General features: G+C 71.1%; 107 protein-coding genes and 1 tRNA gene (2 of these 108 running past the window's edge). 67 read left to right on the forward strand and 41 right to left on the reverse strand.

Translation table 11 applies throughout. The features are described 5' to 3' along the window. On the forward strand, positions 1-820 hold the 3' portion of the coding sequence (locus ACLBYG_RS09635) for a phytoene/squalene synthase family protein (RefSeq protein ID WP_447681331.1). It extends 251 nt beyond the left edge of the window; 820 of the gene's 1,071 nt are visible here — the last part of the coding sequence; the start codon falls outside the window, past its left edge; the stop codon is at positions 818-820. A gap of 22 nt (positions 821-842) precedes the next feature. Then, positions 843-971, forward strand: coding sequence for a hypothetical protein (locus ACLBYG_RS09640; protein ID WP_280141588.1), 129 nt, complete (start codon positions 843-845; stop codon positions 969-971). An 8-nt stretch (positions 972-979) separates the two neighbouring features. On the opposite strand, the gene ACLBYG_RS09645 is transcribed toward ACLBYG_RS09640, so the two are convergent. Together ACLBYG_RS09645 and hemC are read right to left on the reverse strand one after the other, a co-directional pair. Beyond that, positions 980-1,933, reverse strand: coding sequence for a PhzF family phenazine biosynthesis protein (locus tag ACLBYG_RS09645; RefSeq protein WP_447681332.1), 954 nt, complete (start codon positions 1,931-1,933; stop codon positions 980-982). Positions 1,934-1,943: 10 nt separating this feature from the next. After that, positions 1,944-2,867 (reverse strand): hydroxymethylbilane synthase, encoded by a 924-nt coding sequence (gene hemC / locus ACLBYG_RS09650; protein WP_447681333.1) that lies wholly within the window; start codon positions 2,865-2,867, stop codon positions 1,944-1,946. 183 nt (positions 2,868-3,050) lie between these two features. Here hemC and ACLBYG_RS09655 point away from each other — a divergent pair, with 183 nt between their 5' ends. From ACLBYG_RS09655 to ACLBYG_RS09665, 3 genes are all read left to right on the forward strand, one after another. Next, positions 3,051-3,971 carry a metallophosphoesterase gene (locus ACLBYG_RS09655; protein WP_447681334.1) on the forward strand — a complete coding sequence of 307 codons (921 nt, stop codon included), beginning with the start codon at positions 3,051-3,053 and terminating at the stop codon, positions 3,969-3,971. A 191-nt stretch (positions 3,972-4,162) separates the two neighbouring features. Continuing rightward, the gene (locus ACLBYG_RS09660; protein ID WP_091676961.1) at positions 4,163-4,717 is read left to right on the forward strand and encodes a tellurite resistance TerB family protein; all 555 of its coding nucleotides are present in this window, start codon (positions 4,163-4,165) and stop codon (positions 4,715-4,717) included. Between the two features lie 77 nt (positions 4,718-4,794). Then, entirely contained in the window at positions 4,795-5,256 is a 462-nt protein-coding gene (locus tag ACLBYG_RS09665) for a hypothetical protein (RefSeq protein WP_020091971.1), read from the forward strand. Between the two features lie 38 nt (positions 5,257-5,294). Here ACLBYG_RS09665 and ACLBYG_RS09670 read toward each other — a convergent pair whose 3' ends face one another. After that, on the reverse strand, positions 5,295-6,827 hold the full coding sequence (locus ACLBYG_RS09670) for an acyl-CoA carboxylase subunit beta (RefSeq protein WP_020091972.1): 1,533 nt from the start codon (positions 6,825-6,827) through the stop codon (positions 5,295-5,297). Between the two features lie 157 nt (positions 6,828-6,984). Next, a tRNA-Val gene (locus ACLBYG_RS09675) sits at positions 6,985-7,059 on the reverse strand. 258 nt (positions 7,060-7,317) lie between these two features. On the opposite strand from ACLBYG_RS09675, the gene ACLBYG_RS09680 reads away from it, so the two are divergent. Beyond that, entirely contained in the window at positions 7,318-7,659 is a 342-nt protein-coding gene (locus ACLBYG_RS09680; RefSeq protein WP_447681449.1) for a SelT/SelW/SelH family protein, read from the forward strand. A 55-nt stretch (positions 7,660-7,714) separates the two neighbouring features. After that, a complete protein-coding gene (locus ACLBYG_RS09685; protein WP_447681335.1) occupies positions 7,715-9,931 on the forward strand; it encodes a sensor histidine kinase in 2,217 nt (738 codons plus the stop codon). Positions 9,932-9,955: 24 nt separating this feature from the next. Here ACLBYG_RS09685 and ACLBYG_RS09690 read toward each other — a convergent pair whose 3' ends face one another. The 8 genes from ACLBYG_RS09690 to ACLBYG_RS09725 are packed head-to-tail and all read right to left on the reverse strand — an operon-like array spanning position 9,956 to position 21,264. Further along, positions 9,956-11,104, reverse strand: coding sequence for an ABC transporter permease (locus tag ACLBYG_RS09690; RefSeq protein ID WP_447681336.1), 1,149 nt, complete (start codon positions 11,102-11,104; stop codon positions 9,956-9,958). An 11-nt stretch (positions 11,105-11,115) separates the two neighbouring features. Further along, a complete protein-coding gene (locus tag ACLBYG_RS09695) occupies positions 11,116-12,132 on the reverse strand; it encodes an ABC transporter permease (protein WP_447681337.1) in 1,017 nt (338 codons plus the stop codon). After that, positions 12,129-14,096 (reverse strand): ABC transporter substrate-binding protein, encoded by a 1,968-nt coding sequence (locus ACLBYG_RS09700; protein WP_447681338.1) that lies wholly within the window; start codon positions 14,094-14,096, stop codon positions 12,129-12,131. Before ACLBYG_RS09700 ends, ACLBYG_RS09695 begins: the two co-directional genes overlap by 4 nt. Further along, positions 14,093-14,959 carry a hypothetical protein gene (locus tag ACLBYG_RS09705; RefSeq protein WP_447681339.1) on the reverse strand — a complete coding sequence of 289 codons (867 nt, stop codon included), beginning with the start codon at positions 14,957-14,959 and terminating at the stop codon, positions 14,093-14,095. Before ACLBYG_RS09705 ends, ACLBYG_RS09700 begins: the two co-directional genes overlap by 4 nt. Then, entirely contained in the window at positions 14,959-16,800 is a 1,842-nt protein-coding gene (locus tag ACLBYG_RS09710; protein WP_447681340.1) for an ABC transporter ATP-binding protein, read from the reverse strand. The genes ACLBYG_RS09705 and ACLBYG_RS09710 overlap by 1 nt, the downstream gene beginning before the upstream one ends. Then, complete coding sequence (locus tag ACLBYG_RS09715; protein WP_447681341.1) at positions 16,797-18,749, reverse strand: glycosyltransferase; 1,953 nt, start codon at positions 18,747-18,749, stop codon at positions 16,797-16,799. The genes ACLBYG_RS09710 and ACLBYG_RS09715 overlap by 4 nt, the downstream gene beginning before the upstream one ends. Further along, positions 18,737-20,017 (reverse strand): glycosyltransferase family 4 protein, encoded by a 1,281-nt coding sequence (locus ACLBYG_RS09720; protein ID WP_447681342.1) that lies wholly within the window; start codon positions 20,015-20,017, stop codon positions 18,737-18,739. The genes ACLBYG_RS09715 and ACLBYG_RS09720 overlap by 13 nt, the downstream gene beginning before the upstream one ends. Further along, positions 20,014-21,264 (reverse strand): glycosyltransferase family protein, encoded by a 1,251-nt coding sequence (locus ACLBYG_RS09725; RefSeq protein ID WP_042669527.1) that lies wholly within the window; start codon positions 21,262-21,264, stop codon positions 20,014-20,016. The genes ACLBYG_RS09720 and ACLBYG_RS09725 overlap by 4 nt, the downstream gene beginning before the upstream one ends. A 148-nt stretch (positions 21,265-21,412) precedes the next feature. Here ACLBYG_RS09725 and ACLBYG_RS09730 point away from each other — a divergent pair, with 148 nt between their 5' ends. Next, a complete protein-coding gene (locus ACLBYG_RS09730) occupies positions 21,413-22,741 on the forward strand; it encodes a glycosyltransferase family 87 protein (RefSeq protein ID WP_447681343.1) in 1,329 nt (442 codons plus the stop codon). On the opposite strand, the gene ACLBYG_RS09735 is transcribed toward ACLBYG_RS09730, so the two are convergent. Then, positions 22,701-23,561 carry a carotenoid 1,2-hydratase gene (locus tag ACLBYG_RS09735; protein WP_447681344.1) on the reverse strand — a complete coding sequence of 287 codons (861 nt, stop codon included), beginning with the start codon at positions 23,559-23,561 and terminating at the stop codon, positions 22,701-22,703. The two genes, ACLBYG_RS09730 and ACLBYG_RS09735, sit on opposite strands and share 41 nt — an antisense overlap. After that, positions 23,558-25,093: a 1-hydroxycarotenoid 3,4-desaturase CrtD gene (gene crtD, locus ACLBYG_RS09740; RefSeq protein WP_091677208.1), complete on the reverse strand. Its 1,536-nt coding sequence runs from the start codon at positions 25,091-25,093 to the stop codon at positions 23,558-23,560. The genes ACLBYG_RS09735 and crtD overlap by 4 nt, the downstream gene beginning before the upstream one ends. Before the next feature lie 106 nt (positions 25,094-25,199). Here crtD and ACLBYG_RS09745 point away from each other — a divergent pair, with 106 nt between their 5' ends. The 15 genes from ACLBYG_RS09745 (at position 25,200) to ACLBYG_RS09815 (ending at position 39,717) form a co-directional block, all read left to right on the forward strand. After that, positions 25,200-26,069 (forward strand): polyprenyl synthetase family protein, encoded by an 870-nt coding sequence (locus tag ACLBYG_RS09745; protein WP_447681345.1) that lies wholly within the window; start codon positions 25,200-25,202, stop codon positions 26,067-26,069. Positions 26,070-26,098: 29 nt separating this feature from the next. Beyond that, positions 26,099-27,226 carry a methyltransferase gene (locus ACLBYG_RS09750; RefSeq protein ID WP_447681346.1) on the forward strand — a complete coding sequence of 376 codons (1,128 nt, stop codon included), beginning with the start codon at positions 26,099-26,101 and terminating at the stop codon, positions 27,224-27,226. A gap of 94 nt (positions 27,227-27,320) precedes the next feature. Then, the gene (gene bchC, locus ACLBYG_RS09755) at positions 27,321-28,259 is read left to right on the forward strand and encodes a chlorophyll synthesis pathway protein BchC (protein ID WP_447681347.1); all 939 of its coding nucleotides are present in this window, start codon (positions 27,321-27,323) and stop codon (positions 28,257-28,259) included. Then, a complete protein-coding gene (locus ACLBYG_RS09760) occupies positions 28,256-29,260 on the forward strand; it encodes a chlorophyllide a reductase iron protein subunit X (RefSeq protein ID WP_020091989.1) in 1,005 nt (334 codons plus the stop codon). Before bchC ends, ACLBYG_RS09760 begins: the two co-directional genes overlap by 4 nt. 5 nt (positions 29,261-29,265) lie before the next feature. After that, the gene (bchY, locus tag ACLBYG_RS09765; RefSeq protein ID WP_447681348.1) at positions 29,266-30,795 is read left to right on the forward strand and encodes a chlorophyllide a reductase subunit Y; all 1,530 of its coding nucleotides are present in this window, start codon (positions 29,266-29,268) and stop codon (positions 30,793-30,795) included. Continuing rightward, on the forward strand, positions 30,795-32,261 hold the full coding sequence (gene bchZ, locus ACLBYG_RS09770) for a chlorophyllide a reductase subunit Z (protein WP_447681349.1): 1,467 nt from the start codon (positions 30,795-30,797) through the stop codon (positions 32,259-32,261). The genes bchY and bchZ overlap by 1 nt, the downstream gene beginning before the upstream one ends. Before the next feature lie 35 nt (positions 32,262-32,296). Then, positions 32,297-32,518: a hypothetical protein gene (locus tag ACLBYG_RS09775; protein WP_026604760.1), complete on the forward strand. Its 222-nt coding sequence runs from the start codon at positions 32,297-32,299 to the stop codon at positions 32,516-32,518. Between the two features lie 127 nt (positions 32,519-32,645). After that, a complete protein-coding gene (gene pufB, locus ACLBYG_RS09780; protein ID WP_012319767.1) occupies positions 32,646-32,882 on the forward strand; it encodes a light-harvesting antenna LH1, beta subunit in 237 nt (78 codons plus the stop codon). 10 nt (positions 32,883-32,892) lie between these two features. Beyond that, positions 32,893-33,084, forward strand: a complete 192-nt coding sequence (gene pufA, locus ACLBYG_RS09785) for a light-harvesting antenna LH1, alpha subunit (protein ID WP_020091993.1) — start codon at positions 32,893-32,895, stop codon at positions 33,082-33,084. Positions 33,085-33,164: 80 nt separating this feature from the next. Continuing rightward, complete coding sequence (gene pufL, locus ACLBYG_RS09790; protein ID WP_020091994.1) at positions 33,165-33,989, forward strand: photosynthetic reaction center subunit L; 825 nt, start codon at positions 33,165-33,167, stop codon at positions 33,987-33,989. 80 nt (positions 33,990-34,069) lie between these two features. Next, the gene (pufM, locus tag ACLBYG_RS09795) at positions 34,070-35,050 is read left to right on the forward strand and encodes a photosynthetic reaction center subunit M (RefSeq protein WP_447681350.1); all 981 of its coding nucleotides are present in this window, start codon (positions 34,070-34,072) and stop codon (positions 35,048-35,050) included. 10 nt (positions 35,051-35,060) lie between these two features. Then, on the forward strand, positions 35,061-36,164 hold the full coding sequence (gene pufC / locus ACLBYG_RS09800; RefSeq protein WP_447681351.1) for a photosynthetic reaction center cytochrome PufC: 1,104 nt from the start codon (positions 35,061-35,063) through the stop codon (positions 36,162-36,164). A 109-nt stretch (positions 36,165-36,273) separates the two neighbouring features. After that, positions 36,274-36,417, forward strand: a complete 144-nt coding sequence (locus ACLBYG_RS09805) for a DUF3096 domain-containing protein (RefSeq protein WP_012319762.1) — start codon at positions 36,274-36,276, stop codon at positions 36,415-36,417. Positions 36,418-36,582: 165 nt separating this feature from the next. Further along, positions 36,583-39,273, forward strand: a complete 2,691-nt coding sequence (gene ppdK / locus ACLBYG_RS09810) for a pyruvate, phosphate dikinase (protein WP_447681352.1) — start codon at positions 36,583-36,585, stop codon at positions 39,271-39,273. A gap of 192 nt (positions 39,274-39,465) precedes the next feature. Then, complete coding sequence (locus ACLBYG_RS09815) at positions 39,466-39,717, forward strand: hypothetical protein (protein WP_020091998.1); 252 nt, start codon at positions 39,466-39,468, stop codon at positions 39,715-39,717. Between the two features lie 82 nt (positions 39,718-39,799). On the opposite strand, the gene ACLBYG_RS09820 is transcribed toward ACLBYG_RS09815, so the two are convergent. The 3 genes from ACLBYG_RS09820 to ACLBYG_RS09830 form a co-directional block, all read right to left on the reverse strand. Beyond that, complete coding sequence (locus ACLBYG_RS09820) at positions 39,800-41,314, reverse strand: DUF882 domain-containing protein (protein WP_447681353.1); 1,515 nt, start codon at positions 41,312-41,314, stop codon at positions 39,800-39,802. A 142-nt stretch (positions 41,315-41,456) separates the two neighbouring features. Next, entirely contained in the window at positions 41,457-43,481 is a 2,025-nt protein-coding gene (locus ACLBYG_RS09825) for a L,D-transpeptidase family protein (RefSeq protein WP_447681354.1), read from the reverse strand. A 246-nt stretch (positions 43,482-43,727) separates the two neighbouring features. Further along, positions 43,728-45,212, reverse strand: a complete 1,485-nt coding sequence (locus tag ACLBYG_RS09830) for a sigma-54-dependent transcriptional regulator (protein ID WP_447681355.1) — start codon at positions 45,210-45,212, stop codon at positions 43,728-43,730. 250 nt (positions 45,213-45,462) lie between these two features. On the opposite strand from ACLBYG_RS09830, the gene ACLBYG_RS09835 reads away from it, so the two are divergent. The 7 genes from ACLBYG_RS09835 (at position 45,463) to recJ (ending at position 54,489) form a co-directional block, all read left to right on the forward strand. Continuing rightward, complete coding sequence (locus ACLBYG_RS09835) at positions 45,463-47,334, forward strand: M3 family oligoendopeptidase (protein ID WP_091676909.1); 1,872 nt, start codon at positions 45,463-45,465, stop codon at positions 47,332-47,334. 109 nt (positions 47,335-47,443) lie between these two features. After that, positions 47,444-48,805, forward strand: coding sequence for an ABC1 kinase family protein (locus ACLBYG_RS09840; protein WP_020092003.1), 1,362 nt, complete (start codon positions 47,444-47,446; stop codon positions 48,803-48,805). A 122-nt stretch (positions 48,806-48,927) separates the two neighbouring features. Further along, the gene (locus ACLBYG_RS09845; protein ID WP_020092004.1) at positions 48,928-49,221 is read left to right on the forward strand and encodes an aa3-type cytochrome c oxidase subunit IV; all 294 of its coding nucleotides are present in this window, start codon (positions 48,928-48,930) and stop codon (positions 49,219-49,221) included. A 207-nt stretch (positions 49,222-49,428) separates the two neighbouring features. Further along, positions 49,429-50,658, forward strand: coding sequence for a Re/Si-specific NAD(P)(+) transhydrogenase subunit alpha (locus ACLBYG_RS09850; protein WP_447681356.1), 1,230 nt, complete (start codon positions 49,429-49,431; stop codon positions 50,656-50,658). A gap of 24 nt (positions 50,659-50,682) precedes the next feature. Then, entirely contained in the window at positions 50,683-51,138 is a 456-nt protein-coding gene (locus tag ACLBYG_RS09855; protein WP_020092006.1) for a proton-translocating transhydrogenase family protein, read from the forward strand. Between the two features lie 4 nt (positions 51,139-51,142). Next, positions 51,143-52,540 carry an NAD(P)(+) transhydrogenase (Re/Si-specific) subunit beta gene (locus ACLBYG_RS09860; protein WP_020092007.1) on the forward strand — a complete coding sequence of 466 codons (1,398 nt, stop codon included), beginning with the start codon at positions 51,143-51,145 and terminating at the stop codon, positions 52,538-52,540. Between the two features lie 131 nt (positions 52,541-52,671). Then, positions 52,672-54,489: a single-stranded-DNA-specific exonuclease RecJ gene (recJ, locus tag ACLBYG_RS09865; protein ID WP_082557928.1), complete on the forward strand. Its 1,818-nt coding sequence runs from the start codon at positions 52,672-52,674 to the stop codon at positions 54,487-54,489. Positions 54,490-54,501: 12 nt separating this feature from the next. Here recJ and ACLBYG_RS09870 read toward each other — a convergent pair whose 3' ends face one another. From ACLBYG_RS09870 to ACLBYG_RS09885, 4 genes are all read right to left on the reverse strand, one after another. Then, positions 54,502-54,996 (reverse strand): CAP domain-containing protein, encoded by a 495-nt coding sequence (locus ACLBYG_RS09870; RefSeq protein WP_447681357.1) that lies wholly within the window; start codon positions 54,994-54,996, stop codon positions 54,502-54,504. A 153-nt stretch (positions 54,997-55,149) separates the two neighbouring features. Beyond that, complete coding sequence (locus ACLBYG_RS09875; protein ID WP_331299193.1) at positions 55,150-56,223, reverse strand: HD-GYP domain-containing protein; 1,074 nt, start codon at positions 56,221-56,223, stop codon at positions 55,150-55,152. A 109-nt stretch (positions 56,224-56,332) separates the two neighbouring features. Beyond that, on the reverse strand, positions 56,333-56,479 hold the full coding sequence (locus ACLBYG_RS09880; protein WP_447681358.1) for a hypothetical protein: 147 nt from the start codon (positions 56,477-56,479) through the stop codon (positions 56,333-56,335). Positions 56,480-56,877: 398 nt separating this feature from the next. Next, the gene (locus tag ACLBYG_RS09885; RefSeq protein ID WP_020092012.1) at positions 56,878-57,570 is read right to left on the reverse strand and encodes a GntR family transcriptional regulator; all 693 of its coding nucleotides are present in this window, start codon (positions 57,568-57,570) and stop codon (positions 56,878-56,880) included. Positions 57,571-58,048: 478 nt separating this feature from the next. Between ACLBYG_RS09885 and oxlT the strand changes: the two genes are divergently transcribed. Further along, complete coding sequence (gene oxlT, locus ACLBYG_RS09890; protein ID WP_020092013.1) at positions 58,049-59,326, forward strand: oxalate/formate MFS antiporter; 1,278 nt, start codon at positions 58,049-58,051, stop codon at positions 59,324-59,326. Positions 59,327-59,439: 113 nt separating this feature from the next. Further along, on the forward strand, positions 59,440-60,111 hold the full coding sequence (locus ACLBYG_RS09895; RefSeq protein ID WP_447681359.1) for a class II aldolase/adducin family protein: 672 nt from the start codon (positions 59,440-59,442) through the stop codon (positions 60,109-60,111). A gap of 12 nt (positions 60,112-60,123) precedes the next feature. On the opposite strand, the gene ACLBYG_RS09900 is transcribed toward ACLBYG_RS09895, so the two are convergent. Both ACLBYG_RS09900 and frc read right to left on the reverse strand, forming a co-directional pair. Further along, a complete protein-coding gene (locus tag ACLBYG_RS09900; RefSeq protein WP_447681360.1) occupies positions 60,124-61,056 on the reverse strand; it encodes a methionyl-tRNA formyltransferase in 933 nt (310 codons plus the stop codon). Between the two features lie 189 nt (positions 61,057-61,245). After that, positions 61,246-62,523, reverse strand: a complete 1,278-nt coding sequence (gene frc, locus ACLBYG_RS09905) for a formyl-CoA transferase (protein WP_020092016.1) — start codon at positions 62,521-62,523, stop codon at positions 61,246-61,248. A 471-nt stretch (positions 62,524-62,994) separates the two neighbouring features. Between frc and ACLBYG_RS09910 the strand changes: the two genes are divergently transcribed. Continuing rightward, positions 62,995-63,273: a hypothetical protein gene (locus ACLBYG_RS09910; RefSeq protein WP_012319741.1), complete on the forward strand. Its 279-nt coding sequence runs from the start codon at positions 62,995-62,997 to the stop codon at positions 63,271-63,273. 5 nt (positions 63,274-63,278) lie between these two features. Here the strand turns inward: ACLBYG_RS09910 and ACLBYG_RS09915 are convergent, their stop codons facing one another. Further along, positions 63,279-63,971: a hypothetical protein gene (locus ACLBYG_RS09915; protein WP_447681361.1), complete on the reverse strand. Its 693-nt coding sequence runs from the start codon at positions 63,969-63,971 to the stop codon at positions 63,279-63,281. A gap of 438 nt (positions 63,972-64,409) precedes the next feature. Here ACLBYG_RS09915 and ACLBYG_RS09920 point away from each other — a divergent pair, with 438 nt between their 5' ends. From ACLBYG_RS09920 to ACLBYG_RS09930, 3 genes are read left to right on the forward strand one after another with little or no spacing between them, the layout of a single operon-like run. Beyond that, positions 64,410-66,290 carry an MHYT domain-containing protein gene (locus ACLBYG_RS09920; RefSeq protein ID WP_447681362.1) on the forward strand — a complete coding sequence of 627 codons (1,881 nt, stop codon included), beginning with the start codon at positions 64,410-64,412 and terminating at the stop codon, positions 66,288-66,290. Continuing rightward, positions 66,290-66,742 carry a response regulator gene (locus tag ACLBYG_RS09925; RefSeq protein ID WP_020092019.1) on the forward strand — a complete coding sequence of 151 codons (453 nt, stop codon included), beginning with the start codon at positions 66,290-66,292 and terminating at the stop codon, positions 66,740-66,742. Before ACLBYG_RS09920 ends, ACLBYG_RS09925 begins: the two co-directional genes overlap by 1 nt. Next, positions 66,739-67,803 (forward strand): sensor histidine kinase, encoded by a 1,065-nt coding sequence (locus ACLBYG_RS09930; protein WP_020092020.1) that lies wholly within the window; start codon positions 66,739-66,741, stop codon positions 67,801-67,803. The genes ACLBYG_RS09925 and ACLBYG_RS09930 overlap by 4 nt, the downstream gene beginning before the upstream one ends. 10 nt (positions 67,804-67,813) lie before the next feature. Here ACLBYG_RS09930 and ACLBYG_RS09935 read toward each other — a convergent pair whose 3' ends face one another. Continuing rightward, on the reverse strand, positions 67,814-68,377 hold the full coding sequence (locus ACLBYG_RS09935) for a TetR/AcrR family transcriptional regulator (RefSeq protein ID WP_020092021.1): 564 nt from the start codon (positions 68,375-68,377) through the stop codon (positions 67,814-67,816). A gap of 97 nt (positions 68,378-68,474) precedes the next feature. Between ACLBYG_RS09935 and ACLBYG_RS09940 the strand changes: the two genes are divergently transcribed. The 4 genes from ACLBYG_RS09940 (at position 68,475) to ACLBYG_RS09955 (ending at position 74,160) form a co-directional block, all read left to right on the forward strand. After that, positions 68,475-69,578, forward strand: a complete 1,104-nt coding sequence (locus ACLBYG_RS09940) for an efflux RND transporter periplasmic adaptor subunit (RefSeq protein WP_447681363.1) — start codon at positions 68,475-68,477, stop codon at positions 69,576-69,578. After that, entirely contained in the window at positions 69,575-70,672 is a 1,098-nt protein-coding gene (locus tag ACLBYG_RS09945) for an efflux RND transporter periplasmic adaptor subunit (RefSeq protein ID WP_056528714.1), read from the forward strand. Before ACLBYG_RS09940 ends, ACLBYG_RS09945 begins: the two co-directional genes overlap by 4 nt. A 22-nt stretch (positions 70,673-70,694) precedes the next feature. Then, positions 70,695-73,760 carry an efflux RND transporter permease subunit gene (locus ACLBYG_RS09950; RefSeq protein ID WP_447681364.1) on the forward strand — a complete coding sequence of 1,022 codons (3,066 nt, stop codon included), beginning with the start codon at positions 70,695-70,697 and terminating at the stop codon, positions 73,758-73,760. A 178-nt stretch (positions 73,761-73,938) separates the two neighbouring features. Beyond that, complete coding sequence (locus tag ACLBYG_RS09955) at positions 73,939-74,160, forward strand: hypothetical protein (RefSeq protein WP_012319732.1); 222 nt, start codon at positions 73,939-73,941, stop codon at positions 74,158-74,160. A gap of 15 nt (positions 74,161-74,175) precedes the next feature. Here ACLBYG_RS09955 and ACLBYG_RS09960 read toward each other — a convergent pair whose 3' ends face one another. Further along, entirely contained in the window at positions 74,176-74,553 is a 378-nt protein-coding gene (locus ACLBYG_RS09960; RefSeq protein WP_020092026.1) for a 4a-hydroxytetrahydrobiopterin dehydratase, read from the reverse strand. A 184-nt stretch (positions 74,554-74,737) separates the two neighbouring features. Here ACLBYG_RS09960 and ACLBYG_RS09965 point away from each other — a divergent pair, with 184 nt between their 5' ends. From ACLBYG_RS09965 to ACLBYG_RS09985, 5 genes are all read left to right on the forward strand, one after another. Next, entirely contained in the window at positions 74,738-75,718 is a 981-nt protein-coding gene (locus ACLBYG_RS09965) for an ABC transporter substrate-binding protein (RefSeq protein ID WP_447681365.1), read from the forward strand. Between the two features lie 60 nt (positions 75,719-75,778). Next, complete coding sequence (locus ACLBYG_RS09970; RefSeq protein WP_056528723.1) at positions 75,779-76,516, forward strand: ABC transporter permease; 738 nt, start codon at positions 75,779-75,781, stop codon at positions 76,514-76,516. Next, complete coding sequence (locus ACLBYG_RS09975) at positions 76,497-77,231, forward strand: ABC transporter ATP-binding protein (protein WP_103984763.1); 735 nt, start codon at positions 76,497-76,499, stop codon at positions 77,229-77,231. Before ACLBYG_RS09970 ends, ACLBYG_RS09975 begins: the two co-directional genes overlap by 20 nt. Positions 77,232-77,804: 573 nt before the next feature. Further along, complete coding sequence (locus ACLBYG_RS09980) at positions 77,805-79,022, forward strand: MFS transporter (protein ID WP_447681366.1); 1,218 nt, start codon at positions 77,805-77,807, stop codon at positions 79,020-79,022. A gap of 34 nt (positions 79,023-79,056) precedes the next feature. Further along, positions 79,057-79,944, forward strand: a complete 888-nt coding sequence (locus tag ACLBYG_RS09985) for a LysR substrate-binding domain-containing protein (RefSeq protein ID WP_447681367.1) — start codon at positions 79,057-79,059, stop codon at positions 79,942-79,944. 9 nt (positions 79,945-79,953) lie between these two features. On the opposite strand, the gene ACLBYG_RS09990 is transcribed toward ACLBYG_RS09985, so the two are convergent. The 5 genes from ACLBYG_RS09990 to ACLBYG_RS10010 form a co-directional block, all read right to left on the reverse strand. Next, on the reverse strand, positions 79,954-80,286 hold the full coding sequence (locus tag ACLBYG_RS09990; RefSeq protein ID WP_447681368.1) for a cytochrome c: 333 nt from the start codon (positions 80,284-80,286) through the stop codon (positions 79,954-79,956). 11 nt (positions 80,287-80,297) lie between these two features. After that, the gene (locus tag ACLBYG_RS09995; protein ID WP_447681369.1) at positions 80,298-81,515 is read right to left on the reverse strand and encodes a molybdopterin-dependent oxidoreductase; all 1,218 of its coding nucleotides are present in this window, start codon (positions 81,513-81,515) and stop codon (positions 80,298-80,300) included. A gap of 494 nt (positions 81,516-82,009) precedes the next feature. Then, positions 82,010-82,525, reverse strand: coding sequence for a DUF2165 family protein (locus ACLBYG_RS10000; RefSeq protein ID WP_447681370.1), 516 nt, complete (start codon positions 82,523-82,525; stop codon positions 82,010-82,012). A 71-nt stretch (positions 82,526-82,596) separates the two neighbouring features. Next, positions 82,597-84,513, reverse strand: a complete 1,917-nt coding sequence (locus ACLBYG_RS10005; RefSeq protein WP_447681371.1) for a hypothetical protein — start codon at positions 84,511-84,513, stop codon at positions 82,597-82,599. A 145-nt stretch (positions 84,514-84,658) separates the two neighbouring features. Continuing rightward, positions 84,659-84,985, reverse strand: coding sequence for a HesB/IscA family protein (locus tag ACLBYG_RS10010; RefSeq protein WP_020092036.1), 327 nt, complete (start codon positions 84,983-84,985; stop codon positions 84,659-84,661). A gap of 153 nt (positions 84,986-85,138) precedes the next feature. Here ACLBYG_RS10010 and ACLBYG_RS10015 point away from each other — a divergent pair, with 153 nt between their 5' ends. Next, positions 85,139-86,386 (forward strand): deoxyguanosinetriphosphate triphosphohydrolase, encoded by a 1,248-nt coding sequence (locus tag ACLBYG_RS10015; RefSeq protein WP_447681450.1) that lies wholly within the window; start codon positions 85,139-85,141, stop codon positions 86,384-86,386. A 25-nt stretch (positions 86,387-86,411) separates the two neighbouring features. On the opposite strand, the gene ACLBYG_RS10020 is transcribed toward ACLBYG_RS10015, so the two are convergent. Further along, positions 86,412-86,849: a hypothetical protein gene (locus ACLBYG_RS10020; RefSeq protein ID WP_447681372.1), complete on the reverse strand. Its 438-nt coding sequence runs from the start codon at positions 86,847-86,849 to the stop codon at positions 86,412-86,414. A 279-nt stretch (positions 86,850-87,128) separates the two neighbouring features. Between ACLBYG_RS10020 and argS the strand changes: the two genes are divergently transcribed. From argS to tatC, 6 genes are all read left to right on the forward strand, one after another. Beyond that, positions 87,129-88,880: an arginine--tRNA ligase gene (gene argS / locus ACLBYG_RS10025; RefSeq protein WP_447681373.1), complete on the forward strand. Its 1,752-nt coding sequence runs from the start codon at positions 87,129-87,131 to the stop codon at positions 88,878-88,880. Between the two features lie 48 nt (positions 88,881-88,928). Further along, positions 88,929-90,308 (forward strand): SPOR domain-containing protein, encoded by a 1,380-nt coding sequence (locus ACLBYG_RS10030; RefSeq protein WP_447681374.1) that lies wholly within the window; start codon positions 88,929-88,931, stop codon positions 90,306-90,308. 251 nt (positions 90,309-90,559) lie between these two features. Beyond that, entirely contained in the window at positions 90,560-91,564 is a 1,005-nt protein-coding gene (nagZ, locus tag ACLBYG_RS10035) for a beta-N-acetylhexosaminidase (protein WP_100251241.1), read from the forward strand. Between the two features lie 157 nt (positions 91,565-91,721). Beyond that, on the forward strand, positions 91,722-91,994 hold the full coding sequence (locus ACLBYG_RS10040) for a twin-arginine translocase TatA/TatE family subunit (protein WP_020092042.1): 273 nt from the start codon (positions 91,722-91,724) through the stop codon (positions 91,992-91,994). A gap of 103 nt (positions 91,995-92,097) precedes the next feature. Continuing rightward, positions 92,098-92,697 (forward strand): Sec-independent protein translocase protein TatB, encoded by a 600-nt coding sequence (gene tatB, locus ACLBYG_RS10045; protein WP_056528755.1) that lies wholly within the window; start codon positions 92,098-92,100, stop codon positions 92,695-92,697. Next, positions 92,694-93,494, forward strand: coding sequence for a twin-arginine translocase subunit TatC (gene tatC / locus ACLBYG_RS10050; RefSeq protein WP_020092044.1), 801 nt, complete (start codon positions 92,694-92,696; stop codon positions 93,492-93,494). The genes tatB and tatC overlap by 4 nt, the downstream gene beginning before the upstream one ends. 15 nt (positions 93,495-93,509) lie before the next feature. Here tatC and ACLBYG_RS10055 read toward each other — a convergent pair whose 3' ends face one another. Continuing rightward, positions 93,510-94,193 (reverse strand): response regulator, encoded by a 684-nt coding sequence (locus tag ACLBYG_RS10055; RefSeq protein ID WP_447681375.1) that lies wholly within the window; start codon positions 94,191-94,193, stop codon positions 93,510-93,512. Positions 94,194-94,225: 32 nt separating this feature from the next. Beyond that, on the reverse strand, positions 94,226-95,497 hold the full coding sequence (tyrS, locus tag ACLBYG_RS10060; protein WP_331299150.1) for a tyrosine--tRNA ligase: 1,272 nt from the start codon (positions 95,495-95,497) through the stop codon (positions 94,226-94,228). A 123-nt stretch (positions 95,498-95,620) separates the two neighbouring features. Here tyrS and ACLBYG_RS10065 point away from each other — a divergent pair, with 123 nt between their 5' ends. From ACLBYG_RS10065 to ribB, 4 genes are all read left to right on the forward strand, one after another. Beyond that, on the forward strand, positions 95,621-96,754 hold the full coding sequence (locus tag ACLBYG_RS10065) for an anhydro-N-acetylmuramic acid kinase (protein ID WP_020092047.1): 1,134 nt from the start codon (positions 95,621-95,623) through the stop codon (positions 96,752-96,754). Next, positions 96,751-97,368 carry a DUF3578 domain-containing protein gene (locus ACLBYG_RS10070; RefSeq protein ID WP_447681376.1) on the forward strand — a complete coding sequence of 206 codons (618 nt, stop codon included), beginning with the start codon at positions 96,751-96,753 and terminating at the stop codon, positions 97,366-97,368. Before ACLBYG_RS10065 ends, ACLBYG_RS10070 begins: the two co-directional genes overlap by 4 nt. Before the next feature lie 103 nt (positions 97,369-97,471). Then, a complete protein-coding gene (gene aroC / locus ACLBYG_RS10075; protein WP_447681377.1) occupies positions 97,472-98,572 on the forward strand; it encodes a chorismate synthase in 1,101 nt (366 codons plus the stop codon). A 32-nt stretch (positions 98,573-98,604) separates the two neighbouring features. Then, positions 98,605-99,681: a 3,4-dihydroxy-2-butanone-4-phosphate synthase gene (ribB, locus tag ACLBYG_RS10080; protein WP_042675272.1), complete on the forward strand. Its 1,077-nt coding sequence runs from the start codon at positions 98,605-98,607 to the stop codon at positions 99,679-99,681. A gap of 20 nt (positions 99,682-99,701) precedes the next feature. Here ribB and ACLBYG_RS10085 read toward each other — a convergent pair whose 3' ends face one another. Both ACLBYG_RS10085 and ACLBYG_RS10090 read right to left on the reverse strand, forming a co-directional pair. Further along, positions 99,702-100,319, reverse strand: a complete 618-nt coding sequence (locus ACLBYG_RS10085; protein WP_447681378.1) for a LysE family translocator — start codon at positions 100,317-100,319, stop codon at positions 99,702-99,704. A gap of 132 nt (positions 100,320-100,451) precedes the next feature. Next, positions 100,452-101,381, reverse strand: a complete 930-nt coding sequence (locus ACLBYG_RS10090; protein WP_447681379.1) for a histone deacetylase family protein — start codon at positions 101,379-101,381, stop codon at positions 100,452-100,454. 190 nt (positions 101,382-101,571) lie between these two features. Between ACLBYG_RS10090 and ACLBYG_RS10095 the strand changes: the two genes are divergently transcribed. The 10 genes from ACLBYG_RS10095 to ACLBYG_RS10140 all read left to right on the forward strand — a co-directional run bounded on the left by ACLBYG_RS10095 (position 101,572) and on the right by ACLBYG_RS10140 (position 108,195). Beyond that, positions 101,572-102,150, forward strand: a complete 579-nt coding sequence (locus tag ACLBYG_RS10095; protein ID WP_447681380.1) for a L,D-transpeptidase — start codon at positions 101,572-101,574, stop codon at positions 102,148-102,150. Between the two features lie 162 nt (positions 102,151-102,312). Continuing rightward, the gene (locus ACLBYG_RS10100) at positions 102,313-102,753 is read left to right on the forward strand and encodes a hypothetical protein (protein WP_020092054.1); all 441 of its coding nucleotides are present in this window, start codon (positions 102,313-102,315) and stop codon (positions 102,751-102,753) included. A gap of 100 nt (positions 102,754-102,853) precedes the next feature. Further along, positions 102,854-104,857, forward strand: coding sequence for an acetyl-CoA carboxylase biotin carboxylase subunit (locus ACLBYG_RS10105; protein WP_056528777.1), 2,004 nt, complete (start codon positions 102,854-102,856; stop codon positions 104,855-104,857). Positions 104,858-104,885: 28 nt separating this feature from the next. Continuing rightward, entirely contained in the window at positions 104,886-105,116 is a 231-nt protein-coding gene (locus ACLBYG_RS10110) for a hypothetical protein (RefSeq protein WP_447681381.1), read from the forward strand. Further along, positions 105,113-105,235, forward strand: coding sequence for a hypothetical protein (locus ACLBYG_RS10115; protein WP_447681382.1), 123 nt, complete (start codon positions 105,113-105,115; stop codon positions 105,233-105,235). The genes ACLBYG_RS10110 and ACLBYG_RS10115 overlap by 4 nt, the downstream gene beginning before the upstream one ends. A 17-nt stretch (positions 105,236-105,252) precedes the next feature. Beyond that, positions 105,253-105,684 (forward strand): gamma-glutamylcyclotransferase family protein, encoded by a 432-nt coding sequence (locus ACLBYG_RS10120; protein WP_091676826.1) that lies wholly within the window; start codon positions 105,253-105,255, stop codon positions 105,682-105,684. A 146-nt stretch (positions 105,685-105,830) separates the two neighbouring features. Further along, a complete protein-coding gene (locus tag ACLBYG_RS10125; RefSeq protein ID WP_020092058.1) occupies positions 105,831-106,679 on the forward strand; it encodes a formate/nitrite transporter family protein in 849 nt (282 codons plus the stop codon). Between the two features lie 55 nt (positions 106,680-106,734). Further along, a complete protein-coding gene (locus ACLBYG_RS10130) occupies positions 106,735-107,019 on the forward strand; it encodes an acylphosphatase (RefSeq protein WP_447681383.1) in 285 nt (94 codons plus the stop codon). Positions 107,020-107,098: 79 nt separating this feature from the next. Next, positions 107,099-107,872, forward strand: a complete 774-nt coding sequence (locus ACLBYG_RS10135) for a DUF599 domain-containing protein (protein WP_020092060.1) — start codon at positions 107,099-107,101, stop codon at positions 107,870-107,872. Next, complete coding sequence (locus tag ACLBYG_RS10140; protein WP_056528788.1) at positions 107,869-108,195, forward strand: DUF3253 domain-containing protein; 327 nt, start codon at positions 107,869-107,871, stop codon at positions 108,193-108,195. The genes ACLBYG_RS10135 and ACLBYG_RS10140 overlap by 4 nt, the downstream gene beginning before the upstream one ends. On the opposite strand, the gene ACLBYG_RS10145 is transcribed toward ACLBYG_RS10140, so the two are convergent. The 5 genes from ACLBYG_RS10145 to epmA form a co-directional block, all read right to left on the reverse strand. Next, entirely contained in the window at positions 108,114-108,959 is an 846-nt protein-coding gene (locus tag ACLBYG_RS10145) for a YdcF family protein (RefSeq protein WP_447681384.1), read from the reverse strand. The genes ACLBYG_RS10140 and ACLBYG_RS10145 overlap by 82 nt on opposite strands. A 5-nt stretch (positions 108,960-108,964) precedes the next feature. Continuing rightward, a complete protein-coding gene (locus ACLBYG_RS10150; RefSeq protein WP_447681385.1) occupies positions 108,965-109,615 on the reverse strand; it encodes an RraA family protein in 651 nt (216 codons plus the stop codon). Between the two features lie 100 nt (positions 109,616-109,715). Continuing rightward, positions 109,716-110,327, reverse strand: coding sequence for a glutathione S-transferase family protein (locus ACLBYG_RS10155; RefSeq protein WP_447681386.1), 612 nt, complete (start codon positions 110,325-110,327; stop codon positions 109,716-109,718). Between the two features lie 16 nt (positions 110,328-110,343). Then, a complete protein-coding gene (locus ACLBYG_RS10160) occupies positions 110,344-111,387 on the reverse strand; it encodes a lysine-2,3-aminomutase-like protein (protein WP_132366662.1) in 1,044 nt (347 codons plus the stop codon). Beyond that, a complete protein-coding gene (epmA, locus tag ACLBYG_RS10165) occupies positions 111,384-112,439 on the reverse strand; it encodes an EF-P lysine aminoacylase EpmA (protein ID WP_447681387.1) in 1,056 nt (351 codons plus the stop codon). Before epmA ends, ACLBYG_RS10160 begins: the two co-directional genes overlap by 4 nt. 191 nt (positions 112,440-112,630) lie before the next feature. Between epmA and efp the strand changes: the two genes are divergently transcribed. Beyond that, positions 112,631-112,653: the start of an elongation factor P gene (gene efp / locus ACLBYG_RS10170; protein WP_199778764.1), read on the forward strand. Its footprint extends 601 nt past the window's final position; 23 of the gene's 624 nt are visible here — the first part of the coding sequence; it begins with the start codon at positions 112,631-112,633; its stop codon lies beyond the right edge, outside the window.

Genomic DNA, 112,653 nt, shown 5'->3' on the forward strand with positions numbered 1-112,653 from the left:
TCCCGCCGACGCCCCGGCGGACCGCGCCTTCGCGGAGATCGTCGCGGCCCACGCGATCCCGGAAGCGCTGCCGCGCGCGCTGATCGAAGGCTTCGCCTGGGACGCCGAGGGCCGGCGCTACGCCGATCTCGGGGCGCTCCACGCCTACGCTGCCCGGGTCGCGGGCTCGGTCGGGGCGATGATGGCCCTGATCATGGGGACCCGCTGTCCCGACGCGCTGGCCCGCGCCTGCGATCTCGGCGCCGCGATGCAGCTCACCAACATCGCGCGCGACGTCGGCGAGGACGCGCGGATGGGCCGCCTCTACCTGCCGCTGGACTGGATGCGGGAGGCGGGGCTCGATCCGGACGCGTTCCTCGCCGGTCCGCGGCCGAGCGCGGCCCTGGCCGGCGTGGTGGCCCGCCTCCTCGCCGAGGCGGACAGCCTCTACGCGCGCGCCGAGGCGGGCATCGCGGTGCTGCCGCGCGGCTGCCGGCCCTCGATCCGGGCGGCGGGGCTGATCTACGCCGAGATCGGCCGGGTCGTCGCGGCGCAGGGCTACGATTCGGTCCGCCACCGCGCCCGGGTCACGACGGCGCGGAAGCTCGCCCTGATCGTCCGCGCGATCCGAACGCCCTCGGACGCGGCCGGCCTCGGCGCGGCCCCGCTTCCCGAGACGGCGTTCCTGATCGAGGCCGTGGCGGCCGAGCCGGTCCTGCCGATGCGCGCGCGCCCGGCGCTGCGGCCCTGGTGGGACGTCGGCGGCCGGGTCGTGCACGTCCTCGACCTGATCGAGCGGATGCGCGAGCGCGAGGCGTTCGGCCGCTCCGCACCGTCCTGATCGACGCGGCGGAGGCTCATCGGTGCGCGACGGGCTATTCGCCGCCCTCGATATCGGACTCGTCTTCGCCCTGGCGCTGGGTGTCGGGGTCTGGCAGCTCATCGCGGTCCGCCGCAGCATCCGCCGCGACCGGGACGGCAAGGTGGATTGAGGCCACGGTTACCGACGGCGGCCTCCGAGCCGTGACGGCGGGGTGAGCCGCTCCCCCGCGATCCGGCCGCCCTCATCCGTCGCGATCACGCGGTCGGCGGATTCGGCGAGCGCGACGTCGCCCTCCAGCAGGCACCCGACCGGGCGGCCGTCCACGAAGCCGAGCCGCACCCGGATCTCGGACAGGCGGCCCATAGCCCGACCCTGCAGGATCCGGATCGGACGGTCGTCCGGCTCGATGAGGCCGTCCTGCAACAGCCCGAAGGCCAGGGCGGCGGCCGCGATGCCCGTGGCGGCGTCCTCGGGATAGCCGGAGGCGCGGGGAAACTGCCGCGCCTCGAACAGCCGGGCCGGGCCGTCGAGCACGGCGTAGGGGTAGAGCCCGGTCGACCCGATCCGCGTGCAGGCAGCCTCGACGGCATCGCTGGCGGGCGCGAGGGCGTTCAGCGCCGCCGCGTCGCGCATCGGCACGAGCGTCTTGATCCGGGACGTCACAGCGTTGTGGACCGGCCGCGCAGCGAGGGCGTCGCGCCCGATTCCGAGCGCCGCTTGGGCTGCGGCGCTCTGCTCGTCCGCCAGGGGCCGCACGCGGCCGACCGACTGCGTGATCGCGACGCTCCAAGCATCCGCGCCGCGCGGGCTGACGAACCCCGTTACGGAACCGCTGCCGGTGGCGATGCGGACCGACCCCTCCGGGAGGCGCCCCTCGCGGGCGAGCACCCACAGGACGCCGATCGTGGCGTGGGCGCACATCTCCATCTCGTGGTTCGGCACGAAGAAGCGGAGGTGCAGATCGTGGGCCGGGTCATCGGCCGGCAGCGCGAAGCCCGATTCGTGGCCGTACCGCCGGGCGACGCCCCGCATGGCCTCCGCGTCGAGGGCCCGCGCGTCGGAGACGACGGGACAGGGATTGCCGCCCGTGCCGGCGTGCGTGAAGACGTCGACCACAGTCACGCGGGGCATCGGCCGGCCCTCACTGGAGGTGGCGGGTATAGGTGTCGCCGGCCGCCGTCTTGAGGGCCGCGCCCGCCTCACGGCCGATCCGCTCCGCCTCCGCGACGGGCCCCTGCCGGGACGCCGCCCAGTGGCGGCTGCCGTCGGGCAGGAAGAGCAGCCCGTCGATCCGCAGAGTGTCCCCGTCGATCTGCGCGAGGGCGGCGATGGGCGTCCGGCAGGACCCGTCGAGTTCCGCGAGCAGCGCCCGCTCGGCCGAGACCGCGATGGTGGTCCGCGCGCAGGCGATGGGCGCCAGGAGGTCGCGGATCGCCGCGTCGTCCGAGCGGCACTCGATGCCCAGGGCGCCCTGCGCCACGGCCGGCAGCATCTCCTCGACCGACAGGACGCTCCGCGCCATGCTCTCCAGGCCGAGGCGCTCCAGGCCCGCGATGGCGAGGAGCGTCGCGTCGCACTCGCCGGCCTCGAGCTTGCGCATCCGGGTGTTGGCGTTGCCCCGCAGCGGGACCACTCGGAGATCGGGCCGCCGCATCAGCACCTGCGCGCCGCGGCGGAGCGACGAGGTCCCGACCCGAGCGCCGGCCGGCAGCCCCGCCAATCCGTCGGCGTGCGGCGACAGGAACGCGTCCCGCGGGTCGTCGCGCGCGAGGATGCAGGCGATGGTGAGGCCGTCGGGGAGCCAGGTCTCCACGTCCTTCATCGAATGCACGGCGACGTCGACCTCGCCAGCGAACAAGGCCTGTTCCAGCTCCTTGGTGAACAGGCCCTTGCCGCCGATCTCGGACAGGGGCCGGTCCAGGATCTTGTCGGCCACGGTGGTCACGACCACCAGTTCGGTCTCGAGGCCCGGATTGGCCGCCACGATCCGGTCCCGCACCATCCCGGTCTGCGCGAGCGCCATCGGAGAGCCGCGGGTGCCGATGCGCAGGGGGCGGTTCAACATCTGTTCCGGATCGCTTCGCTGGACGAGACACTGCCTTATAGACCGAGCGCGGCGGCAGGCCACATTCCGTCAATCGGTTTCGGGCCAGGGTCTCGCGGCCGTGAAGGCGGCCCGCCCCGCTTTCGCCGGACTGCGCGCCTAGCGGGACCCCGGCGGGTTCTGGAGCCTACAGGTCTTATCGCGATGCTGATCATGCCGAGCCGCCGGCATTTCCTGACCGGGCTCGGCGTGGGCGCCGGCCTCACCGCCGCGACGGGCGTCTACGCCTTCGACGTCGAGCCGCTGCACCGGCTCGTGGTCACGTCCTACGCGCCGTCCCTGCCGCGCTGGGATCCGGCGCTGCGCCTGCGGGTGGCGGTGCTGGCGGATTTCCACATCTGCGAGCCGTACATGCCGTTCGACCGGGTGGCGGAGATCGTCGCGGCCACCAATGCCCTCGCGCCCGATCTGGTCCTGCTGCTCGGCGACTACCCGGCCGGGCGCATCGCGTGGCGCAAGCTGCCGCTCGACCAGTTCGCCCGGATGATGACCGAGCTGAAGGCGCCCCTCGGCACGCACGCGATCCTCGGCAACCACGATTGGTGGGACGACCACGCCGTCCAGCGGGCCGGCCGCGGCGTTCCGGCGGTGCGGCGCCTGCTGGAGGCGCAGGGCATCCCGGTCCTGGAGAATCAGGCTGTGCGCCTCGTGAAGGACGGGCGGCCGTTCTGGCTGGCCGGGCTCGGCGACCAGCTGCCGTTCCTCAACGCGTGGGGCACGTTCAGCCTGGCCGACCTGCCGCGAACGCTGCGAGCGGTCACGGACTCGGCGCCCGTGATCCTGATGGCCCACGAACCCGACATCTTCGTCTCCGTGCCCGACCGCGTCTCGCTGACCCTCGCCGGCCACACCCATGGCGGCCAGGTCCGGCTGTTCGGCCACGCCCCCGCCATCCGGAAGGTGCGCGGCCACGATTACTCCTACGGCCACATCGTTCAGGACGGCCGCCACATGATCGTCTCGGGCGGTTTCGGGATGAGCCGGATCCCGGTGCGGATGGGCGTCCCGCCGGAGATCGTCCTCCTCGAGCTCGGCACGTCGGACGCGTCCGCGACCGCAAGCTGAGCGCGCGAGCGCGTCACGCGGATGCCGGCGGTCGCCGCATCGGTGAAGTAGATCCAGGCCGCGCACAATGGATGTGTCGCCTGCGCGCGCGACCCCGCAAGTCACAGCGGTCATTCGCAGGCACTGACGCGGGTTTGACACACCGAGATGTGCGTGAGAGCGTCCCGCGTCGATTCGATCTGGGGACGCTCATGCCGATCCTGCTCGGCCTCATCGGGATCATCGTCGCGGGACTGTTCTGGATCTTGCGGACGCACGGGACCGTCAAGGGCCTGCAGGAGGTCAACCGGGACACGAAGGGGCTTCAGCGTCGCGCCGTCTCGACCTTCCAGAACCTCGTGGGGACGCCGTTGCAGCGTGTCCGCGACCCGCGCCTGGCGGCGGTGATCCTGATGATCCAGCTGGTCCGGACCGGCAGCCCCCTCACCGCCAGCGAGAAGACGCGGATCCTCGAATACATGGAGCGTCCGCTCGAGGTGGATCGGATCTCGGCCACCTTCGAGAGGGCCTGGGGCTACACGCAGGCGCGTCTCCCGTTCTCGCAGGTCGCCGACGCCCTGGCGCCGCTGCTGCGCGACGCGCTGACGGTGTCCGAGCGGGGCGAGCTGATCGCGATGCTGACCCAGGTGGCCAGCGCGCATTCCCCGCCCAGCGAGTTACAGCGGGAGGGCATCGCCCGCCTCAAGCGGCGCCTCCTCGTCGGCGAGGGACCCGTCCTGGTCAGGGGACGAGGCGAATCCGCCTGATCCGCATCGGGGTGAGGCGCGGCGCGCCGGAACGCCGCGCCGCTCGCCTTTCCGGACCGCCGCGCTACCTCGCGGGCATGCGCGCGCTCCTGCCTCTCCTCGTCTTCACCGCCCTCTCGGCCGGCGCCGGCCCCGTCCGGGCACAGTCCTGCGACGCGCTCGTCGACAAGGTCACGGCCGAGACGGCGGCCAAGACGGCCGAGCGCCGGAGCGACTACGCGAGCTTCACGGCCGGTCCGGACATGACCCTGACGCTGGCCTGCGGCGGGCCAGACCTGTCGTCTGTGGGCGCGCAGTTTCGCGGGGCGAACCCGCCCGACCGCTACTACGACCTGTTCGGGCAGGCCGGGCACGCGGTGACCGGCATCGACGCCGCCGTGATCACCGAGGCCGCGCACCGAGCCCAGGCGACGGCCACGAAGCTCAGGCACAGCAACGTCGATCTCGGCGGGGCGCGGGTCACCTGCTCGGCGATGGTGTCGCCCGACAAGGGCCCGCTGACGCTGTGCGCGGTGATCGAGAACAGCAACCGCAGCTGAGACCGGCGGCGGCGCGGCCGCCGGCCCGTGCGCCCGCCTCAGAGCGGGATGTTGTCGTGCTTCTTCCAGGGCTGCTCCATCTTCTTGGTGCGGAGCATCCCGAGGGCCTTGGCGATCCGGCGGCGGGTCGAGTGCGGCATGATCACCTCGTCGATGTAGCCGCGCTCGGCCGCCACGAAGGGCGAGAGGAACCGGTCCTCGTACTCGCCGGTGCGCGCCGCGATCTTCTCCGGGTCGCCGATCTCGCTGCGGAAGATGATCTCGACCGCGCCCTTCGCGCCCATCACGGCGATCTGCGCCGTCGGCCACGCGTAGTTCACGTCCGCGCCGACGTGCTTCGACGCCATGACGTCGTAGGCGCCGCCGAAGGCCTTGCGGGTGATGATCGTGACCAGCGGCACCGTCGCCTGCGAGTAGGCGAAGAGCAGCTTGGCGCCGTGCTTGATCAGGCCGCCGTATTCCTGCGCCGTGCCCGGCAGGAAGCCCGGCACGTCCACGAAGGTGACGATCGGGATGCCGAAGGCGTCGCAGTAGCGCACGAAGCGCGCGGCCTTCCGCGAGGCGTCCGAATCGAGCACGCCCGCGAGCACCAGCGGCTGGTTGGCCACGAAGCCGACGGTCCGGCCCTCGATCCGGCCGAACCCGGTGATGATGTTGCGCGCGTAGGCGGACTGGATCTCGAAGAAGTCGCCCTCGTCCACCACGCGGCGGATCAGCTCGCCCATGTCGTAGGGCTTGTTCGGGTTGTCGGGGATCAGCGTGTCGAGGGACGCGTCGATCCGGTTGACGTCGTCGAAGCTCTCGAGCTCCGGCACGCCGTCGATGTTGTTCGCCGGGAGGAAGTCGAGGAGGCGGCGGATCTGGAGGATCGCCTCGACGTCGTTCTCGAAGGACCCGTCGGCGATCGACGACTTGGTGGTGTGGACCTTGGCGCCGCCGAGTTCCTCGGCGGTCACGACCTCGTTGGTGACGGTCTTCACCACGTCGGGGCCGGTCACGAACATGTAGCTCGTGTCGCGAACCATGAAGATGAAGTCGGTCATGGCCGGCGAGTAGACGTCGCCGCCCGCGCAGGGACCCATGATCACCGAGATCTGCGGGATGACGCCCGAGGCCATGACGTTGCGGCGGAACACCTCGCCGTAGCCGCCGAGCGCCGCGACGCCCTCTTGGATGCGCGCGCCGCCGGCGTCGAAGATACCGATGATCGGGGCGCGCATCTTCAGCGCCATGTCCTGAACCTTCACGATCTTCTGGGCATGCGCCTCGGACAGCGAGCCGCCGAATACCGTGAAGTCCTTCGAGAAGAGGAAGACCGTGCGGCCGTTGATCGTGCCCCAGCCGGTCACGACGCCGTCGCCGGGGATCTTCTGCTTCTCCATGCCGAAATCGGTGGAGCGGTGCTGCACGAACATGTCGAACTCCTCGAACGACCCGTGGTCGAGGAGGAGTTCGATGCGCTCGCGCGCCGTCAGCTTGCCGCGCTTGTGCTGGGCCTCGACGCGCTTCTCACCGCCGCCGAGCCGGGCCTGCGCCCGCCGCTCTTCGAGCTTGTCGAGGATGTCCTTCATGGCTGTTCCCGCCCTTCCCCTGCCTGTGACCTGCGACCCGGATCGGGCCGGGTCCAAGCTTATGCGTTCACCGATCGAGCGCCCTTAGCACGCGCTTTTCGGGTGGCAAACCGACGCGGGGAGCCGCGGGATCAGACCTTCGGGGGATAGGGGATGATGGTGGACGGTGCAGGGATCGAACCTGCGACCTTTCCCGTGTGAAGGGAACGCACTACCGCTGTGCTAACCGTCCGTACCGGCGTGCCGCCTGAGCGCACGCCATCGCCGCTCGCCCGTGGGGGCGCCGCGACCCGGTGGCGGGCCTTCTAGAGCGCGGCGGGCCGCGACGTCAAGCGCGGCCGGCGATGTTGGCCGACAGCCGGACGAGCGTTCGAGCAGGCGTCCAGATATGCACCGCACTCGGCTGAGCGCCGCCGTCGCCGGCCCGGGGCACGCCGACGTGCGCGCGCGTGAGGTTGACAAGGGCGCCGGCCCGGTGCGCTGTGCGGGCATGCACGATGGGCCAGCGGGCGCGAAGCCCGGCAGCGACGTGACGGTGGAGGGCGCGGCGAGGCCAGGACGGCCGCGCGTCGCGATCACGTACTGCACCCAATGCAACTGGCTGCTGCGCTCCGCCTGGATGGCGCAGGAACTCCTCTCGACGTTTCGCGATGATCTGGGCGAGGTCGCCCTCGTCCCGGCCACGGGGGGCGCTTTCAACATCCAACTGGACGGGGTGCTCCTGTGGGAACGGGTGCGCGACGGCGGTTTCCCAGACGTGAGAGCGCTGAAGCAGCGCGTGCGCGACCACCTCGACCCGACACGCGATCTCGGTCATATCGACCGGTCATGAGGCGAGGGAACGGCGACGAGCCCGCGTGGCACCGCGGGCCGGGGACGGACCCCGCTTGAGTCCGGACCATCACGCCGAGGGCGCGGGCGTCCCCGCGGTGATTCCCGCGCGCCGTTCCTGGCTGTCGCGGCGGCTGCACCGCTTCGGGCGAAACGGCTTCTCGACCCAGGTCTACCTGATCGCGCTGGTGATCGCGCTGATCGGCCCCGGCCTGCTGTTCACCAGCATCCTGCTGATGCGCTACGCCTCCGCCGAGCGGGCACGGTTCGAGCAGGACGCCCGCGAGAACGTGCGCGGCATCGGCCTGTCCCTGGACCGCGACACCGCCGGTCTCGTGTCGGTGCTGCAGACTCTGGCGACCTCACCGCGGATCCGGCAGGGCGACTTCGAGGCGTTCGACGCCCAGGCGCGCCTCGTCCGCGAATCGATCGACCTGGACGTGCTCCTGCGCCGGCCCAACGGGCAGGAGATGGTGAATACCGGCGTGCCGCGCGGTGCGCCGATGCCGGTCGTGACGCTACCCTTCGACCAGGATCTGGCCCGCGGGACGCAGCGCGCCATGGTGAGCGGCTACGTGCCGGGCCCGACGCCGAGCGAGGCCACCTACGCGGTTGGCGTGCCCGTGATGGTCGACGGCGAGGTCGGCTATATCCTGAGCTTCACCGTCCCCCTGTCGCGCCTGCAGGGCATCCTGTCCCGGGAGGTCGTCCCGGGCTGGACGACGGGGATCAGCGACAGGGCGGGCATCGTCCTGGCGCGCCTGCCCGATCCCGAGGCGGTGGTCGGCAAGCAGCGCCTCGCCAGCCTCCGCCAGGTGCAGTCGTCGACGCCCGGGGTCTGGGAGGGCCAGGATCGCCAGCACAAGCCGGTGGTGGTGATCGAGGCGCGCTCGCGGCTCACCGGCTGGATGGTCGCGACCAGCATCCCGCAGGCCCTCGTCGACGCGCGGGTGCGGCGCTGGATCTGGGCCTTCGCGGGCTTCGGCCTGCTGGTGCTGGCCACCTCGTCGCTCCTGGCGGTGAACCTCTGGTCGCGGGTCTCGCGCCCCCTCCGGCTGCTGGCCGCTTCGGGGCCTGCCCTGGCCCGGGGCGAGGCGATCCCGCGCGTGTCGTCGCCGGTCCACGAGATCCAGCGGCTCGGCGTCGTGCTGTCGGAGGCGTCTCTCCGGCTGCGCACCCGGGAGGAGGAGCGCGACCGGGCGCTCGCCGAGACAAAGCGCGGCCTGAGCGCCCTGAGCGAGTCCGAGGCGCGCTTCCGGCACATGGCCGATTCGGCGCCGGCCCTGATCTGGATGACCGACGAGACCGGCGCGGTCAGCTTCGCCAACCTCCATTTCGAGCACCTGTTCGGGCTGCCGGCCGCACGGTTCAACGACGACGGCTGGCACCAGATCGTGCATCCCGACGACCTGGAGAATTTCCGCAGCGCCTTCACGGAGGCGTTCGAGGCCCGGATCCCGTTCCGCACGGAGGCGCGGGTGATCGACCGGACGGGCGCGGTGCGCTGGCTCCAGTGCGAGGGCGTGCCGCGGCTCGACGACGCCCAGAACTTCCTGGGCTACACCGGCTGCAACATCGACATCACCGACACGAAGAACGCCGAGGAGCACCTCCTGCTCCTGATCCACGAGTTGAACCACCGGGTGAAGAACACCCTGGCGACGGTGCAGTCGATCGCGGCCCAGTCGCTGCGCGGGCTGGAAGGCGCCGAGGCCGACGCGGCGCGCGCCGCCTTCGAGGCGCGCCTCCTCGCCCTGGCGCGGGTGCACGACGTGCTGACCCGGGAGAGCTGGGAGGGGGCGGAACTCTCCGCCGTCGTGGCGGACGCGATCCGGCCGCTGGAGGCCGGCGACGGCCGGGCCTCGCGGTTCCAGGTTCAGGGACCGGCCCTGCGGCTGCCGCCGCGGCTCGCGCTGTCCATCGCCATGGCCCTGCACGAGCTCGGCACGAACGCCGTGAAGTACGGCGCGCTCTCGACCGAGGGCGGCACGGTCGAGATCGCCTGGACGGTGCGGCGCCTGGACGAGATGCAGCTCTCGCTCCGCTGGTCCGAGCGCGGCGGCCCGCCGGTGAAGAAGCCGACGCGGACCGGATTCGGCTCGCGCCTGATCGAGCGCAGTCTGGCGCGCGAGCTCGCCGGCGAGGTGGTGCTGAGCTACGAGCCGACCGGCGTGGTCTGCACCATCGACGCCCCGGTGCCGCCGCCGGGCCTCCTCGAGCGCAAGGGCGTCGCCGCCCCGACGCGGATCGCGCCGCTGCCGCTCGCCGGGTAGGCCACACGGCGCGGCGGGCGCCCGTCAGTGGTACGGGTCGGCAGCGTCGCGCAGGCCGTCGCCCATGAAGTTGAAGGCGAGCACCGTCACCAGCACGGGCAGGACCGGCAGGAGCAGCCAGGGGTAGAGCTGCACCGCCGCGAGATTCTGCGCCTCGTTGAGCAGCACGCCCCAGCTGGTTACCGGCGGTCTGAGTCCGAGGCCCAGGAACGACAGGGCGGTCTCGCCGAGGATCATGGTCGGGATCGACAGCGTCGCCGACGCGATCAGGTGGCTCATGAAGTTCGGGATCAGGTGACGGCCGATCACCCGGGTCGGCGAGGCGCCCATCAGCTCGGCGGCCTGGACGAAATCCTCCTCCCGCAGCGCCAGGAGCTTGCCGCGCACCGCCCGCGCGAGCCCCGGCCAGTCGAGCAGGCCGAGGATCACCGTGATGCCGAAGAAGATCAGCAGCGGGCTCCAGTTCGGCGGCAGCGCCGCCGACAGGGCGAGCCAGAGCGGCAGCTCCGGCAGGGAGCGCACCACCTCGATCAGCCGCTGCACCCCGGCATCGACGATGCCGCCGAAATAGCCCGCGATGCCGCCGAAGAAGAGCCCGAGCGCGAACGAGATGGCGACGCCCACGAGGCCGATGGTGAGGGAGATCCGGGCCCCGTAGATCATGCGCGAGAACAGGTCACGCCCGAGCTTGTCGGTGCCGAGGAGGAACAGCGTGCCGTTCTCCGGCGGGCAGACGAGGTGCAGGTCGGTGCGGACGAGCCCCAGCCAGTCGTAGCCGTCGCCCCGGCAGAGGAAGCGCAGCGGCTGCGGGGCGGCGGCGTCCACCTTGTAGTCCCGGCGGAACGTGTCGAGGTCGAGATGGGCCCGGTAGGGATAGACGAACGGCCCGACGAAGCGGCCCTCGTGGAACAGGTGCACGCCCTGCGGCGGCGCGTAGAGGAAGTCGCCGTTGCGGCGGGCCTGTCCATAGGGCGCGAGCTGCTCGACGAACGGCACGGTCGCGTAGAGCGCGAGCAGGATCAGGGCCGAGGCCACGGCGAGGCGGTGGCGCAGGAACTTGCGGAGGATGAGCCGCCACGCGGAGGCCGTGGCGACCGGGCTCTCGGTCCGGGCCTCCGGCTCGAAAGGCGCCGGATCGACGAAGTGTCCGGATGCGGGCAGCGCGTCGGTCATCGCGGGGCGGCTCATCGCAGGCCCATGCGGATGCGCGGATCGAGCCAGACCAGGATCAGGTCCGAGATCAGCATGCCGACGAGGGTGAGGGCCGCGACGAACATCAGGATGAACCCGGCCATGAACTGGTCCTGGCTGCGCAGGGCCTCGAGGAGCAGCGGCCCGACAGTCGGCAGGCTGAGCACCAGGGAGACCAGCACCGACCCCGAGACGAGGTGCGGGAGCAGGTTGCCGATATCCGCGACGAACGGGTTGAGCGACATCCGGAACGGGTATTTCAGCAGCGCCTGCAGGGGCGGCAGGCCCTTGGCGCGGGCGGTCACCGTGTAGGGCTTGGCCAGCTCGTCGAGCAGGTTGGCGCGCATGCGCCGGATCATGGCCGCGGTGCCGCCGAGGCCGATCACCAGCGTCGGCACGATCAGGTGCGCCATGAGCGAGCGGACCTTCTCCCAGGTCCAGGGCTGGTTGGTGAGGGCCGAATCGTAGAGGCCGCCGATCGACAGCCCGAACCACCGGTTGGCATAGAACAGCAGGATCAGGGCGAGCAGGAAGCCCGGCACGGCGAGGCCGACATAGCCCAGCAGGGTGACGACGGCGTCGCCGAGCGTGTTCCGGTGCGTCGCGGAGTAGATCGCCGCCGGGATCGCCACGAGGTGGACGAACACCACCGCCGTCAGGTTGATCAGCAGGGTCAGCCACAGGGCGTCGCCGACGACGTCCGCCACCGGCTTGTCGTACTCGAACGACCAGCCCCAGTCGCCCTGGAGCAGCCCGGAGAACCCGACCGATCCGGGCAGCACGCCGATCCACAACAGGTACTGCTGCCAGACCGGCCGATCGAGCCCGTACTGCTTGATGAGTAGCTCCGCCTTCGCCACGGAGCTCGCGTCGCCGGTGGCCCGCAGCTCCATGATCCGGTTGGTCAGGTAGTCGCCCGGCGGCAGCTTGATGATCACGAAGACGAGCGCCGAGATGACCAGCAGCGTCACCGCCATCGTGACGACGCGGCGGAGGATCTGGACGATCACCGGGCCTCCGCGCGCTTGTCGGCGCCGGTTTCGGTGCCCTTGTCCCAGAACAGCTCGTCGAGACGCTGCACGCCGATCATCGCGGTGGGCTCCCAGGAATAGAGGGCGCGCTTCGGGAGGTTGATCAGGCGATCGGCGCCGACCACCGGCTGGAGCGCGCCCGCCACCGTGCCGATCACCCAGGTGTTGCGCGCGTGGTTCATCAGCATCTCGCGCCAGATCGCGGCCTGCCGGCCGGCATCGTCGGTGTGGCGCCACTCCCGGTCGAGCTCGATGAGGCGCTGGACCTCCGGTACGTCGCAGGGCTCGCCGCTCTTGCCGCGGCTCTCGACGTTCATGCTCCACAGCGGCCAGGAATAATGCTCCGGCTGGGCCGGGCTCAGCTCGGTCGGGGGCATAATCGCGGTCGGGACGGCGAGGTCGAGGCCCTGGGCGGCGACCATGACGGTCACGCCCGCGATCGAGCGCCGGTGCAGGTTCGTGCGCTCCTGCGGCTTGGTGATCAGGCGGATCCCGACCTCGCGCCAGAACTCCGTGATGAGCAGCAGCGCGTCGAGGACCATCTCGGCCTCGCCGTCGCTCTCCACCACCAGCTCCAGGGCGCGACCGCCCGGGAGCAGCCGCGTGCCGGAACCGTCGCGGGCCGTCAGCCCGATCTCGTCTAGAAGCTTGGCGGCCCGGGCCGGGTCGTAGGCGGCGTTGAGGGTCCGCATCTCGGGCTCGAACAGCGCGCTCTCGGGCACGATCGTGTCGTTGCCCTCGGTGCCCAGGCCGAACAGGAGCGTGTTGTTCAGGGTGCGCCGATCGATGGCGAGCGACAGGGCGTGCCGGTAACGCACGTCGCGGTTGAGCTGCCGCCACGCCGGATCCGTCGTGGTCAGGTTCGGGTAGAGCGCGATCTCCGAGCCGCGGGCCACGGGCCACAGGTTGGTGCGGTAGCGATGCGCCGCCTCACCCTCCTTGAGGCTCGGGATGTCGGGCATCATCAGGCCGCGGAACATCAGGTCGGCCTCGCCGGCATTGGTCTTGGCGACCAGGAGGCCCTGCGAGGCCACGTCCATCACGATGGAATCGACGTAGGGGAGCTGCGTGCCGGCCGTGTCGACCCGGTGGTAGCTGCGGTTGCGCTCGAACCGGAACCGGGTGGCCGGCGAGCGGGTCCGCGGCACCCAGCCCTGCAGGGTCGGGCAGTCCGGGTTGTTGAGCTCGTAATTGTCGTCGAGGCGATTGTGCAGGGCCGCCCAGCTGCGGAGCTTCAGCGCCTTGGACTTCGCGTCGGCCGCCTCCTTGCCGATGTAGCGGGCGTGGTACGGCTTGAGATAGTGCGACGGCCGGTAGATCAGCGGGTCGCGCGGCGCCGCCAGGGCCGGCAGGAACATCGGGTTCGGCCGGTCCCAGCTGTAGCGGACGGTGACCGGATCGAGGAATTCTACCTCCGGGAGCTTGCCGTCGACCCGGAAGAAGGCCGCTGGCCCGTCGGGGCTCAGGGCCTTCTCGTTGGCGACATCCTCCCAGTAGTAGCGGAAATCCTCCGCGGTGAACGGGTGCCCGTCCGACCAGCGGTGGCCCTGGCGGAGCGTGAACGTGAAGCGGCCGCCCTCGACGTCGACGCGCTCCAGCACGTCGGGCCGCAGGTTGAGGTCGGCATCGTAGCCGACGAGGCGGGTGTAGCCGTAGACCGACAGGTAGCGGACGTCCCGCGCCTTGGCGATCAGCGTGCGGATCGTGCCGCCCGCGCTGCCGAGCCGGCGTCCGTGGGCGGCGAGGTCGGCCACGTAGGGGGTGGTCGGCGGGCCGGGCGCGTCGGCCGGCGGGGTGTCGGCGAAGGCCCGCGACGGCGCGCGCGACCAGATCAGGCTGGCGCCGAGCCCGGCGAGCAGGGCGCGGCGGGACACGGTGCTGTCGTTCCCGCCCCGCAGCGGGAGAGCGGACGGGGTGCCGTCCTGAATGTCCCAGGCCTTCATGAGCTGCCCCGCAACGTCACGGAGGTGAGCCGGGCGGGCGAGTAGCCGGTCGCCCTGTGCAGGTCGTCGAAGGCGTGGGACCGGGCGATCAACCCGGCGGCCTGCCGCACCAGGGCGTCGTCGGCCGGCTGCTCGAAATGGCGGCCGTTCCGCGTCCACCGGATCGGCTCCGGGCTGCGCTCGGGCCCGGTGATCATCGCGATGGTCGGGTGCGCGGGGCCGCCATGGGCGTGGATCCGGTGCCCGGCCGCGTCGTCGTCGAACAGCAGCCGGGTCAGACCGCGCGCCCGCGCCTCCACGACCCGTCGACCCTGGGCGACGTGGTCGTCGAAGAACGCCACCGTCCGCGCCGGGTCGAGCATGGACCAGTCGGCGGTCGACCAATCCGCCGTGCTGTAGCGGGCCTGCCGGTCGCGGTACTGCAGACCCGACAGGTCCGGATCGTGGCAGAAGATCTGCGCCTGCGGGCGGGCCTGCCGGATCACCCAAGTCGTGAGCCCGCGGAAGACGCCCGATTCGATCACGAAGTCGGGCTTCAGCGCCCGCATGGCGAGGTAGAGCTGCAGCGCGCCGTTGAAGCCGCTGCCGCCGCGCCGCTGCCGGACGGGGGCGGTGGGTATCAGCGTCCAGAATGCCCGGACCTGCTCCAGCACGTCGCCGTCGGGGACGAGGCCGGCGGCGGCGAGATCGCGTTCCAGGATGGCGGCGGCCGATTCGAGCAGGGTGGCGACTTCGCGCGGCGAGGTCGGCCGGTGGGTCCAGTCGGGGGCAGCCGGGACGAGGTCGTAGCCCAGGCGGTCGAAGAACGGCGACAGCACCTTGCGGCGCAGGCGCTCCAGCATCACGGGCGGCCGGGCCTGCATCACGCGGCCTCCACGCTGTGGGCGGCGCCGAAGCGCACCCGGTGGCCGGTCTCGACCGGGCGCATCGCCCCGGCCTCATCGGCGGCCAGGCGGAACGGCTCCTCCCAGCGGGTCGGGTCGTTGCGGTCGGAGGCGACGGCCGCGAAGTCGAGGGGATGGTCCAGGCTCGGATCGGGCACGGCGGCGAGCAGCGCCCGCGTGTAGGGATGGACGGGCCGGCGGAACAGGGCCGCGCTGGGCGCCTCCTCGACGATGCGGCCCCGGCACATCACGCTGATCGTGTCCGCCATGTAGTCGATCACTGCCAGATTATGGGAAACGATGAGGTAGGAGAGGCCCAGGGCGGCCTGGAGATCCTTGAGCAGGTTCAGGATCTGCGCCTGGACCGAGACGTCGAGGGCCGAGACCGGCTCGTCGAGCACCAGCAGCCGCGGCTTCGGGGCGAGCGCCCGGGCGATCCCGATGCGCTGCCGCTGCCCGCCCGAGAAGGCGTGCGGGTACCGGCCGAGACCGCTGGGCTCCAGGCCGACCATGGCCATCAGGGCGCGGCAGCGCTCCCGCCGCTCCGCCGCCGGGACGCCGTGGATCTCCATCGGCTCCGACAGGATCTGCCGGACGGTCATGCGCGGATCGAGGGACGCGTAGGGGTCCTGGAACACGAACTGGACCGTGCGGCGATAGGCGAAGAGGGCGTCGCCGCTCAGGCCGTGGACGTCCCGCGGGCCGCTGCCGTCGTCGAACAGGATCCGCCCGGAATCCGGCCGGAGCGCCCGCATGATCATCTTCGAGACCGTGGTCTTGCCCGACCCGGACTCGCCGACGAGCCCCAGCGTCTGGCCCGCCGCCAAACTCAAGGAGACGTCGGACACGGCGTGGACGATCCGCGGCTTCTGCCAGAGCCGACCGGCGCGCAGCGTGAAGCTCTTGCTCACCCCCTCCACCTGCAGGATCGGCCCGGCCAGGGGCGCGGGCGCCTGGCCGGGCGGGATCTCGGCCTTGGCCGGGCGGATCGGCGTGAGCCGCTCGCCGGGCGCCATGTCGAAGCGCGGCACCGCGTGGAGGAGCGCGCGGAGGTAGGCGTGGCCCGGCGCGCGCATCACCGTGTCGCGCGGGCCCGCCTCGACGAGGCGTCCGCGATAGAGGACCGCGACGTCGTGAGCGATGTTGGCGACCACGCCGAGGTCGTGGGTGATCAGCAGGATCGCCATCCCGGTCTCCTCCTGGAGCCGTGCCAGCAGGGCGAGGATCTGGGCCTGAGTGGTGACGTCGAGCGCGGTGGTAGGCTCGTCGGCGACGAGGAGGGCGGGTTTCAGGATCAGCGCCATGGCGATCATGGCGCGCTGGCGCAGGCCGCCGGACAGCTCGAACGGGTAGGTCCGCAGGGCGCGGTGCGGGTCCGGGAAGCCGACCCGGGCCAGCGCCGCCTCGGTCCGGGCATCGGCCTCCTTGCGGTCGGCCCCGGTGTGGATGCGCAGCGCCTCGCCGATCTGGTCGCCCACCGTGTGGAGCGGTGACAGGCAGGTCATGGGCTCCTGGAAGATCATGGCGATGCGCTGGCCACGGATCGCCCGCATCGCCTCGCCCTCGGAGGGGAGCCGCGCGATGTCGGCCTCGACCTCGCCGTCCCGGAACAGGATCTGACCGCGGGTGATGGCGGCGGAGGGCGGCAGGATCCGCAGAATCGCCTGGGCGGTCACCGACTTGCCCGAACCGGACTCGCCGACCAGGGCGAGGGTGCGGCCGCGGTGAACGTCGAGGGACAGGCCGTGCAGCGCCTCGAACGGACCACTCTCCGTGCGGAACGCGACCGCGAGGTCGCGGATGGACAATAGCGGGCTCAACCCGTCCTCGCGATCTGTGAGACCTGAGACTTAGATGCCGCCGGCCCCTTGTCCATCGCGGACGCGCCGAAGTGCGCCCGAACATCCACGACCTGTATCGCCGGGTGCCGCAGGAGGTTGGCCACGAGGGCGCCGGCGAAGTCCCAGACGGCCTCGTCGTGGACGCGGTGGTGCGTCAGCAGGCCGAGCGGCCGCTCCGGCGCGCCCGCGATGTCGGCGGCGAGGCCGCGCAGCAGGGCTTCCGGATCGCGCAGGGACCGGCTGCCCCGCCAGTCGATCGGGTCGAGGGTGGCATCGAGCCGGCGCAAACCCGGGATCGACGGGCCGGGCACGGCCGAGAGGCCGCGATAGCCGAGATCCGGCAGGGCGGCGGCGAGTTCCGGCGCGACGCGGTTCCACGGCGGCACGAAGACAGGTAGCAGCGAGCCTTCCGGCAGACGCTGCCGGGCGATCCGGAGGCCGGCAGCGGCGTCGGCGACCAGGGTGTCGAGCGGGCGGTGCGCGCCGAACTCGGCCCGCTTCTCGCCCGGCGGGGCGTGGTTGTGGTGGGCGAGGCCGTGGACGGCGACGGATACACCGGCAGCCGCTTCGAGCCGCCGCGGCAGCGAGGCGTCGATGCCGGCCGGGATCGCGGCGAGGAGCAGCGGGACGGCGTGGTGCTCGGCGAGACCGATGAGGCGGTCGAGGTCCGGACCGCCCGCGACCGCGTCGTCGTCGCGCCAGAACAGCGGCACGCGCAGGCCCCGCGTTGCGACGGCGTCGAGAGCACGGCGGAGAGCGTCGAGGGCCGGCTCGGCCGGCTTAGCCCGGACGGGGCGCGATCGCTCGCCCCCGCGGAGGGATTCGACCAGCGCGACCGTGCGCGCTGCGCCGTCCCGATCGATCCCGGGATCGCCGGGCGCGGGGAGGACGCCCCGCGCCGCGATGGCCTGCACCAGGGTCCCGGGCGTCAGCTCCGATTCCGGCAGCACCCGGGCGAGGCCCCGGGCGGCGAGGCGCTCGGCGCGCAGGCGCTGCTCGGTCTCGCCGCCGGCCTCGAAGGGCACGAGGACAGCGGGTGTGCCGGTGGCGAGGAGATCGACGGCCGTGTTGTAGCCGCACTGGCTGACCGACAGGGCGGCGCCGGCCAGGAGCGCGCGATAGTCCGGCTGGGCGCGACCGAGGATGCCGGGCGCGAGACCGTGACCGATCTCGGACAGCTCGGCCTCGGGGACGCCGTGGCCGGCCAGGATCCGCCAGCCGAGATCCGGCCGAAGCCGGGCGGCGCCTGCGGCCGCGCGCAGCAGGACCAGCCCGGCCGGTCCGGATCCGGCGGCGACCACCACGCCGGAGCGGCGCGAGGCCGGCGCGGGCACGGTCCCCTCGTCCACGTAGCCGGTGTAACGCACCTTCGCGGCGGTGGCCGCGTCGAGGGGCCACGAGGCCTCGATGGGGATCAGGGCCGGGTCGCCGTGCACCAGCACGGCGTCATATAGGTCCGCGACCCGCGCGTGCGCCTGGGCGATCCGCTCCGGCTTGGTCGAGGCCATGAGGACGTCGCGCACGGAGGCGAGGACGAGCGGGCGCGGCCGCCGGGCGCGGGCCGCGTCCACCAGGGCGAGGAACTCGGCCGCCAGGGCGCGCCGGCCGAACGGGAACAGCTCGGTGATCACCGCGTCAGGCTCGAAGGCCGCCAGGGTATCGACCATCAGGGCCCGGCGGCGTTCGAGGAGCGCCGGCCCGGCCGGGCTTCCGTCGGGGTCCAGCAGCGTCGAGAAGTCCGTGCCGGCGATCCGGAGCGGCGGCAGCTGCACGCGGCGCAACCCGTCCTGTCGGACCATCGGTGCCGGGACGCCGCCCGAGACCAGCATCGTCTCGTGGCCGGCCGCAGCGAAGGCGCGGGCGATGGCGGCCGCGCGGGTGAGGTGCCCCGCGCCGAGCAGATGCGTGACCGCGATCAGGACGCGCACGCGGACAACTCCGATTCGCGGGCGACCGCGCCCTGCGGCAGACCCGCGGACGCGCGCAGCCGGCCGGCGATCAGCGCGATCGCCGCTTCCTCGGAGAAGTCCTGCACGAGCCGGGCCAGGGCCGCCGCGCCGAGCCGCTGACGGAGGCCCGGATCGCCCGCGAGACGCGACAGGGCCTCGGCCAGCGCCGCCGGCTCGCCGGGCGGCGTCAGGACGCCGTGGACGCCGTCGGTGATGAATTCCGGCGTGCCGGCGAAGGCGGTCGCCAGGATCGGCAGCGCCTGGCTCGCGGCCTCCATCAGCACGTTCGGCAGGCCGTCGCGATCGCCGCCGGGGGCGGGCTTCGTCGGCAGGACGAAGAGGTCCGCCGCGCGCATGGCCTCGATCACCGCGGGCTGCGCCAGGGCGCCGCGGAAGCGGACCCGCTCCGCCAGGCCGCAGGCAGCGACCCGGGCCTCCAGGGCTTCGCGCCGCTCGCCGCTGCCGATCAGATCGAGCCGCCAGTGCAGGTGCGCGGGCAGGGCGGCGAGGGCGTCGATGAGGTTGTCGTGCCCCTTCTTGGCGACGAGCCGGCCGACACAGAGGAGCCGGAGGGGGCGGTCCGGGTCCGTCCCGTCGCGCGGCTCGCGCGGCGGCGGCGCGTCGGGGAACCGGGCGAGATCGAGCCCGTGATAGGCGAGCAGCGTCCGGCCCGGGGCGAGGCTGTCGAGCCGGGCGAGGCCGTCACGGGTGCAGGTCACGCCCCATTCGGCGTCGCGCAGCTTCTCGGACAGTTCCCAGTCGGGCGTGGTCCAGATGTCCTTGGCATGCGCCGAGAAGCTCCACCGGCGCCCGGTCAGGAGCGCGGCGTAGCGGGCGACACTGGCCGGCGTGTGCAGGAAGTGCACGTGGATATGGGCGACCTCGGCCGGCAATTCCCGGGCTAGGACCAGGGCCTGCCCGAGGCGCCGCAGCCGCGACGCCGTCGGGTCGCGCCGGAGATCGCGGGCGAACAGCGCCAGGAGCGCGGGCAGGTTCGGCCGCCGGAGCGCGGCGCCGACGCCCCGGAGCACCCGCAGCGGCGCGTCGCGCAGGTACTCGGGCAGGTAGGCGGCCTCCGCGCGGATCTGCGCGTGCATCGGATGGCGGGCCCGATCGGTCGGGCGCCGGAGGGACCAGATCTCGAGAGCCAGTCCGCACCGTTCCAGCGCCAGCAACTCCTGCGCGATGAAGGTCTCGGAGAGCCGCGGATAGCCCTTCAGCACCACGGCGACCCGCTTGGCGCTCACGAATAGGCCTGCAGGTACGGCCGGGCCGCGACGTCCGCGCCGCCGCGGGCGGTCAGCGCCCGGACGCGGCGCGCGACCGCGTCGAGGCCGTCGAGGAGACCCGGCACCAGGACCCGCGACGGCGGGTCCTGTCCCGGCAGGTCGCGGAGCGCCGCCGCCATGCGCCCGGGCGCCCGGCCTTCCGCCTCCATCAGCACCCGCGCGAGGCCGAGCCGCTCGGCCGCCAGCGCCCGGATCGCCTGTTCCCGCCGCGGCTCGGTCCGGGGCACGAGGATCGCCCGGCGGTCGAAGGACAGGATCTCGCAGAACGTGTTGTAGCCCCCCATGGCGACGACGCCGGCGGCCTTGCGCATCAGGAACTCGATCTCGCTGTCGAAGGTGATGGCCGCGATCCGGTCGCCGAGGCGGCGGATGCGCGCCATGAACCCGTCGCGGATGCCGGCGTCGAGGAAGGGACCGAAGGCGATGAGCGCGGGGAGGGGGATCGCGGGATCGGCCTCGTAGGCGGCGATCACCCAGTCGATCAGGGCCGCCCCGTCGCCGCCGCCGCCCGGCGTCACCAGGATGAAGGGGCCGTTCGCGATCGGGGGCTCCTCGCGGCCGGCGCGGCGCTCCGGGAGGTCGCGGCGGAGATAGCCGGTGTAGATCAGGCGCCCGTCGATGCGGGCGGCCATCTCGGGCTCCATCGGCAGCGCCGCCAGGGGCTCGTGGATCCGGCTCAGCCCGTACACCCAGATCTCGTCGTAGAAACGCGCCATCGTCTCGGCCGCGCCCTTGCGCTCCCATTCGGGGACGAGGCGGTCGGCGTCGTCGAGGACGTCGCGCAGGCCCAGGACGAGGCGGATGTCGCGGGCCGCGGCCTTCTCCAGCACCGGCAGCAACTCGCCGTGGAAGCCGGCCGGTTCCTTGTCGACGATGATCAGGTCGGGTCGGAAGGCGTCGCAGGCCTGGGCGATGATCGCGGAACGCTGCGCGACGGTGCGCGCCAGCGGGGTCGCGCCGTCGAGGCTGGCATAGCCGCCGTCGGCGAACTTGGTCACCGGCGGCAGCCTGACCGTCCGGACGCCCGCCGCGAAGGCGAAGCGGTCGACCACCGGGGAGCCCGAGACGATCATCGCCCGGGCGCCGCGGTTGCACGCCACGATCGCGTTGGCGATCGCCCGCGAGCGGCGCAGATGGCCGAGCCCGAAGGTATCGTGGCTGTAGATCAGGACGCGCGGGGCCGGAGACGCCTCGTCCAGTCGCATCGATGTGATCGCCCCGGTTTGACGGCGCGAGGATCGCAGCCGCCGCCCTCTTGCACAAGCCGGGCCGGGCCGCAAACACCCCTGTTAACGGGCCCGGAACCGCGCGCGCCTAGGCTGCCGCGGAATCCGGACGCGGAAATCCTCCGTCATGCCAGCGCCCATCGAGACCCGCGTGCCGGGCTCACCGACAGCACGCGCCGCCGCGCTCCGGTCAGATCTCGCGCATCTCCTGAGCAGCGATGACCGGCTGTTCGCCTTCGGCCGGCGGGCGGCCTGGGTGCTGCTGCCGTTCGGCCTCGCCATGGTCCTCCTCGTCTACGGGACCGGCCCGGACCCGCGGCGCAACTGGTACGGCGACCCCCTCGGCAACGACTTCGTCCAGGTCTGGGTGGCGGGCCGTTCGGCGCTGGAGGGGCGGGGGGCAGACCCCTACGACCTGCCGGTGCACTTGGCGAACCTGAAGGCGGCCTGCGGGCAGGCGTGCCGGTTCGCGTGGCACTATCCCCCGGTGTTCCTCCTGCCGGCGGCCGCGATGGCACTGCTGGATCTGCAGCCGGCCTACCTGCTCTGGACCGCGCTGTCCCTCGTCCTGTTCGCGCTCGCGATGCGGGTCGCGGCCGGCCGGCGGGACGCGGCCCTCGTCGCGCTCGCGCACCCGCTCGTGCTCTGCAACCTCGTCTACGGCCAGAACGGCCTGTTCACCGCGTCGCTGCTCACCCTCGGCGCGGTGCTCGTCGATCGCCGACCGTGGCTCGCCGGGCTCTGCTTCGGCCTGCTGGCCTACAAGCCGCACTTCGCGGCGCTCGCCCCCCTGCTCCTGCTGGTGACGGGACGGCGCGCGTGCCTGGCCGCCTGCGCGTCGACGGTGCTGGCCCTCTGCCTCGCGTCGCTGGCGCTGTTCGGGACGGCGCCCTGGACCGGCTTCCTCGGCACGCTCGGGGACACGAACCGGATCATCCTGCAGAACGCGGCGGCGAGCCTCAACCTCAACGCCAGCGCGTTCGGCGCGGTGCGCCTGCTCGGCGGCTCGATGGCCGCCGCCTGGACGGCGCAGGGTCTCGTCGCCGTACTGGCGCTCGGCCTCGCCTTCCGCGCCTGGTCCCGGCCCACAGACCCGACGCTGCGCGCGGCCGCGCTCCTCGTCTCCGCGCCGCTGCTGTCACCGTACCTCCCGGTCTACGACCTGGCGCCGCTCGTGCCGGCCGTGCTCCTCCTGGCGCTCGCCGCGCACCGCGCGGGCGGCCTGCGGCCGCGCGAGCGGGCCCTGCTCTGCGCGGTGCCGCTCTTCGCGGTCGTCCGGGAGGCGGCCGCGCTGACCGGCTTCCCCCTCGGCCTCGTGCTGAGCATCGCGACCTTCGCCTGCATCGCGGAGCGCGTCATGCCGCGGAGCGTCACCCCGAGCCGACGGCGATCCGGGACGGGCGGCGCCGAGGCCCTCACGGAGCCAGCGGCCGCGGGATCCGAAAGGGCAGCATGAGTCGCACCATCGGGTTGCGGAACCGGTCGAGCGACAGGCTCTCGTGCATGGCCCGGACCGGCTCGCCGCCCAGGGTCGAGGCGAGCAGCGAGCGGGCGTAGAACGGCGTGTCCTCGTAGGTCGCGAGCACCCGCGAGCGGCCGCCGTCGCTGCGGGTCTCGCGCGGCATCCGCCAGAAGCGCGTCGCCGGGAGCGCCGCGCCGGGCGGCGGCCGGATCTCGCGGCGGCTGCCGTCCGCGGAGAACCGGAGCGACAGGTTCTGGCCGCCGCCGTCGCGGTGATGGACGTCGTAGAGGATCGCCGCGCCGTCCGGCAGGTCGGCCCGGCACCATGTCCACCGCGAGAAGGCGGCCTCCAGCGGTTCGTCGCCGTCGTTGGTGTCGAAGTAGCCGCTCCCGCTCCAGCGAAGGTCCGGCGCGTCGAAATCCACCTCGACCCGCGAGGAGGGCGACATCGGCCACCAGCGGTGGCGCCCGGCCCGGTCGAGATGGAACGGGCCGCCCGTGAACCCGCGCGGCTCGAGGCGCACGGTGCCGCGGATCCTGCGGGGCAGGGGGGCTCCGCGCTCGTCGATCCGCACCGTCAGCGCCGTGCCGTCCCAGTGCATGGCGCTCGGGCCCACGGCGATGTGGTCGGCGCTCCGCGACAGGCTCGCGGCGCGTCGCTCGGTCATGGCGAAGCGGCCGCGGTCGCCGTAGAGCACCACGTTCATGGCGCAGTGGGCGAAGGGGTCCTTCTCGGCGCTCCAGGCGTAGTAGGGCGAGAACACGCTGCCGATGAACGCGATGATCGTGAGGCCCTGGCGGCCGTCGTCGCTCACCGCATCGACGTACCACCACGCGTAGCCGCCCCGCGCGACCGCGCCATCGAATCGCGGTCGTCCAGGATCGCTGCCGCTGCCAGCCGCCCCGACTGCGCCGCCATCGGGACGCCCGGGCCGGGATGGATCGAGCCCCCCGCGAGATAGAGGCCCGGCACCGCCGTCCGCGCGCCCGCGCGCTTGAAGGTCGTCGCCCATCCCTGCGCCGCCCGACCGTAGAGGGCTCCGCCCGTCCCGGGGAAGAGGGCGTCGAAGTCCCGCGGCGTCGTCGTGACCGCCGACGACGTGAAGTCCAGGGTGAGCCCGCAGGCCTCCAGCCGGCGGATCAGGTTCCTCTCGCATCTCTCGATCTCCGGCGGCTGAAGGGGGCGCTCCCGGCCATCCGCCGGAGCGTTGACGAGCAGGAGCAGGCGTTCCGGCCCCCGCGGCGCGGCGCCCGCCGCGTCCCGGTCCTGGGCACAGACGTAGACGGTCGGGTCGTCGGGCAGGCGGCGGGCGCGCAGGAGCGCGTCGAACTCGGCCCGGTAGTCGCGCGAGAAGAACACCGTGTGGTGCGCCAGCGGGAAACCCGCCGGCACCGCCTCCGCGCAGAGCGTGACCGCGGAGAGCGAGCGCTCGCCGGGCGCGAGCCGCTCGCCGGCGGCGGCCGCATCGGGCCCGAGCAGCCCCGCCCCCAGGGCCGCGCAGTCCGCGTTGCAGACGACGTAGTCGGCGGCCACAGTCGTGCCGTCGCTCAGGCGCACGCCGGTGACGCGGCCGCCGTCCGCGAGGATTTGCGCGACCTCCGCGCCGTACCGGAAGGTCGCGCCGCGCTCCGCCGCCAGATCGGCCACCGCCCGCGCGAGGCCGCTGAGCCCTCCCGCGACGGTCCAGACGCCGGCCTGCTCCACGTGGGCGACGAGCATCAGCGTCGCCGGTGCCGTGAAGGGCGAGGCGCCGCAATAGGTGGCGTAGCGGCCGAACAGCTGGAGCAGCCGCGGGTCGCGAAAGTACGCCCCCAGCGCCGACCAGAGCGTCGTGAAGGGCTGGATTCGCCAGAGATCGCCGAGGCCCGAGAGCCCGACCCGCTGCGCGAGGCCGGCGGGACCCGTCCGGCCCTCGCGGATGAACGGCCCTTCGAGGGTGCGGTAGACCTCGGCCGAGCGGGCGCAGAAGCGCCGGTAGCCGTCCGCCTCGCGCGGTCCCGCAAAGGCCGCGATCGCGTCCGCCGACGCGTCGATATCGGCGAAGAGGTCGAGACGCTCGTCCCGGCTCCAGGCGTGACGGGCGAGGAGCCTTGCCGGTGACAGGGCGACCCGGTCGCCGAGATCCGCCCCGCACTCGGCGAACAGCTCCTCGAGAACCCAGCGCATCGTGAAGACGGTCGGACCGGCCTCGACGGCGCGGTCCCCGACCGGGACGGCGCGCATCTTCCCGCCGGGCTGCGGCGCGCGCTCGAGGATTGTCGTCTCGAAGCCGGCATGGGCGAGCCGCAGGGCGGCGGCGAGGCCACCGATCCCGGCACCGATCACGACGACGCGCTCCTGCGCCACGGCCGCTCCGAACTCCCCCACCACGGGATTGATCTCCCCTCCGCAAAGTGTCAATAAGAAATGACACCTGTTGCTGACAACCGCATACAACACGGGAGGCAACGATATGGAGTCCGGTCGGCGGATCGAGATGGCGCTGGATCGCGCCGTTGCGCACGCGGAGGCGCCCAGCGCCCCGCCCCTTCTGGCGGAGGCTCTCCGCTACGCGGTGTTTCCCGGCGGCCACCGGATCCGGCCGCGCCTCTGCCTCTCGGTGGCCCGCGCCTGCGGCGACGACGACCCGGCGGGGTCCGTGGCGGCCGCCGCCGCTATCGAGCTCCTGCACTGCGCCTCACTGGTCCACGACGACCTGCCGTGCTTCGACGACGCGCCGATGCGGCGGCAGAAGCCCTCCGTCCACGTCGCCTTCGGCGAGCCGATCGCCGTCCTGACCGGCGACGCCCTGATCGTCCTCGCCTTCGAGACCCTCGCGCGGTCCGTCGGGCCTCATCCGGCGCGCCTCGGGCGCCTCGTCGGACTCCTCGGCCGCGCCGCGGGGTCGCCGTCCGGCATCGCGGCCGGGCAGGCCTGGGAATCGGAGGCGCATATCAGCCTCAGCGACTATCAGCAGGCGAAGACGGGCGCCCTGTTCGCCGCCGCCACCGTGGCGGGTGCCGCGGCGGCGGGCGCGGATCCGGAACCCTGGCGCCGCCTCGGCGAGTGCCTCGGCGAGGCCTATCAGGTCGCCGACGACCTGCGCGACGTCGCCTGCCGGCAGGAGGAGATCGGCAAGCCCGCCGGGCGCGACGCGACGCTGGGCCGCCCCAACGCCGCCGCCCTGCTGGGGACCGGCGGCGCGATGGAGCGCCTGTCCCGGCTGACCCGCGAGGCGATCGCGGCGATCCCGCCCTGTCCGGGCGTGGCCACGCTCACCGCCGAGATCGAGGCGCAGGCGCGGCTGTTCCTGCCCGCGAGCCTGCGCGCGGTGGCGGTCTGAGCGCCGGATCGCTCCCCGGAACCGGCACGGTGCCGCCCGTGCCGCCCGCGTGGGCGGACAGGTGGCTCGCGTGGCGCAACCGCCTCGTCGCCAGCCCCCGGTTCCAGCGCTGGGCGGCGGGTTTTCCGCTGACGCGCCGCATCGCGCAGCGCAACACGCGCGCGCTGTTCGACCTCTGTGCCGGCTTCGTCTACGCGCAGGTCCTGACCGCCTGCATCCGCCTCAACCTCTTCGCGATCCTCGCGGAGGGCCCGCAGACGGTCGACGCGCTGGCGCGGCGGCTCGACCTCACGCCCGACGCGGCACGACGCCTGCTGCGCGCCGCCGAGTCCCTCGGTCTGCTGCGCGCCCTGTCGAATGACCGATTCGGGCTCGCCGACCTGGGCGCGGCCCTCGTCGGCAATCCCGGCATCGCCGCCATGATCGAGCATCACGCGCTGCTCTACGCGGATCTCGCGGATCCGGTCGCCCTGCTGCGCGGACAGGCCCAGCCGACCCGCCTCGCGGGCTACTGGCCCTATGCGGCCGGGGCGACGGGCGACGCGCGCACCGTGGCTCCCTACAGCGGCCTGATGGGTGCCTCGCAGGCGCTGATCGCCGAGGATGTGCTCGACGCCTGCGACCTGTCGCGCGTCCGGCACCTCATGGATGTCGGCGGCGGCGAGGGCGCCTTCCTGCAGGCCGTGGCGGCGCGGCACGCCGGCCCCCGCCTGACTCTGTTCGACCTGCCGGCCGTCGCCGACCGCGCCCGAGCGCGCCTCGACCAATCCGGCCTCGGCGACAGGATCGCCTGCCGCGGAGGCGACTTCCACGGCGGGCTGCCCGCGGGCGCCGACACGATCACCCTGGTGCGGATCGTCCACGATCACGACGACGCGCCGGCCCAGGCACTGCTGCGGGCGGCCTACGCGGCGCTGCCGCCGGGCGGCACGCTGCTCATCGCGGAGCCGATGGCCGGGACGCCCGGCGCGGAGCCGGTCGGCGACGCCTATTTCGGCTTCTACCTCCTGGCGATGGGCTCCGGCCGGCCGCGCCGGGCCGAGGAGCTGCGCGCGATGCTCGCGGCCGCAGGTTTCACCGCCACGCACGAGCATCCGACACGTCGCCCGCTGCTCGCGCGGGTGCTGAGAGCCCAAAAAACAGGCCCAGCAAAGTAAGTGTGACTTGACGCTGATCTGTGTCTATCTAGGATGACACATAGCGGCTTCGCACCAGAGAGAGTCGCAACGCAAAGGGTGGACACTTCCAGCCATGGACGCTCTGGCCGTCATTCTGGAAAACCCGGAGCACCTCTCGGTTCAGCGCCTGGCCCTGACGCCGCCCACTGACGCGGACGCGGTCGTGGCGGTGTCCTGGAGCGGGATCAGCACCGGCACCGAGCGCCTGCTCTGGTCGGGGCGGATGCCGCCCTTCCCGGGTATGGGCTACCCCCTGGTGCCGGGCTACGAATCCGTCGGGACGGTCGTGGAGGCGGATGCCGGCGCTTCGGTCCGGGTCGGCCAGACCGTCTACGTCCCGGGGGCCCGGTGCTTCGGCGCCGTTCGCGGCCTGTTCGGAGGCGCCGCGTCCCATCTGGTCGCACCGGCCGCCCGCCTCGTGCCGGTGGACGAGGCCCTCGGCGAGCAGGCCTGCCTCCTGGCCCTCGCGGCGACCGCCCATCGCGCCCTCGGGCGCCTCGCCCCCGGCGCGGCTCCGCTCATCGTCGGGCACGGCGTCCTCGGCCGGCTGCTCGCGCGGCTGACCCTGGCGGCGGGCGCCGCGCCCACCGTCTGGGAGACGGACCCCGTGCGCGCAGTCGGCGAGCACGGATACACCGTCGTCGCACCCGACGCGGATCCCCGGCGCGACTACGCGACGATCACGGATGTCAGCGGCAACGCCGCCGGCCTCGACGACCTGATCGCCCGGCTCGCACCGGGGGGCGAGATCGTCCTCGCCGGGTTCTACGAGGCGCCCCTCAGCTTCGCTTTCCCGCCCGCCTTCATGCGCGAGGCCCGGATCCGGATCTCGGCCGAGTTCAGGCCCGAGGACACGGTGGCGGTGACGCGGATGATCGAGAGCGGCCGGCTCTCCCTCGACGGGCTGATTACCCACCGTGCCCCGGCGGCACAGGCCCAGGACGCCTACCGCACCGCGTTCGCGGATCCGGGCTGCCTGAAGATGATCCTCGACTGGAGGGACGCCGCGTGAACGTTCAGCTCAATAAGGCTGCCCTGTCCCAGGCGACCCAGCTCCGCGCCGAGGCCGCGATCGAGCCCGATGCCGTGTCCACCGCACCGGCCAAGAAGGAGACGCAGATCATCGCGATCTACGGCAAGGGCGGCATCGGCAAGTCGTTCACCCTCGCCAATCTCAGCTACATGATGGCCCAGCAGGGCAAGAAGGTCCTGCTGATCGGCTGCGACCCGAAGAGCGACACCACCTCGCTCCTCTTCGGCGGCAAGGCCTGCCCGACCATCATCGAGACGTCGACCAGGAAGAAGCTCGCGGGCGAGTCGGTCGCGATCGGCGACGTCTGCTTCAAGCGCGACGGCGTCTACGCCATGGAGCTCGGCGGTCCCGAAGTCGGGCGCGGCTGCGGCGGCCGCGGCATCATCCACGGCTTCGAGCTTCTGGAGAAGCTGGGCTTCCACGAGTGGGGCTTCGACTTCGTCCTCCTCGACTTCCTCGGCGACGTGGTCTGCGGCGGCTTCGGCCTGCCGATCGCCCGGGACATGTGCCAGAAGGTCATCGTCGTCGGCTCGAACGACCTGCAGTCGCTCTACGTCGCCAACAACGTCTGCTCGGCGGTGGAGTATTTCCGCAAGCTCGGGGGCAATGTCGGCGTCGGCGGCCTCGTGATCAACAAGGACGACGGCACCGGCGAGGCCCAGGCCTTCGCGGAGGCGGCCGGCATCCCGGTCCTGGCCTCGATCCCGGCCGACGAGGACATCCGCCGCAAGAGCGCGAACTACGAGATCATCGGCAAGCCGGACGGGCGCTGGGGCACCCTGTTCGCGGACCTCGCCGCCAATGTCGCGGAGGCCGCGCCGCACCGCCCGACGCCGCTCTCGCAGGACGGGCTGCTCGGCCTGTTCTCCAGCGAGACCACCGGCCGCGACGTCGTGCTGGTTCCGGCGACCCACGAGGACATGTGCGGCGTCGCCCACGTGTCCAAGCCGTCCCTCGAAGTCGTGTACGACGAGGTCTGACGCGCATGGCCGTCTCCCTCGACATCGCCGATCTGCGGGCCCGCAAGGCGCCGGCCACCGTCGACCTCGCCGCGGCGCAGAGCGACGGCCTGGGTTGCCACGCCGGCAAGGACGCGATGGTGGCAGCCGCGGAAGCCGCCGGCCTATCGGAGACCCTGGCGCAGCTGCGCGAGGATTATCCCCAGGGCCCGCACGACCAGCCGCAGAGCATGTGCCCGGCCTTCGGCTCGCTGCGGGTCGGTCTGCGGATGCGCCGCACGGCGACGATCCTGTCGGGCTCGGCCTGCTGCGTGTACGGCCTGACCTTCACGTCGCATTTCTACGGGGCGCGGCGCAGCGTCGGCTACGTGCCGTTCAACTCCGAGACGCTCGTCACCGGCAAGCTGTTCGAGGACATCCGCGAGGCGGTCCACGCGACTGCGAAGCCGGAGGATTACGACGCCGTCGTCGTCATCAACCTCTGCGTCCCGACGGCCTCCGGTGTGCCGCTGCGCCTGCTGCCGAAGGCGATCGACGGCGTCCGGGTGATCGGGATCGACGTGCCGGGCTTCGGCGTCCCGACCCACGCCGAGGCCAAGGACGTGCTCGCCGGCGCCATGCTCAAGGTCGCCCGCGCGGAGGCCGAGCAGGGGCCCGTCGCCGCCCCCCGCGGTGGCCGTTCCGAGCGCCCCAGCGTCGCGCTGCTGGGCGAGGTCTTCCCGGCCGACCCAGTGGTGATCGGTGCGCTCCTGGAGCCGCTGGGACTGGCGGCCGGCCCGGTCGTGCCGACCCGGGAATGGCGCGAGCTCTACGCGGCCCTCGACTGCGCGGCGGTGGCGGCGATCCACCCGTTCTACACGGCCTCGATCCGCGAGTTCGAGGCGGCGGGCCGCCCGATCGTCGGCTCCGCTCCCGTCGGCGTCGACGGGACCGCCGACTGGCTCGACCGGATCGGCGAGGCCTGCGGCGTGCCCCGCGCCACCGTCGAGACCGCCAAGAACCGCATCCTGCCCGGCATCCGCGGCGCGCTCGGCGCGATGCCGATCAAGGGGCGGATCACGCTCTCGGGCTACGAGGGATCGGAGCTGCTCGTGGCGCGCCTCCTCGTCGAGAGCGGCGCCGAGGTCCCCTATGTCGGCACCGCCTGCCCGCGCACGCCCTGGTCGGAGGCGGATCGCGACTGGCTCGAGTCTCGCGGAACGGAGGTCCGATACCGGGCCTCCCTCGAGGATGATCTGTTCGCCTTCGAAGCGCTGAAGCCCGATCTCGCCATCGGCACGACGCCGGTGGTGCAGCGCGCCAAGGAGCGCGGCACGCCGGCGCTCTACTTCACCAACCTGATCTCGGCGCGCCCGCTGATGGGCGCGGCCGGCGCCGGGTCGCTCGCCACGGTGATCAACGCCGCCCTCGGCAACAGGGCGCGCTTCGACGCCATGCGCGACTTCTTCGAGGGCGTCGGCACCGGTCACGCCGCGGGCGTCTGGCAGGAGGTGCCGCAGAAGCGCCAGGGCCCGAAGATCGAGGGCCCCAAGAAGCCGATCGGGGAGATGGCCTGATGCTCATCCTCGATCACGACAGGGCCGGGGGCTACTGGGGCGCGGTCTACGTCTTCACGGCGATCAAGGGCCTGCAGGTCGTCATCGACGGCCCCGTGGGCTGCGAGAATCTGCCGGTCACCTCGGTGCTGCACTACACCGACGCGCTGCCGCCGCACGAGCTGCCGATCGTGGTCACCGGGCTCGCCGAGGAGGAACTCGGCCGGCACGGGACCGAGGGCGCCATGAAGCGCGCCCACGCGACCCTCGATCCGGGCCAGCCCAGCGTCGTGGTCACCGGCTCCATCGCCGAGATGATCGGCGGAGGCGTGACGCCGGAGGGCACGGGGCTCCAGCGCTTCCTGCCGCGCACGATCGACGAGGACCAGTGGCAGGCCGCCGACCGGGCGATGCGCTGGCTCTGGCAGGAGTACGGGGCGAAGAAGTTCGCCAAGAAGGGCATCCCGGCCCGGCCGGAGAAGAAGCCCGGCGAGAAGCCGCGAGTGAACCTCATCGGCCCGGCCTACGGCACCTTCAACATGCCGTCCGACCTCTCCGAGATCCGGCGGCTGGTCGAGGGGATCGGCGCCGAGGTGAACCTCACCTTCCCGCTCGGCGCGCACCTCGCCGACGTGCCGAAGCTGGTCAACGCCGACGCCAATATCTGCCTCTACCGGGAGTTCGGGCGGCTGCTCTGCGAGGATCTGGAGCGCCCGTACCTGCAGGCGCCGATCGGCATCCTGTCCACGACCAAGTTCCTGCGCTCGCTGGGCGCGATCCTGGGCCTCGATCCCGAGCCGTTCATCGAGCGGGAGCGGCACACGACGATCAAGCCGGTATGGGATCTCTGGCGCTCGGTGACGCAGGACTTCTTCGGGACCGCCAGCTTCGGCATCGTCGCGACCGAGACCTACGCGCGCGGCGTGCGCCATTTCCTCGAAGACGAGATGGGCCTGCCCTGCCACTTCGCCTTCGGGCGCTCGGCCGGTCTGAAGCCCGACAACGCGGCCGTCCGCGCCGCCGTCGCGGCCAAGCCGCCGCTGGTGCTGTTCGGCTCGTTCAACGAGCGGATGTACCTCGCCGAGTGCGGAGCCCGGGCGACCTACGTGCCGGCCTCGTTCCCCGGCGCGATCATCCGGCGCCACACCGGGACGCCCTTCATGGGCTACGCCGGGGCGACCTACCTGGTCCAGGAGGTCTGCAACGCCCTGTTCGACACCCTCTTCCACATCCTGCCGCTCGCCCGCGACATGGACAAGGTCGAGGCGACGCCGGCCCGGCGCCACGCCGAGCTGCCGTGGGACGAGGCCGCCCGGCAGGCGCTCGACGCCCTGGTAGAGGCCCAGCCGGTGCTCGCCCGGATCTCCGCGGCCAAGCGCCTGCGCGACGCCGCCGAGCGGGCTGCCCGGGACACCGAGGCCGCCGCCGTAGCGCCCGCTCACGTGGCGCGGGCCCGGGCCGCCCTCGCGGGAGGAGTGCCCGCATGAGCCGCCTTTCCGTTTCACCCAGAGGAGACCTGACGATGCGAACGATGGTCCCGACCGGCCGCCAGCACCAGGAAGCGTTTCAGTTCCGGCTGATCCTGGCGGCGACCTACCCGTTCTTCCTCGCCGCCGCGGCGCTGAACCGGTTCCGGCCCAGCCGCGAGACGGCCCGCCCGGGCCTGGCGCCGGCGCGCCGCTCGGTCTTCGGCGAAGCCCGCGCCATGGCGGTTCAGGCGATCCCCTTCGCCTTCATGGGCTGAAACGCCCCTGAGCGAGACGCTTCCGTCCGGTCACGCGGGGGAAGTCGGGCCGTGACAGCCGAAAGGCATCGCGGCTGAACCCGTCGCGCCTCGCCAGAGGCGCGGCCAACACACGGAGGTCTGAACGATGGCGAGTGGACCCGTCACAACAGAAAGACCGAGCAGCCTGTCCGGGCTGACGGAACCGGAAGCCAAGGAGTTCCACGCGATCTTCCTGACGAGCTTCCTCATCTTCACGGCGATCGCCGTGGTCGCCCACATCCTTGTCTGGCTGTGGCGTCCGTGGCTCCCCGGACCGCAGGGCTACGCCTCTCTCGAGGGCGTTCGCGATGCGGCCCACGCCCTCGTCACGATGATCGGCTGAGGAGGATCGGATGCACAAGGTTTGGTTGCTCTTCGATCCGCGGCGCACGCTGGTGGCTCTGTTCACCTTCCTCTTTATCCTGGCGCTGCTGATCCACTTCATCCTGCTCTCGACCGACCGGTTCAACTGGCTGGACGGCCCGAGAAACAACAAGGCGGCCCAGAACACCATCACGCTCGCGCTGCCGCAGATGCCGGCCTGAGTGCCGGTCCGGACCGCGGCGCGCGAGGGCCGCGGTCCACCAACATTCCTCTTCTCCGGCCTGACTGAGGAGCAGCCGCCATGGCGATGCTGAGCTTCGAGCGCAAATACAGGGTTCGCGGCGGCACCTTGCTCGGAGGCGACCTGTTCGACTTCTGGGTCGGGCCGTTCTTCGTCGGTTTCTTCGGCGTCGTCGGCATGTTCTTCACGGTGCTGGGCACCGCGCTCGTCATCTACGGCGCCGCGATCGGACCGACCTGGAACATCTGGCAGATCAACATCGCGCCGCCCGATGTCAGCTACGGCCTGAGACTCGCGCCGCTGAAGGATGGCGGGCTCTGGCAGATCATCACCATGTGCGCGCTCGGCTCGTTCGTTTCCTGGGCGCTGCGCGAGGTCGAGATCTGCCGCAAGCTCGGGATCGGCTACCACGTCCCCGCGGCCTTCGGGATGGCGATCTTCGCCTACTTCACCCTCGTGGTGATCCGGCCGCTGCTGATGGGCGCCTGGGGCTACGGCTTCCCGTACGGCATCCTCAGCCATCTCGATTGGGTGTCCAACACCGGATACCAGTATCTCCACTTCCACTATAATCCGGCCCACATGCTGGCCGTGACGTTCTTCTTCACGACGACGCTGGCCCTGGCGATGCACGGCGGCCTGATCCTGTCGGCGACCAACCCGAAGAAGGGCGAGACCGTCAAGACGCCCGAGCACGAGGACACCTTCTTCCGCGACACGATCGGCTACTCGATCGGCACGCTCGGCATCCACCGCCTCGGCCTGTTCCTGGCGCTCTCTGCAGGGTTCTGGAGCGCGGTCTGCATCGTCATCAGCGGGCCGTTCTGGACGCAGGGCTGGCCGCAATGGTGGGGCTGGTGGCTCAACCTGCCGGTCTGGCGGTGACGGGTCGGACGGGATCGGAACGAGGGGACTAACGCGGGTCGCCGCCGCCCAGCGCGCGGCACTCCGGGGGAGGGCAGGCCATGGCCTATTACCAGAACATCTTCACGCAGGTTCAGGTGCGCCCGCTCGTGCCGGATCAGGGCGTCCCGGTCGCGGTCGACGAGCGGGTCGGCAAGCCGTTCAACAGCTACCTGTTCGGGCTGATCGGCAACAGCCAGGTCGGGCCGATCTATATCGGCTACATCGCGGCTCTGTCGATCACATGCGGGGTGATCGCCTTCGAGATCATCGGGCTCAACATGTGGGCCTCGGTGAACTGGGACCCGGTCCAGTTCGTCCGGCAATTGCCGTGGCTCGCCCTCGAGCCGCCTCTCCCGAAGTACGGCCTGAAGGTCCTTCCGCCCCTGAACGAGGGCGGGTGGTGGCTCATCGCCGGCTTCTTCCTGACGGCCTCGATCCTGCTGTGGTGGGTCCATCTCTACAAGCGGGCGCGGGCGCTCGGCCTCGGCCTGCACGTACCGTGGGCCTTCGCGTCGGCGATCTGGCTCTACCTCGTCCTCGGCTTCATCCGGCCGGTGCTGATGGGCTCATGGTCGGAAGCCGTGCCGTTCGGCATCTTCCCGCACCTCGACTGGACCGCGGCCTTCTCGCTCCGCTACGGGAACCTCTTCTACAACCCGTTCCACATGCTCTCGATCACGTTCCTCTACGGGTCGACGCTGCTGTTCGCGATGCACGGGGGCACGATCCTGGCCTGCTCGCGCTACGGCGCGGAGCGCGAGATCGACCAGATCGTCGACCGCGGCACGGCCACCGAGCGCGCCGCCCTGTTCTGGCGCTGGACCATGGGCTTCAACGCCACGATGGAGTCGATCCACCGCTGGGCGTGGTGGTTCGCCGTGCTGACGACGCTGACCGGCGGCATCGGCATCCTGCTCACCGGGACCGTGGTCGACAACTGGTACCTCTGGGCCGTCAAGCACGGCGTCGCGCCCTCGTACCCGCAGGTCTACGGCCCGATCGTGGATCCCGCCCATCTCGCACCCGGCATGAAGCCGTGAGGAGGCCGTCATGAAGACGATTCTGGCGGTGGCCGGCGGCGCACTGGCCCTCTTCCTCACCATCGCGATGTTCGGCGGCGCCGGCTGGACCCACCCGCCGATGGCGAACAAGCAGACCGGCTTCCGCGGGACGGGCATGGACCTGATCCGCAACCGCGCCGGCAACGAGGCGCTGGCCGCCGCGAACGTGGCCCCGACCCCGGCCGATCCGGCCGATGCGGGCGGCGACAAGGCCTCGGCCGTCTACCAGAACGTCCAGGTTCTGGGTGATCTCTCGGCCGAGCAGTTCAACCGGCTGATGGTGTCGATCACCGAGTGGGTGGCCCCGCAGCAGGGCTGCACCTACTGCCACAGCACCGAGAACATGGCGTCCGACGAGCTCTACCAGAAGCGCGTCGCCCGGCGGATGCTCCAGATGACCCAGTACATCAACTCGTCCTGGAAGGAGAACCACGTCCATCAGGCGGGCGTGACCTGCTACACCTGTCACCGCGGCAATCCGGTGCCGGCCAATATCTGGTTCGATCATCCGGTCCAGGGGGCGGGGCGCTTCATCCCGCGCAACAACAGCCAGAACCTCGCCTCCGCAGAAGTCGGCAACACCTCGCTGCCCTACGACGTCTATCAGGCCTTCTATCAGCACAAGGAAACGTCGGAGGACGCGGTCCGGGTCAACGCCACCACGGCGCTGCCGGAGACCAAGGGCAAGCCGATCCAGGACGCCGAGAAGACCTTCGCGATCATGATCAGCATGTCGCAGTCTCTCGGGGTCAACTGCACCTTCTGCCACAACACCCGATCGGTGGCGCAGTGGGACACCAGCACGCCCAACCGCGTCCATGCCTGGTACGGCATCCGGATGGTGCGTGACCTGAACCAGGATTACATGGAGCCGCTGAAATCGACGTTCCCGCGGAACCGGCTCGGGATCCTGGGCGACGTGCCGAAGATCAACTGCGCCACCTGTCACAACGGCGCCAACAAGCCGCTCAACGGCGCCAACGTGATCGAGCCCTATCCGGAGCTGTCGCATCCGACGATCGCCGTGAGCCTGCCGACCGGCGAGGCCAAGGACCCGATCCCCGGGACCGAGACCCCGACGCCGAAGCCCTGATCCGCCCCGGGGCGGCCGGACGACCGGCCGCCCCGCCCAAGCTACAGGGAACCTCCGTGGGGTAGAGGCGTCGATACCGGCGGCCAAGCTCGGCCCTCAGGAGGCGTCCGTGACCATCACCATCTCGAACCTCCAGCCGCTGATCGCGATCCTCGCCGGAATCCTGATCCTGGTGATGCCGCGGCTGCTCAACTACATCGTCGCGATCTACCTGATCGTCGTCGGCGTGATCGGGCTCGGAATCCTGCATTGACGGGCCGCGCCCGCGCCGCGACGGCGCGGACCTGACAGACCGCTCGAGCCGTCAGCCGCGCACGCACAGGGCCATCGCGCGTTCATCTTGCGTTGCGCTGCGGGATGGTCCAACCCCGCCCATCAGCTCGGCCGGCGCCGGGCACCAGATACGGACGGGATCGACATGGCGACCGGCAGCGCGAAGTGGGTCTATGCCTTCGGCGACGGCAAGGCGGAGGGCAAGTCGCAGATGCGCGACCTGCTCGGCGGCAAGGGCGCCAACCTCGCCGAGATGTCCAACCTGGGCCTGCCGGTCCCGCCGGGCTTCACGATCACCACCGAGGTCTGCACCTACTTCTACGATCACGGCAAATCCTATCCGCCGGAGCTCAAGGATCAGGTCGCGGAAGCGCTCGCCCAGGTGGGCAAGCTCACCGGCCGCAAGTTCGGCGACGCGACGAACCCGCTGCTCGTGTCGGTCCGCTCGGGTGCGCGCGCCTCGATGCCCGGCATGATGGATACGGTCCTCAATCTCGGCCTCAACGACGAGACCGTCCTGGCCCTCGCCAAGGAGGCCGACGACGAGCGCTTCGCCTACGATTCGTACCGCCGCTTCATCACGATGTACTCGAACGTGGTGCTCGGCGTTGAGCACCACGCCTTCGAGGAGGCGCTGGAGCAGTACAAGGAGGGCAAGGGCTTCGACCTCGACACCGAGCTCGGCGCCGGCGACTGGAAGACCCTCATCCAGACCTACAAGAAGATCGTGCGCGACGAGCACGGCTCGGACTTCCCGCAGGGCGCGGACGACCAGCTCTGGGGCGCGATCGGCGCCGTGTTCAATTCGTGGATGATCCCCCGCGCGAAGAAGTACCGGGAGCTGAACAACATCCCGGAGAGCTGGGGCACGGCCGTCAACGTGCAGGCCATGGTGTTCGGCAACATGGGCGACACGTCGGCCACCGGCGTCGCCTTCACCCGCAACCCCTCCACCGGCGAGAAGGCGCTCTACGGCGAGTTCCTGATCAACGCGCAGGGCGAGGACGTCGTGGCGGGCATCCGCACCCCGCAGAACATCACCGAGAAGGCGCGGGAAGAGGCGGAGAGCGACAAGCCTTCCATGGAGAAGGCCATGCCGGAGAGCTTCGCGGAGCTGACCCGGATCTACGGGATCCTGGAGTCGCACTACCGCGACATGCAGGACATGGAATTCACCATCGAGAAGGGGAAGCTCTGGATGCTCCAGACCCGCAACGGCAAGCGCACGGCCAAGGCCGCCCTGCGCATCGCCGTTGATCTGGCGGGCGAGGGGCTGATCTCGAAGGAGGAGGCGATCGGCCGCGTCGAGCCCGGCGCCCTCGACCAACTCCTGCACCCGACCATCGACCCGAAGGCCGACCGCAAGGTCATCGCCTCCGGCCTGCCGGCCTCGCCCGGCGCGGCGACCGGCGAGATCGTGTTCAATTCCGAGGACGCGGAGGCCCACCGCAAGGCCGAGCGCAAGTGCATCCTCGTCCGGATCGAGACCTCGCCCGAGGACATCCACGGGATGCACGCCGCCGAGGGCATCCTCACCACCCGCGGCGGCATGACCAGCCACGCGGCCGTGGTGGCCCGCGGCATGGGCAAGCCCTGCGTCTCCGGCGTCGGCTCGATCCGGATCGACTACAAGGCGCAGACCCTGACGGTCGGCGGCACGACGCTGAAGGCCGGCGACCGGATCACCATCGACGGCTCCACCGGCCAGGTGATCCAGGGCGAGGTGAAGATGCTGGAGCCCGAGCTGTCGGGCGACTTCGCCACCCTGATGGAGTGGGCCGACGCGATCCGCGGCATGAAGGTCCGCGCCAACGCCGACACGCCGACCGACGCCCGGACCGCGCGCAACTTCGGCGCCGAGGGCATCGGCCTCTGCCGCACCGAGCACATGTTCTTCGAGGGTGACCGCATCATCGCGGTCCGCGAGATGATCCTCGCCGACGACGCCGAGGGCCGGCGCGCGGCGCTGGCGAAGATCCTGCCCTACCAGCGGCAGGACTTCCTGGAGCTGTTCACGATCATGTCCGGCCTGCCGGTCACGATCCGCCTCCTCGACCCGCCGCTCCACGAGTTCCTGCCGCACACCGACGCCGAGGTCGCCGAGGTCGTTAAGGCGACGGGCGTCTCCGAGGAGAAGATCCGGCACCGGACGCGCGAGCTGTCCGAGCACAACCCGATGCTCGGCTTCCGGGGCTGCCGCCTCGCGATCGCCTTCCCGGAGATCGCCGAGATGCAGGCCCGCGCGATCTTCGAGGCCGCCGTCCAGGCGGCCGCCGATACCGGCAAGGCGGTGACGCCCGAAGTGATGGTGCCGCTGGTCTTCACCCGCGCCGAGTTCGACATCGTGAAGGCCCGCATCGACGCCATGGCGAAGGCCGTGGCCGAGGAGAAGGGCGCGACCCTCGACTATCAGGTCGGCACGATGATCGAGCTGCCGCGCGCGGCCCTCAAGGCCAATGAGATCGCCGAGACCGCGGAGTTCTTCTCCTTTGGCACCAACGACCTGACCCAGACGGCGCTCGGCATCTCCCGCGACGACGCGGCCACCTTCCTGGGCCCCTATACCCAGAAGGGCATCCTGCCGGCCGACCCGTTCATCACGATCGACCAGGAAGGCGTAGGCGAGCTGGTGCGCATCGGCGTCGAGCGCGGCCGCAAGACCCGGCCAGACATCAAGCTCGGCATCTGCGGCGAGCACGGCGGCGATCCCGCCTCGGTCGGCTTCTGCCAGGAGGTGGGACTCGACTACGTGTCCTGCTCGCCCTACCGGGTGCCGATTGCCCGGCTCGCGGCCGCACAGGCGGCGCTCGGCAAGGTCGCCGGCAAGGAAGGCTGAGACCAGTCCGGGGGACGCCGAGCACGTCCCCCTTTCGGCTATCAACCGTCCGTATGAGGATCAGTGGAAAAATTCGCCTTTCGGTCGAACTCGCCTCTTTTTGAGGCGTTCTTCGATTGAACGGGTACGCCCTACGTGCGCCTAATCGGCCCGCGTCGGGTTCAGCATCGCCCGTCAGAAGCGGCCGCCACCATGTCCCACAGCCCATCGCCGCTGTGCCTCGCTGAGACCGAAGCGGTCGCGGCTGTTCCGAGCGTCGCCGTCCGCGCCTATCTCGCTCTCGTCGCCGGTCTCGGCGGTGTCGTCACGGCCGTGATGCTGATGATGTCGGTCGCGGCCAACAGCGGCAGCGAGGCGGAGCGCATCTCGGCGACGCAGGAAGACAGCTACGCGACCACGCTGGTCGGCGCGCTGGCGGTCAACCTGTCCAAGCCTCTGCGCTGAGCGCGTATCCGGCGTCGACCGCCTCGGGTGGCCCGGCCCACTTCGCGGCTCCGATGCGGACGTCCTGACGACGACGGTCGAATCACCGCGCCCCCGACACGGCCCGTGCGGCCGAGCCGGTGAAACGGGTCGGCAGGTCGTCGCCGGGGCTGCGGGGACTGAATCGCGTGGTGACCCGGTCGGGCGCGGCGCCGACCACCGCGTCGGGCGCGGCACCGCGCAGGCGCGTGGCGGCCACGTGCACGGGCGTGGCGCGGCTCGCCGGGGCAGCGCCCGGACCGGCCGATACGGAGTCGAACAGGGCGCGCAGTTGCGCCTTGGCATCCGCGTCCGGAGCCACGAGGGAGCGGGCGCGAGCCGGAACCGCCGCCGCCGGCTTGTCGAGGGCGCGGATCTCGGCCGCCGGCGCGAAATTGGCCATCCCGCGCTCCAGCGCCGCGAACTGCACAGGGCGGGGCGGCGGCAGGGGCATGTTCAGGCTCGCCGCGACGGCGGCGATATCGGCGGGGCGCCGCGGCGGGAGCGGTGCCGTGACGGCGGTCACGGTATTGTCGACGGCGACCGGCTGACTGGCGGTCAGAAGCGCCTTGGCGTCGGCGGGCCTGATGTCGGAGGGCTTGGTCTCGGCACCTTTCGCCTGCGCCCGCTCGGTCAGCGAGCCGCGCAGGGCGTCGTCGGCCGCCGGCGCCGCGTAGGCGAGGGCCGCGCGCGCGCCCGCCGGATCCTGCGGATCGGCGCTCGCCACGGCGACGACGGGCGCGCGCCGCGATTTCCGCGCCGTCTCCACCGGGGCCGGCACCGGCGCGGGTTCCGGTGCCGACCGGCCGCCGCCGAACAGGCTGGCCAGGAAGCCGAACAGGCCGGGCCCGTCCTCCTCCTCGCCGCTGGCCATCTGCGTCGTGAGGCCCGCCACGGTGCCGCCGCGGGCCAGGATCTCGGCCTTGGCCTCCTCGTAGCGAGGGAAGGGGCGGTTGTCGCTCGGGAGCAGGACGGTCTTGCCGTCCGGGAACAGGCGGGCGAGCTGGTCGTGGGTCATGCGCGGCCACATCCGCACCGAGCCCACGTCGAGGTGCACGAACGGCGTTCCGGCATGGGGGTACCAGCCGACGCCGCCGCGCTGCATCCGGAGACCGACCTCCCGGATCCGGTCGATCGACACGTCCGGCAGGAAGAAGTCCATCGCCTTGCCCAGCATGTGCTGGCTGTACTCGGCCACCATCCTGGAGCGGCGGCGCAGCATCGCGTTGGTGCCCGGGGAGCGGTAGGCCGACACGACGTGGATCGGCTGCGTCGCGCCGACCTGGCGATAGGCCTCCCAGACCGTATCGAACAGCCGCGGGTCCATCTTGGTCGGCTCGTTGACCCGCCAGTCGCGCAGGAGCCAGTTCAGCTGCTCGAGGGCCGCGCGGTCGTAGCGACCATCGCGCTTGAACGTGATGGTCGCGCTCTCCTGCGTGTGGGTGTGGTAGATCGACAGGGAGCGGGTGTCGCCGTTGGCGACCGCGTCCTCGGTCTCGGCCGTCCCGGCGATCAGTCCGAGCGCGAGGCCGGACAGGGCGAGGGTGACGTAGCGAAGGGCGCGCGGGAGACTGGGCACGACGGTCCTGATCCTCTCCCGACAGCCTGACCCGACGCCTGTTGAACCGGGTTCGCGACCGAAACGGCTAAGGCTCGACCGTGGCGAAATCGTGCCCGGCTGTGCGGCCGCGCACCTGAAAGTTGCTGGTGGTGCGGGTGGGCTACCACCACCCGCGCGGCGCCGCCTGTTGCGGCGCGGGCGTCCAGAGGCCGGGCTCGCCGTATTCCGGCGCGCTGTCGGCACGGGCGGCGCGACGCTGGGCGCGGCGCGGCGTCTCCGCCTCCTCGTAGCGCCCGCCCGGCCACGCGTCGGCATCCGCGACCGGCCGCTCGGGCGCGCGGCGATGGACGGTCCGGGGCGCGGGCGGCTTCGGGGCGCGCTCGGCCTTGCGCCGCGGCGGCTCGTCCGAGAGCCTCGCGATCGCCGGCCCGCCGCCGCCGGGCAGCCCGAGGGCCGCGCGCATCGGCGCGTCGTAGCCGTAGAGATCCGGAAGGGTGCGGTAGGCGCCGCCGTCGTCCACGAAGGCGGTGAAGTAGGCGAGGTGGACCGGCAGCTTCTCCGGCAGCCGAATGGTGCGCTCGCCCTTGCCGATCAGCTTCTTCAGCCGATCCGCGGACCAGTTCGGCAGCACCGCGTCGGCGAGCCGGAACGGGTCGTCGACGCGAACGCAGCCGTGACTGAAATCGCGCTTCGCGGCGGAGAACAGCGAGCGGTTCGGCGTGTCGTGCAGGTAGACCGCGTGCTGGTTCGGGAACATGAACTTGATGAAGCCCAGCGCGTTGCGCTCCCCCGGGGGCTGGCGCAGCGAGATGTGCCCGCCGCGACGGACGACCTCGTAGCCGCCCCAGGTCTTGCCGCCGTAGCCGGCGAGCTTCGGCGCCATCGTCTTCAGGATCGACGGCGGGACGTACCAGGACGGGTTGACGACCGCGTACTCCATCATCCCGGAGAACAGCGGCGTGCGCGATTCCGGCTTGCCAACGATGACCCGCGCCTCGTCGCGCATCACACCGCCCCGGTAGGCGCGCAGACGATATTCCGGCACGTTGACGAGGATGTAATCCGGCCCCAGATCGCCCGGAAGCCAGCGCCACCGCTCCATGTTGACGATGAGTTCGGCCTCACCGCCCGTCGGACGCGCCGTGCGGCCGGCATCGGCGAGGGCGAGCACCGTCTGGACGTTCAGGACGCCGTTCCCAGGTAGGCCGCGGCCGCGCTGGAACTTGGCCACCGCGTCGGCGACCACGGAATCGTACTCCTCCGGCTCGCCGGGCCCCTTGTCCAGGGTCGCGGCGGGACGGCTCTCGAGGTTGAAATGTGCCCGCAGCAGCGGGACGCGGGCATCGCGCATGCCGACGCGCAGGGCCGGCCCGGCCGGGAGTCGCAGCGGCTTCACCGCGGTCGGCACAGGTCCCCGCAGGGTGGCGAGCCGCGCCTTCAGCGCGAGATAGCCCGGAGTCGCCGGGTTGTAGGCCTGCAGTGCCTCACCGGCCTTCGCGCCGGCCTCGTCGAGCTTCGCCAAGACGTCGTTGCCGGCCGGCAGATCGAGGTGCGGGGTGATCAGCCGCGAGATCGAGGCCAGGTTGATCCGGCCGCCGCGGGCGTCCCGGGCGTAGAGAACCGCCGCCGCGGACAGGCGCAGATCGGCGTCGGCGACCGCCTTCTCGTCCGGTTTGTCGGCGAGCGCCGGGACCGTGTAGGCGCGGGGGTCGAGCCCGTCCTCGGCGGCGGCCGCCAGCCGCGCCGAGACCGCCTTCGCGGCGTCGGTCCAGGCCCCGCCGGAGATCCAGAGCGGCTTGAAGCTGCGGGCCTCGTAGAAGCTCCGGATCGCGTCGCGGTCCTTGCCGGTGAGGCGGAGCAGCAGGGGCGCGGCATCCGCGAACCGGGCGAAGATTGCGGCGCCGAGCGGGTCCGTCGGGGCGACCGGGGCCGCCGCGGCGGGAGCCGGGGCCGGCTCGGCCGCCGGCGCCTCAGGCTTGTAGTCGGGAAGGGCGGTCGCGGCGGGCGCCGACGGATCCGCCGGCGCGGGCGCCGTCGGCCCCGGCGCGGCAGCGGGCGGGGTCGCGGGGACATCGGCGGCCGGCTGGTCCAGCGCGGCCGTCGCGGCGCGGAGGGAGCCGGCCGGTGCCAGCGTGCCGCCGAGAAGGGCGGCCAGCGCGATGAGGCTGGAGCGCGGGACGCGCATCGTGATCTCCCGGGGCGCGGCGGCAGGACCGCACGCTCAGATTGTGATTATCCGCGCAAGCGTGGCTTTGAGCAACCGCAGTTATCGCGAATAGAGGCTCGGTCCTGCAGATGAATGTGTCATTTCTAATGCTGCTCAGCTTACGATCCGCTCAATCATCTGCCGGCGCGACGCAGCAGGGCCGAGAATTTCAGCGACCGTGGCCGAAACGAATGCGCACGGTGCGCTAGCGCACGCCGCGCTCGATCAGGCCGCGTCCTCGGTTTTATCGTCCTCCTCCAGCCCCAGATCCTTGAGCTTGCGGTAGAGGGTGGAGCGTCCGATGCCGAGGCGGCGCGAGACCTCGGACATCCGCTGCCGGTAGAACTGGAGCGCGAAGCGGATAATCTCCGCCTCCAGGACGTCCATCGGTTTCATCTCGCCGGTCTCCTCGGCGACGAGCGACATGGCGTGCGGGTCGCGGACCTCGACGCGGACGATCTCCCGCACCGGTTCGGGGGCGTAGGCCGGCATCTGCGGCTGGACCGGCGCTGCCGGGATCCGCACGTCGAAGCCCTCGACCTGCGCGGCGATCTGGGGGAATTCGGAGACCGTCAGCTCGTCGCCGTCCGCCAGCACGACGGCGCGGAACAGGGCGTTCTCCAGCTGCCGGACGTTGCCCGGCCAGGGATAGCGCGTGAGCAGGGCCATGGCCTCCGGGCTGATCGCCCGAACGCGCTTGCCTTCCTCGGCCGAGAACCGCGCGCAGAACGAGCGGATGAGGTCCGGGATGTCCTCGCGGCGCGCCCGCAGGGGCGGCAGCGTCATCGGGAAGACGTTCAGGCGGTAGTAGAGATCCTCGCGGAACTTACCCTGCTTCACGAGGTCGAGCAGCGACCGGTTCGTCGCCGAGACGAGCCGGATGTCCACCCGCACCGAGCGCTTGCCGCCGACGGGATCGACCTCGCCCTCCTGGAGGGCCCGGAGCAGCTTCACCTGCGCGTCGAGGGGCAACTCGCCGATCTCGTCCAGGAACAGGGTCCCGCCCGAGGCCTCGACAAACTTGCCGGCGTGCTTCTCGGTGGCGCCGGTGAACGCCCCCTTCTCGTGGCCGAACAGGGTGGATTCCACCAAGTTCTCCGGGATCGCCCCGCAATTGACGGTCACGAACGGCTTGCCGCGCCGGTCGCCGGACCCCTGGATCGCCCGGGCCAGGACCTCCTTGCCGACGCCGGACTCGCCCTCGATCAGAACGGGGATGTTCGACTTCGCCGCCCGCTCTGCGAGGCGGATCACCCGCTCCATGTCGGGGCTCTTCGAGGTGAGATCCTTGAAGGTGAGCGCCCCGGAGGCGCGGCGGCGCATGCGGCGCACCTCCTCCTCGAGCGTGTCGACCCGCAGGGCATTCTTGATCGAAACCTGGAGCCGCTCCGCGCCCGCCGGTTTGACCACGAAATCCACGGCGCCGGCCCGCATGGCGCTGACCACCGTGTCGATGGAGCCGTTGGAGGTCTGGACGATGACCGGCGTGGCGAGGCCGCTCTTGCGCATCTCGGCCAGGACACCGAGCCCGTCGAGCCCCGGCATCACGAGGTCGAGGAGCACGACATCCGCACCCTCGGATCGCAGCAGGGTCAGCGCGTCCGCACCGGTCTCGGCGATCCGCGCCTCGAAGCCGAAACGGCGCACGGCCGCCTCGGCCAGGCGCCGCTGGACCGGATCGTCATCCACGATGAGCACGGTGGCGGACATGGCGGCTCCCTGAACGGCGCGCGAAGGCCGGACACGCGACGCGGGCTCGACCCGGTCGCGGCCTTCCGATTCGGCGACTGTTTCGTTTCGAGCCGTAGGGTGACCGACAGTCGTAAAGTGCCGCTTAACGACGTTTGCGCCGCGTCGTCACCGATCGCGCGCCGGTCCGACTGTCCCTCCGCGTTGAACGCGTGGCGGCGCGCTCGATATCAGGGTACGGGGCCGGGGCCCTTGGAGAGGATTGCACACCATGATGCCGAGCCACACCGCCTCGCCGGTGACTGTCCGCCTGCCGGAGGGCGTGAGTGCTGCGCGCGCCGCTGCGAAGGCTGCCGACCTCGGCCATCTTCCGGAATGGGACCTCACGGATCTCTATTCCGGCCTTGATGATCCGAACTTCTCCGGCGACATGACCCGCGCTGAGGAGGAGTGCCGCCGCTTCTCCGAGACCTACGCCGGCCGGATCGCGGAGCTCGCCGCAGGCCCGGACGCGTCCGCGCGGCTGGCCGAGGCGGTGCGCGCCTACGAGGGCATCGAGGACCTGCTGGGCAAGCTCATGTCCTTCGCGGGTCTCGTCTATTCCGGCGACACCACCGACGAGGCGCGCGCCAAGTTCTACGGCGACACCCGCGAGCGGCTGACCAGCGCCTCGGCGGATCTCCTCTTCTTCGCCCTGGAGCTGAACCGCGTCGACGATACGGCCATGAACGCCGCGATGGCCGAAGGGCCGCTCGCCCACTACGCCCCGTGGATCGAGGACCTGCGGCGGGAGAAGCCGCACCAGCTCGACGATCGCACCGAGAAGCTGTTCCTCGAGAAGTCGGTCACGTCGAACGCCGCCTGGGACCGGCTGTTCAACGAAACGATCGCCGCGCTGCGCTTCACCGTGCAGGGCGAGGAGATGCCGCTGGAGCCGACGCTCAACAAGCTTCAGGATCCGGACGGCGCGGTCCGCAAGGAGGCGGCCGGCGCGATCAGCGCGGTCCTGCGCGGTCAGCTGCGGGTGTTCACGCTCATCACCAACACGCTGGCGAAGGACAAGGAGATCAGCGACCGCTGGCGCGGGTTCAAGGACGTCGCAGACGCGCGCCACCTGTCGAACCGGGTCGAGCCCGAGGTGGTGGAAGCCCTCGTCGACGCCGTGCGGGCGGCCTATCCCCGCCTGTCCCACCGCTACTACACGCTCAAGGCGAAGTGGTTCGGGCAGGAGGCGCTGCCCTACTGGGACCGCAACGCGCCGCTGCCCCGCGTCGAGCAGCGCACGATCCCGTGGACGGAGGCCCGCGACACGGTGCTGTCCGCCTACGACGCCTTCTCGCCGAAGATGGCGGGGATCGCGCGGCGCTTCTTCGACGAGCGCTGGATCGACGCACCGACCCGTCCCGGCAAGGCGCCGGGCGCCTTCGCGCATCCGACCGTGCCCTCCGTCCACCCCTATGTGCTGGTCAACTACCAGGGCAAGCCGCGGGACGTGATGACGCTGGCGCACGAGTTGGGCCACGGCGTCCACCAGGTGCTCGCCGGGCCGAACGGCGCCCTCATGGCGCCGACGCCCCTGACGCTGGCCGAGACGGCGAGCGTCTTCGGCGAGATGCTGACCTTCCGTCGGCTCCTCGCCGCGACCACGGACACGACCCAGCGCCGGGCCATGCTCGCCGCCAAGGTCGAGGACATGATCAACACGGTGGTGCGCCAGATCGCCTTCTACTCGTTCGAGCGGAAGGTCCATCTCGCCCGCGCCAAGGGCGAGCTGACCACTGATCAGATCAACGCGCTGTGGCTGTCCGTCCAGGCAGAATCGCTCGGTCCGGCCATCACGCTGGATTCCGGCTACGAGCCGTTCTGGGCCTACATCCCGCACTTCATCCACTCGCCGTTCTACGTCTACGCGTACGCATTCGGCGACTGCCTGGTGAACTCGCTCTACGGCGTCTACGCCCGGGCGGAGGACGGCTTCGTGGACCGCTACTTCGCGTTGCTCGCGGCCGGGGGCTCGAAGCCATACGGCGAGCTGCTCGCGCCCTTCGGCCTCGACGCCAAGGACCCGGGCTTCTGGCAGATCGGGCTCGGCATGATCGAGAGCATGATCGTCGAGCTCGAGAGCATGGAAGGACAGGCCTGAGCCGAGCGCCGCGGACCCCGTCGCCCCCCGCGGCGCAGGGACCCACGCCCCTGGTTCGCGGCCGGGGGCGGCTTATCTGCGCATCATCGTCAGACAAGCAGATCGAGTGATGGCCGAGACCGACCGCGAAGCCAACCGCTTCTCCGCCCGCGCCGGGCGCTACGCCAGCGTGGGCGCCAACGTCGGCGGCGTCGCCGCCCGGATGGCGGTGGCACGTCTGTTCGGAAAGGAGGGCACCACCAACGCCGCCGCCCTGGCGCAGGCGCTGGGCGGCCTGAAGGGCCCGATCATGAAGGTGGCCCAGCTGCTGGCCACCGTTCCGGACCTGCTCCCGCCCGAATACGCGACCGAGCTGCAGAAGCTTCAGGCGGACGCCCCGCCGATGGGCGCGGCCTTCGTCCGGCGCCGGATGCAGTCGGAGCTCGGCGCCGGCTGGCAGGAGCGCTTCGGCAGCTTCGACCTCAAACCCGCGGCGGCGGCCTCGCTGGGCCAAGTCCATCGCGCGACCACCAAGGACGGCGAACGGCTCGCCTGCAAGCTCCAGTACCCGGACATGCAGTCGGCCGTGGAGGCCGACCTGAAGCAGCTGGAGGTCGCGTTCGCGCTTCACCGCCGGATGAACACGTGGCTCGACACGCGCGAGATCGCGAAGGAGATCGGCGCCCGGGTGCGCGAGGAGCTCGACTACGAGCGCGAGGCCAAGCACGCGGCGCTCTACGGGGCCGTGCTGAAGGACATCGCGGCGGTGCGCGTGCCGCGCGTCTTTCCGGAGCTCTCGACGAAGCGTCTGCTCACGCTCGGCTGGCTCGACGGTGACAAGATCCTGGGCTTCGCCGACGAGCCGGTCGAGGTGCGCAACCGGATCGCCCAGGCGATGTTCAAGGCGTGGTGGCACCCGTTCAGCCGGGCAGCGGTGATCCACGGCGACCCGCATCTGGGCAATTACACCGTGTTCTCGGACGCCGGCGAGGCCGCGGGAATTAACCTGCTGGACTACGGCTGCGTCCGGATCTTCCATCCGCGCTTCGTCGGCGGCGTCGTGGATCTCTACCGCGGCCTGTTGGAGAACGACGATGCCCGCATCGTCCACGCCTACGAGGTCTGGGGATTCAAGGATCTCGACAAGGAGAAGATAGAGATCCTGAACATCTGGGCCCGCTTCATCTACGGGCCGCTGCTCGAAGACCGTACCCGCACCGTCGCCGACGGCGTGAAGCCGGGGGAGTACGGTCGCCGACAGGCCTTCCAGGTCCATCAGGCCCTGAAGGAGCGCGGGCCCGTGACTGTCCCGCAGGAATTCGTCTTCATGGATCGCGCGGCCGTAGGGCTGGGCGCCGTGTTCCTCCACCTCAGATCTGAGCTCAACTACCACCGGTTGTTCGAGGCCGAGATCGAGCATTTCTCGCTGGACGAACTCACGAAACGCCAGGGCCGGGCACTCACCGAAGCCGGTCTGCCGAAACCGGCCTGATTCGACGCGAAGATCCACCGGGAGAGCGATCAACTTGCGTGCGTCCGATTGCGGCAGGTAAACGCTTGAGCTACATCCGACCGCGACCGCAAGAAGTCGCGTCTTAGGGAAACGAGCGCACGATGGCCGAGAGTGACACGGTGGCCGGGCACACCTACAGCCCGGCGATGGACGCGACGACGCACGAGCAGACCTATCGCGGATTTGTCCGGTTCGTCGAAATCGCCACTGGCGTCGTCATCTGCTGGGTGCTGGCCCTCGCCATCGGCGGGATCCGCGAGGCGTGGCTTCTGGCCATCGTGGGCGTGATCGCCTCCGGAGCCGCGGGCGCGGTGGGCGCCCTCGCGCCGGCCGTGGGGTGGAAGGCCCCGCTGGTCGTCGGCATTCTCCTCGTCCTCTACCTGTTCTTCGCCTGAGTGGGCCGTGGGCGGCGGCGTCGAGCGTCGCCGCGGATGACGAACCCGCTCGCGTTCGCCGAGCGGGACGCTGACACATTGTTGGCAATTAAATTGGGCGCAAGTTACATTCCGGCCGCATCCATCGCGGTATCGTAGATCCGCCTCTCGAAAAGCTGCGCCGGTTCGCGCATTCGAAAGGCCGAGCTTTTCCAGGGGAACCCTCGCATGCGCATTGCTGTGCTGTCCGAGACGGACTCCGCGGAGCCGCGCGTCGCCGCGGTTCCTGAGACCGTCAAGAAGTTCAAGACTCTCGGTGCCGACGTGGTGGTGCAGTCCGGAGCCGGTCAGAAGGCCGGAATCCTGGACTCCGAGTACGAGGCCGCCGGCGCCAGCATCGCTGGGAGCGCCGCCGATGCTGCCGGGGACGCCGACCTCGTGCTCAAGGTCCGGCGCCCGAGTGCTGAGGAGCTGCCGCAGCTGAAGCGCGGTGCCACCGTGATCGCGATCATGGACCCCTACGGCAACGAGGGCGCCCTCAAGGCGATGGCCGAGGCCGGGATCGACGGCTTCGCCATGGAGCTGATGCCCCGCATCACCCGCGCGCAGGTGATGGACGTCCTGTCCTCGCAGGCGAATCTCGCCGGCTACCGCGCGGTCGTCGATGGCGCCGCCGAGTACGGGCGGGCCATGCCGATGATGATGACCGCCGCCGGCACCGTGCCGGCCGCCCGCGTCTTCGTCATGGGCGTCGGCGTGGCCGGCCTCCAGGCCATCGCGACAGCCCGCCGGCTCGGCGCGGTCGTCACCGCCACCGACGTCCGGCCCGCCACCAAGGAGCAGGTCGAATCGCTCGGCGCCAAATTCGTCGCCGTCGAGGACGACGAATTCAAGCAGGCCGAGACGGCCGGCGGTTACGCCAAGGAGATGTCGGCCGAGTACCAGAAGAAGCAGGCGGAGCTGGTCAAGGGCCACATCGCCAAGCAGGACATCGTCATCACCACCGCGCTGATCCCGGGCCGGCCGGCGCCGAAGCTGGTCTCAGAGGAGATGGTGGCGTCGATGAAGCCGGGTTCGGTCCTCGTCGATCTCGCGGTGGAGCGCGGTGGCAACGTCGCCGGCGCCAAGGCCGGTGAGGTCGTCACGAACGATCGCGGCGTGAAGATCGTCGGCCATGTCAACGTGCCGGGGCGGCTCGCCGCCACCTCGTCGAGCCTCTACGCGCGCAACCTCTACGCCTTCGTCGAGACCCTGATCGACAAGGAGTCGAAAGCGCTGGCCATCAACTGGGACGACGAGCTGGTGAAGGCCACGAACCTCACCCGAGACGGCTCGGTCGTCCACGCATCCTTCCAGCCCAAGATCGATGGCGCAGCCTCGGAAGCCGCCTCCGTGGGGCTGGCCAAGTCGGAGGCCAGCAAGGCGTCCGGTGCGGCCACCCCGGCGGGCGCGCAGTGAAGCCTGGCCGAGAGGAGTAGCAGAATGGCAAACGTCATCGTCCCTCCCGATCAGGCGGCCGATCAGGCTCGCGTGCTGGCCGACGCCGCGCGCGCGGCGGCCGCGGTGGCGCGCAACGCCGCCGACCAGGCGCAGGTCATCGCCGACGGCATGGGCCACGGGCTCAGCGCCGCCACCGGCGGCGCGGTCGATCCGACCGTGTTCCGGCTCGCGATCTTCGTGCTGGCGATCTTCGTCGGCTACTACGTGGTCTGGTCGGTGACCCCGGCCCTGCACACCCCGCTCATGTCGGTGACCAACGCGATCTCGTCGGTGATCATCGTCGGCGCGATCCTGGCGGTCGGCGTTCCGCTGATCGAGAAGGGCACGGGCCTCGCCCGGTTCTTCGGCTTCATCGGCATCGTGCTCGCCAGCGTGAACATCTTCGGCGGCTTCCTCGTCACGCAGCGCATGCTCGGCATGTACAAGAAGAAGGGCTGAGCCGGTGTCAGAGAACGTCTCCTCCCTTCTCTATATCGTCGCCGGCGTCCTGTTCATCATGGCGCTGCGGGGGCTCTCGCACCCCACGACCTCCCGGCAGGGCAACCTGTACGGCATGGTCGGCATGGGGCTCGCCATCCTGACCACGCTGGTCGGCCACCCGCCGGCGGGTGCCGGCGCCTGGATCCTCGTCCTGCTGGGCTTAGGGCTCGGCGGCGGCGCCGGCGCGGTGATCGCCAAGCGCGTGCCGATGACCGCGATGCCGCAGCTCGTGGCGGCCTTCCACTCGCTGGTCGGCCTCGCAGCCGTCTTCGTGGCCGCGGGCGCCCTCTACGCACCGCAGGCATTCGGCATCATCGAGAACGGGCACTTCCACAAGCAGTCGCTGTTCGAGATGGGGCTCGGCGTGGCCATCGGCGCCATCACCTTCACCGGCTCGGTGATCGCCTTCGCCAAGCTCGACGGGCGCATGTCCGGCAAGCCGATCATGCTGCCTCAGCGCCACCTCATCAACGCGCTGCTGGCCGCCGGCCTCGTGCTGCTGATCGCCCTGTTCATCGGTACCGAGTCGAAGGCGATCTTCTGGCTGATCGTCATCGCCTCGCTGGTGCTCGGCGGCTTGATCATCATCCCGATCGGCGGCGCCGACATGCCGGTGGTCGTGTCGATGCTCAACTCGTACTCGGGCTGGGCGGCGGCCGGCATCGGCTTCACCCTGGGCAACCTCGCGCTGATCATCACCGGCTCGCTGGTCGGCTCCTCGGGCGCGATCCTGTCCTACATCATGTGCCACGCGATGAACCGGTCGTTCATCTCGGTGATCCTCGGCGGCTTCGGTGGCGACACCGCCGCGGCCGGCACCGGCCAGGTCGAGACCCGGCCCGTGAAGCAGGGTTCGGCCGACGACGCGGCCTACATCATGAAGAACGCCGAGCGGGTCATCATCGTCCCGGGCTACGGCATGGCGGTCGCCCAGGCGCAGCACTCCCTGCGCGAGATGGCCGACATGCTGAAGAAGGAGGGCGTCGACGTGAAGTACGCCATCCACCCGGTGGCGGGCCGCATGCCGGGCCACATGAACGTGCTGCTCGCCGAGGCCAACGTGCCCTACGACGAGGTCTTCGAACTGGAGGACATCAACGGCGAGTTCCCGCAGGCGGACGTCGCCTTCGTGATCGGCGCCAACGACGTCACCAACCCGGCCGCCAAGACCGACAAGGCCTCGCCGATCTACGGCATGCCGATCCTCGACGTGGAGAAGGCCAAGACCGTGCTGTTCATCAAGCGCGGCATGGGCTCCGGCTACGCGGGTGTCGAGAACGAGGTGTTCTTCCGCGACAACACCATGATGCTGTTCGGCGACGCCAAGAAGGTCGTGGACAGCGTGCTGAAGTCGCTCTGAGACTCAGGTCTCCGGCAGCGTCGAGGGGCGGGCAGCGATGCCCGCCCTTTCTCGTTGTGGCGATCGGGTTCACCGTCGCTGTTGCGGCGGGGCGCAAGATTCCTCGCGCCGGCCGGTGTAGGGTGGCGCCCGTGTCGTCCGCTCCGCTCCTCGCCGAATTGCCGCCCTTCCTGGGTGTGGCCGCCTCCGTGACCGGCCGGCGCTGGCAGGAGCGCTGCGGCGGCGCGGCCGTCCAGAATCACATCGCTAAGATGGTCCAGGCCCACGGCCTGCCGGAACTGCTGGCCCGGGTGCTCGCGGGACGCGGGATCGTACCGGAGGCGGCGCCCCGCCACCTCGCGCCGCGCCTGCGGGACCTGATGCCGGATCCGGACACTCTGCTCGACATGGAGGCGGCCGTCCGCCGACTCGTTCGGGCGGTGAAGCGCGGGGAGACCGTGGCGGTTTTCGGCGATTACGACGTCGACGGCGCCGCGAGCGCGGCCCTGCTCGCCGGATACCTCCGCGAGCTGGGTTTGCGCGCGCCGATCCACATTCCCGACCGGATCACCGAGGGCTACGGACCCAACATCGCGGCGATCACCGCGCTCGCGGCCGAGGGCGCGACGCTCCTCGTCTGCGTCGATTGCGGGACGAGCGGCCACGCGCCCCTGGAGGAGGCCGAGAAATCCGGCCTGGACGTCATCGTCCTCGACCACCACGCGGCCTCCGAGGTGCTCCCGCCGGCCCGCGCCGTGGTCAACCCGAATCGCCTCGACGACCTCTCGGGCCTCGGCCATCTCTGCGCCGCCGGCATCGTGTTCCTGACCCTGGTCGCGCTGAACCGCGCCCTGCGGCAGGACGGCTTCTTCGGCGGCCATCGTCCCGAACCGCAGCTCACCGACGCCCTCGATCTCGTCGCCCTGGCGACCGTTGCCGACGTCGTGCCCCTCACGGGCCTCAACCGGGCCTTCGTGACCCAGGGCCTCACGGTGATGCGCCATCGCGGCCGCACCGGGCTCGCAGCGCTGCTGGACGCCGCCTCGCTCGGCGAGCCGCCGGAAGCCTGGCACCTCGGCTTCGTCCTCGGGCCGCGCATCAATGCCGGGGGCCGCATCGGCGATTCGGCACTGGGCGCCCGCCTGCTGACCACGGCGGACCCGAGCGAGGCGGCCCGGATCGCCGCCGACCTCGATCGGCTGAACCGCGAGCGCCAGGCGATCGAGGCGCAGGCCGTCCAGGAGGCCGAGGCCGAGATGGACCGGGCGCTGACGCTGGATCCGGCCCGCACCGTGCTGGTGACCGCCAGCGCCGAGTGGCACCCCGGCATCGTCGGCCTCATCGCCTCGCGGTTGAAGGAGCGCTTCAACCGCCCGGCCTTCGCGTTCGCGATCCGCCCGGACGGCACCGCCACGGGCTCTGGGCGCTCGATCCCGGGCGCGGATCTCGGGCTCGCGGTCCGCGCCTGCGTCGAGGCCCGGCTCGCCAGCAAGGGCGGCGGCCACGCCATGGCGGCCGGCGTCACCGTGCGGGCCGACGACATCCCGCGCTTCGAGGCGCACCTGGCGATGCTGCTCGGGGCGAGCGTCGCGGTGGCCCGCGCGGCCGACGCCCTGCTGATCGACGGCGGCCTCAGCGCCGGCGGCGCCACCGCGGAGACGGTCCGGCTGCTGCAGCAGGCCGGCCCGTTCGGCCAGGGCGCGCCCGAGCCGCTCTTCGCGCTGGGCCGGCATCGCCTCGTCGATGCCGGCGTGGTCGGCTCGAACCATGTCAGGGCGCGACTGCGCAGCCGCGACGGTCAGGTGGTCGGGGCGATCTGCTTCCGCGCGGCCGAACGGCCGCTCGGCCTCGCCCTCCTGAACGGGATCGGCCGGGAGATGCACGTGGCCGGGACCCTGTCCTGCGACCGCTGGCGCGGCGCCGAGCGGGCCCAGCTCCGGATCGTCGATCTCGCGCCGTCCGAACCCTGAGACGCCCCGGCGTCAGGTCCCGGCCATCACGAGCGCCCAGAAGCGCTTGTACCGCGTCGTGGGTGCATCGACCCGGGCGATCCCGATCCTGCGGATCTGCGGGAGCAGCATGTTCTTGTTGTGCTCGGGGCTCGCCTTCCAGCGGGCGAGCACCTGTTCCAGGGTCTCGGAGCCGGCGCTGAGATTCTCGGCCGCCCAGGATCTCGCGAGACCGGCCGACGCCATGCGCGAGGTGAAGCTGCCGCCGACGTCGTGGCTGAGCTGGCCGCGCCGGGCGTTGTTACCGGCCTGGAAGGCGGCCGCCTTCACGAGAGCCGGGTCGACCACGACCGGGCTCAGGCCGTGCTGGACCCGGTAGGCCGAGATCGCCGCGGCGGCCGCGACCTCGTCGAGCACGGCGGTGTGCGTCGCGTTCTCGACAGAGGACTCGGGCAGGACCGAGAGACCGCCGCACCCGGCGAGGGCCAGCAGGAAGGCGGCGGCGATGGCGCGACTGAGTTTGGGCACGGTCCGAACGGCGTTGCGTGAGACGGGATCGCTTCCCTCCGGCGCGGTTGCGGCGAAAGCGCGGCGCGCGGCGAGCCGGCAGGATCCCGCCGACCGGCGTGGCGCCAGAGCCACGCCCGGCCGCGGATCAGGCCGCGAATTCACGCTGCGGATTCAGGCCGCCAGAGCGCTGCCTTTGAGCATGGAGGGCGCGAAGGCCCGCAGGAGATCCGGATCCAGATGCCCGGCGCTGTCGGTCATGATCGACAGCGCCTCGGCGGGCGAGGCGGGCTGCCGATAGGTCCGCCGCTCGGTCAGCGCGGAGAACACGTCGCAGATCGTCACGATCCGCACGAGGTCGGAGATCGCGGGGCCGGACAGCCGATCGGGATATCCTTTCCCGTCCAGACGCTCGTGGTGGTGGCGGACCACGTCGATCACCGCGTCCTCGAAATCGCCGTGCGCCCGGAGCAGATCGGCGCCGATGTCGGGATGGCGCTGCATCAGCCGCAATTCCTCGGCGTTGAGCGGCCCCGGCTTGTTGAGGATCTCCACGGGGATGCGCGCCTTGCCGATGTCGTGCAGGAGCGCCGACCGCACCAGCAGCGCGAGATCGGTCTGACCGAGCCCGATCTGCGAGCCGAACGTGGCGGCATGGCCCGCGACGCCGAGGGTGTGCTGATAGACGCCGATCTCGTGGCGCCAGACCTCGGCGAGCCACTCGGAGATCCCGACCTCGGAGATGGCCGCCAGAACGAGCTCGGTCCCGCGATCCGCGTCGGCGCGCTGCAGCCGGGCCCCGAGGGCGGCGCTGTCGAAGATCTCGGCGACGACGGCGGTCGCGCCCGAGACGCGCTCCAGGAGCCGGCGCTGCCGCAGCTCTGCGGACCGCGTCGCCTCCTCGATCATGGCGAAGACGTTCGCCAGAACGAGTTGCCGGGGCGAGGCGGCCGGCAGCTGACGCAGATAGCGGGTAGCCGGCATGGGTTCGCCGCGCACGAGGACGAGGCGCGGAACCGGCGGTCCGTGGTGGGGGAGGGTCGACTGCACTCTGGCCGTCTGGGCCGGCGGCAGGTCGAGGATGACGAGGTGCGGGCGGCCTGACGGTAGCGGCGCGCCGGGCGGGATCGCCCAGCAGTTCATCACGAGCGCGATGGCACGCTCAAGGGCCGACCGTTCGGACGGGCGGTCCGATACGAGGAGGACGAAGGGGCCGTCCGAGAAAACCGAGGCTGCGCCGAGGGCCAACGCGGTAGCTCCTCGCCCGCACGGTCAACGATCGGTTCACCCTACGCGTAAAATTTGAGGAAAGCGTTACCCCTACGCACTCTCTGGTATCGCGGATCCAACTCTGACTTCAGGCGAGCTTGGCGTTCGCGACGTCGGCAGTCGGCTCGACAGTAGTCCGGGCACGGTCGGCGGAGAGGAAGTCCGCGAACTTGACGGTGAGCAGCGCCTGGCAGGCGGCGAAGGCGACAAAGATGACGAGGAAGCTGGCGATCATCGGATTCTCCGGCGCGGTCTGAAACCGCCTCATGTTGCGACGCAATGCGTGCCATGCTGCTGCGCAACTTGGTATGCCAGATTACGAATACCGATTATGTCGAACATGCATGGGGCGCGCAGATCGAGCCCACCAAGTTCGGATTGTTGCCCAGTCATGCATAAAAATGCACAACTGATCAGCTTTGAAAGGTCGTGGCCTCGCCGAACATGTTCTGCAGTGCATCAACGCTTGCGCGCGATTTATATTCAGGCGCGTGCTGAGCTCGCGTGATAGCCGGCGCGGCGATGGAGGGTTCCCCCCGAGCGCCGCTCGCGCCCTCGGCCCATCATCATGCCGCACAGGCACGAGGTGCCGTCCGGGCCGGACGATCCGTGAGGCGAGGAGTGAACGGTCGCTCAATCCAGATAATCGCCGTAGGTGTCGACGTGCTGCGCGAGACCCAGACCGTGCTCGCGCACGAGTCTCTCGGCGAGATCGGCATCACGGGCTTCGAGCGCCGAGATGATGGCGACGTGCTCCCGGATGGAGCGCTCCGCCCGATCGCCTTGCCGGAGCGCGGTGCTGCGGATGCCGCGAACGTGCATGAGCAAATTGCTGGTCAGATCGGCGATCGCCTCGCAGTGACCCAGCGCGATGATCCGCTGATGAAATCGGATGTTCGCGTCCGAATACTCGTCCATGTGTTCGGACGGTTGGCCCTCGAAGAACTCGGGGAAGGATTCGCGCAGCGAGCGGAGCTGGCCGTCGGTGGCGCGCGCGCAGGCGAGTCGTGCCGCCATGCTCTCCAGCGCCGTCCAGGCGTGGATCATGCTGACGATCTCGCGCTTGTTCTTCTTGATCACGAAGACGCCGCGCCGGGCCTCGGAGCGGACGAAGCCTTCCTGCTCGAGAACCGTCAGGGCCTCCCGCACCGGGGTGCGGCTGACACCGAGATCCTGCGACAGCTTGCGCTCGTCGAGTCGCACCTCGTCCGGACGCCCGTAGATGTCCATGTTGGTGATGGCCGTCTTGAGCGCCTCGTAGGCCAATGTCCGGAGACTGGAGCTGGCGACGATGGGCTTCACGCTCAGCGGTTCGGAATTCGACATCCCTCGTCCAGTCAGCTCACACGCATGATGTCTCGCACGCATTCTCTGTCGTGCGCTCTCAAACGACCTAACCCAAACCTTTGCGAGATCCTAGTCGATCGCGGAGCGGTCCCACAGACCTGTGACCATTGCCGGCGCTCGGCACCTGAAAAATTGGCCGCGGCGCGGCCATCACCCGTCGCCTAGCGAGATACGTTCGGGAAGGCGATTTAATCCCCGGTCGCGAACCTGTGTTTTTTTGCAGGTTTGATTGACACCCCGGGATTAAATCAGCACCATTTTGCTGGCATACCGTCGACCATCGGACATCAAGGCCGACTCGGCGACGGATGCTGCTGTACTGCAGAGATTATTTGCCTGCGGGCCAAGAATTTTTCGAAGAATTCCGATCACGTTGTTCTGACAAGCTGCGCCGTGGCAGGGCATAAGCCCGGCTCGAGCGCGAACGCCGACAAGAATACTGCCAAGAGGGAACGGTATGTCCGAGATCGTCAAACCGGTTGGGCGCGGCCGCTGGCTGCAACTCGCCTTCGGCGTCGTCTGCATGTGCATGATTGCAAACATGCAGTACGGCTGGACCTTCTTCGTGAGCCCGATGCAGGAGCGGCACGGCTGGGATCGCGCGGCGATCCAGGTGGCGTTCACGCTGTTCGTCGTCACCGAGACGTGGCTGGTCCCGATCGAGGGCTGGTTCGTGGATAAGTACGGTCCGCGCATCGTCACGCTGTTCGGCGGCCTGCTCTGCGCCGTCGCGTGGGTGATCAATTCCTACGCGGACTCGCTCACCGTGCTTTATATCGCGGCCGCGATCGGCGGCACCGGTGCAGGCGCGGTTTACGGGACCTGCGTGGGCAACTCGCTGAAGTGGTTCCCCGACCGCCGCGGCCTGGCCGCCGGCATCACCGCCATGGGCTTCGGCGCGGGTTCGGCACTCACGGTCGTGCCGATCCAGGCGATGATCAAGTCCCAGGGCTACGAGGCGGCCTTCTTCTACTTCGGGATCGGGCAAGGCGTGATCGTCATGCTGATCGCCCTGTTCCTGCGCGCGCCGGCCAAGGGCCAGGTTCCGGAAGTCGCCCGGGTCAGCCAGTCGAAGCGGGATTACAAGCCCTCCGAGATGGTCCGCACCCCGATCTTCTGGGTCATGTACGCGATGTTCGTCATGATGGCCGCCGGCGGCCTGATGGCCACCGCGCAGCTCGGCCCGATCGCCAAGGACTTCAAGATCGCCGACGTCCCGGTCTCGCTCCTGGGGATTACGCTGCCGGCGCTGACCTTCGCGGCCACGCTCGACCGGGTTCTCAACGGCGTGACGCGCCCGTTCTTCGGCTGGGTCTCCGACCATATCGGCCGCGAGAACACGATGTTCCTATCCTTCGCGATCGAGGGCCTGGGCATCTACGCGCTGAGCCAGTTCGGCCAGAACCCGATCGCCTTCGTGCTGCTGACCGGTCTCGTGTTCTTCGCGTGGGGCGAGATCTACTCGCTGTTCCCGGCGACCTGCGGCGACACGTTCGGCTCGAAGTACGCGGCGACCAATGCCGGGCTGCTCTACACGGCCAAGGGCACCGCGGCGCTGATCGTTCCCTACACCAGCGTGCTCACGACCATGACCGGAAGCTGGCACACGGTGTTCCTCGCGGCCGCGGCCCTCAACATCCTCGCGGCCCTGCTGGCGCTGTTCGTCCTCAAGCCGATGCGCGCCGCCTACACCAAGAAGCCCGAGGCGGGCCTCGCGCCGGTGCTGGCGCAGTAGCAGGCCCCGATCGCTCGGCGCCGCGGCGCCGAACCGAAGCGAATGAGCCCGGCGCCGTCTTTACGGCGCCGGGCTTCCTGCATACCGGGAACCGGGCCTTCCGGAGATCGGGCATGGACAGGGACGAGCGGATCGCGCGCGAGGGCGTCGTGGCGGCGGCGCGGGCACTCGACGCACAGGGGCTGAACCGCGGCACGTCGGGCAATGTCTCGGTGCGCTTCCGCGACGGGCTCCTGATCACCCCGTCGGGCGTGCCCACGGATCGGATCGGACTGGACGATGTGGTCCGGATGGGTCTCGACGGCACCCACGCGCCGGATCGGAAGCCGTCATCGGAATGGCGCTTCCACCGGGACATCCTCGCGTCCCGTCCGGAATTCCACGCGGTGGTCCACGCGCATCCGGTCTACTGCACCGCCTTCGCGATCTGCGGAGAGGCCATCCCGGCGATCCACTACATGATCGCGGCCTTCGGCGGCCCGACGGTACGCTGCGCGCCCTATGCGCCCTACGGCACCGCGGAACTCTCGGACCTCGCCCTCGCGGCGCTCGTCGACCGCAACGTCTGCCTCCTGGCCAATCACGGCATGATCGCGGCCGGGGCGAGCCTGGAGAAGGCCCTGTGGCTCGCCGTCGAGCTGGAGACGCTCTGCCAGCAATACGCCGTCGCGCGGCAGATCGGGACGCCGATCATCCTGTCCGACGACGAGATCGGCACGACGGTCGAGCGCTTCCGCGGCTACGGTCTGAATGCGGCGCGGCCGACCGCGCCGGAGACGACCTGACGCGCGGGTGACCTAGCGCCCGAGAAACTGACCGACCGCCAGCCCGGCCTCCCGGGCGTACTCGGCGGCCGCGACCTTCTTGCCGCCCTCCGCCTTGACCTTGCGGATCTCGAGCCGCCCGCCCTGCGCGCAGACGCTGAAGCCCTCGTCGTCGACGGCGATCACCTCGCCGGGCTTGCCGACGACGTCGGCGAGCTTGCGGATCCGATGCAGGCTGCAATCGAAGATCTGGAGCTTCTTGCCGTCGTGCGTGGTCCAGGCACCGGGCGCCGGGTTCGCCGCGCGTATCAGGTTGTAGATCTGCTCGGCGTGGGCCGACCAGTGGATCTCCGCCTCGGCGCCGCGGAACCAGCCCTCGTAGCTCGCGGCGTCCTCGTCCTGATCGATCTCGACATGCTGGCCGGCCACGACGAGGTCGGCCGCCTCGAGCATGGCCTCGACGCCCATCGGGAACAGGTTGTCGAAGTAGACGTCGCCCAGGGTCGCGTCGGCGCCGATCGGGCAGGATTTCTGCAGGATCACCGGCCCCTCGTCGAGGCCGTCGGTCGGCCGGAAGATCGTCAGGCCGGTCTGCAACTCGCCCCGGGCGATCGGCCAGTTGATCGAGGACGGGCCCCGGTAACGCGGCAGCAGGCTCGGATGATACTGGATGGTGCCGTGCTTCGGGATGTTGACGAAGCTCTGCGGCGCGAACTGGAGCACGTAGGCCATGACGCCGATATCGGCGTTCAGGCCGCGCATGGCGTCCTCGGCCTCGGGGCTCTTCAGGCTGGGGAACTGGAAAACCGTCAGCCCCTTCTCGACGGCCGCCGTCTTGAGGACATCCGGCTTGGCACCGGGCTTCTCGGGCGCGCAGAACACCGCCGCAACCTCATCGCCTCGTTTGAGGAACGCCTCCAGGACCGCTTTTCCGAAATCCTGTTGACCGATGAAGGCGATGCGCATGCGGGCTCCTGGGTGTCATCCGGACCCTGAGCGGGGCCGGGGAGAAACAAACCGAACGCGGGCTCGGCGGCGCGACCGTGCCCCGGCTGTCGAACGGCGTCACCCGGAATCCGGGGCCGCGCTTCACGCACGCCCCCGGATTGTAACATCGGCGATCCGGGATCTCGCCCCCGGATCGCCGGAGACCGATCACTCCGCCGCGATCTTCTGGACCGCGCCGATCGCGCCGGACTCGGCGATCTCGCCGACCTCGGCCTCGGAGTAGCCGAGCACGGAGCGCAGGATCTCGTCGGTGTGCTCACCAAGGAGCGGCGAGCGGGTGACCTCGCTCGGGCTCGCCGACAGCTTGATGGGGTTGCCGACCGTCAGGTACTTGCCGCGGGTCGGGTGATCGACCTCCACGATGGTGCCGGTCTTCCGCAGGGACTCGTCCTCGGCAATCTCCTTCATCGACAGGATCGGGCCGCAGGGGATGTCGTACTTGTTCAGGGTGTCCATCACCTCGAACTTCGACACCTTCATCGTCCAGGCCTCGATCCGCGTGAAGATCTCGTTGAGATGCGGCAGGCGGGCCTTCGGGGTCGCGTAGTTCGGATCGGTCTTCCAATCCGGCTCACCGATGATGTCGCAGATCGGCTCCCAGACGGCGGCCTGGGTGATGACGTAGATGTAGGAGTTCGGGTCCTGCTCCCAGCCCTTGCAGCGCAGGATCCGGCCCGGCTGGCCGCCACCGGAATCATTGCCCGCACGCGGGGTCGCCTCGCCGAACGGGATGCCCTCGCCGAACTGGCTGTACTCCCTGAGAGGCCCGTGCGCGAGACGCTGCTGGTCGCGCAGCTTGACCCGGCAGAGGTTGAGCACGCCGTCCTGCATGGCACAGTCGACCTTCTGGCCGAGGCCGCTCTGGGTCCGGTGGTAGAGCGCCGTGACGATGCCGAGTGCTAGGTGCAGGCCGGTGCCGGAATCACCGATCTGCGCGCCCGTCACCATCGGGATTCCGTCGCGGAAGCCCGTCGTCGACGCGGAGCCGCCGGCGCACTGCGCGACGTTCTCGTAGACCTTGCAATCCTCGTAGCGGCCCGGACCGAAGCCCTTCACGGAGGCCAGGATCATCCGCGGGTTGACCTCGTGGATCTTCTCCCAGGTCAGGCCCATGCGGGCGAGGGCGCCGGGCGCGAAATTCTCGACCAGGACGTCGCATTCCTTGATCAGCCGCCAGAGGACCTCCTTGCCCTTCGGGTTCTTCGAGTCGAGCGTGATCGACCGCTTGTTGTGGTTCAGCATCGTGAAATAGAGGCTGTCCACGTCCGGGATGTCCTGAAGCTGCTGACGCGTGGCGTCCCCCGCGCCCGGCCGCTCGACCTTGATGACGTCGGCGCCGAACCAAGCCAGGAGCTGCGTACAGGTCGGGCCGGATTGAACGTGGGTGAAGTCCAGGATGCGGACGCCTTCGAGGGCCTTGGTCATGATCGGTCTCGGAGCTGGAGTCGGTTTGGGGATGTCGGAGGGCGGCTCAGGCCGCGCGGGATATCGGTTCGATGCCTGCACGGGCCCGTGACGCGCGTGCCGCGACTGCGGGGCAGGGGCCTTCCATCCTCGAACGGATCATGTCTGTTCTCCCTCCCACAGCGCGGTCCCGTCGTATCGCGACACCGTCACGCGGACCCGGGGTGACGAGTCCGCCAATTTGTATACCACATGCCATTTGCCGGATGCGAGTGCCTATTGTGGACACCTCCGGCAGCGGCCGATGGCCGACCGTAAGCCGGTGCGGGCTCGCGCTCAACACGCTGCACAGCGTGCATGGGGTCCGGGGCGGCGACCCCTTGGCATTCGCCGACAGGCGGTCCATGATTTCGCCAAAATTGCCCCAGCCGCGGGATGAAAAACGCGCCGCGGCCGTGGGTGAAACGATGCAACGCTGCACGAGGAACGCCCATGCTCGCCAGCACCAGCCTGATCAAGTCGTCCTGGATCGCCGTCGACGTCGCCCACGACCGCGCCGAGCGCGTCCTGGTGGTCGAGACCTACATCGCCGTCAGCCCGCTCGAACCGAATTACGACGCCGCGCAGTACGAGCGGGTGCTCGCCTGCGTTCAGAAGGTGCTTAAGACGCACCCGGAGATCGACCGCGCGTCGATCCTGAGCATGCATCGCGGCTCCGGCTGTACGGCTCTGTTCCGCGACACGCCCGCGAAGCAGCCCGCGGCGGCCTGAGGCGTTCAGGCCTCGCCGCCCTCGGTCGGTCGGGACAGGTCCGGCGGCTCGAGGGCGACGCGGGCCGCGTGGAACCACCAGAGCGGGATGTCGCGATTGGCCTTCGCTAGTTCCGACGCCCATCCCTCCTTGGGCATGACGTCGGCCCGGTCGGCGAACAGGCGCAGCGCCGCCTCCGCGCGTTCCCGTCGGCAACGCTCCTCGATCGCCCGCCGCTCGGCCTCGGCGCGGGCGTCGGTCTGCTCGATGAGGCGCCGGGTCGCGAGATCGTCGGCGTCGAAGGCGAATTGCTGCCAGAACGCCTCGGCTTCCCGCGCGACATCCCGCTCGCGGCGCAGCGTCGCGAGCGCTTCCTCCGCGGTGTGCCGCGCCGTCTCGGCGGCCTCGGCGCGGGCGACGAGGCGGTTGTTCGCCTCCAGCAGCTCCCGCTCGCGCTCGGGCGACATCCGCTGCCGGCGCAGCACCCGCAGTTCCTCCTCGTCGGCATGGCGGGCGGCCATCAGGTCCGCGAGCGGACCGGCCGCCAGGGCGTCGGCGGATCGGCGATAGCGCTCGCGCAGGCCCGGGTGCCGGGTCTCAAGGTCCGTGTCGGTCCAGGCGGCGCGATCCTCCCCGTCCGTCCGCTCGCAATCGTACAGAGCCTGCGCCAGGGCTTCGCGCAGGTCGTCCGGAAATGGTGCCGCGGCGTGTCCGTTCATGAACCTGCATTCGCGTTGAGCGATCGACAGAACCTAGAACGCGCGCGCCCGCCGGGAGAGACCGTCGCTGTGTGACGAACGCGTTTTTTTTCGACGCGGCTCGGCCGCGCAGCGGCGGCGATACGCGCCTGTCCACCGAGGCATTCCGGCCGGGATGCCAGCGTCGCCGTCATCCAGCCTCTGGCGCGCATCCTGTCTGCCGGTCTCGTCTGACGGGAGTCGCGGTGCATCATCGCTGACCCTGCTTGCCTGAGCCTGTGTGGCGCGCACCGGGATGCCGATCGCGGTGGCCGATCCGTTCTGGTCCCGGCGCCGGTCTCGGTGCTCGCCGACGCGGCTCGATGTTCGGGAGCTTCATGCGTCTCGGAATCGCGATAGCGCCGACGGATCACCCGGGATACATCGCGAGAAGGCTCCTTCACGCGTCGATCGCAGTCGATGGTCCATACTGGCTACAATCCGGCGCTGGTCGCCCTGTCGATCGGCCTCGCGGTCTTCGCGTCCTACACCGCGCTGGACCTGGGCGCGCGGATCCGCGGGCCCGTCGCGGGACCGCGCTGGCCGTGGATCGCCGGCGCCGCCCTCGCCATGGGCGGGGGCATCTGGTCGATGCACTTCATCGGCATGCTGGCCTTCGAGATGGGCCTGCCGGCCGCCTACGATACCGGACTCACGCTCCTGTCCCTCGCGATCGCCGTCGCGGCGACCGGCGCCGCCTTCCTGTGGGTGGCGCGCGTCGGCGAGGGGACCGGCAGCCTTCTCGTCGCCGGCCCGCTGATGGGCCTGGGCGTCGCAGGCATGCACTACACCGGCATGGCGGCGCTGCGGATCCCCGGCGACCTCGCCTATAGCCCGGCGATCATCGCGCTCTCGGTGGCGATCGCCGTGACCGCGGCGACCGCCGCCCTGTGGCTCTCCTTCCGGCAACACGGCGTCTGGCAGAAGCTCGTCGCGGCCTGCGTGATGGGCCTCGCGGTGGCGGGCATGCACTACACCGGCATGGCGGCGGCGACGATCACCGCCGAGGCGGGCGGCGCCCACACCGCCCACGCGGTGACCGGCGCTCCGGCTCAGCAGAACCTCGCCCTCTACGTCGCCGGTGCCACGTTCCTCATCCTGTTCCTGGCGATGCTCGCCTCGTCGCTGGACCAGCAGCGCGTGCAGCGCGAGCTCCAGGCGAGCGAGGCGCGGTTCCGGGCCGCCGTGCAGGCCGTGCGCGGCGTGCTCTGGACCAACGATGCGACGGGCCGGATGCTCGGCGAGCAGCCGGGCTGGAGCGCGATCACCGGTCAGACGCGGGCGGAGTATCAGGGTTACGGCTGGGCCGACGCGGTCCATCCCGACGACATGGAGGTCTCCGTCGAGACGTGGAACGCGACCGTCCGGGCGCGGCGCACCTACGTCCACGAGCACCGGGTTCGGGTGCGCGACGGGACGTGGCGACACTTCGCGATCCGTGCCATCCCGGTCCTCGACGCGCGCGGCGAGATCCGCGAGTGGGTCGGCGTCCACACGGACATCACCGAGCAGCGTCAGGCCGAAGCCGACCTGCGCGAGTCCAACGAGGAGATCCAGCGCTACGCCTACATCGTCAGCCACGACCTGCGCGCGCCGCTGGTCAACGTGATGGGATTCACGAGCGAGCTGGAGGCGACCCGGACCGAGGTCGCCGCGGCCCTCCGGGATCACCCCGCGGCAGAGCGGCTCGACGCCGATTTCGGCGAGGCGCTCGGCTTCATCAAGGCGGCGGTGAACCGGATGGAGGGGCTGATCGCCGCCATCCTCAAGCTCTCGCGAGAGGGCCGGCGACAATTCTCGCCCGAGGCCCTCGACATGACGAGCGTGCTCCGCGGCGTGGCCGATGCCCAGCGGCATCAGGCGGAGGCGGTCGGGGCCACGGTGACGATCGCCCGCGACCTGCCCGAGATCGTCGCCGACCGGCTCGCGATCGAGCAGGTCTTCGGCAACCTGCTGGACAACGCCGTGAAGTACCTCGACCCGAACCGGCCCGGACGGATCACCGTCACGGCCAAGGCCGTGGGCGAACGCGGCGTCTGCTTCTCCGTCGCCGACAACGGCCGGGGGATCGCCGCGCGGGACCATGCCCGCGTCTTCGAACTCTTCCGCCGATCGGGCGCCCAGGACCGCCCGGGCGAGGGGATCGGTCTCGCCCACGTGAAGGCGCTGGTGCGCTCGTTCGGGGGCCGGATCGAGATCCGTTCAGAACTCGGTGTGGGCACGACGTTCGACGTGACCTTGCCGCACGGGACAGCTACAGCGGTCCGGATCGACCCCGAACCGGCGCCCATCGCCGCCTAATGAGCGTGGAGCGGCCCGTGCACCCCGTCAGCATCGTGATGATCGAGGATGACGAGGGCCATGCGCGCCTGATCGAGCGCAACATCCGACGCGCCGGCGTCAACAACGACATCGTGCCGTTCCGCAACGGCACTTCGGCGCTGGACTATCTGCTCGGGCCGGACGGCTCCGGCGAGGCGAGCGCCCGACGGCACCTGCTGATCCTGCTCGACCTCAACCTGCCGGACATGACCGGCCTCGACATCCTCGAGAAGGTGAAGGCGAACCCGCACACGCGTCGGTCCCCGGTGGTGGTCCTGACCACGACGGACGACAGCCGCGAGATCCAGCGCTGCTACGACCTCGGGGCCAACGTCTACATCACCAAGCCGGTGAGCTACGACGGCTTCGCGAACGCGATCCGCCAGCTCGGGCTGTTCTTCTCGGTCATGCAGGTTCCGCAGAACCCATGACTGCTCGGCGTGCCAGCGGGGACGGCACCGCCGCGGCGGCACGCATCCTCTACATCGACGACGATCCCGGCCTCGGCCGCCTGGTCCGGCGCGCCCTCGAGGCGCGCGGCTACGCGGTCGAGCTCTGTCCCGACGGCGCGGCGGGGCTGGCGCGGCTCGCCCAGGGCGGGATCGACGCCGTCGCCCTCGACCACCACATGCCGGGACAGACGGGCCTCGACCTGCTGCCCGAGATCCGCGCGCTGCCCGAGGCGCCGCCGGTCATCTACGTGACCGGCTCCGAGGACAGCCGCGTCGCCGTGGCGGCCCTGAAGGCCGGAGCGGTGGACTACGTCTGGAAGGACGTCCAGGGTCAGTTCCGCGAGCTGCTCGGCGAGGCCGTCGCCACCGCCCTCCGGCAGGAGAGCCTGCGGCGCGACAAGGAGCGGGCCGAGGCCGAGATGCGCGAGGCGCGCGACCGCGCCGAGCTGCTGCTGCGCGAGGTCAACCACCGCGTGGCCAACTCCCTGGCCCTCGTCGCCGCCCTGGCGCACATGCAGCGCAACGCCGTCACCGACCCGGCCGCCAAGGCGGCGCTCGACGAGATGCAGGCCCGGATCTCGGCGATCGCCGGCATCCACCGCCGCCTCTACACGTCCGACGACGTCGAATCCGTCGAGCTCGACGCCTACCTGCAGAGCTTGGTCGAGGAGTTGCAGGCCGCCATGCGGGCGAGCGGGCGCGACCACGCGATCCGCCTTCGTGCCGCGCCGGTGCGGCTCTCGACCGACAAGGCCGTGTCGGTCGGCGTTGTCGTGACCGAACTCGTGACCAACGCCTACAAGTACGCCTACCCGGTCGGCACGTCGGGCGAGATCCGCGTCGCGGTCGAGCGGGACGCCGCCGACACCGTGCTGCTCGCCGTCGAGGATGACGGTATCGGCTGGACCGGGGAGGGCGAGGTCCGCGGCACCGGTCTCGGGTCGCGCATCGTGCGCGCCATGGCGTCGAACCTGCGCTCGGCCCTGTCGTATGCCCCTCGAAGCGCCGGGACGCGCGCCGTCCTCGCATTCCAGGCCTGAGCGTCCGGATCTAGCCGCCGGCTCGCCCGGCGATGCGGTCGAGGGCCTCGAGCATCGGCGCCAGGGCGTCCTCGTCGAGTTGCTGGAAGCCCAGCGCCCGGCTCATGAACAGACCGAGGATGGCGAAGTACAGGACGGAGCCCTCGCCCGGGGGAGCGCCCTCGATCCGTCCGAGCTGGTCCAGCTGATCCGCGACGAACGCCTGAAAGTCTTTCTGCGCCTCCGGTGACTCCATCGATGCCAGGAGGAGTGCGCGCGCCGCTTCGTTGTCGTCGCAGTAATGCCCGCGGATATGCGCCACCATCGCCCTGGGAAGCTGCGACGGGCCGGCCGGTATCTCCCGCGCGCAGGCGTCGATCTCCGCGCGCACATCCGCGAGCTTGCGGGCGACCAGCGCGCCCACCAGGGCGTCCTTCGACGCGTAATGGTGCAGGACGCCGCCTTTGCTCAGCCCGGCCTCGGCCGCGACCGCGTCGATGGTCAGCCCGCGGACGCCTCCCTTCAGGAGAACGGCCGCGGCCGCCTCCAGGATGATCTCGGGGCGCGCCGCCAGTCGCTGTCGCTTCGCCTGCATCACGGACCTGCACTAAAAACCGTCTGGACGGTATGTAACGGATGGCGTAGGAACGCGCCACGCAATTCGCACGAGTCGCGCCGACACGGTCGATCGCATGAACCGCATCGCCTTCCTTCCATCCGCATCTGCGCTGCTGATGTTAACCGCGCTCGCGTCGATCGGGTGCGCCCAGGCCGCGCCCGAGACGGCGCTCGACTCCGCCGTGGCGCGCGTGCGGGTCGTGCAGGCGCGTCGCACACCAATGGCGCTCGACGTGGTGGTGACCGGCGACGTCCAGGCCCAGGCGCAGGTCAACGTCTCGTTCCGGACGAACGGGAAGGTCGCCGAGCGGCGCGTCGAGGTCGGCGACCACGTCTCGGCCAATCAGGTCCTCGCCGTCCTCGAACCCCTGACGCAGCAGGCGAATCTCGACAACGCCAAGGCCGCCCTGGCTTCGGCCGAGGCGCTGCTGACGCAGGCGAAGATGTCGTACGAGCGCCAGAAGCAGCTCCTGGCCGGCGGCTTCACGACCCGCTCGACCTACGACAACGCCGAGCAGGAGCTGCGCACCACGCAGGCGGCGGTCGACTCGGCCAAGGCGGCGCTGGGAACCGCGCAGGAGCAGTTCTCCTATACCGAGCTGCGCGCGGGCGTGTCCGGCGTGGTGACGAGCCGCAGCTTCGAGGTCGGCCAAGTGGTCCAGTCGGGCCAGACCGTGCTGGTCGTCGCGCAGGACGGGCCCCGCGACGCGGTCTTCAACGTCTACGAATCGCTGCTGGCCCAGCCGCCGGCCGGCGACACCGTCGCGGTGGCGCTGCAGTCGGACCCGTCCGTCACCGCGGTCGGGACCGTGCGGGAGATTTCTCCCACCGTGGATGCCGCCAGCGGCACGGTGCGGGTCAAGATCGGCCTTAAGTCGACGCCCGCCGCCATGGGGCTCGGCGCCGTCGTGATCGGCCGCGGGCGCTTCGCGCCGCACGAATCGGTGATCCTGCCCTGGTCGGCGCTCTACCGCTACGACGGGAAGCCCTCGGTGTGGGTCTACGATCCGGACCGGAAGACCGTCTCGGTCCGCGCGGTGGAGATCGATCGCTTCGGCCCCGATATCATCGCGCTGAAGCGCGGCGTCGAGCCGGGCGAGCGCGTGGTCGTCGCCGGCATCCAGTTCCTGCGTCCCGGCCAGACGGTCGCGGCCGCCGAGATCGGAGACCGCCCATGACGGCGCGCGCGTATCTCGTCCTGGGCCTCCTCGCGACGGCACTGGCCGGGTGCAACGGTCACGGCGAGGAGGGGGGCGAAGCCGCGGCGGCCCCGGTCCGTCCGGTGCTGACGCAGGTTGTCGTACCGAGCGACACCGTCACGTTCGGGCCGTTCGCCGGCACGATCGAGCCGCGCTACCAGGCGCAGCTCGGCTTCCAGATCCCCGGGCGCATGGTCGCGCGGGACGTAACGATCGGCGACCTCGTCACCCGCGGCCAGCGCCTCGCGGCCCTCGACACCATCGTGACCCGTTTCGACCTGACCCGCGCCGAGGCCGACCTGGCCGACGCGAAGGCGCAGGCCGAGAACGCAGAGGCCGCGGAGTCGCGGACCCGGCGCCTGATGACCGGCAACGCCGTCTCCCAGGCGACGCTCGACCAGGCTGTCGCCAAGCGCGAGACCGCCCGAGCCCGGGTGGATCAGGCGATGGCGAGCCTCCAGAAGGCCCGCGACCAGATGGGCTACACTGAGCTGAAGGCCGAGTTCGACGGTGTCGTGACCCAGCGCCTCGCCGAGGTCGGCCAAGTGCTCAGCGCCGGCCAGGGCGTCGTGACCGTGGCGCGGCCCGACGTCCGCGAGGCGGTGGTCGACATTCCCGAGGCCCATGTCGGGGCTCTGCCGTCGGACGGCGTGTTCACCGTCGCGCTCCAGAGCGCGCCGGAGCTGACGGCGCGCGGGCGCGTCCGCGAGATCGCGCCCCTCGCCGAGTCGGGGACGCGGTCCAAGCGCATCCGGATCACCCTGGACGATCCCGGCCCGGCTTTCCGGCTCGGCGCGACCATCAACGTGTCGCTCATGCGCAAGGTCGCGCCCACCGTCCTGCTGCCCGCCTCGGCGCTGCTCGAGGACGGTGACCGCCGCTCGGTCTGGGTCGTCTCGCCCGACGGGAAGTCGGTAGCGCGCCGCGACGTCACCGTGGCGGCGCGGGACAACGCCGAGGACGGCCGCGTCGCGGTCGTCGCCGGCCTGAAGGCCGGCGAGCGCGTCGTGGTCGCGGGCGTCCACGTCATCAAGGAAGGCCAGGCCGTGCGCCTGACCGACGGCGCCGTCTGATCCGGCCGCACGGGGTTTTCGCGTGAAGGACTTCAACCTTTCCGACTGGGCGCTCGGGCACCGCTCGTTCGTCTGGTTCCTCATGCTGGTCTCGCTGATCGCGGGCCTGATGGCCTACACCCGCCTCGGCCGTGAGGAGGATCCGCCCTTCACCATCAAGACCATGGTGGTGCAGACCACGTGGCCGGGCGCGACCATCAAGGACACCCTCGATCAGGTCACCGACCGGATCGAGAAGGAGCTCCAGCAGCTCAACGGCCTCGACTTCGTCCGCAGCTACACGACGCCCGGATCGTCGACAGTCTTCGTCCAGTTCCGCGACACGCTGAAGAAGAACGAGATCCAGCCGGCCTTCTACCAGGTCCGCAAGCGGCTCGGGGACATCAAGGGTCAGTTCCCGGAGGGCGTGCAGGGTCCGTTCTTCAACGACGAGTTCGGCGACGTCTACGGCAATATCTACGCGTTCACGGCCGACGGCCTGACGCACCGGCAGCTGCGCGACTACGTCGAGGGCATCCGCACCGAGGTCCTGCGGGTGCCCAATATCGGCAAGACCCAGCTAATCGGCACGCAGGACGAGACGATCTACCTCGACTTCTCCACCCGGAAGCTCGCCGGCTACGGCATCGATTTCCAGGCCCTGATCAAGGCCCTGCAGGCGCAGAACGCGGTCTCGGCCTCCGGCGTGGTGCAGGCCGGGCCGGAGCGCATCTCGCTGCGGGTCAGCGGCTCCTTCGCCTCCGAGGCCTCGCTCCAGGACTTCAACCTGCGGGTCAATGACCGCTTCTTCCGCCTCGCCGACATCGCCGAGATCAGCCGCGGCTACGAGGATCCGCCCGCACCGCTGTTCCGGGTGGACGGCAAGCCCGCGATCGGCCTCGCCATCGCGATGCGTCCGGGCGCCAACCTGCTGCATTTCGGAGAGGCGCTGAAGGAGCGCATGCGCGCCATCGAGGCCACCCTGCCGCTCGGTGTCGGCGTCCATCTCGTGTCGGACCAGCCCAAGCAGGTCGAACACGCGGTCGGCGGCTTCACCCAGGCGCTGGTCGAGGCCGTCATCATCGTGCTGGGGGTGAGCTTCGTGAGCCTCGGCGTCCGGGCCGGCCTCGTCGTCTCCGTGTCGATCCCGCTCGTGCTGGCGATCGTCTTCGTCGTCATGCAGATCATGGACGTCACCCTCCAGCGCATCTCCCTCGGCGCGCTGATCATCGCGCTCGGCCTCCTCGTCGACGACGCCATGATCACCGTCGAGATGATGGTGGCCCGCCTGGAGCGGGGCGATACGCTGCGGAAGGCCGCCACCTTCGCGTACACGTCGACGGCGTTCCCGATGCTGACCGGGACGCTCGTGACGGTGGCGGGCTTCCTGCCGATCGGCTTCAACGGCTCCGGCGCCGGCGAGTACACCTACTCACTGTTCGTGGTGATCGCGGCCTCGCTGCTGGTCTCCTGGGTCGTGGCGGTCCTGTTCGCGCCGCTCGTCGGCGTCACGCTCCTGCCGAAGACCATGAAGCACCACACGGAGAAGGAGGGGATCTTCACGCGCCTGTTCGTCTGGGCGCTGCGGCTCGCCATGCGCTGGCACTGGACGACGGTGGTGGTCTGCCTCGGGCTGATGGCGGCGGCCATCGTCGGGATGGGTCACGTGCAGCAGCAGTTCTTCCCGTCCTCGGACCGGTCCGAGGTGCTGGTGGACCTGACCCTTCCGCAGAACGCCACCATCGCCGAGACCCGGGCGCAGATGGACCGGTTCGAGGCGAACCTGAAGGACGATCCGGACGTGACGAGCTGGTCGTCCTACGTCGGCGAGGGCGCGGTGCGCTTCTACCTCCCGCTCGATCAGCAGCTCGCCAACGCGTTCTTCGGCCAGATCGTCATCGTCACGAAGTCGCTGGAGGTGCGCGACCGCGTGATGGCGCGCCTGCAGACGATCGGCCTGCGCGACTTCGTCGGCACCGACGTGCTGGTGCAGCCCCTGAGCCTCGGGCCGCCCGTGGGCCGGCCGGTGCAGTACCGCCTCAGCGGCCCGAACATGGAGACGGTGCGCCGCCTGTCGCTCGACCTCGCCAACGTGGTCGCGGCCGACAAGCGCCTCGACGTGCCGACCTTCGACTGGAACGAGCCCGGCAAGGTCCTGCGCGTCGAGATCCTCCAGGACAAGGCGCGCCAGCTCGGCGTGACCAGCCAGGACGTCGCCGGCATCCTGAACGGGATCGAGGGCGGGCAGGCGATCACGCAGGTCCGGGACTCGATCTACCTCGTCAACGTCGTCGGCCGCGCCCGCGCCGCCGAGCGGTCCTCGCTGGACACGCTGCAGTCGCTGCAGGTCGGTCTCGCCAACGGCACGGTGGTGCCGGTGCTCGCCTTCGCGCGGATCGGCTACGATCTCGAGCAGCCGATCGTCTGGCGCCGCGACCGCCTCCCGACCGTGACGGTGCGCGCCACGATCCACGACGCGACCCAGCCGGCCACCATCGTGGCCGCCCTGCAGCCCGGCCTCGACGCCTTCATCAAGGCGCTCCCGGAGGGCTACACGGTCCAGACCGGCGGCGCCGTGGAGGAATCCGCCAAGGGCCAGGGCCCGATCGCGGCCGTGGTCCCGGTCATGCTGCTGGCCATGGCGTTCCTGCTGATGATGCAGCTCCAGAGCTTCGGCCGGATGCTCCTCGTCTTCACCGTGGCGCCGCTCGGCCTGATCGGCGTGGTGCCGGCGCTGCTCCTGTTCGACAAGCCGATGGGGTTCGTCGCCATCCTGGGCATCCTGGCGCTCATCGGGATCATCATCCGCAACGCGGTGATCCTGGTGAGCCAGATCGAGGAGTTCCGGGCCGAGGGGATGGCGCCCTGGCAGGCGGTCTTCGAGGCGACCCACCACCGCATGCGGCCGATCCTCCTGACCGCCGCCGCGGCGAGCCTGGGCCTGATCCCCATCGCCCGCGAGGTGTTCTGGGGGCCGATGGCCTTCGCGATGATCGGCGGGATCCTGGCGGCGACCTTCCTGACGCTCCTGTTCCTGCCCGCCCTCTACATCGGCTGCTACCGCATCCGCCCGGAGACGAGCGGCGCGCCGGCGGCCCGCGCCGGCTGATCGGCCGGACCACGCGATCGCGGCGCCCGCGGGCGCCGCGAGGAACGGTCGGCCCGCCCCTCCGCCCCCTCAGGGCGGGCCGACCGTGACCAAGTTTCACGCGGGCTGGACCGCACCGCCGGAAACCCGGCGGTACTCCCGCGCGTAGGGTGCGACGGAACCGAGGACCGTCTTGCCCATGAACGCCTTCATCGCCGTCGTCCTGGTCTGTGCCAACGGGATCGCCCAGGATTCCTGCACGGACGCCCAGGCGCTCGAGGTCCGCAAGGTCCGGGTCGCCAACGAACTCGGCTGCGCCACCGGCTGGCAGGAGATCATCGCCCGCACCGAGCTGCGCGAGGAGATCGGCAAGACCGCCTACCTGAAGACGGAGTGCCGCCGGGTGAAGGAGCCGCGGTGACGCACGCGGCGGCCGCTACTTCTCGTACTTGATGTAGGCGAAGCGCGGATCGGTCGGGGTGCCTTCGAGCCCCTGTCCCTCCAGGCCCGGCTGCCAGGAGACGACCTCCTCGATCTTCCGGGCGAGGGCGAAATCCTTGTCGGTGATGCCCTTGGCCGCGTGGTTCATCAGCCGGACCTCGACCCAGGCGTAGGAGGCCGTGATGTCCGGATGGTGCCACGCCGCCTCGGCGAGGTGACCGACCGTGTTGATCACCATCAGGGTGCTCTTCCAGCCGGACGTCTTGTAGGTGCGCCGGATCCACCCGTCCTCCAGCCGCCAGGCGGGCAGCTCGGCCTTCAGCCGCGCCTCCACGGTCGCGTCGTCCAGTGCGCCCTCGCGTCGCTCGCTCATGATCCATCTCCGATGAAGCCGTCGCGGCCGAGGGTGCCGCCGCGGCCGGTTGCGCGCAAGCGTGTTTGCCGCGGTGGACGGAAACCGGTGTGAGCCCTATGACCTTTTGGCAATGGCGTCCGGCTCGATCGGCACTCCAGTCTGCCGCCGCTGAAGACTGCGCAATACGATGGGAGAAGGCGTGATGCTGTCACGGCGCGCGATGCTCGCCGGGGGCCTGCTCGGTGGCCTCGGCCTGCGGGCGGCGCGCGCCGACGTGCCGACGATTCGCCTCGGCAGCCTGCCCTTCGGCACGTCCACCTGGGAGGCGGCGGTGATCAAGGCCCGCGGCCTCGACACGGCCAACGGCTTCGAGCTGGACGCGGTCAAGCTCGCCGGCAACGACGCGGCCCGGATCAGCTTCATCGGCGGGCAGGTCGACACGATCATCGGCGACCTGCTCTGGGCTGCCCGCCTCGGCAACGACGGCCAGGCGGTCCGCTTCATCCCGTACTCGACCTCCGAGGGCGGCGTGATGGTGCCGGGCGGCAGCCCGGTGAAGAACCTCAAGGATCTCGCGGGCAAGCGCCTCGGGGTGGCGGGCGGCCCCCTGGACAAGAACTGGCTCCTCCTCCGGGCACAGGCCAAGGACGCGGCCGGCATCGACCTCGAGCAGGCCGCCGAGATCGCCTACGGCGCCCCGCCGCTGATCACGCTGAAGCTGGAGCAGGGCGCCCTCGACGCGGCGTTGACCTACTGGACCTACTGCGCCCGCCTCAAGGCCAAGGGCTATCGGCAGCTGGTCGGGGCCGAGGACATCATGCACGCCCTCGGGGTTCCGGGCGACGTGGCGCTGATCGGCTACCTGTTCCAGGACGCCACCGTGAAGGAGAAGCCCGCGGCCGTGGCGGCCTTCGGCCGGGCCTCGCGCGCCGCCAAGGACATGCTCGCCTCCGACCCGAGCACGTGGGAGATCGTGCGCCCGCTGATGGCGGCGGAGGACGAGGCGACCTTCGAGGCCCTGAAGCACGATTTCCTGGCCGGCATTCCGCGCCGCTCCATCGCGGAGGAGCGCGCCGACGCCGAGAAGCTCTACGCGGTGATGGCGCGGCTCGGCGGCGCCCGCCTCGTCGGAAAGGGCAACGCGCTCCCGCCGGACCTCTACTACACCGGCCGCAATGGTTGAGGCGGCCGCCCGGCGGGCGCGCGTGTCGACCGTCAAGACTATCAGGATCATCGGGACCGCATGGGCGCGCTGACCCGTATCGCGTCCCTGGCCGTGCTCCTCGCCGCCTGGCAGTTCGCCGCGATGGAGGCGGGCTCCCGCCTGCTGCCGGCGCCCCTTGCGGTGCTGCGCTTCATCGTTCAGGAGGCGGAGCGCGGCGACCTCGCGCACAACGTGGGCATGACGCTGCTCCGCGTGGCGATCTCCTTCACCGTGGCGATGGTCCTCGGCGTCCTCCTCGGCGTCGCGCTCGGACGGTCCAAGGCCGCCGACCTCACCCTCGACACGCCGCTGCTCGTCCTCCTGAACACGCCCGCCCTGGTGATCACGGTCCTGGCCTATGTCTGGGTCGGCCTCACCGAGACCGCCGCGATCCTGGCGGTGGTGCTCAACAAGCTGCCGAACGTCGCGGTGATCGTGCGCGAGGGCGCGCGGAATCTCGATCCCGGGCTCGACGAGATGGCCCGCGCCTACCGGCTCGACCGGCGCAGCTGGGCCCGCGACATCCTGATCCCGCAGCTCCAGCCCTACATGGTCACGGCGGCGCGGTCGGGTCTCTCGCTCGCCTGGAAGATCGTGCTGGTCGTGGAGCTGCTCGGGCGCCCGGACGGGGTCGGCTTCGCGATCAACTACTACTTCGTCCAGAGCACCGACGTGGCGGCCATCATCGGCTACAGCCTCGTCTTCATGGCCGTGATGATCGGCATCGACGTCCTCCTCCTCCAGCGGCTCGAAGCCTATGTCCGTCGCTGGCGCTGAGCCCGTCCTCCAGGTCGCGATCGCGTCGAAATGGTACCGGCCCGCCCGGGCCGAGGCAGTCGAGGCCGTCCGGAACCTGACCTTCGGCGTCGGCGCCGGGGAGATCGTCTGCCTGATCGGGCCGTCGGGCGCCGGCAAGACCACCACCCTGCGGATCCTGCTCGGCCTCGACACCGCGTTCGAGGGCCGCGTCTCCGGCGCGGACCGGGCGGGCATCGTGTTCCAGGAGCCGCGGCTCCTGCCCTGGCGCAGCGTCGAGCACAACGTCCGCCTCGGCCTGCCCCGGGCACGCCGCGGGCGCGATCTCGACGATCTGTTCGCGCGGCTCGGCCTGACGGCGTGGCGGACGCGCTACCCGAAGGCACTGTCGCTGGGCATGCAGCGGCGCGTGGCGCTGGCGCGCGCCCTGGCCGACGGGCCGCGCGTCCTCGTCCTCGACGAACCGTTCGTGTCCCTCGACGACGCCGCCGCCGCGGAGCTGCGCGGCCTCGTGGTGGACACGGTGGACCGGGCCGGCATGAGCGTGCTGATGGTGACGCACAACGTCGCCGAGGCGATCGGGATCGCAGACCGGCTGCTCCTCGTGTCGCGGCGCCCGGCCAGTCTCATCGCCGACGTCCGCCTCGACCGGCCGCGCCGGGAACGCGACCGCGCCTGGGCCGAGGCGACGCGGGCGAACCTCGCCGCGCAGCATCCGGAGATCATCGCGCAGTGACGCGTGTCGCGCCGGCCGTTCGGCCGATGCCATCGGTCCAGATCGGCCACTGCGTTCAGCGCGCCTCCCGAACCGATCGTTGAACCTCCCTCCATCTCAACCTCGGACGATCCCCGGCCAGGCAGGCCATCCCCCCGCGGGACCCGATTGGCGTAGGGGCGCCCGAGGGAGGTGCGGATCAGTCTCGGCGGGTCGTTCGCGCGGGCGGTTCTCGGCGGTCTCGCGCACGCGAAGCGGGAGGTGCTGGAACGCGGCACCTTCAGCGACGCGGCGGAGGCCGTGTCGGGCAGCGGGGCGAAAGCCTACAGGGCGGAAGAGCCGCGGCAGGCGCGACCGCTCGGGATCGCTGCCGCACGGCGGGCGATCCTGCGGCGAGCATGCACCGATCGACCCGGATACGCGAGTTGCGGCGAAGGACCGGGCGGCACGGTTTGTCATCGCGTCGCGATACGGACGAGAACGCCGCCGCTATACCGGTGCCCTCGTCGAACCGGCCCACCCGAGGTCGGCCCCGCGCCGCGATGAACGCCGGACCGGCCGGCCGCGGAGCCTTGTCGAATCCAGAGCGTCCCGATGTCCCGCACGTCCCCCTCGGCCATCGACCGCGCGCCCGTCGCCGACCGGTCGGGCACCGGCAACGTGGTCAGGCTAGCCGTCGCGCAGGCCCTCGCCGGCGCGAACTCGACCGTCGTGTTCGCGACGGGCGCGGTCGTCGGCAACATGCTCGCGCCCAGCAAGGTCCTGGCCACATTGCCGATCTCGATCTTCGTGGTCGGGATGGCCGCCTGCGCCCTTCCGACCGGCAGCATCGCCAGGCGCCACGGGCGCCGCACCGCCTTCATGGTCGGCACCGGGTGCGGCGTGCTCGTCGGCCTACTCTCGGCCTGGGCGATCGTCGCGGCCAGTTTCTGGCTGTTCTGCGCGGCGATGTTCCTCGGGGGCGCCTACGCGGCCGTGGTCTTCTCGTTCCGCTTCGCCGCCGCGGACTGCGTTCCGGCCGACCGCCGCCCGCGGGCGCTGTCGTTCGTCATGGCCGGCGGTGTCTTCGGCGGGGTGATCGGGCCGCAGCTCGTCACCCACACCATGGACCTGTGGCCTCCCTACCTGTTCGCCGCCACCTTCCTGGCCCAGGCCGCCGTCGCCGCCGCGGCCGCCCTGATCCTGGCGGGCGTTCGCCTGCCGCGGCCGGCCGCCGGGTCCGTCTCGGGCGGACGACCGCTGGCCGTCATTCTCGCGCAGCCGCGCTTCGTGATCGCGGTGATCTGCGGGGCCGTGTCCTACCTCCTGATGAACTCCGTCATGACGGCCGCCCCGCTGGCCATGCGCCTGTGCGGCCACGCGCAGGAGGATGCCAATCTGGGCCTGCAGTGGCACGTCATCGCCATGTACGGCCCGAGCTTCTTCACCGGGCGACTGATCACGCGCTTCGGCGCGTCCCGCGTGGTGGCGACCGGCCTCACCTTGACGGGGGCGGCCGCGCTCGTCGGACTCGGGGGCGCGGACGTCGGGCATTTCTGGCTGTCCCTCATCCTTCTCGGCGTCGGCTGGAATTTCGGCTTCGTCGGCGCCTCCGCGATGGTGCTGGACTGTCATCGCCCGGAGGAGCGGACGCGGGTGCAGTCGATCAACGACTTCATCGTGTTCGGAATGGTGGCGGTCGGTTCGTTCTCGTCCGGGGGCCTGCTGACGAGCTACGGCTGGGACACGGTTCTCTGGGTGTCCTTCGCGCCCTTGGCGCTGGCCGCGACGGCGCTCGCGCTCACGACAGGGCGCGGCGCGAAGGCGTGGTAGCCTGGATCGTCCCTCGCGGTCGCAGAGCCCGTCGATGACCCTCGATCAGTTGCGCATCTTCGTGGCGGTCGCCGAGCGTCAGCACGTCACCCGCGCGGCCGAGGCCTTGAACATCGTGCAGTCCGCGGTCAGCGCCGCGGTGTCCGGGCTGGAAGAGCGCCACGCGGTGAAGCTGTTCCACCGGGTCGGCCGCGGGATCGAGCTGACCGATGCCGGTTGCGTCTTCCTCGAAGAGGCCCGCGCGGTCCTCGCCCGCGCCGAGGCGGCCGAGCGGGTCTTGGCCGACCTGAGCGGCCTGCGGCGGGGAAGCCTGCGCGTTCACGCGAGCCAGACCATCGCCAGCCACTGGCTGCCCCGCCACCTCGTCGCGTTCCGGGCCGCCCATCCGGACATCACGATCCGGCTCGCCGTGGGCAACACCGCGGAGGTGGCGCGGGCGGTCGCCGATGGTTCTGCCGAACTCGGCTTCGTCGAGGGCGAGGTCGAGGATCCGGTCCTGGCGAGCGCGGCGGTCGCGCAGGATCGGCTCGTGCTCGTCGTGCCGGCCGGCCACCCCTTCTCGGCCCGGGAGACCCTGACGGCCGCCGATCTCGCGGGCCACCCGTGGGTGCTGCGCGAGGCGGGTTCCGGAACGCGCTCCGCCTTCGAGGCGGCGCTCGCGGCGGCGGGGCTGGCGCTCACGGATGTGACGGTGTCGCTCGAGCTGCCCTCCAACGAGGCCGTGCTCGCCGCGATCGAGGCCGGGGCCGGTGCGAGCGTCCTGTCGGAGGCGGTCGTGGCGGGCAAGCTGGCCGCCGGCGCGCTCGTCGCGCCGCCGTTCCCATTGCCGGCACGGACCTTCCGGATGCTGCGCCATAGGGAACGGTACCGGAGCCGCGCCGCGGACGCCCTGCTCGGGCTGATCCGAGACGGGGCGCCGTGAGCGGCGCAGTCAGGGCCGCGGCTTCAGCGCGGCGAGATAGTCGATGATGGCCTGCCGGTCGGCGGGATCCACGCTGGCCTTGTAGCTGTGAATCATCTTGTCGACGATCCCGCTCCACTGCGCCTTCGACAGGGCGGGCTGCGTGAGGATCATCCCGGCCGAGTGACAGGCGAGGCAGGTGTTGCTGATCGCCTCGGCGCCCGGTCCCGCCGGGAAGACCTGATCGGACGTGGGCCATTCGACCTGCTGCGACGTGAAGCGCATCGGTTCCGGCGCGGCGGCCGCGGCGACGGGGATCAGGGCGAGCGCGGCCAGGCAGCGCGCTGTTGGCGTCAGGGACATGAAACTTCTCCTCAGGCGACCTGGAGCGTCACGGTCTCGACGCCGTTCTGCATGAAGCCCGCGCCGTTCCAGACCGGGTCCATCGGCTGCGCGAGTCCGTTCGTGTTGGTGCAGCGGACCTTGATGGCGCGGGTGCCGGCCGCGAGGGCCGGCAAGCCGACGTCGAAGCGGCGGAAACTGTAGGCGCCCGCGTCGGCCCCGAGCCGCGTCGGCGTCCACGACGCGCCGCCGTCGGTGGAGATCTCCACGGACCTGACCCCGCAATCGCCCCCGAAGGCGATGCCGCGCACGGCCACCGGCGCGCCGGCCGCGACCCGGGCGCCGTCCTGCAGGTTCGTCACGAAGGCGCGCGGCACCATGCGGTCGATCGGCACAGTCTTGAAGCCGGTCTGGCCGGGCCGGACGTTGGCTCCCGGCACGTCCGGGATGCGGTACGCGGTCTCCATCCAGTACTGATCGTCGGGCCTGTCCAGAACCTCGATGTCCGACAGCATCTTGACCCAGTAGGTCGAGTACCGGCCCGGAACGACGAGGCGCAGCGGGAAGCCGTTCAGCAGCGGCAATTGCGCGCCGTTCATTGCGTAGGCGATCATAACCTCGCCGTCGCGGGCATGGTCCAGGGCGAGGGATTTCCGGAAGTGCGGCGCGTCGCTCACGACCGGCTCGTCGAGGCCGGCGAAGCGCACCTGTACGGCCCCGGCCCTCACGCCCGCGCGGTCGAGCACGTCCTTCAGGCGCACGCCGATCCAGAGGGCGTTCCCCATCGCGCCGTTGGCCCACTGCGCGCCGGGGACCCGCGGCACGAACAGGCCCCGCGAATTGCCCGAGCACTGGTTGACCGCCGCGATCTCGAATCGCGGCATGTCGGCGAGTGCGTCGAGGGACAGCGACAGGGCCGTCTCGACGTGACCGCGCACTGTCAGTCGGAAGGACGGCACGTCGATCGCGGTCGGGATCTCGGCCCAGTGCCAGCGAACGTAGAAGCGGTCGTTGGGGGTGAACACGCCCTCGTCGAACACCGCGAAGGGTGTCTCCAGCAGCGGCGGCCGGGTGCGCTGCAGGATCATCGCGCCCTTCCCGGGGAAGGCGGTCGTGACCGCGCGCTGCTCGGGACCGCCGGGCAGGGGGAGTCTGACCGTGCCGGCAGCCCAAGCCGGGGCGGCCGCAGCGAGGCCTCCGAGGCCGAGGCCGGCCAGCACGGCACGGCGGGGAAGGGCGGATTGGCTCACGGCAATGTCTCCTCAACGGCGTGGGGTAACTCGATGACCGTTGCTCTGCGGTTTGCAGATCGCGGTTCCGCGGTCCGATTTCTCTCCTGACGATCCTCGAACCGGGCTTGGGCATCGCGCGATGCCGGAAGGTGGATCAGGTGGAGGCTGATGGCGGTGAGCGCGGCGAGCGAGGGTGTGGGTCCGGGACTCGGCCGACGAGCGCGGCCTCGACCGCCTCGGGCCAACGGCTCCGAGGCTGACCGCGAGGCGGGAGCCAAGCCTGGCTACGGAACCGCGGATGCGGCACGCGATCGAAAGAGGGTTGGTCCTGCGCTACACGGCTCGGCTCCGGAACAGGAAGCCACCATCCCTCTCGCCGAGCGTTCAATCCAACAGAACTTATGGAACGAACTGATCGCGATTCCCGATCGTTCCGGGTGGCGGTGCGGCGAAGTCCGAGAACGCGGTCGGCACGACAGCACCCGCGTCGGGGCGGTGCCGGCCGCGCGATCTCAGCCTCTGCGGCCCGCCTCCGGATCCTCGGCCTCGGGCAGGGCGACGTAGATCATCACGCCGAGGACCGTCACGGCGAAGCGGAAGGCGGATTGCTGGCCGTTCCAGACCTTCGACATCCACATGCCGAACCACTCGGCGCCGATGCCCAGGAAGCCCGCCTGCCAGACCAGGAAGCCGACGCTCAGGCCGGCGATCGCCCAGGTCTTGGCCCGGTCGAAGTCGCCGCGCGGGGCCCGCAGCCGCGCGAGCATCAGCGCGACGCCGATCCAGAGCAGGAGCGCCGTGACAGCCTCCGCGGCGACGATCATCGCGAAGGCGCCGCGCTGCAGTGCCGGATCGGTGATCGCGCGGTCGGCGATGCCCGAATCCGGCAGGATCGTGTCCATCGACAGCACGTGCTGCACGAAGGCGAGGTTCACCGCCGGCTCCGTGACGTTGCCGTACACGACCAGAGTGCAGGTCAGGGCCAGGGCGCCGACGAGGGCGGCCTTCGAGAGGCGGACGGCGAGCATGGGCGGCCCTTCCAGATATGCGGGCGTCGCCTTCGGAGCCGGGCCATGGCCTCGGCCGATCGCGGCGCCCCTCAGTTCGCCTTCGCCTCGACCTCGAGCCGGTCGAGGACGGCGGCCGGTGAGCGCGCCGCGCCCAGGTCGATGAAGCCGATCCCCGCCGGCTCCTTGGACTTGGCGTGCACCACGAGCTTGCCGGGTTTCATCACGAACTGGCCCATGGCGGCGCCGATCCCCTTGGCGGCCGCGCTGTTGCCCAGGATGATCGGCACGCCGAGCAGGCTGGCGGTGACGTATTCCTTGCGCAACTCGTCCGGCTTGAGGCTGAGATCCTTCGACTGCGCGGCCAGGAAGCGCTCGAACAGGCCGGCATTCTCGACCGTCAGGTTCAGGGTCTTGGCGCTGCCCGAGAACATCACCATGGTCGCCGCCGGCAGGGTGCCGGAGAACAGTTCGGGCCCGATGCCTCCGAGCGTGCCGGACAGGCGGACGGTGCCGATGTCCCGCCCGGAGATCGTGACCTCGCGCAGGGCGAGGTCGCGGGCCTTCTCGTCCAGGCTCGCGTCGGCCACGAGGTCGAGGTCGAGGTCCCGGTAGCCGTAGGCCGGCAGCAGGCCGAGGAGCGGCGCGCCCGCGAGCAGGTCGGCGGGCAGGCTCAGGCCGGTGAGGCTGATGCGGGTCGCGCTGGGCACGCCATCGGTCAGCGGGCCGAAGGCCAGGGCCGCCTCGCGCAGCGCGACGCGGGGGGACGGCCGCGGCGACACCGTGACCGCCAGGGGATCCGCGGTCCTGTCGGCCGGCCTGGGCTCGGGTGTCCGCGCCGACCGGCCCGGCTCGGGCAGGGCGCCGCGGGCCGGGGGCCGGACGTCGCGGGGAGGCGCCCGCTCGACCTCCGCCTCGGGCGGCAGGTCGATCGACAGGTCGGTGAGGGTGAGCGTGCCGAGCTTCGGCGTCAGGCGACGCATCTCGACGTCGGAGAAGCCGGCGCCGCCCGTCGGCTCGGCGGCGATGCCCTGGAGGGTCGCGACGGTCGGCGCCAGGGAGGTCCCCAGCGCGGCCACGCGGCCGACATGGATCCGCAGCGCGCCGCGGGTCATCGACAGGTTGTCCAGGGTGGTGCCGCCCTCGGAGCCCGAGGAGGTGTAGGCGGCCCGGCCGATCTCGAACAGCACCGGCCCCTTCGGATCGGTGTCGCTGACGCTCAGGCCCTGCATCTCCAGGCTGCCGACCGAGGTGGCGTCGATGAGATCGGCGGCGGCGGCGGCCAGCGGTCGGCGGTCGCTGGCGCCGTCGAAGCCGTTCGCCACGATGGCGAAGGCACCGCTCCAGCCGTCCGGGACCTGCCGGCCGCCGAGGTCGCGGCCGTCGAGGCGGGCGATCTTCACGGTGGTGCCGCGCGCGTCCGAGTAGGTGACGTCCGAGACCTGGATGGTGCCGTAGACGCGCTGGACCGGTCCCTTGCCGTCGCCTGGCACCGTGTAGAGCCGGCTAAGCGCGGCGAGATCTAGGTCCGTGGCGCGCACCTGACCGTAGGTCCCGGACCCGCGGTTCGGCCCCGCGACGGAACTGACCGTCGCGCCGGCCGCCGTCAGCTCGCCGACGCGGCCGGCCCGGATGTCGCGGGCGACCACATCGCGGTAGGTGACGGTCTGCCGGTTCTCGCCGGGACCCGCGTTCTCGGAGACGAGGACCGGGACGGTCAGGCTGCCGGCGTCGAGCCGGGCGAGGCGCTGCTCCCAGGGCACGTTGGAATCCGGGCGCAGGATCGCCGCGAGATCCTCCTTGGAGAGGCGGGTGCCGCTGGCCGTCAGCTTCGGAGCCTTCAGCAGCGTCCCGCCCAGCGGGATCACCACGTCGTTGACCGTCACGTCCTGGACGGCGGCGGCGCCCTCCTGCGCGGCGAGCGGCGCGGGCGCGAGGCCGAGAAGGGCCAGCGTGACGGCCGCCGCCCAGGCCGACCGGAGGCGGAGACGGGCCTTCGGATGGTTCATGGCAGCGTCCGGACCAGGGCTCTCGCGGGGATGCCCTAGCCGTGCCGTGTTTTGCCGGGCGAGGCAATCGCGCGCGCCGGCCCGGGCGATCGAGCCGGGAAAGGTGTCGTACGGACGCAACGGCGCGGCGGCGCCGGGCCGGGCACTACAACGAGAAAGAGGTGCCGCAGCCGCAGGAGGCGGTGGCGAGCGGGTTCTCGATCTTGAAGGACTGCCCGATCAGGTCGTTCACGAAATCGATGGTCGAGCCGCTCATGTACTCGAGCGAGACCGGATCGACGATCACGGTGGCGCCGTCGCGCTCGATCGCGACATCCTGCGCCTCGCGGGCGCGGGTGATGTCGAAGGCGTAGGAGAAGCCCGAGCAGCCGCCGCCGTTGACGCTGATCCGCAGCGACGAGCCGGCCGGCTCCGCCACCATGATCTCGTTGATGCGCTTGGCCGCGCGGGCGGTCAGGGTGATCTCAGCCATCGGTCTCTGGCCACGCATTCGTTCGGTGGACGGCGCGCCCGGCCCGTTGCCGAGGGCGCCTCGACCCACAAGATATGAGCCGCAAGCCCGCGCCGCAACGCGCCGGGTGGGGAGCCGTCATGAGCAGGGTGCGTGAGTTACAGAGCGGATGCCGTGCGACCGAACGGTGAGCGCTGGCGCGCGCCCTACGCCACCGACCCGGCCCGCACCCGGGGCCGCCTGATCCCGGAGGCCGGCTCGCCGACCCGCAGCGACTTCCAGCGCGACCGGGACCGGATCATCCACTCGACGGCGTTCCGGCGGCTGAAGCACAAGACGCAGGTCTTCGTGCATCACGAGGGCGACCACTACCGCACCCGCCTGACCCACACCCTGGAGGTGAGCCAGATCGGCAGGGCGCTCGCGCGCGCCCTCGGGCTCGACGAGGACCTCGCGGAGGCGCTGGCCCTCAGCCACGACCTCGGCCACACCTGCTTCGGCCATACCGGCGAGGATGCCCTCGACGCCTGCATGGCGCGCCACGGCGGCTTCGATCACAACGCCCAGGCGCTGCGTATCGTCACCCGGCTGGAGCGGCGCTACGCCGGCTTCGACGGGCTGAACCTCGCCTGGGAGACGCTGGAGGGTCTCGTCAAGCACAACGGTCCGCTGCTCACCGCGAACGGCCAACCGACGCCCCGCTACGCCGCCCGCGGCATCCCGGCGGCGATCCTGGAATACGACGCGCTGAATCCCCTCGACCTGTGGAGCCAGGCCGGCCCCGAGGCCCAGGCCGCCTCGCTGGCGGACGACATCGCCTACGCCGCCCACGACCTCGACGACGGGCTGCGCGCCGGCCTGTTCGAGATCCCGGAGCTGCGGGCGGTCCCGTTCCTGGCCGGGCTGCTCGACGAGATCGACCGGCTGCATCCGGGCCTGGAGCCGTCGCGGATGATCCACGAGCTCGCCCGCCGGGTGATCACCCGCTTCGTCGAGGACGTCATCCGCGAGGGCGGCCGCCGCATCGCCGCCCTGGATCCGCAGCGCGTCGAGGACATCCGCAACGCGGATCAGCCGGTCATCGTGTTCTCGCCGGAGATCGCGGCGGCCGACGCCGAGATCATGCGCTTCCTGTGGGAGCGGATGTATCGGCATCCCGGCGTGGTAGCCGTGCGGAAGAAGGCCGACGCCATCGTCAACGACCTGTTCGCCGCGTTCACCGCGGCGCCGTCCCGGATGCCGGAGGAGTGGAGCGCCGGTCTCGATGGGGCCACCGAGGCCCGGGTCGCCCGCCGTGTCGCCGACTACATCGCCGGCATGACCGACACCTACGCGGTCCTGGCGCACCGCAAGCTCTACGCGACGACGCCGGACCTCCATTGGGAGTTGCCCAGCCGGGGCCTGCCCCTCGCCGAGCCCTAAGGGCCCGGCGCGGGGCCGGCGCGTGTCAGCAGCCGCAGCCGCAGGTGAAGCTGCCGTAGCACCCGCCGTAGCCGTAGCCACTATAGGCGGCGGGATAGCCGTAACCGTAGCCGTAACCGCGGTAGGCGGCCGGGTAGCCGTAACCGTAGCCGCCATAACCGTAGCCGCCGTAGACGCTGCCGGCGGCGAGCCCGAGCCCGAGGCCGACCCCCGCGCCGGCCAGCCCGTAGCCGAGGGCCCGACCGTAGCCGCCGCGGTAGCCGTAACCGTAGCCGCGCCCGTAGAAGCCGCGGGCCACGTAGCCGCCGCGGTATCCGTAGCCGCCCCGGTAACCGCCGCGGAAGCCGCCGCCATGGAATCCGCCGCCATGGAATCCGCCGCCGCGGAACCCGCCCGCCTCGGCACTCGGCGCGGCCAGGATGAGCGCGCAGAGCGCCGTGCCCGCAATCATCAAGGTCTTCATCAGTAACTCCGCGATCGGCCTACTCACGATCGCCGACGATGACACCGTGTTGTCTCGTTCGAGACAAGACGGACACCGGGCGATCCGTATTCGTCGCGCGGGATAACCCGTCGGCGACGCGCACGTGGTTACCGGAGCGATGCCGCGACCGCGGATTCCGCGGGCTCGGTGCGCGGCCCGGCGCCGTGACACCCTCCCGCCCCCTTGCTAGACCGCCGGGGCGGGCGCAGGCCGGACGGGCCGGGCGACGAGACCCCCGCGCGAGCGAGATCAAGACCCATGAACATCTTCGCCCTGTTCGAGGCGCGCGTGCGCGAGGCCGTGGAGGCGCTGACCCGCGCCGGCCACCTGCCCGAGGGCCTCGACCTGGGCCGCGTGGTCGTCGAGCCGCCCCGCGACGCGTCGCACGGCGATCTCGCCACGAACGCCGCCCTGGTGCTCGCCAAGGAGGCGCGGACCAATCCGAAGGCGCTCGGCGAGGCCCTGGCGGAGGAACTCCGCGCGGACCCGCGGATCGTCGAGGCGAGCGTCGCCGGGCCGGGCTTCATCAACCTGCGGCTCGACCCCGCGATCTTCCACGCGGTCGTGCGCGACGCGCTGACGGCGCCGGAGGCGTTCGGCCGCGCGCGGCTGCCCGGCGGCCCAATCAACGTCGAGTACGTGTCGGCGAACCCGACGGGGCCGATGCATGTCGGGCACGGCCGCGGCGCGGTGTTCGGCGACGCCCTGTGCAACCTGCTCGTCGCCGCCGGCCGGCAGGTGACGCGGGAATACTACATCAACGACGCCGGCGTTCAGGTCGACGTGCTGGCCCGCTCGGCCTTCCAGCGCTACCGCGAGGCCCTCGGCGAGCCCTTCGCCATCGCCGAGGGCCTCTACCCGGGCGACTACCTGAAGCCCGTGGGCGCCGCGCTGGCCGAGACCCACGGCCGCGCGCTCCTCGACAAGCCGGAGGCGGAGTGGCTGCCCGCGGTGCGCGAGACCGCGCTCGGCATGATGATGGAGATGATCCGGGCCGACCTGGCGGCGATCGGCATCCGCCACGACGTGTTCTTCTCCGAGCGCACGCTCCAAGAGAGCGGGGCCGTGAAGTCCCTGCTCGCGGAACTGCGCGCCAAGGGCCTCGTCTACGAGGGCCGCCTGCCGCCGCCCAAGGGTCAGCTGCCGGAGGATTGGGAGGACCGCGAGCAGACGCTGTTCCGCACCCGGGAATTCGGCGACGACAGCGACCGCCCGCTGCTGAAGTCGGACGGCTCGTACACGTACTTCGCCTCCGACATCGCCTACCACCGGGCCAAGTACCTCGCCGGCGCGACCGAGCTGATCGACGTCCTGGGGGCCGATCACGGCGGCTACGTGAAGCGCATGCAGGCTGCCGTGAAGGCGGTCAGCGACGGCAAGGCCACGCTCGACGTCAAGCTCTGTCAGCTCGTGCGGCTGTTGCGCGCAGGCGAGCCGGTCAAGATGTCCAAGCGGGCCGGCGAGTTCGTGACCCTGCGCGACGTGATCGACGAGGTCGGCCGCGACGCGATCCGGTTCATGATGCTCTACCGGAAGAACGACGCGACTCTGGATTTCGACCTCGCCAAGGTCGTGGAGCAAACGAAGGACAACCCGGTCTTCTACGTCCAGTACGCCCATGCCCGCGTCCGCTCGGTGCAGAGGCAGGCGCGCGAGGCCTTCCCGGACGCCGACCTCTCGGCCGCGGCGCTGGCCCACGAGGCGGATTTCTCCGTGCTGAGCGACCCGGGCGAGATCGAAATGATGCGCCTCATCGCGCAGTACCCGCGGGTCCTCGAATCCGCGGCGCTGGCGCACGAGCCGCACAGAATCGCCTTCCACCTCTATGAACTGGCCTCCGCGCTGCATAGTTTCTGGAACAAGGGCAAAGACTTGCCGCAATTACGGTTTGTTAATGCAACCGACCGAAAGTCGACGTGGGCCCGGCTGGCGCTCGTCGAAGCTCTGCGGAGCACGCTGGCGGCCGGCCTTGCGATTCTCGGTGTGACCGCGCCGGACGAGATGCGATAGGCCCGGGTGCATCGGGCCGGTCTTCGGCGTTGATGTGAGGATGCTGCCATGACGAACGCTTCGCGCGCTCAGGTCGATTTGGACGCCCTCGCGCGCGATCTGCGTCAGGAGAAGGGCCAGGCGCCGCAGGCGTCCGGCAAGGGCGACCCGCTGGCGGAACTCGCCCGCATCGTCGGCCAGGACGACCCGTTCCGGGCGCTGCTCGCAGCCCGCGACGAGATGCGCGCCGTCGCGCCCGCCGCCCCGCAGCCGGCCGCCTGGAATGCCCGGGTCGAGCCGAGCTTCGCCCCGGAACCCGCCAAGGCCACGCCGGCCGACGCGTTCGACCAGTATCTCGCCTCGGTAGAGCAGGACACGCACCGCGAGGGCGCCGGCTACGCTCCGGAGGGCGGCCCGACCTCGACCGGCGACGAGGAGACCTACGCGGACAGCCGCGCGCTCCGGCGCGCCAATCCGCGGCGGCGGCTCGCCTCGGTGGGTGCCGGCGTCGCCGTGGTGGCGCTCGCCGTCACCGGGGCGCTCACCTACAAGGGCCTGAGCAATTCGGGCCACGGCGGCGTTCCGGTGGTCCAGGCCGATTCCACGCCCCTCAAGGTCGCCCCGAAGGTCGCCGACGGCGTCGAGATCCCGGATCAGAACCGGCAGATCTACGACCCGAAGGGCAAGAAGGACGGCCAGATCAAGATCGTGAACCGCGAGGAGCAGCCCCTCGACGTGGCCGAGGCCGCGCGGGCGGCCCAGGGCCCGTCGCAGCCGAGCGGCGCCCAGGGTGGCACGACACCGGGCAGCGGCCCGTTCGAGGCCTTCGGGGAGCCGCGCCGCGTCCGCACCGTGGCGGTCAAGCCCGAAGCGCCGCCCGCGCCGCCGCCGCGCGAGCAGCAGGCCGCCGATGCCGGGCCGGCCCCGATCCCCACCATGGTCCTGCCGAGCGACGAGCCGCCCGCCCCGCCGGCCCCGAAGTCCAGGCCCGTCCGCCAGACCGCCGCAGCCATGCCGGCGACCACGGCCACGCCCGTCGACGCGCAGCCGGAAGCCGCGGTCGAGCAGCCGGCGCCCAAGCCGGTAGCCGTGAAGCCGCCGCCGAAGGCCGCCCAGCGCATCGCCGCCGTCGCTCCGGCCGGGGCGGCCGCGCCCGACACCACCGCCAGCACCACGACGGACGACGACGCCGTGAAGTCCGGCCCGGTCAGCGGCTTCTCGGTCCAGCTCGGGGTGCGCAGCTCCGCCGCCGAGGCCAAGGCCGCGTTCCACCAGTTGCAGGCCAAGTACGCGCAGCTCGCCGGCAAGCCCGAGCTGATCCGGCAGGCCGAGGTCAACGGCAAGACGATCTACCGCGTCCGCGTCGGACCGCTGGAGAAGGCCCAGGCCGCGAGCCTGTGCAGCGCCCTGCAGGGCGCGGGCGGCCAGTGCTTCGTGGCCAAGAACTGAGGGCCTGACGGCACACCGCGTACGGGTCGGCGCACCCGCACGCGGTGATCCGCGGCGGCCGTGCGAGCGAGTCCGCACGGCAACACGGGCGGCGCGATCGCCCCGGCCACCGGCCCGGGGCCCCGGTTTGGTCTTGCCGGCTCCCCGTTCCCGCCCGACTCTGTCGCCATCGATTCGCGCCGCCCGGCGGCCCTGCCGCCGTTCTCGCGCCGTCTTCGCGCCGCCACCGAGCAGTATCCGAGCCGTTCCAGATGACCTCCCGCGCCCTGATTCTCGGCTGCACCGGCCCGTCGCTCACGGCGGAGGAGAGGGCCTTCTTCCGGGACGTGAAGCCCTGGGGCTTCATCCTGTTCAAGCGCAACATCGGGACGCCCGACGAGGTCCGCGCCCTCACCGGGGCACTCCGCGACTGCGTCGGGTCCGACCGGGCGCCGATCCTGATCGACCAGGAAGGCGGCCGGGTCCAGCGGATGGGTCCGCCCCACTGGCCGGCCTATCCGGCCGGCGGCCGCTACGGCCGCCTGAACGGCAGCGCCGCGACCGTCGCCCGGCTCGGCGCGCGCCTCATGGCGCACGACCTTGCCGAGGTCGGCATCAACGTCGACTGCGCCCCCGTCCTCGACGTGCCGGCGCCGGGCTCGCACGACATCATCGGCGACCGCGCCTACGCGACGAGTCCGGAACGGGTCGCCGAGATCGGCCGCGCCGTCGCCGAGGGCCTGATGGCCGGCGGCGTCCTGCCAGTGATGAAGCACATTCCGGGGCACGGGCGCGCCACCTGCGACAGCCACCACGGCCTCCCGGTCGTCGACGCGACCCGCGCGGATCTCGCCGGGCAGGATTTCCGCACCTTCCGGGCCCTCGCAGACCTGCCGATGGCGATGAGCGCGCACGTCGTCTTCACCGCCATCGATCCCGACCGGCCGGCGACCCAGTCGGACACCGTCATCCGCGACATCATCCGCGGCGCCATCGGCTTCGACGGCCTGCTGATGACCGACGACCTGTCCATGCACGCGCTGACCGGCACGTTCCGCGACCGGACGGAGCGCGCCTTCGCGGCGGGGATCGACATCGGCCTCCACTGCAACGGCGCGCGCGACGAGATGCAGGCTGTGGCCGAGGCGGCGCCCGAATTGACCGGCGAGGCCGCGCGGCGCGCCGCCGCCGCCCTGGCGCGGCTCGACCCCGCCGGCGACGGGCTCGACGTCGCGGAAGCCCGCGACCGCTTCGCCGCGGCCCTCGCCGCCGCCTGACCTGAGACACCGCGCGACGTTCCATCGCGGCCTTCCACCGGCCGTGGCATCGCCTCTGCTTGTGTTCGGGCGGCGCGATCCCTAGGTTCGCCCCGAAATCCTCAACCGGACGTGGCGTCACGCTCCCGCTTCTTCGGGGCGCCCGCAGGAGGTTGCCATGGGCAGCATGAGTATCTGGCACTGGGTCATCGTCGCGGTCATCGTGATGCTGCTCTTCGGACGCGGCAAGGTGTCCGACCTGATGGGCGACGTCGCCAAGGGCATCAAGGCCTTCAAGAAGGGCATGGCCGAGGACGAGACCCCGCCGGCGGCCCAGGCCGCGCCGCCTCCGGCCGAGCCGGTTCGCACCATCCCGCACACCGCCGAGACGAGCCCCGGCACCGCGATCCCGGCGAGTCATATCCCCGGCGGCGAGCGCAAGCCGGTCTGACGGCGAGCTTGACTGTAGGACTGTCAGAGCGCGCGCGCTCGTGTAGAGCCTGACGGGGTCCGGCCGCCGTGCCGGATCTCGGGGCAGCAGGACCGTCGACGACATGCTGGACATGAGCTGGGGCGAGGTGATGCTGATCGGCGGCGTCGCCCTCATCGTCATTGGGCCGAAGGATCTGCCGAAGGCGCTGCGCACCGTCGGGCAGATCACCACGAAGCTGCGCCGCATGGCCGGCGAGTTTCAGATGCAGTTCAACGAGGCGATCCGCGAGGCCGAGCTCGACGACGTCCGGCGTGAGGTCGACGGCATCCGCAACACCGTCCGCACGGCGGGCTCGACCTTCAATCCAGTGCAGACGATCCGAGACGAACTGAAGGGCGCCGTCGAGGGCCGGGCCAAGATGGGTCCGGAGAAGATGGGACCGGAGATGCCCGGCCCCGAGACACCCCCGGTCGAGACCCGGTCGCTGGCCGACGCCACGGCGCAGCTGAAGGCCGAGCAAGAAGCCGCGGCGGCGCCTCACGCCGCCGATACGCATCCGGTGACGCCAGCCGGCGCGTCGGACCATGGTGCGGCGACCGAGGTCGCGGAGGCGCCCCTGCCCGTGCCCGGCTCGGTGGACGATCCGTTCGGCCCTCCACCCGACCCGCCCGCCGCGCATCCCGCCACCGAAGAGTCCAAGAACGGCACGGCTGCCCGATGATCAGCGAGGCGGACGAGGCCGAGATCGAGGCGTCCCGGGCGCCCCTGCTCGAGCACCTGATCGAATTGCGGTCGCGGCTGATCAAGTCGCTCATCGCCTTCGTGCTGATGTTCTTCGCGTGCTTCTTCTTCTCGCGCGATATCTACAACGTGCTGGTCTATCCCTACGTCTCCATCGTAGGTGCGCAGAACGCCGAGCTGATCGCCACGCACTTCCTCGAACAGGTCTTCACCAACATCAAGCTCAGCGTCTTCGGCGCGGCCTTCCTGGCCTTCCCGGTGATCGCGACCCAGATCTACGCCTTCGTGGCACCCGGCCTCTACCGCAACGAGCGCAAGGCGTTCCTGCCCTACCTCGTGGCCACCCCGATCTTCTTCCTGCTCGGCGCGCTCGTGGTGTTCTTCCTGGCGATGCCGCTGCTGATCAAATTCTCGGTGTCGCTCCAGCAGGTGGGCGTCGCCGGGGAGCCGACGATCAAGCTGCTCCCGAAGGTCGACGAGTACCTGTCGCTGATCATGACGCTGATCTTCGCGTTCGGCATCGCCTTCCAACTGCCGGTAATCCTGACGCTCCTCGGCCAGATCGGGATCATCGACGCGGCGTTCCTGCGCGAGAAGCGTCGCTACGCGATCGTGCTGGTCTTCGTCGCCGCCGCCATCCTGACCCCGCCGGACGTCATCTCGCAGCTCTCCCTCGCGATCCCGATGCTGCTCCTCTACGAGGCCTCGGTGTTCTCGGTGGCGCGGGTTGAGAAGCTGCGCGCCGCGCGGCGCGTCGAGGAGGGGCTGGAGCCCTGAGCCGGTGCGCCGGGCTCAGTCCGGCGCGCGCAGGCGGTAGCCGACGCCGGTCTCGGTGAGCAGGTAGCGCGGGCGCTCGGGATCGGGCTCGAGCTTCTGGCGCAGCTGCCGGATGTAGACGCGCAGGTACTGCGGGTCCGACGAGGCCGGCGCGTGGCGCATGAGCTGCGCGTGGGTGAGCACCTTGCCGGCGTGCTGCACCAGCACGCGCAGGAACTCGTATTCCCGCGGCGACAGCTTCACCTCGCGCTCGCCGACGCGGACGATGCGGCGGACGAGGTCGACCGAGAGGTCCTCGACCCGGAAGACCGGCCGCTCCCCCTGCATGGCGAGGCGATGGCGCAGGGCCGCGCGGATGCGCGCCAGCAACTCGTTCATGCCGAAGGGCTTGGTGACGTAGTCGTCGGCGCCGAGATCGAGAGCCTCGACCTTGCCGCGCTCGTCGTCGCGGCTCGACAGGATCACGACCGGCAGGTCGGGCCAGCGCTCGCGGATCGCCGCCAGGAGGGCGTGGCCGGCCATGTCGGGCAGGCCGAGGTCGAGGATCGCGAGATCCACCCCGCCGGTCTCCAGGGCGGCGAGGGCCGCGGCCCCGTCGGCCGCCTCGACGACCGCGTAGTCCTGCGTCCCGAGACCGGTGCGGAGCAGCCGGCGGATCGGCGGCTCGTCGTCGATCACCAGGATGCGGGCTATGCTCACGCGTTCCGTCCCTCGTGGCGGTCTCGGGCGGCCTATTCGGGCCGCAACAGCACGTGCCGCTTCTTGCCGAAGGAGAGCTTGATCACCCCGTCCGCGGTCACGTCGCCGCGGCCGAGGACGGCCTTCTCGTCCGTGACCGCCACGTCGTTGACCCGCAGGCCGCCGCCCTTGATCTGACGGCGCGCCTCGCTGGTGGACGGCACGAGCTTGGCGACCTCCGGCCCGAAGGCGGTGAGCACGCCGAGGCCCGCCTCCAGGGCGGCGGACGGCACGGTGACGCTCGGGAGGTCGGCGGCCAGCGTTCCCTCGACGAAGGTCTTGCGGGCGGTCTCCGCGGCGGCCTCGGCGGCCTCGCGGCCGTGCATCAGCGCGGTCGCCTCCGTAGCCAGCACCGTCTTGGCCGCGTTGATCTCGGAGCCGGCGAGGGCGGAGAGGCGCGCGATCTCCTCCATGGGCAGCAGGGTGAACAGCTTGAGGAAGCGGGCCACGTCCGCGTCCTCGGTGTTCCGCCAGAACTGCCAGTAATCGTAGGGCTTCAGCATGTCCGGGTTGAGCCAGACGGCGCCGGCCGCGGTCTTGCCCATCTTGGCGCCGGACGACGTGGTCAGCAGCGGGCAGGTCAGGGCGTAGAGCTGTGGCGTGCCCATGCGGCGCCCGAGATCGATGCCGTTGACGATGTTGCCCCACTGGTCCGATCCGCCCATCTGCATGACGCAGCCGTAGCGGCGATTCAGCTCTACGAAGTCGTAGGACTGGAGGATCATGTAGTTGAACTCGAGGAACGACAGCTCCTGGTCGCGCTCCAGGCGCAGGCGCACGCTGTCCATCGACAGCATGCGGTTCACCGAGAAATGGCGGCCGACGTCGCGCAGCATCTCGATGTAATTGAGCTTGGTCAGCCACTCGGCGTTATCGACCATCACGGCGTCGCCGGCCGCGTCGCCGAAACGCAGGAACCGGTCGAAGGTCTTGCGGATCTCGGCCTTGTTGGCGTCGATCTGCTCGACGGTGAGGATCTTGCGGGTCTCGTCGCGGCCGGACGGGTCGCCGACCCGGGTCGTGCCGCCGCCCATCAGGGCGATGGGCCTGCCCCCGGTGGCCTGCAGCCAGTGCAGCATCATGATCGACAGGAGGTGCCCGACATGGAGCGAGGGCGCCGTGCAGTCGTAGCCGACATAGGTGGTCAGCCGGCCCTCGAGGGCCGCGGCGTCGATGCCGGCGAGGTCCGAGGTCTGGTGGATATAGCCGCGCTCGGTCAGGATCCGCAGGAAGTCGGATTTCGGCGCGAAGCTCTCGGCGGTCATGGATGCCATCTCGGGTCGCGCGCTGGCGCGACAGGCCGAGGCCCCGCATGCTAGCTCGCGCTGGGTTCAGGATACGGCGCGCTCTTAGCAGGGCGTTGGCCGAAAGGCACGGGGCAGCACGGCATGGCGATGATGCGCGCGATCGGACTGATGAGCGGCACCTCGCTGGACGGCGTCGACATCGCGCTGATCGAGACCGACGGCGAGCGCGTCCACGTGGTGAAGGGCCACAACAACTTCCTCGAACCGCTGGGCCCCACCGGCTATCGCGGCTACGCCGACGACGAGAAGGCGCTGCTGCGCGCGGCCACCAAGGACGCCGAATCCGTCCTCCATCCCGCCGACCGGCCCGGGCGTCTGCCGGAGGCCGAGGCCTTCGTCACCCTCGCCCATGCCGAGGCTGTGGAGCGCTTCCTGGAGGAGCACGGCCTGAATGCCTCCGAGATCGACGTGATCGGCTTCCACGGCCAGACCGTGATCCACCGCCCGGACCAGCGGATCTCGATCCAGATCGGCGACGGGCAGGCGCTGGCGACCCGGCTCGGCATCCCGGTCGTCTCGGACCTGCGCCGGGCCGATATCGAGGCGGGCGGGCAGGGGGCGCCGCTGGTGCCGGTCTTCCACAAGGCGCTCGCCGAGGCGTCGGGCTTCGACGGGCCCTTCGGCATCCTCAACATCGGCGGCGTCGCCAACGCGACGCTGATCGACTCGAAGGGCGGCGTCATCGCCTTCGACACCGGTCCCGGCAACGCCCTGATCGACGAGTGGATGCAGGAGCGCGAGGGCAAGAACCTCGACGATGGCGGCCGCACCGCCGCCCGCGGCCGCCCGGACGAGCAGCTGCTCGCCTGGCTCCTGACGCACCCGTTCTTCTTCCGCAAACCGCCGAAGTCGCTGGACCGGAACTGGTTCTCGCACAAGCTCGCCGGACAACTCTCGACCGAGGACGGCGCCGCGACGCTCACGGCCTTCACAGCCCGGGCCGTGGCCCGCGCCCTCGATCACGCCCCTGAGGTCCCGACCCGCTGGATCGTGGCCGGCGGCGGCGCCCGCAACGGCGAGCTGGTGCGGCTCCTGAACTACCACCTGCGCGCCGAGATCACGACCGCGGACGCGATCGGCTGGTCCTCCGCCTATCTGGAGGCGCAGGCCTTCGCGTACCTCGCGGTGCGCTCGCTCAAGGGCCTGCCGATCACCTTCCCGGCGACCACAGGCGTACGCGAGGCCATCACCGGCGGGGTGCTGGCGCGGCCGTGAGCCTCGGCTACGCGCTCCGGCGGATCGTCGAGGAATACCCGCTCGCCCGGCTCGACCCGCCGGCCGGCCACCCGCTCGCCGCCGTCATCCGCAGGGGTGCGCCGGACGAGCTGCGCGCCGCCCTGGAGCCGATCGACGGGCCGTTCCTGGTGAAGGGCAGCCCGGGGCGCGGGAGCCACTGGGCCGCGATCCCCTGGATCGCCGTGTTCGATCCCGCCGTCACCACCAGTGCCACGCGGGGCTACTACCTCGTCTACCTGTTCCCAGCGCACCGCGAGGCGGTGCACCTGTCGCTGGCGCAGGGAACGGTGGCGGCGATCCGCAGCCACGGTCCGGCGGCGGCCGGTGCCCATCTTCGCGCCAGCGGCGCCGCGCTCAGGACGCGGCTGTCGGACTTCGCCGAAGCGCTGCCGAACGCGACGATCGCCCTCGGCAGCGCGGGCGAGTTGCCGGAGGGCTACGAGGCCGCCCACATCCTCGGCCTCACCTACGCCCTCGCCGATCTCGGCGACGAGCGCCGGCTGCACCGGGATCTCGCGGCGGCGGTCGCGGCGTACCGGGCGCTCAAGGCGCGGGGCGGGCTCGATCTGCCCGGTTCGCCGAAGGCCCGGTGAGGCTGCCGGGCGCTCCGACCCGTCACCGCACGCGGGTCTGTCCGGCCGCCCTGCGCGGACCGCGTTTGTGCCCCCGGCGCTCCCGCGCTAAGGCAGCCGCGCCATGTCGCACAACACCTTCGGCCACCTGTTCCGCGTCACGACCTTCGGCGAGAGCCACGGGGTCGCGCTCGGCTGCGTCGTCGACGGCTGCCCCCCGGGCCTGCCCCTGGAGGCCGAGGAGATCCAGGCCGAGCTGGATCGCCGGAAGCCAGGCCAGTCGCGGTTCACGACGCAGCGCCGCGAGCCCGATCAGGTCAAGATCCTGTCCGGCGTGTTCGCGGACGACCGCACCGGCGGCCGCCAGCTCACCACCGGCACCCCGATCGCGCTGATGATCGAGAACACGGATCAGCGCTCGAAGGACTACTCGGAGCTCCGCGACAGCTACCGCCCCGGCCACGCCGACTACACCTACGACGTGAAGTACGGCATCCGCGACTATCGCGGCGGCGGCCGGTCCTCGGCGCGTGAGACCGCCGCGCGGGTCGCGGCCGGCGCGGTGGCGCGCAAGGTCATCCCGGGCGTGTCCATCCGGGCGGCCCTCGTGCAGATGGGCCCGCACGCCATCGACCGGACCCGCTGGGACTGGGACGCGGTCGGCAGCAACCCGTTCTTCTGCCCCGATGCCGAGACGGCGTCCTTCTACGAGACCTATCTCGACGGGCTCCGGAAGGACGGCTCGTCGGTCGGCGCCGTCATCGAGGTCGTCGCCGAGGGCGTGCCGCCCGGTCTCGGCGCACCGGTCTACGGCAAGCTGGACACGGACCTGGCCGCCGCGATGATGTCGATCAACGCCGTGAAGGGCGTCGAGATCGGCGACGGGTTCGCGGCGGCGGCGCTGCGCGGCGAGGACAACGCGGACGAGATGCGGGCCGGCAACGGCGGCCGGCCGCGCTTCCTGGCGAACCACGCGGGCGGCATCCTGGGCGGCATCTCCAACGGCGAGCCGGTCGTGGTGCGGTTCGCCGTGAAGCCGACCTCCTCGATCCTGACCCCGCGCCGCTCCGTCACCCGCGACGGCGGCGAGGTCGATCTCGTCACCAAGGGCCGGCACGATCCCTGTGTCGGCATCCGCGCCGTGCCGGTCGCGGAGGCCATGATGGCCTGCGTGCTGGCCGATCACTATCTGCGCCATCGCGGACAGGTCGGATCCCAGCCCTGATCCGGGTCCGTCCCAACGATTCGAGAATGCCCGTGCCCCACTGCACCGTCACAGAGGCCATCGCGGCCTTCGCCCGCGGCGAGATCGTGGTCGTCACCGACGACGACGACCGCGAGAACGAAGGCGACCTCGTCGTCGCCGCCTCGCTCTGCACGCCGGAGAAGATGGCGTTCATCATCCGCAACACCTGCGGCATCGTCTGCGCGCCGATCACCCAGAGCGAGGCGCGGCGCCTGCACCTCGCCCCGATGGTCGCGTCGAACGACGCGCCGCTGGGCACGGCCTTCACGGTCACGGTCGACGTCAAGCACGGGCTGACGACCGGCATCTCGGCGGAGCAGCGCTGCAACACCGTGCGGGCGCTGGCCAACGGCAACATGGGCGCCGGCGACTTCGTGCGGCCCGGTCACGTCTTCCCGCTGATCGCCCGCGACGGCGGCGTGCTCATGCGCTCGGGCCACACCGAGGCCGCCGTCGACCTGTGCCGCCTCGCCGAGCTGCCGCCCGTGGGCGTGATCTGCGAGCTCGCCAACGACGACGGCACTGTCATGAAGGGGCCGCAGATCGAGACCTTCGCCGAGAAGCACGGCCTCAAGCAGGTCTCGGTGGCTGACCTGATCGCCTATCGGCAGGCCCGCGATCGTCTGGTGGAGCGGGTCGGACACTTCCCGGTGCGCTCGAACCACGGCGACCTGAACGCTTACGTCTTCTCGACGCCCTTCGAGTCGATCCAGCAGTTCGCGTTCGTGATGGGCGAGATCGGCGACGGCCGCGACGTGCTGGTGCGCCTGCACCGCTCCAACGTCGCTGCCGACGTGATCGGCGGCGGCAAGCAGATCGACGCCGTGCTCAAGCGCTTCGCGGCGGCCGGGCGCGGCGTGCTGGTCTATCTCCGGGACGGCACCGCGGGTGTCCCCGTCAAGAGCGTCACCGACGAGGGCACGGAGGCGCTTCGGGCGCGGCAGTGGCGCGAGGTCGGGCTCGGCGCCCAGATCCTGCGCGATCTCGGCGTGGTCTCGATCCGCAACCTCGCCACCTCGTCCCGCTCCTATGTCGGCCTCTCGGGCTTCGGTATCGAGCTCCTGGGCGACGAGCCCCTGGAGGGCTGAGGCCCGGAAGAACGCCCCGGTCAGACGCGGCGCAGGACGGTCCAGAATGCCGCGCCGGCCATGATCGCCGCGGCGCCGCGGTTCAGCCGCGCGCGAAAGGCCGGCCGCCGGAGAGACTCGCGCGCCCGCGCCGCCAGCGCCGCGTAGGGCGTCATCACGGCGAAGAGGATCGCGGCCGTGATGACGACGAGGCTGACGCAATCCCCCGCCGTCACGCCGCGCAAATCGACGAGCGTTGGCAGGATCGCGAGGTAGAAGACGATCGTCTTCGGATTGCCCAAGGTGATGGTCAGCCCGGCGACGAAGCTGGTCCACGGCCGGTCCCGCGATTCCCCCTCGACCCGGGCTGCGGCTCCGGCCACGCGCCAGAGCCGGAACGCCAGGTAGGCCAGGTAGAGCGCCGCGCCGTAGCGGACGACGACGAAGACCGCCCCGAGCGCCTCCGCGATCAGCGACAGGCCGAAGATCGCGGCGGCGAGATAGGTCAGGTCGCCGAGGATCAGGCCGAGCGAGAAGGCCATCGCGGCGCCGAAACCCGCGCCCAGGGCCCGGGCAACGAGGGCGACGACGCCGGGCCCGGGGATCGCGGCAGCGACCCCGAGGGCCAGCGCGTAGGTCAGGAAGCCCGCGAGCGTCATCGAGCGGTGCCCGCGGCCGGGACGGGAATGCTCCGCAGGGGTGGGCGCAGACGGCTCCGTGGCGGCATGGCGGCGATCTCCTCCGAGACGCCGATTATCGCCTGCCGCCGGACGACCGCAACGCAGCCGCCGTCAGCGGCCCATCAGCGCGTCGACGTGGGCGGCCACCGACTTGCCGAGCCCCTCGAGGCTGTAGCCGCCTTCGAGGATCGAGACGACCCGGCCGCCCGCGCAGCGCTCGGCCAGGTCCATCAGGCGGCGGGTCGCCCAGCCGAAATCCTCGGCCTCCAGCCGCAGGTTGGCGAGCGGGTCCAGCCGGTGCGCGTCGAAGCCGGCGGAGATCACGATCACGTCCGGCCGGAACGCCTCCAGGCGGGAGAGGATGCCGGTCTCGAACGCCTCGCGGAACACCTCGCCGTCGTCGTTCGGCCGCAGCGGTACGTTGACGATCGTGTCCTTCTCACCCCGCTCGGACGGCGATCCGGTCCCGGGATAGAGCGGCATCTGGTGGGTCGAGCAGTAGAGCACCGAGGCGTCGTTCCAGAAGATGTCCTGGCTGCCGTTGCCGTGGTGGACGTCCCAGTCCACGAGCGCCACCCGCTCGGCGCCGTGCTTCTTCCGGGCGTGCAGGGCCGCGATGGCGGCATGGTTGAACAGGCAGAAGCCCATCGCGCGGGTCCGCTCCGCGTGGTGGCCGGGCGGGCGCATGGCCACGAAGGCGTTGCGGCACTCGCCGCCGACGACGGCGTCGACGGCGTGCATCCCGCCGCCCACGGCCCGCAGCGTCGCCTCCAGGCTGCCCGCCGACAGGATCGTGTCGGAATCGATGCCGACCATGCCGTGCTCGGGCACCGCCGCCACCAGCGCGTCCACGTACGCGCGCGGGTGCGCGAGCGTGACGGCCTCGATCTCGCCCCGGGGCGCCGTGGCCCGCACGAGGCCCGCGAAGCGCTCGTCCTCCAGGGCCCGCTCCACCGCGCGCATCCGGGCCGGTCGCTCCGGATGCCCCTCGGGGACCTCGTGATCGAAGCTGGCGGGATGGCTCACGTAGAGGGTGGTCACGAGGGTCGCTCCCGGGATGCTCGCCTGTCGCGCACCGGCAACAGGAGCCGGCAATGTGCCACGGGCCCAACGCGCGGACTACGGCGGGGTGCCGTTGCCCCCTTATGGTTGCGTGATTCTTCCACGGGACGGACCCGGATCGGCGATCCGCGCGCCCCGTCCGCGGCCGCGACGACCTTCGAGGCGGGATATGCGCATCATCTCGGGACTCGGCTGCGCCCTGCTGCTGGCGGGCTGCACCTTCAAGGGCGTGCCCGATCCGGCGCTCTCGGCCCGCGACGCCGAGTACATGGCCCTGGTGCCCGAGGCCGAGTTCGATCCGCACTTCGCCCGCTACGAGATCGCCGACCCGACCCGGGAAGCGCCCGGCACGATCGTCGTCGAGACCAAGGAGCGCCAGCTCTACCTCGTCCTGCCGAACGGCCGGGCGATGCGCTACGGGGTGTCGGTGGGCGACGAGGCGTATGGCTGGACCGGCACGGCCCGGATCGACCGCAAGGCGGAGTGGCCGGCCTGGAACCCGCCGGCCGAGATGATCCGGCGCTGGCCGCACGTCCACGCCATGCAGGGCGGCCCGATGAACCCGCTCGGCGCCCGCGCCCTGTACCTGTCGGATCGCGGTCGGGACACGCTCTACCGGATCCACGGCACGAACGAGCCCGAGAAGATCGGCCAGGCGGTCTCGTCGGGATGCATCCGGATGCGCAACATCGACGTGGTCGACCTCTACAACCGGGTGCTCGTGGGAGCCACGGTCATCGTCCGGTAACGCAACCGGTCAACGTCCCAATAAGCCTGCTTGCTCGGGGGGTGTTTACCTGAACTTCCGTTCAGATCTCGCCATTAACCTCTGGAAGGGGAGCGGTCCCGTAAGTTGAAGACACACAGGGACTAGAGCCGACCGCAACAAAGGTCGGGGAGGCAGGCGATCATGACCACCATTTCCGTTCAACAGTTCTGCAACCATGCTGTCTCGGCCGGCACGATCAGCGACGAGGACCTGCTCGTCCTGAAGCGCGAGGTTCTCCCGGACGGCCTCATGAACCGCGAGGAGGCCGACCTCCTGATCGCCCTCGAGCGGGCGGTGATCGGTTCCGACGCCTTCGCCGACTTCCTGGTCGCCTCGGTCGTCGACTTCGCCGTGTGGGGCTCGCGCCCCACCGGCTACATCGACCGCGACGTCGCCGCGTGGCTCGCCGCCTCGCTCAGCGGCCGCGACGGTCCGAGCGCGGTGGGTGCCCGGATCGCCATGGAAGTCGTCCGCGAGGCCGAGAGCAGCGCCGAATCACTGGTGGCCTTCGCCCTCGAGGCCAACCGTCGCGCCCGCGACACGGTCCAGGCCCCGCGCATGACCTTCGCCCTGGCCGCCTGAGCCTCAGACCAAGGCGCAGCTTCCGTCCGCGGCGCAACTGATCTATCGGGACAGTCAAGCCGGTGCGCAATCCGGCGATCTCGAAAGCAGTGCGCCAGCGATGTTCGACAAGATCCTGATTGCCAACCGGGGTGAGATCGCCTGCCGGGTGATCAAGACGGCCCGGAGGATGGGCATCAAGACCGTAGCGGTCTACTCGGATGCCGATCGCGACGCCGTGCACGTCGCCATGGCCGACGAGGCCGTGCATATCGGGCCCGCTGCCGCCTCCGAATCGTACCTCGTGATCGAGAAGATCGTCGAGGCCTGCAAGAAGACCGGCGCCCAGGCCGTCCATCCGGGATACGGCTTCCTCTCCGAGCGCGAGGCCTTCCCGAAGGCGCTCGAGGCCGCCGGAATCGTTTTCATCGGCCCCAACCCGGGGGCCATCGCCGCCATGGGCGACAAGATCGAGTCGAAGAAGGCGGCCGCCGCCGCCGAGGTCTCGACGGTTCCGGGCTTCCTCGGCGTGATCGAATCACCCGAGCACGCCAGGAAGATCGCCGACGAGATCGGTTACCCGGTGATGATCAAGGCCTCCGCGGGCGGCGGCGGCAAGGGGATGCGCATCGCCTACTCGGGCGAGGAAGTGGCGGAGGGCTTCGCCCGCGCCAAGTCGGAGGCGGCCTCCTCCTTCGGCGACGACCGCGTTTTCATCGAGAAGTTCATCACCGACCCGCGCCACATCGAGATCCAGCTGATCGGCGACAAGCACGGCAACGTCGTCTACCTCGGCGAGCGCGAGTGCTCGATCCAGCGCCGTAACCAGAAAGTGATCGAGGAGGCGCCGTCGCCGCTCCTCGACAAGAAGACCCGCCGCAAGATGGGCGAGCAGGCCGTCGCGCTCGCCAAGGCGGTGAACTACGATTCGGCCGGCACGGTCGAGTTCGTCGCCGGGCAGGACAAGTCCTTCTACTTCCTGGAGATGAACACCCGTCTGCAGGTCGAGCATCCAGTCACCGAGATGATCACCGGCCTCGACCTCGTCGAGCTGATGATCCGCGTCGCGGCCGGCGAGAAGCTGCCGATCACCCAGGACGACGTGAAGCTGAACGGCTGGGCGGTCGAGAGCCGCGTCTACGCCGAGGACCCGACCCGCAACTTCCTGCCCTCGATCGGTCGGCTGACCACCTACCGTCCGCCGGAGGAGGGCCAGCAGGGCACGGCGATCATCCGCAACGATACCGGCGTGGAGGAGGGCGGCGAGATCGCCATCCACTACGACCCGATGATCGCCAAGCTGGTCTCCTGGGCGCCGACCCGGGCCGAGGCGATCGCCGCGCAGGGCGAGGCCCTCGACGCCTTCGCCATCGACGGCATCCGCCACAACATCCCGTTCCTCTCGGCGCTGATGGCCCATCCGCGCTGGCAGGAGGGTCGGCTGTCCACAGGCTTCATCGCCGAGGAATTCCCCGAGGGTTTCACGGCTCCGGAGCCGGCCGGCCCGGTGGCGATCCGCATGATGGCGGCGGCGGCGGCGATCGACCACAAGCTCAACCAGCGCAAGCGCGGCATCTCCGGGCAGATGCGCGCGCCCGGCCTCTTCGCCTTCGAGCGTGAGCGCGTGGTGATCCTGGCGGGTCACTCCTTCCCGGTGACGGTCGAGCCGGAGGGCGAGGACATCCTCGTCACCCGCGACGACGGCACGGCGCTCACGGTGGCGAGCGCCTGGCGCCCGGGCGAGCCGGTCTGGATCGGCACGATCGGCTCGGAGCGCGTGGCGATCCAGGTGCGCAGCCTGCTCAACGGCGTGTTCCTGCAGCACGCCGGCGCGGCCGCCGAGGCCCGGGTCTACACCCGCCGCGAGGCGGAGCTCGCCGCCCTGATGCCGGTGAAGGAGCAGGCCGGCTCGGGCAAGCAGGTGCTCTGCCCGATGCCCGGCCTCGTGAAGCAGATCCTCGTCACCGAGGGCCAGGAGGTGAAGAACGGCGAGCCGATCGCGGTCGTCGAGGCCATGAAGATGGAGAACGTCCTCCGCGCCGAGCGCGACGCGACGGTGGGGAAGATCCACGCCAAGGAGGGCGACAGTCTCGCGGTCGACGCGGTGATCCTGGAATTCGCCTGATCGCGGGGCACGCGTCGCGCTCGCGGCCGTGACGGCGGTTCACAACGAGCAGACCAAGCTGCTGGCGACGGCGCTGAACAACATCGCGGTTGCCTACGTCGTCATCGGCTTCGTCACGCCGATGACGGCCGCGAGCTTCGGTGTGCCGAGTGCACCGGCGCTGCGCGTCGAGAACGCGATCTTCACGCTCGTTCGGCTGGGGACCGGCTGCGCACTACATGACGGCGCGAGGCGTGCCCTCCGGAGCCTGAAGCCGTGAACTACAACTGGATCTTCGTAACGTTCGGCATTCCGGCGATCACGCTGGCGATCGCCTACGCGGCCGTGCGCGCGAACGAGCGGGCCGCGCGGCGCCTCGATCCTCCCGCGGGCGAGTAGGCTCTCACAGCTCCGGCATGCCCCTCTATTTCGCCTACGGCGCCAACATGGATGCCGCCGCGATGGCGCTGCGCTGCCCGGTTTCGCGGCTGATCGGCGGCGGACATCTGCCGAACCACCGCTTCATCATCATGCGCGAGGGCTACGCGTCCGTCGTGCCCGATCGAAGGCGCACCGTCTGGGGTGTCCTGTGGGAACTCGCTCCCGACGACATCCCGGCCCTCGACCGCTACGAGGGCGTCGCCGGGGGTCTCTACACCAAGGCGGCGCTGCCGGTCCGCACCGGGGAGGGCGTCAAGCGCGCCCTGATCTATCGCGGATGCTCGACGGCGCCCGGGCGTCCGAGGCCCGGGTACCTGGAGGCGGTCGTCGCGGCGGCGCGCGCGGCGCAGCTGCCGCCCGCCTATCTTCGGGAACTCGGCACCTGGGCCCGCGGCCTGCCCGCCTGAGCGTCGCGCAGTTGGTACGCGACATGCTTGCCCACGAGCGAGCTGGAGGGCGAGCGGCAGCACCGCGCCCGTCCGGCCATCCGTGATTGCGCGGCGCGCCCGTCGGTCAACGACGATCGGCGTGCGTTCGCGAGGGAGAGTTGTGCATGTCGTATCTGGCGCCCGCCGATTTCGTGAAGAAGGCCGTCGATGCCGGTGAGGCGAAGGTCTTCATGGCTACCAAGGACACGTTCATCCGAGCCTACATGGCCGGCGCGATCCTGGCGCTCGCCGCCGCCTTCGCGGTGAGCGTCAACCAGGCGACCGGCCAGCCGCTGGTCGCGGCGCTGCTGTTCCCGGTCGGCTTCTCGATGCTGTACCTGCTCGGCTACGACCTGTTCACCGGCGTCTGCGTGCTCACGCCGCTCGCCCTCATCGACAAGCGCCCCGGCGTCACCGTGGCCGGCGTCGCCCGCAACTGGGTGCTGGTCTTCTTCGGCAACTTCGCGGGCGCCCTGACCACCGCGGTGATGATGTCGATCGTCTTCACCTTCGGCTTCGCCACCGAGCCGAACGCCGTCGGCAAGCTCATCGCCGGGATCGGCGAGGCGCGCACCCTCGGCTACGAGAAGTACGGCGCCTCGGGGATGCTGACGCTCTTCGTCCGCGCCATGCTGTGCAACTGGATGGTCTCGACCGGCGTCATCGGCGCCATGCTGTCGACCTCGGTGCCCGGCAAGGTCATCGCGATGTGGATGCCGATCACGGTGTTCTTCTTCATGACCTTCGAGCACTCGGTGGTGAACATGTTCCTGTTCCCGTCGGCGATCCTCATGGGCGGCCACCTGACGGTGATGGACTACCTGCTCTGGAACGAGATCCCGACGCTGATCGGGAACATCGTGGGCGGCATCGCCTTCACGGGCCTGATGCTCTACTCCACGCATGTTCGCACCGGCGCGACGCGGACCCCGGCCCTCGGCGCCGGCATGCGTCGCCCGATCGCGGCCGAGTGAGGCCATCCCGGCCCGCGCCGCCGGCGCGGGCCCATCCAGGCGAGACCGCGCCCGCATGAGCGAGACCCGGACGATCTCCGTCATCGTCACCGGTCGCGTCCAGGGCGTGTCCTACCGGGCCTGGACGCAGTTCGAGGCCCGCGCCCGCGGCCTCGCCGGCTCCGTGCGCAACCGCGACGACGGCACGGTCGAGGCGGTCTTCAGCGGCGCGCCGGAGGCCGTGGCGGAGATGGCGGCCCTGTGCCGGTCGGGTCCGCCGGGTGCGCGCGTGACCGACGTGGCCGCGCGGGACGGCGGCGACGTGCCGCGCGACGGCGAATTCCGGATCCTGCGCGACTGAGATCGCCGCCGCGGGTTCAGCGCGCGCCCGCGGACTGGTATGGCGGACGGCCCCTTCGCGTATCCGCCATCCGGAGACCATGACCGACCTGTCCGCCGGCAGCGCCGCCTTCTCGCATCTCGATCTCGCGGCGCTGCTTTACTTCGTCCTCGCCTGGATCGCCTACGGCCTGTCCGTCGGCCGGCTGCGCGGCAGGATGGTCTCCCTCAGCCAGATCATGAACGGCCACCGGGCCAACTGGGCGCGCCAGGTCATCGGCCGCGACAACCGGGTGGTCGACACGCAGATCAACGCCTCGCTGCAGAACGGCACGGCCTTCTTCGCCTCGACCTCGCTCATCGCCCTTGGCTCGGTCCTGACCCTGTCGCGCTCCGGGGACGACGTCCTGAATCTGTTCGCCACGCTGCCCTTCGGGACGGTGGCCAATCGCCTGACCTGGGAGCTGAAGGTCGCCGGCCTCGCGCTGATCTTCGTCTACGCGTTCTTCAAGTTCGCCTGGGCCTACAGGCTGTTCAATTATACGGCGATCCTGCTGGGCGCCGTGCCGCACAAGGGGTCCGGCACGAGCGACGTCGAGATGCTGCGGGCGGTGCGGCGGCTCGCGGCCATGAACGTCAGCGCCGGGCGGCACTTCGCCCGCGGTCAGCGCGCGTTCTTCTTCGCGCTGGCCTATCTCGGCTGGTTCATCAGCCCCTACGTGCTGTTCGTCTCGACGACGGCCGTCGTGATCATCATGTGGCGCCGCCAGTTTGCCTCGGAGATCCGCAAGGCGCTCCTCGAAGCCGGGGAGGGGCCTCACGAGGGACCGCTCGAGGCGCCGCTCCTGTCGCCCGCCGAAGAGGCCCGCACATGACCGACCCACGACCCGACGACGCCGCGATCGAGACGGCGATGCTGCGCCTCGTGGCCGAGCGCGGCGCCGACAAGACCGTCTGCCCCTCGGAGGTCGCCCGCGCCCTCGGCGGCCCGCACCCGGACGGCTGGGGCCCGCTGATGCAGCCGGTCCGCCGGGTCGCGGTGCGGCTCGCCCATGCCGGGCGGATCGCGATCCTGCGGAAGGGGAAGCCCGTCGACCCGGACGATTTCCGCGGGATCTACCGCCTGTCGCTGCCGGCCTCCGATGCGGCCTCGGAAGCCCCCCTGGAATCCGGTCCCGGCAGCCAGTCCGGCGTGTAGCCGGACAGGCGGTAGGCGACGAGGCCGATCCACTCCTTCACGGCCAGGTCGAACTGGAGCAGCCCGTCCGACGCGAAGCCGTGGAAATGCGCGACGTCGCCCCAGCCGCGGGTCCGGTAATCCACCGGGAAGGCATCCACCGCGAATCCGGCCTGGCGGAAGCAGCCGACCGCCCGGGGCATGTGCCAGGCCGAGGTCACGAGCAGCCAGCGCTCGCCGGGCTTCGGCTGCACCAGGGCCGCCGAGAAGGCGGCGTTCTCGTGGGTGTTGCGCGAGCGGTTCTCCAGGATCAGGCGCGTCCGCGGAACGCCGATCACGTCCGCCTGCCGGCTCACGATGTCGGCTTCGGCCATACCGCCCGCGATGAAGCCGCTGCCGCCGGAGAAGACCAGCCGCGCCGCCGGGTAGCGCCGGGCGAGGTCGGCGAGATAGATCGGCCGCTCGCCGGCATCGTTGACGATGATCTGGCGACGCGTCTCCGAGAGGCCCGTCTCGATGCCGCCGCCCAGCACGATGATCCCGGCCGGAGCCGGCCCGTCATCCGGATAGGCGGGGAAGCGCTGCTCGAGGGGGATCAGGGCCACGTCCGACAGGGGCGCCAGCCCGGCCGCGCCGAGCAGCAGGGTGCCGAGCAGCGCCAGACCGAGGCCGGCCCTCCGCCACCGCGTCACCGCCGCGACGGCGATCCCGAGCAAGATCGCGAAGATGCAGAAGTTCGACGGGGTGATCAGGAAGAAGATCACCTTCGAGACGGGGAAGAACACGGTGCTCAGGCCGGCTTCGTGTCGGCCTCGAACCGGGCGAGCGCCGCGGCGTCCGGCGGAAGGAGACTCGCGAGGTCGGCGCCGCGCTCGACCTCGCGCTGGATCCAGAGATCGAGGCGCTGCTGCTCGACGGCCTCCAGGGCGACCCGCTCGGCGAGCGCCGCCGGCACGGCGACGAGGCCGCTCAAGTCGCCGACCAGGATATCGCCGGGATGGATGGCGGCGCCGCCGCAGGCGACGCGCTCCTGCGTGCCGACCAGGGCCAGGGCCCCTGTGGCCGCGGCCGGCCGGCACCAGGCGGGGAGGCCTATCTCCTCGGGCAGGGCCGCGTCGGTGATCAGACCGACGGCGCCGCGCTGGGCGAGGCGTGCCGCCAGGATCGCTCCGAAGGGCAGGGCGAGGGCGGAGGCCGCAGCATCGATCACGACCACGGCGCCTTCGGGGACGGCATCGATGGCCGCGGCGAGATCGCCCGCGGCGTCGTCGCGGGCCGGGATCATCCGCATCGTGTAGGCGGGCCCGACCACGGTTCCGCTCCCCCGCGCCGAGAGCCCGTGCGGCGTGCAGGCCTTCACCCCGGCCCGCGCCAGGGCGCGGGCGAGGCTCGCCGGTGTCACGGCGGAGAGCGCATCGCGCAGGGTCGGGTCGATCGCCATCGGGGGCTCCGTGAAAGGCCGGTCCCGGTCCGGGCGGCGCGGTCGGGGAAGGTGGATCGCGCGGGCGTGCCGGCAAGGCTCCGGGCGCCCGCGGCGGCCGTCAGGCGATGGGCTCGCCGAGCGCCCGGGCGGCGCCGGGCCGGGCGGCGATCCGGTCGTACCAGCGCCGCAGCGCCGGGCGCTCGATCCGCTCGGCCGGAAGGTTCAGCCAGCGATGCGCCGCGCAGCCGAGGGCGATGTCGGCGATGCCGAAGCTGTCGCCGACCGCGTAGGTCCGGTCCGCGAGATGGCGGTCGAGGATCTCCGCCATGGCCTCGCTCTTCTTCAGCGATGCGGCGATCAGGCCGCGGTCCGGATCGGCCGCGCGGTAGAGCTGCCAGAAGGCGTCGCGCATGGCCGGCGTGAAGCTCGTGGCCTGCCAGTCGAGCCACTGCTCCGCGTGGGCGCGCGCCCGGGGGTCAGCCGGCAGGGCCAGGGCCGGGCTCACCGCCGCCAGGTAGCGGAGGATCGCGTTGGATTCCCACAGGACGAAGCCGTCCTCCTCCAAGGTCGGGACGAGGCCGTTCGGGTTCATCGCGCGGTAGCCGGGGTCGTCGACGACCCCGTGGGCGCCGCCGGCCTCGACCCGCTCATACGACAGGCCCGTCTCGTCGAGTCCCCACACCGCCTTCTGCACGTTCACCGAGGTGAGGCGACCCCAAAGCCTGCGCATAATCGAAGAGTCTCCGTCACGCCTTCGGCGGGTAGGCGTGGTCCTGCCCGCCCGGATCGGTCACGCGCACCCCGTCTGGGGTGTCGCGCAGGTAGCCCGGTCCGATCGGCACCTTGCCGTGGCCGCCGGGAATGTCGAGCACGTAGGTCGGCTGGGCGAGGCCGGAGAGGCGGCCGCGCAGGGCGCGCATCAGCGCCTGCCCCTCGGGCATGTCCGTGCGCAGGTGGGCCGTCCCGGGGGCCAGGTCGCCGTGGTGGAGATAGTACGGTTTGATCCGGTTCTCGACGAGGACGCGCATCAGCGCCTCGAGGATCGCGGCCTCGTCGTTGACGCCGCGCAGGAGCACCGACTGGCTGACCAGTGGAATGCCGGCATCGACCAGGCGGGCGCAGGCGGCGCTGGCGGCGGCGGTGAATTCCCGCGGATGGTTGGCGTGGACAGCGACGAAGACCGCGCGCCCGAACCGCTTGAGCGCTTCGACGAGGGCGTCGGAGACGAGATCGGGCTTCACCACGGGCACGCGCGTGTGGACCCGCATGACCCGGACATGGGGGATGGCGGCGAGGCGCTCCGCGATGGCGCCGAGGCGGCGCGGCGAGAGCGCGAACGGGTCGCCGCCGGTGAGCACCACCTCCCAGATCCGCGGATCCTGCGCGATGTAGGCGAGGGCGGCGTCGAGTTCTGCGTCGGTGAGGGTCCCGAGCCCGTCGGGTCCGACCATCTCCCGGCGGAAGCAGAAGCGGCAGTAGACAGGGCAGATGTGGAGCGGCTTCAGCAGCACGCGGTCCGGGTAGCGGTGCACGATCCCCGTCACCGGGGCGTGGGCGGCGTCGCCGATCGGGTCGGCGCGCTCCTCCGGCGTCGCCACGGCTTCCGCGGCGCGGGGCACGAACTGGCGGCCGATCGGGTCGTCGGGGTCCTGCGGGTCGATCAGCTCGGCCATGTCGGGCGTCACCGAGACCGCGTAGCGCGCGAGGACGGCGCCGAGGGCCTCGGCCTCCGCCCCCGAGATCAGGCCGGCGGTGAGGAGGTCGTCCGCGCTGCGCAGGACCCGGTTCATGGCCGCGTCTCCGCCACAGGAGTCCAGATCACGTCCTCGACCCGGGTAGCCCCGCAGGCCAGCATCGCCAGGCGGTCGAAGCCCAGGGCGACTCCCGACGCCTCCGGCATGACGGCCAGCGCCGCGAGGAACTCGTCGTCGATCGGGTAGCGCTCGCCGTAGACCCGCTGCTTCTCGGCCATCTCGGCCTCGAACCGGCGGCGCTGCTCCGCCGGGTCGGTCAGCTCGCCGAACGCGTTGGCCAGCTCGACGCCGCAGGCGTAGAGCTCGAACCGCTCGGCCACCCGCGGGTCGTGCGGCGCCGGACGGGCGAGGGCGGCCTCGCTGATCGGGTACTCGCACAGGATGGTTGGGCGGCCGAGGCCGAGATGCGGCTCGATCCGCGCGACGAGAACGCGGGAGAACAGGTCGGCCCAGGTATCGTCCGGGGCGACCCGGAGGCCGGAGGCCGCGACGGCGGCGGCCAGAGTCTCGCGGTCCGTCTCGCCGCCCGGCGCGACGCTCGTCAGCAGGTCGATCCCGGCGAAGCGGTCGAAGGCCTCGGCCAGGGTCAGGCGCTCCGGCTCGGCGAAGGGATCCGTCTCCCGGTCGCGGAAGGTGAAGCGGCGGGCGCCGGCGGTCTCGGCCGCGCCGGCGAGCAGGTCGGCGCAATCCGCCATCAGCGCCGTGTAGGGGTCGCCGGCGCGGTACCACTCGAGCATCGTGAATTCGGGATGGTGCAGCGGCCCGCGCTCGCGGTTGCGGAACACCCGGGCGACGCTGAACAGCCGCGTCTCGCCCGCGGCCAGGAGCTTCTTGCAGGCGAATTCCGGCGAGGTGTGCAGGTAGAGCGGCGTGCGGGCGCCGCTCGCGCCGATGGCTTCCGTGGCGAAGGCCGACAGATGCGCCTCGTTGCCGGGCGAGACCTGCAGGCAGGCGGCCTCGGCCTCGACGAAGTCGCGGTCCGCGAACCACGCGCGGAACGTCGCGAGGACGCGGTTGCGCAGGATCAGCGCCGGGCGCCGGTCGGCGTGACGGCCGGCCGACCACCAGGGGGAGGCGGGTCCGCTCACGACCGGCCTCCGCGCCGGGGCGGGACCGGCCGGCTCCGACCGGGACGCGTCGCGTTCTGGAGCACTCTCATCCTCGGACCTGACTGGCTCCGGGCCGCGGAGACGCACCGCGGCCGATGCCGGTTGCCATCGACGGTCCACGCCCGCCCGCTGGCAACCGCGGCGCAGATGCGATAGTGGCGGGGTCCGAGATGCAGCGCCCGCGCTTGGCGCG

Source organism: Methylobacterium sp. D53M (assembly GCF_053345625.1).

Excerpts from the sequence above, each read along its gene's own strand:
- ACLBYG_RS09930 (WP_020092020.1), top strand. The coding sequence starts at position 66,739 with ATGACTGCTCGGCGTGCCAGCGGGGACGGCACCGCCGCGGCGGCACGC.
- ACLBYG_RS10020 (WP_447681372.1), bottom strand. The coding sequence starts at position 86,849 with ATGAAGACCTTGATGATTGCGGGCACGGCGCTCTGCGCGCTCATCCTG.
- ACLBYG_RS09990 (WP_447681368.1), bottom strand. The coding sequence starts at position 80,286 with ATGTCCCTGACGCCAACAGCGCGCTGCCTGGCCGCGCTCGCCCTGATC.
- ACLBYG_RS09845 (WP_020092004.1), top strand. The coding sequence starts at position 48,928 with ATGGCCGAGAGTGACACGGTGGCCGGGCACACCTACAGCCCGGCGATG.
- ACLBYG_RS09700 (WP_447681338.1), bottom strand. The coding sequence starts at position 14,096 with ATGAAGGCCTGGGACATTCAGGACGGCACCCCGTCCGCTCTCCCGCTG.
- ACLBYG_RS10085 (WP_447681378.1), bottom strand. The coding sequence starts at position 100,319 with ATGACGCTCGCGGGCTTCCTGACCTACGCGCTGGCCCTCGGGGTCGCT.
- ACLBYG_RS09825 (WP_447681354.1), bottom strand. The coding sequence starts at position 43,481 with ATGCGCGTCCCGCGCTCCAGCCTCATCGCGCTGGCCGCCCTTCTCGGC.
- ACLBYG_RS10095 (WP_447681380.1), top strand. The coding sequence starts at position 101,572 with ATGCGCATCATCTCGGGACTCGGCTGCGCCCTGCTGCTGGCGGGCTGC.
- ACLBYG_RS09915 (WP_447681361.1), bottom strand. The coding sequence starts at position 63,971 with ATGAACGGACACGCCGCGGCACCATTTCCGGACGACCTGCGCGAAGCC.
- ACLBYG_RS09665 (WP_020091971.1), top strand. The coding sequence starts at position 4,795 with ATGCGCGCGCTCCTGCCTCTCCTCGTCTTCACCGCCCTCTCGGCCGGC.
- ACLBYG_RS10105 (WP_056528777.1), top strand. The coding sequence starts at position 102,854 with ATGTTCGACAAGATCCTGATTGCCAACCGGGGTGAGATCGCCTGCCGG.
- ACLBYG_RS09745 (WP_447681345.1), top strand. The coding sequence starts at position 25,200 with ATGGAGTCCGGTCGGCGGATCGAGATGGCGCTGGATCGCGCCGTTGCG.
- ACLBYG_RS10120 (WP_091676826.1), top strand. The coding sequence starts at position 105,253 with ATGCCCCTCTATTTCGCCTACGGCGCCAACATGGATGCCGCCGCGATG.
- ACLBYG_RS09855 (WP_020092006.1), top strand. The coding sequence starts at position 50,683 with ATGGCAAACGTCATCGTCCCTCCCGATCAGGCGGCCGATCAGGCTCGC.
- ACLBYG_RS09680 (WP_447681449.1), top strand. The coding sequence starts at position 7,318 with ATGCACGATGGGCCAGCGGGCGCGAAGCCCGGCAGCGACGTGACGGTG.
- ACLBYG_RS09975 (WP_103984763.1), top strand. The coding sequence starts at position 76,497 with ATGTCCGTCGCTGGCGCTGAGCCCGTCCTCCAGGTCGCGATCGCGTCG.
- pufA (WP_020091993.1), top strand. The coding sequence starts at position 32,893 with ATGCACAAGGTTTGGTTGCTCTTCGATCCGCGGCGCACGCTGGTGGCT.
- ACLBYG_RS09670 (WP_020091972.1), bottom strand. The coding sequence starts at position 6,827 with ATGAAGGACATCCTCGACAAGCTCGAAGAGCGGCGGGCGCAGGCCCGG.
- ACLBYG_RS10005 (WP_447681371.1), bottom strand. The coding sequence starts at position 84,513 with ATGAACCATCCGAAGGCCCGTCTCCGCCTCCGGTCGGCCTGGGCGGCG.
- ACLBYG_RS09935 (WP_020092021.1), bottom strand. The coding sequence starts at position 68,377 with ATGCAGGCGAAGCGACAGCGACTGGCGGCGCGCCCCGAGATCATCCTG.
- ACLBYG_RS10040 (WP_020092042.1), top strand. The coding sequence starts at position 91,722 with ATGGGCAGCATGAGTATCTGGCACTGGGTCATCGTCGCGGTCATCGTG.
- ACLBYG_RS10130 (WP_447681383.1), top strand. The coding sequence starts at position 106,735 with ATGAGCGAGACCCGGACGATCTCCGTCATCGTCACCGGTCGCGTCCAG.
- ACLBYG_RS09850 (WP_447681356.1), top strand. The coding sequence starts at position 49,429 with ATGCGCATTGCTGTGCTGTCCGAGACGGACTCCGCGGAGCCGCGCGTC.
- ACLBYG_RS09920 (WP_447681362.1), top strand. The coding sequence starts at position 64,410 with ATGGTCCATACTGGCTACAATCCGGCGCTGGTCGCCCTGTCGATCGGC.
- nagZ (WP_100251241.1), top strand. The coding sequence starts at position 90,560 with ATGACCTCCCGCGCCCTGATTCTCGGCTGCACCGGCCCGTCGCTCACG.
- ACLBYG_RS09815 (WP_020091998.1), top strand. The coding sequence starts at position 39,466 with ATGTCCCACAGCCCATCGCCGCTGTGCCTCGCTGAGACCGAAGCGGTC.
- ACLBYG_RS09900 (WP_447681360.1), bottom strand. The coding sequence starts at position 61,056 with ATGCGCATCGCCTTCATCGGTCAACAGGATTTCGGAAAAGCGGTCCTG.
- ACLBYG_RS09895 (WP_447681359.1), top strand. The coding sequence starts at position 59,440 with ATGGACAGGGACGAGCGGATCGCGCGCGAGGGCGTCGTGGCGGCGGCG.
- ACLBYG_RS10125 (WP_020092058.1), top strand. The coding sequence starts at position 105,831 with ATGTCGTATCTGGCGCCCGCCGATTTCGTGAAGAAGGCCGTCGATGCC.
- ACLBYG_RS09830 (WP_447681355.1), bottom strand. The coding sequence starts at position 45,212 with ATGTCCGCCACCGTGCTCATCGTGGATGACGATCCGGTCCAGCGGCGC.
- ACLBYG_RS09840 (WP_020092003.1), top strand. The coding sequence starts at position 47,444 with ATGGCCGAGACCGACCGCGAAGCCAACCGCTTCTCCGCCCGCGCCGGG.
- pufL (WP_020091994.1), top strand. The coding sequence starts at position 33,165 with ATGGCGATGCTGAGCTTCGAGCGCAAATACAGGGTTCGCGGCGGCACC.
- ACLBYG_RS09940 (WP_447681363.1), top strand. The coding sequence starts at position 68,475 with ATGAACCGCATCGCCTTCCTTCCATCCGCATCTGCGCTGCTGATGTTA.
- tatB (WP_056528755.1), top strand. The coding sequence starts at position 92,098 with ATGCTGGACATGAGCTGGGGCGAGGTGATGCTGATCGGCGGCGTCGCC.
- pufM (WP_447681350.1), top strand. The coding sequence starts at position 34,070 with ATGGCCTATTACCAGAACATCTTCACGCAGGTTCAGGTGCGCCCGCTC.
- ACLBYG_RS09880 (WP_447681358.1), bottom strand. The coding sequence starts at position 56,479 with ATGATCGCCAGCTTCCTCGTCATCTTTGTCGCCTTCGCCGCCTGCCAG.
- bchZ (WP_447681349.1), top strand. The coding sequence starts at position 30,795 with ATGCTCATCCTCGATCACGACAGGGCCGGGGGCTACTGGGGCGCGGTC.
- ACLBYG_RS09725 (WP_042669527.1), bottom strand. The coding sequence starts at position 21,264 with ATGCGACTGGACGAGGCGTCTCCGGCCCCGCGCGTCCTGATCTACAGC.
- ACLBYG_RS10135 (WP_020092060.1), top strand. The coding sequence starts at position 107,099 with ATGACCGACCTGTCCGCCGGCAGCGCCGCCTTCTCGCATCTCGATCTC.
- ACLBYG_RS09960 (WP_020092026.1), bottom strand. The coding sequence starts at position 74,553 with ATGAGCGAGCGACGCGAGGGCGCACTGGACGACGCGACCGTGGAGGCG.
- frc (WP_020092016.1), bottom strand. The coding sequence starts at position 62,523 with ATGACCAAGGCCCTCGAAGGCGTCCGCATCCTGGACTTCACCCACGTT.
- hemC (WP_447681333.1), bottom strand. The coding sequence starts at position 2,867 with ATGTTGAACCGCCCCCTGCGCATCGGCACCCGCGGCTCTCCGATGGCG.
- ACLBYG_RS10155 (WP_447681386.1), bottom strand. The coding sequence starts at position 110,327 with ATGCGCAGGCTTTGGGGTCGCCTCACCTCGGTGAACGTGCAGAAGGCG.
- ACLBYG_RS09925 (WP_020092019.1), top strand. The coding sequence starts at position 66,290 with ATGAGCGTGGAGCGGCCCGTGCACCCCGTCAGCATCGTGATGATCGAG.
- argS (WP_447681373.1), top strand. The coding sequence starts at position 87,129 with ATGAACATCTTCGCCCTGTTCGAGGCGCGCGTGCGCGAGGCCGTGGAG.
- ACLBYG_RS09965 (WP_447681365.1), top strand. The coding sequence starts at position 74,738 with ATGCTGTCACGGCGCGCGATGCTCGCCGGGGGCCTGCTCGGTGGCCTC.
- ACLBYG_RS10010 (WP_020092036.1), bottom strand. The coding sequence starts at position 84,985 with ATGGCTGAGATCACCCTGACCGCCCGCGCGGCCAAGCGCATCAACGAG.
- ACLBYG_RS09835 (WP_091676909.1), top strand. The coding sequence starts at position 45,463 with ATGATGCCGAGCCACACCGCCTCGCCGGTGACTGTCCGCCTGCCGGAG.
- ACLBYG_RS09645 (WP_447681332.1), bottom strand. The coding sequence starts at position 1,933 with ATGCCCCGCGTGACTGTGGTCGACGTCTTCACGCACGCCGGCACGGGC.
- ACLBYG_RS10150 (WP_447681385.1), bottom strand. The coding sequence starts at position 109,615 with ATGGCGATCGACCCGACCCTGCGCGATGCGCTCTCCGCCGTGACACCG.
- ACLBYG_RS09730 (WP_447681343.1), top strand. The coding sequence starts at position 21,413 with ATGCCAGCGCCCATCGAGACCCGCGTGCCGGGCTCACCGACAGCACGC.
- oxlT (WP_020092013.1), top strand. The coding sequence starts at position 58,049 with ATGTCCGAGATCGTCAAACCGGTTGGGCGCGGCCGCTGGCTGCAACTC.
- aroC (WP_447681377.1), top strand. The coding sequence starts at position 97,472 with ATGTCGCACAACACCTTCGGCCACCTGTTCCGCGTCACGACCTTCGGC.
- pufB (WP_012319767.1), top strand. The coding sequence starts at position 32,646 with ATGGCGAGTGGACCCGTCACAACAGAAAGACCGAGCAGCCTGTCCGGG.
- ACLBYG_RS10065 (WP_020092047.1), top strand. The coding sequence starts at position 95,621 with ATGGCGATGATGCGCGCGATCGGACTGATGAGCGGCACCTCGCTGGAC.
- bchC (WP_447681347.1), top strand. The coding sequence starts at position 27,321 with ATGGACGCTCTGGCCGTCATTCTGGAAAACCCGGAGCACCTCTCGGTT.
- ACLBYG_RS10160 (WP_132366662.1), bottom strand. The coding sequence starts at position 111,387 with ATGAACCGGGTCCTGCGCAGCGCGGACGACCTCCTCACCGCCGGCCTG.
- ACLBYG_RS09980 (WP_447681366.1), top strand. The coding sequence starts at position 77,805 with ATGTCCCGCACGTCCCCCTCGGCCATCGACCGCGCGCCCGTCGCCGAC.
- ACLBYG_RS09985 (WP_447681367.1), top strand. The coding sequence starts at position 79,057 with ATGACCCTCGATCAGTTGCGCATCTTCGTGGCGGTCGCCGAGCGTCAG.
- ACLBYG_RS09885 (WP_020092012.1), bottom strand. The coding sequence starts at position 57,570 with ATGTCGAATTCCGAACCGCTGAGCGTGAAGCCCATCGTCGCCAGCTCC.
- ACLBYG_RS09775 (WP_026604760.1), top strand. The coding sequence starts at position 32,297 with ATGCGAACGATGGTCCCGACCGGCCGCCAGCACCAGGAAGCGTTTCAG.
- ACLBYG_RS09660 (WP_091676961.1), top strand. The coding sequence starts at position 4,163 with ATGCCGATCCTGCTCGGCCTCATCGGGATCATCGTCGCGGGACTGTTC.
- ACLBYG_RS09705 (WP_447681339.1), bottom strand. The coding sequence starts at position 14,959 with ATGCAGGCCCGGCCGCCCGTGATGCTGGAGCGCCTGCGCCGCAAGGTG.
- ACLBYG_RS10100 (WP_020092054.1), top strand. The coding sequence starts at position 102,313 with ATGACCACCATTTCCGTTCAACAGTTCTGCAACCATGCTGTCTCGGCC.
- ACLBYG_RS09910 (WP_012319741.1), top strand. The coding sequence starts at position 62,995 with ATGCTCGCCAGCACCAGCCTGATCAAGTCGTCCTGGATCGCCGTCGAC.
- ACLBYG_RS09690 (WP_447681336.1), bottom strand. The coding sequence starts at position 11,104 with ATGACCGACGCGCTGCCCGCATCCGGACACTTCGTCGATCCGGCGCCT.
- ACLBYG_RS10140 (WP_056528788.1), top strand. The coding sequence starts at position 107,869 with ATGACCGACCCACGACCCGACGACGCCGCGATCGAGACGGCGATGCTG.
- tyrS (WP_331299150.1), bottom strand. The coding sequence starts at position 95,497 with ATGACCGCCGAGAGCTTCGCGCCGAAATCCGACTTCCTGCGGATCCTG.
- ACLBYG_RS10000 (WP_447681370.1), bottom strand. The coding sequence starts at position 82,525 with ATGCTCGCCGTCCGCCTCTCGAAGGCCGCCCTCGTCGGCGCCCTGGCC.
- ppdK (WP_447681352.1), top strand. The coding sequence starts at position 36,583 with ATGGCGACCGGCAGCGCGAAGTGGGTCTATGCCTTCGGCGACGGCAAG.
- tatC (WP_020092044.1), top strand. The coding sequence starts at position 92,694 with ATGATCAGCGAGGCGGACGAGGCCGAGATCGAGGCGTCCCGGGCGCCC.
- bchY (WP_447681348.1), top strand. The coding sequence starts at position 29,266 with ATGGCCGTCTCCCTCGACATCGCCGATCTGCGGGCCCGCAAGGCGCCG.
- pufC (WP_447681351.1), top strand. The coding sequence starts at position 35,061 with ATGAAGACGATTCTGGCGGTGGCCGGCGGCGCACTGGCCCTCTTCCTC.
- ACLBYG_RS10030 (WP_447681374.1), top strand. The coding sequence starts at position 88,929 with ATGACGAACGCTTCGCGCGCTCAGGTCGATTTGGACGCCCTCGCGCGC.
- ACLBYG_RS09655 (WP_447681334.1), top strand. The coding sequence starts at position 3,051 with ATGCTGATCATGCCGAGCCGCCGGCATTTCCTGACCGGGCTCGGCGTG.
- ACLBYG_RS09970 (WP_056528723.1), top strand. The coding sequence starts at position 75,779 with ATGGGCGCGCTGACCCGTATCGCGTCCCTGGCCGTGCTCCTCGCCGCC.
- ACLBYG_RS09955 (WP_012319732.1), top strand. The coding sequence starts at position 73,939 with ATGAACGCCTTCATCGCCGTCGTCCTGGTCTGTGCCAACGGGATCGCC.
- ACLBYG_RS09945 (WP_056528714.1), top strand. The coding sequence starts at position 69,575 with ATGACGGCGCGCGCGTATCTCGTCCTGGGCCTCCTCGCGACGGCACTG.